The sequence below is a fragment of the Thauera sp. GDN1 genome, assembly GCF_029223545.1.
GTDB lineage: Bacteria > Pseudomonadota > Gammaproteobacteria > Burkholderiales > Rhodocyclaceae > Thauera.
This window is the reverse complement of record NZ_CP097870.1, coordinates 3,586,049-3,696,531: the sequence shown is the minus strand read 5'-3', so window position 1 is coordinate 3,696,531 and position 110,483 is coordinate 3,586,049. Positions and strand designations below refer to the sequence as shown.

The 110,483-nt window shown below is 67.8% G+C and carries 102 protein-coding genes, 1 pseudogene and 2 riboswitches (2 of these 105 running past the window's edge); of the genes and pseudogenes, 42 read left to right on the top strand and 61 right to left on the bottom strand.

Annotated elements, in window-relative coordinates; translation table 11 throughout:
• From CKCBHOJB_RS17030 to CKCBHOJB_RS17005, 6 genes and pseudogenes are all read right to left on the bottom strand, one after another.
• Positions 1 to 1,138, bottom strand: the 5' portion of a protein-coding gene (locus CKCBHOJB_RS17030; protein ID WP_281049856.1) for a flippase. 131 nt of this gene lie to the left of the window's left edge; the window shows 1,138 of its 1,269 coding nt (coding positions 1–1,138); its start codon is at positions 1,136 to 1,138; its stop codon lies off the left edge, out of view.
• A 692-nt stretch (positions 1,139 to 1,830) separates the two neighbouring features.
• Entirely contained in the window at positions 1,831 to 2,412 is a 582-nt protein-coding gene (rfbC, locus tag CKCBHOJB_RS17025; RefSeq protein WP_281049855.1) for a dTDP-4-dehydrorhamnose 3,5-epimerase, read from the bottom strand.
• A complete protein-coding gene (gene rfbA, locus CKCBHOJB_RS17020; protein ID WP_281051715.1) occupies positions 2,409 to 3,293 on the bottom strand; it encodes a glucose-1-phosphate thymidylyltransferase RfbA in 885 nt (294 codons plus the stop codon). Before rfbA ends, rfbC begins: the two co-directional genes overlap by 4 nt.
• Positions 3,294 to 3,295: 2 nt before the next feature.
• Positions 3,296 to 4,360, bottom strand: a complete 1,065-nt coding sequence (gene rfbB / locus CKCBHOJB_RS17015) for a dTDP-glucose 4,6-dehydratase (RefSeq protein WP_281049854.1) — start codon at positions 4,358 to 4,360, stop codon at positions 3,296 to 3,298.
• Positions 4,361 to 4,647: 287 nt separating this feature from the next.
• A pseudogene (locus CKCBHOJB_RS17010) lies at positions 4,648 to 5,484 on the bottom strand (glutamine--fructose-6-phosphate aminotransferase); the annotation flags it as partial.
• A gap of 5 nt (positions 5,485 to 5,489) precedes the next feature.
• Positions 5,490 to 6,335: a Wzz/FepE/Etk N-terminal domain-containing protein gene (locus CKCBHOJB_RS17005; RefSeq protein ID WP_281049852.1), complete on the bottom strand. Its 846-nt coding sequence runs from the start codon at positions 6,333 to 6,335 to the stop codon at positions 5,490 to 5,492.
• A gap of 230 nt (positions 6,336 to 6,565) precedes the next feature.
• Here CKCBHOJB_RS17005 and CKCBHOJB_RS17000 point away from each other — a divergent pair, with 230 nt between their 5' ends.
• The gene (locus tag CKCBHOJB_RS17000) at positions 6,566 to 6,844 is read left to right on the top strand and encodes a DUF1778 domain-containing protein (RefSeq protein WP_281049851.1); all 279 of its coding nucleotides are present in this window, start codon (positions 6,566 to 6,568) and stop codon (positions 6,842 to 6,844) included.
• The gene (locus CKCBHOJB_RS16995; protein WP_281049850.1) at positions 6,841 to 7,347 is read left to right on the top strand and encodes a GNAT family N-acetyltransferase; all 507 of its coding nucleotides are present in this window, start codon (positions 6,841 to 6,843) and stop codon (positions 7,345 to 7,347) included. Before CKCBHOJB_RS17000 ends, CKCBHOJB_RS16995 begins: the two co-directional genes overlap by 4 nt.
• A gap of 33 nt (positions 7,348 to 7,380) precedes the next feature.
• Here CKCBHOJB_RS16995 and CKCBHOJB_RS16990 read toward each other — a convergent pair whose 3' ends face one another.
• Positions 7,381 to 8,349: a GDP-L-fucose synthase gene (locus CKCBHOJB_RS16990; RefSeq protein ID WP_281049849.1), complete on the bottom strand. Its 969-nt coding sequence runs from the start codon at positions 8,347 to 8,349 to the stop codon at positions 7,381 to 7,383.
• Positions 8,350 to 8,389: 40 nt separating this feature from the next.
• Complete coding sequence (gene gmd / locus CKCBHOJB_RS16985; protein ID WP_281049848.1) at positions 8,390 to 9,511, bottom strand: GDP-mannose 4,6-dehydratase; 1,122 nt, start codon at positions 9,509 to 9,511, stop codon at positions 8,390 to 8,392.
• Positions 9,512 to 9,649: 138 nt separating this feature from the next.
• Here gmd and CKCBHOJB_RS16980 point away from each other — a divergent pair, with 138 nt between their 5' ends.
• Complete coding sequence (locus CKCBHOJB_RS16980) at positions 9,650 to 10,657, top strand: glycosyltransferase family 10 (RefSeq protein ID WP_281049847.1); 1,008 nt, start codon at positions 9,650 to 9,652, stop codon at positions 10,655 to 10,657.
• Between the two features lie 14 nt (positions 10,658 to 10,671).
• Here CKCBHOJB_RS16980 and CKCBHOJB_RS16975 read toward each other — a convergent pair whose 3' ends face one another.
• The 16 genes from CKCBHOJB_RS16975 to cobU form a co-directional block, all read right to left on the bottom strand.
• Complete coding sequence (locus CKCBHOJB_RS16975; RefSeq protein ID WP_281049846.1) at positions 10,672 to 11,733, bottom strand: glycosyltransferase family 10; 1,062 nt, start codon at positions 11,731 to 11,733, stop codon at positions 10,672 to 10,674.
• Between the two features lie 15 nt (positions 11,734 to 11,748).
• Positions 11,749 to 12,573 carry a glycosyltransferase family 25 protein gene (locus CKCBHOJB_RS16970; RefSeq protein ID WP_281049845.1) on the bottom strand — a complete coding sequence of 275 codons (825 nt, stop codon included), beginning with the start codon at positions 12,571 to 12,573 and terminating at the stop codon, positions 11,749 to 11,751.
• Between the two features lie 2 nt (positions 12,574 to 12,575).
• On the bottom strand, positions 12,576 to 13,340 hold the full coding sequence (locus CKCBHOJB_RS16965) for a hypothetical protein (protein WP_281049844.1): 765 nt from the start codon (positions 13,338 to 13,340) through the stop codon (positions 12,576 to 12,578).
• The gene (locus CKCBHOJB_RS16960; protein WP_281049843.1) at positions 13,337 to 14,551 is read right to left on the bottom strand and encodes an O-antigen ligase family protein; all 1,215 of its coding nucleotides are present in this window, start codon (positions 14,549 to 14,551) and stop codon (positions 13,337 to 13,339) included. Before CKCBHOJB_RS16960 ends, CKCBHOJB_RS16965 begins: the two co-directional genes overlap by 4 nt.
• A gap of 17 nt (positions 14,552 to 14,568) precedes the next feature.
• On the bottom strand, positions 14,569 to 15,702 hold the full coding sequence (locus CKCBHOJB_RS16955) for a glycosyltransferase family 4 protein (protein ID WP_281049842.1): 1,134 nt from the start codon (positions 15,700 to 15,702) through the stop codon (positions 14,569 to 14,571).
• 7 nt (positions 15,703 to 15,709) lie between these two features.
• Positions 15,710 to 16,030 carry a type II toxin-antitoxin system YafQ family toxin gene (locus CKCBHOJB_RS16950; protein WP_281049841.1) on the bottom strand — a complete coding sequence of 107 codons (321 nt, stop codon included), beginning with the start codon at positions 16,028 to 16,030 and terminating at the stop codon, positions 15,710 to 15,712.
• A complete protein-coding gene (locus CKCBHOJB_RS16945; RefSeq protein WP_281049840.1) occupies positions 16,008 to 16,280 on the bottom strand; it encodes a type II toxin-antitoxin system RelB/DinJ family antitoxin in 273 nt (90 codons plus the stop codon). Before CKCBHOJB_RS16945 ends, CKCBHOJB_RS16950 begins: the two co-directional genes overlap by 23 nt.
• A 95-nt stretch (positions 16,281 to 16,375) precedes the next feature.
• Positions 16,376 to 16,969 (bottom strand): Uma2 family endonuclease, encoded by a 594-nt coding sequence (locus CKCBHOJB_RS16940; RefSeq protein WP_281049839.1) that lies wholly within the window; start codon positions 16,967 to 16,969, stop codon positions 16,376 to 16,378.
• A gap of 268 nt (positions 16,970 to 17,237) precedes the next feature.
• Positions 17,238 to 18,140, bottom strand: coding sequence for a mitochondrial fission ELM1 family protein (locus CKCBHOJB_RS16935; RefSeq protein ID WP_281049838.1), 903 nt, complete (start codon positions 18,138 to 18,140; stop codon positions 17,238 to 17,240).
• A 147-nt stretch (positions 18,141 to 18,287) separates the two neighbouring features.
• Positions 18,288 to 18,986 (bottom strand): alpha-ribazole phosphatase family protein, encoded by a 699-nt coding sequence (gene cobC / locus CKCBHOJB_RS16930; protein WP_281049837.1) that lies wholly within the window; start codon positions 18,984 to 18,986, stop codon positions 18,288 to 18,290.
• A gap of 29 nt (positions 18,987 to 19,015) precedes the next feature.
• The gene (vapC, locus tag CKCBHOJB_RS16925) at positions 19,016 to 19,414 is read right to left on the bottom strand and encodes a tRNA(fMet)-specific endonuclease VapC (RefSeq protein WP_281049836.1); all 399 of its coding nucleotides are present in this window, start codon (positions 19,412 to 19,414) and stop codon (positions 19,016 to 19,018) included.
• A gap of 2 nt (positions 19,415 to 19,416) precedes the next feature.
• The gene (gene vapB / locus CKCBHOJB_RS16920; RefSeq protein WP_281049835.1) at positions 19,417 to 19,656 is read right to left on the bottom strand and encodes a type II toxin-antitoxin system VapB family antitoxin; all 240 of its coding nucleotides are present in this window, start codon (positions 19,654 to 19,656) and stop codon (positions 19,417 to 19,419) included.
• A 48-nt stretch (positions 19,657 to 19,704) separates the two neighbouring features.
• A complete protein-coding gene (locus CKCBHOJB_RS16915; RefSeq protein WP_281049834.1) occupies positions 19,705 to 20,472 on the bottom strand; it encodes an adenosylcobinamide-GDP ribazoletransferase in 768 nt (255 codons plus the stop codon).
• 21 nt (positions 20,473 to 20,493) lie between these two features.
• A complete protein-coding gene (gene cobT / locus CKCBHOJB_RS16910; protein ID WP_281049833.1) occupies positions 20,494 to 21,552 on the bottom strand; it encodes a nicotinate-nucleotide--dimethylbenzimidazole phosphoribosyltransferase in 1,059 nt (352 codons plus the stop codon).
• A gap of 18 nt (positions 21,553 to 21,570) precedes the next feature.
• Positions 21,571 to 22,167 (bottom strand): Uma2 family endonuclease, encoded by a 597-nt coding sequence (locus CKCBHOJB_RS16905; RefSeq protein WP_281049832.1) that lies wholly within the window; start codon positions 22,165 to 22,167, stop codon positions 21,571 to 21,573.
• A 34-nt stretch (positions 22,168 to 22,201) separates the two neighbouring features.
• Positions 22,202 to 22,750 (bottom strand): bifunctional adenosylcobinamide kinase/adenosylcobinamide-phosphate guanylyltransferase, encoded by a 549-nt coding sequence (gene cobU / locus CKCBHOJB_RS16900; protein ID WP_281049831.1) that lies wholly within the window; start codon positions 22,748 to 22,750, stop codon positions 22,202 to 22,204.
• A gap of 171 nt (positions 22,751 to 22,921) precedes the next feature.
• A riboswitch (cobalamin riboswitch) is annotated at positions 22,922 to 23,161 on the top strand.
• 129 nt (positions 23,162 to 23,290) lie between these two features.
• On the opposite strand from cobU, the gene CKCBHOJB_RS16895 reads away from it, so the two are divergent.
• From CKCBHOJB_RS16895 to CKCBHOJB_RS16865, 7 genes are read left to right on the top strand one after another with little or no spacing between them, the layout of a single operon-like run.
• Positions 23,291 to 25,126, top strand: coding sequence for a TonB-dependent receptor (locus tag CKCBHOJB_RS16895; RefSeq protein ID WP_281049830.1), 1,836 nt, complete (start codon positions 23,291 to 23,293; stop codon positions 25,124 to 25,126).
• A 54-nt stretch (positions 25,127 to 25,180) separates the two neighbouring features.
• Complete coding sequence (locus tag CKCBHOJB_RS16890; RefSeq protein ID WP_281051714.1) at positions 25,181 to 26,170, top strand: iron ABC transporter permease; 990 nt, start codon at positions 25,181 to 25,183, stop codon at positions 26,168 to 26,170.
• Positions 26,167 to 26,973 carry an ABC transporter ATP-binding protein gene (locus tag CKCBHOJB_RS16885; RefSeq protein ID WP_281049829.1) on the top strand — a complete coding sequence of 269 codons (807 nt, stop codon included), beginning with the start codon at positions 26,167 to 26,169 and terminating at the stop codon, positions 26,971 to 26,973. The genes CKCBHOJB_RS16890 and CKCBHOJB_RS16885 overlap by 4 nt, the downstream gene beginning before the upstream one ends.
• 10 nt (positions 26,974 to 26,983) lie before the next feature.
• Positions 26,984 to 27,778, top strand: a complete 795-nt coding sequence (locus tag CKCBHOJB_RS16880) for an ABC transporter substrate-binding protein (protein ID WP_281049828.1) — start codon at positions 26,984 to 26,986, stop codon at positions 27,776 to 27,778.
• Positions 27,775 to 28,380 carry a cob(I)yrinic acid a,c-diamide adenosyltransferase gene (gene cobO / locus CKCBHOJB_RS16875; protein ID WP_281049827.1) on the top strand — a complete coding sequence of 202 codons (606 nt, stop codon included), beginning with the start codon at positions 27,775 to 27,777 and terminating at the stop codon, positions 28,378 to 28,380. The genes CKCBHOJB_RS16880 and cobO overlap by 4 nt, the downstream gene beginning before the upstream one ends.
• Before the next feature lie 2 nt (positions 28,381 to 28,382).
• Positions 28,383 to 29,231, top strand: a complete 849-nt coding sequence (gene cobA / locus CKCBHOJB_RS16870) for a uroporphyrinogen-III C-methyltransferase (RefSeq protein WP_281049826.1) — start codon at positions 28,383 to 28,385, stop codon at positions 29,229 to 29,231.
• 14 nt (positions 29,232 to 29,245) lie between these two features.
• Positions 29,246 to 30,583 carry a cobyrinate a,c-diamide synthase gene (locus tag CKCBHOJB_RS16865; RefSeq protein WP_281049825.1) on the top strand — a complete coding sequence of 446 codons (1,338 nt, stop codon included), beginning with the start codon at positions 29,246 to 29,248 and terminating at the stop codon, positions 30,581 to 30,583.
• A 120-nt stretch (positions 30,584 to 30,703) separates the two neighbouring features.
• Here the strand turns inward: CKCBHOJB_RS16865 and CKCBHOJB_RS16860 are convergent, their stop codons facing one another.
• Positions 30,704 to 31,597, bottom strand: a complete 894-nt coding sequence (locus CKCBHOJB_RS16860) for a LysR family transcriptional regulator ArgP (RefSeq protein ID WP_281049824.1) — start codon at positions 31,595 to 31,597, stop codon at positions 30,704 to 30,706.
• Between the two features lie 150 nt (positions 31,598 to 31,747).
• Here CKCBHOJB_RS16860 and CKCBHOJB_RS16855 point away from each other — a divergent pair, with 150 nt between their 5' ends.
• The 3 genes from CKCBHOJB_RS16855 to CKCBHOJB_RS16845 all read left to right on the top strand — a co-directional run bounded on the left by CKCBHOJB_RS16855 (position 31,748) and on the right by CKCBHOJB_RS16845 (position 34,093).
• Complete coding sequence (locus CKCBHOJB_RS16855) at positions 31,748 to 32,353, top strand: LysE/ArgO family amino acid transporter (protein ID WP_281049823.1); 606 nt, start codon at positions 31,748 to 31,750, stop codon at positions 32,351 to 32,353.
• A gap of 191 nt (positions 32,354 to 32,544) precedes the next feature.
• Positions 32,545 to 33,402: an archaetidylserine decarboxylase gene (asd, locus tag CKCBHOJB_RS16850; protein ID WP_281049822.1), complete on the top strand. Its 858-nt coding sequence runs from the start codon at positions 32,545 to 32,547 to the stop codon at positions 33,400 to 33,402.
• 256 nt (positions 33,403 to 33,658) lie between these two features.
• Positions 33,659 to 34,093: a CBS domain-containing protein gene (locus CKCBHOJB_RS16845; protein ID WP_281049821.1), complete on the top strand. Its 435-nt coding sequence runs from the start codon at positions 33,659 to 33,661 to the stop codon at positions 34,091 to 34,093.
• 56 nt (positions 34,094 to 34,149) lie between these two features.
• On the opposite strand, the gene CKCBHOJB_RS16840 is transcribed toward CKCBHOJB_RS16845, so the two are convergent.
• Positions 34,150 to 35,448 carry an acetyl-CoA hydrolase/transferase C-terminal domain-containing protein gene (locus CKCBHOJB_RS16840; RefSeq protein ID WP_281049820.1) on the bottom strand — a complete coding sequence of 433 codons (1,299 nt, stop codon included), beginning with the start codon at positions 35,446 to 35,448 and terminating at the stop codon, positions 34,150 to 34,152.
• Positions 35,449 to 35,694: 246 nt separating this feature from the next.
• Between CKCBHOJB_RS16840 and bamE the strand changes: the two genes are divergently transcribed.
• From bamE to CKCBHOJB_RS16820, 4 genes are all read left to right on the top strand, one after another.
• Positions 35,695 to 36,186, top strand: coding sequence for an outer membrane protein assembly factor BamE (gene bamE / locus CKCBHOJB_RS16835; RefSeq protein WP_281049819.1), 492 nt, complete (start codon positions 35,695 to 35,697; stop codon positions 36,184 to 36,186).
• A gap of 25 nt (positions 36,187 to 36,211) precedes the next feature.
• A complete protein-coding gene (locus CKCBHOJB_RS16830; protein WP_281049818.1) occupies positions 36,212 to 36,820 on the top strand; it encodes a hypothetical protein in 609 nt (202 codons plus the stop codon).
• Positions 36,821 to 36,893: 73 nt separating this feature from the next.
• Positions 36,894 to 36,968, top strand: a riboswitch (S-adenosyl-L-homocysteine riboswitch).
• A 76-nt stretch (positions 36,969 to 37,044) separates the two neighbouring features.
• Positions 37,045 to 40,794, top strand: a complete 3,750-nt coding sequence (metH, locus tag CKCBHOJB_RS16825; RefSeq protein WP_281049817.1) for a methionine synthase — start codon at positions 37,045 to 37,047, stop codon at positions 40,792 to 40,794.
• Between the two features lie 90 nt (positions 40,795 to 40,884).
• Positions 40,885 to 41,262, top strand: a complete 378-nt coding sequence (locus tag CKCBHOJB_RS16820) for a thioredoxin family protein (RefSeq protein WP_281049816.1) — start codon at positions 40,885 to 40,887, stop codon at positions 41,260 to 41,262.
• On the opposite strand, the gene CKCBHOJB_RS16815 is transcribed toward CKCBHOJB_RS16820, so the two are convergent.
• Entirely contained in the window at positions 41,263 to 42,156 is an 894-nt protein-coding gene (locus CKCBHOJB_RS16815; protein WP_281049815.1) for a LysR family transcriptional regulator, read from the bottom strand.
• 181 nt (positions 42,157 to 42,337) lie between these two features.
• Here CKCBHOJB_RS16815 and CKCBHOJB_RS16810 point away from each other — a divergent pair, with 181 nt between their 5' ends.
• From CKCBHOJB_RS16810 to CKCBHOJB_RS16800, 3 genes are all read left to right on the top strand, one after another.
• Complete coding sequence (locus CKCBHOJB_RS16810; RefSeq protein ID WP_281049814.1) at positions 42,338 to 42,745, top strand: TerB family tellurite resistance protein; 408 nt, start codon at positions 42,338 to 42,340, stop codon at positions 42,743 to 42,745.
• A 74-nt stretch (positions 42,746 to 42,819) separates the two neighbouring features.
• Entirely contained in the window at positions 42,820 to 43,293 is a 474-nt protein-coding gene (locus CKCBHOJB_RS16805; protein ID WP_281049813.1) for a phosphate-starvation-inducible PsiE family protein, read from the top strand.
• A 105-nt stretch (positions 43,294 to 43,398) separates the two neighbouring features.
• Positions 43,399 to 44,310, top strand: a complete 912-nt coding sequence (locus tag CKCBHOJB_RS16800) for a bestrophin family ion channel (protein ID WP_281049812.1) — start codon at positions 43,399 to 43,401, stop codon at positions 44,308 to 44,310.
• A 12-nt stretch (positions 44,311 to 44,322) separates the two neighbouring features.
• Here CKCBHOJB_RS16800 and CKCBHOJB_RS16795 read toward each other — a convergent pair whose 3' ends face one another.
• Positions 44,323 to 45,267 carry a ribose-phosphate pyrophosphokinase gene (locus CKCBHOJB_RS16795; RefSeq protein WP_281049811.1) on the bottom strand — a complete coding sequence of 315 codons (945 nt, stop codon included), beginning with the start codon at positions 45,265 to 45,267 and terminating at the stop codon, positions 44,323 to 44,325.
• A gap of 241 nt (positions 45,268 to 45,508) precedes the next feature.
• Between CKCBHOJB_RS16795 and CKCBHOJB_RS16790 the strand changes: the two genes are divergently transcribed.
• The gene (locus tag CKCBHOJB_RS16790) at positions 45,509 to 47,113 is read left to right on the top strand and encodes a SulP family inorganic anion transporter (protein ID WP_281049810.1); all 1,605 of its coding nucleotides are present in this window, start codon (positions 45,509 to 45,511) and stop codon (positions 47,111 to 47,113) included.
• Between the two features lie 86 nt (positions 47,114 to 47,199).
• On the top strand, positions 47,200 to 50,853 hold the full coding sequence (locus CKCBHOJB_RS16785) for a TIR domain-containing protein (RefSeq protein ID WP_281049809.1): 3,654 nt from the start codon (positions 47,200 to 47,202) through the stop codon (positions 50,851 to 50,853).
• 34 nt (positions 50,854 to 50,887) lie between these two features.
• Here the strand turns inward: CKCBHOJB_RS16785 and CKCBHOJB_RS16780 are convergent, their stop codons facing one another.
• From CKCBHOJB_RS16780 to CKCBHOJB_RS16765, 4 genes are all read right to left on the bottom strand, one after another.
• The gene (locus CKCBHOJB_RS16780; RefSeq protein ID WP_281049808.1) at positions 50,888 to 51,931 is read right to left on the bottom strand and encodes a hypothetical protein; all 1,044 of its coding nucleotides are present in this window, start codon (positions 51,929 to 51,931) and stop codon (positions 50,888 to 50,890) included.
• 32 nt (positions 51,932 to 51,963) lie between these two features.
• Positions 51,964 to 52,446 carry a glycine zipper domain-containing protein gene (locus CKCBHOJB_RS16775; protein ID WP_281049807.1) on the bottom strand — a complete coding sequence of 161 codons (483 nt, stop codon included), beginning with the start codon at positions 52,444 to 52,446 and terminating at the stop codon, positions 51,964 to 51,966.
• A 233-nt stretch (positions 52,447 to 52,679) separates the two neighbouring features.
• Positions 52,680 to 53,903, bottom strand: coding sequence for a DUF1343 domain-containing protein (locus CKCBHOJB_RS16770; RefSeq protein ID WP_281049806.1), 1,224 nt, complete (start codon positions 53,901 to 53,903; stop codon positions 52,680 to 52,682).
• Positions 53,904 to 53,907: 4 nt separating this feature from the next.
• Positions 53,908 to 54,528: a DOMON-like domain-containing protein gene (locus CKCBHOJB_RS16765; RefSeq protein ID WP_281049805.1), complete on the bottom strand. Its 621-nt coding sequence runs from the start codon at positions 54,526 to 54,528 to the stop codon at positions 53,908 to 53,910.
• 185 nt (positions 54,529 to 54,713) lie between these two features.
• On the opposite strand from CKCBHOJB_RS16765, the gene CKCBHOJB_RS16760 reads away from it, so the two are divergent.
• Positions 54,714 to 55,874, top strand: a complete 1,161-nt coding sequence (locus CKCBHOJB_RS16760) for an MFS transporter (RefSeq protein ID WP_281049804.1) — start codon at positions 54,714 to 54,716, stop codon at positions 55,872 to 55,874.
• 38 nt (positions 55,875 to 55,912) lie between these two features.
• On the opposite strand, the gene CKCBHOJB_RS16755 is transcribed toward CKCBHOJB_RS16760, so the two are convergent.
• The gene (locus CKCBHOJB_RS16755) at positions 55,913 to 57,001 is read right to left on the bottom strand and encodes a lipopolysaccharide biosynthesis protein (RefSeq protein WP_281049803.1); all 1,089 of its coding nucleotides are present in this window, start codon (positions 56,999 to 57,001) and stop codon (positions 55,913 to 55,915) included.
• Positions 57,002 to 57,265: 264 nt separating this feature from the next.
• Here CKCBHOJB_RS16755 and CKCBHOJB_RS16750 point away from each other — a divergent pair, with 264 nt between their 5' ends.
• On the top strand, positions 57,266 to 57,682 hold the full coding sequence (locus tag CKCBHOJB_RS16750; RefSeq protein WP_281049802.1) for a hypothetical protein: 417 nt from the start codon (positions 57,266 to 57,268) through the stop codon (positions 57,680 to 57,682).
• 83 nt (positions 57,683 to 57,765) lie between these two features.
• A complete protein-coding gene (locus CKCBHOJB_RS16745) occupies positions 57,766 to 59,073 on the top strand; it encodes a tryptophan--tRNA ligase (protein WP_281049801.1) in 1,308 nt (435 codons plus the stop codon).
• A 28-nt stretch (positions 59,074 to 59,101) separates the two neighbouring features.
• Here the strand turns inward: CKCBHOJB_RS16745 and CKCBHOJB_RS16740 are convergent, their stop codons facing one another.
• On the bottom strand, positions 59,102 to 59,953 hold the full coding sequence (locus CKCBHOJB_RS16740) for a class I SAM-dependent methyltransferase (protein WP_281049800.1): 852 nt from the start codon (positions 59,951 to 59,953) through the stop codon (positions 59,102 to 59,104).
• A gap of 182 nt (positions 59,954 to 60,135) precedes the next feature.
• Here CKCBHOJB_RS16740 and CKCBHOJB_RS16735 point away from each other — a divergent pair, with 182 nt between their 5' ends.
• Entirely contained in the window at positions 60,136 to 61,203 is a 1,068-nt protein-coding gene (locus tag CKCBHOJB_RS16735) for an AraC family transcriptional regulator (protein WP_281049799.1), read from the top strand.
• Here the strand turns inward: CKCBHOJB_RS16735 and CKCBHOJB_RS16730 are convergent.
• Genes CKCBHOJB_RS16730 through CKCBHOJB_RS16710 form a run of 5 tightly spaced genes read right to left on the bottom strand, consistent with a single transcriptional unit; the run spans position 61,125 to position 65,941 of the window.
• Positions 61,125 to 62,054, bottom strand: coding sequence for a CysB family HTH-type transcriptional regulator (locus tag CKCBHOJB_RS16730; RefSeq protein ID WP_281049798.1), 930 nt, complete (start codon positions 62,052 to 62,054; stop codon positions 61,125 to 61,127). The two genes, CKCBHOJB_RS16735 and CKCBHOJB_RS16730, sit on opposite strands and share 79 nt — an antisense overlap.
• Entirely contained in the window at positions 62,051 to 63,184 is a 1,134-nt protein-coding gene (locus tag CKCBHOJB_RS16725; RefSeq protein ID WP_281049797.1) for a sulfate ABC transporter ATP-binding protein, read from the bottom strand. The genes CKCBHOJB_RS16730 and CKCBHOJB_RS16725 overlap by 4 nt, the downstream gene beginning before the upstream one ends.
• On the bottom strand, positions 63,181 to 64,089 hold the full coding sequence (gene cysW, locus CKCBHOJB_RS16720) for a sulfate ABC transporter permease subunit CysW (RefSeq protein WP_281051713.1): 909 nt from the start codon (positions 64,087 to 64,089) through the stop codon (positions 63,181 to 63,183). Before cysW ends, CKCBHOJB_RS16725 begins: the two co-directional genes overlap by 4 nt.
• Positions 64,089 to 64,925, bottom strand: a complete 837-nt coding sequence (gene cysT, locus CKCBHOJB_RS16715) for a sulfate ABC transporter permease subunit CysT (protein WP_281049796.1) — start codon at positions 64,923 to 64,925, stop codon at positions 64,089 to 64,091. The genes cysW and cysT overlap by 1 nt, the downstream gene beginning before the upstream one ends.
• Positions 64,925 to 65,941, bottom strand: a complete 1,017-nt coding sequence (locus CKCBHOJB_RS16710; RefSeq protein WP_281049795.1) for a sulfate ABC transporter substrate-binding protein — start codon at positions 65,939 to 65,941, stop codon at positions 64,925 to 64,927. The genes cysT and CKCBHOJB_RS16710 overlap by 1 nt, the downstream gene beginning before the upstream one ends.
• 197 nt (positions 65,942 to 66,138) lie before the next feature.
• On the opposite strand from CKCBHOJB_RS16710, the gene CKCBHOJB_RS16705 reads away from it, so the two are divergent.
• The 3 genes from CKCBHOJB_RS16705 to ydfG all read left to right on the top strand — a co-directional run bounded on the left by CKCBHOJB_RS16705 (position 66,139) and on the right by ydfG (position 68,260).
• Positions 66,139 to 66,393, top strand: a complete 255-nt coding sequence (locus tag CKCBHOJB_RS16705) for a hypothetical protein (RefSeq protein WP_281049794.1) — start codon at positions 66,139 to 66,141, stop codon at positions 66,391 to 66,393.
• A gap of 93 nt (positions 66,394 to 66,486) precedes the next feature.
• Entirely contained in the window at positions 66,487 to 67,356 is an 870-nt protein-coding gene (locus CKCBHOJB_RS16700) for an EAL domain-containing protein (RefSeq protein ID WP_281049793.1), read from the top strand.
• 157 nt (positions 67,357 to 67,513) lie between these two features.
• Positions 67,514 to 68,260, top strand: coding sequence for a bifunctional NADP-dependent 3-hydroxy acid dehydrogenase/3-hydroxypropionate dehydrogenase YdfG (ydfG, locus tag CKCBHOJB_RS16695; protein WP_281049792.1), 747 nt, complete (start codon positions 67,514 to 67,516; stop codon positions 68,258 to 68,260).
• A gap of 96 nt (positions 68,261 to 68,356) precedes the next feature.
• On the opposite strand, the gene CKCBHOJB_RS16690 is transcribed toward ydfG, so the two are convergent.
• From CKCBHOJB_RS16690 to CKCBHOJB_RS16675, 4 genes are all read right to left on the bottom strand, one after another.
• Positions 68,357 to 69,034 (bottom strand): type 1 glutamine amidotransferase domain-containing protein, encoded by a 678-nt coding sequence (locus CKCBHOJB_RS16690; protein ID WP_281049791.1) that lies wholly within the window; start codon positions 69,032 to 69,034, stop codon positions 68,357 to 68,359.
• A gap of 118 nt (positions 69,035 to 69,152) precedes the next feature.
• Positions 69,153 to 69,884: an alpha/beta hydrolase gene (locus CKCBHOJB_RS16685; RefSeq protein WP_281049790.1), complete on the bottom strand. Its 732-nt coding sequence runs from the start codon at positions 69,882 to 69,884 to the stop codon at positions 69,153 to 69,155.
• Between the two features lie 7 nt (positions 69,885 to 69,891).
• Entirely contained in the window at positions 69,892 to 70,107 is a 216-nt protein-coding gene (locus CKCBHOJB_RS16680) for a TOBE domain-containing protein (protein ID WP_281049789.1), read from the bottom strand.
• A gap of 11 nt (positions 70,108 to 70,118) precedes the next feature.
• Positions 70,119 to 71,129, bottom strand: coding sequence for a sulfate ABC transporter substrate-binding protein (locus CKCBHOJB_RS16675; protein WP_281049788.1), 1,011 nt, complete (start codon positions 71,127 to 71,129; stop codon positions 70,119 to 70,121).
• Positions 71,130 to 71,340: 211 nt separating this feature from the next.
• On the opposite strand from CKCBHOJB_RS16675, the gene CKCBHOJB_RS16670 reads away from it, so the two are divergent.
• Positions 71,341 to 74,565: a transglycosylase domain-containing protein gene (locus CKCBHOJB_RS16670; RefSeq protein WP_281049787.1), complete on the top strand. Its 3,225-nt coding sequence runs from the start codon at positions 71,341 to 71,343 to the stop codon at positions 74,563 to 74,565.
• Here CKCBHOJB_RS16670 and CKCBHOJB_RS16665 read toward each other — a convergent pair.
• A complete protein-coding gene (locus CKCBHOJB_RS16665; RefSeq protein WP_281049786.1) occupies positions 74,522 to 75,451 on the bottom strand; it encodes a LysR family transcriptional regulator in 930 nt (309 codons plus the stop codon). The two genes, CKCBHOJB_RS16670 and CKCBHOJB_RS16665, sit on opposite strands and share 44 nt — an antisense overlap.
• Positions 75,452 to 75,596: 145 nt before the next feature.
• Between CKCBHOJB_RS16665 and CKCBHOJB_RS16660 the strand changes: the two genes are divergently transcribed.
• Positions 75,597 to 76,538, top strand: a complete 942-nt coding sequence (locus CKCBHOJB_RS16660; RefSeq protein WP_281049785.1) for a sodium-dependent bicarbonate transport family permease — start codon at positions 75,597 to 75,599, stop codon at positions 76,536 to 76,538.
• Here the strand turns inward: CKCBHOJB_RS16660 and CKCBHOJB_RS16655 are convergent.
• The gene (locus CKCBHOJB_RS16655) at positions 76,477 to 77,784 is read right to left on the bottom strand and encodes an MFS transporter (protein ID WP_281049784.1); all 1,308 of its coding nucleotides are present in this window, start codon (positions 77,782 to 77,784) and stop codon (positions 76,477 to 76,479) included. The genes CKCBHOJB_RS16660 and CKCBHOJB_RS16655 overlap by 62 nt on opposite strands.
• Before the next feature lie 335 nt (positions 77,785 to 78,119).
• Between CKCBHOJB_RS16655 and CKCBHOJB_RS16650 the strand changes: the two genes are divergently transcribed.
• Both CKCBHOJB_RS16650 and murB read left to right on the top strand, forming a co-directional pair.
• Positions 78,120 to 78,611 (top strand): PACE efflux transporter, encoded by a 492-nt coding sequence (locus CKCBHOJB_RS16650; RefSeq protein ID WP_281049783.1) that lies wholly within the window; start codon positions 78,120 to 78,122, stop codon positions 78,609 to 78,611.
• A gap of 1 nt (position 78,612) precedes the next feature.
• Positions 78,613 to 79,635, top strand: a complete 1,023-nt coding sequence (gene murB, locus CKCBHOJB_RS16645) for a UDP-N-acetylmuramate dehydrogenase (RefSeq protein ID WP_281049782.1) — start codon at positions 78,613 to 78,615, stop codon at positions 79,633 to 79,635.
• On the opposite strand, the gene CKCBHOJB_RS16640 is transcribed toward murB, so the two are convergent.
• From CKCBHOJB_RS16640 to CKCBHOJB_RS16625, 4 genes are all read right to left on the bottom strand, one after another.
• Positions 79,636 to 80,607: a D-glycerate dehydrogenase gene (locus tag CKCBHOJB_RS16640; RefSeq protein ID WP_281049781.1), complete on the bottom strand. Its 972-nt coding sequence runs from the start codon at positions 80,605 to 80,607 to the stop codon at positions 79,636 to 79,638. It lies immediately after the preceding gene.
• Between the two features lie 56 nt (positions 80,608 to 80,663).
• Positions 80,664 to 81,701 carry an aliphatic amidase gene (locus CKCBHOJB_RS16635; protein ID WP_281049780.1) on the bottom strand — a complete coding sequence of 346 codons (1,038 nt, stop codon included), beginning with the start codon at positions 81,699 to 81,701 and terminating at the stop codon, positions 80,664 to 80,666.
• A 129-nt stretch (positions 81,702 to 81,830) separates the two neighbouring features.
• The gene (locus tag CKCBHOJB_RS16630; RefSeq protein ID WP_270068596.1) at positions 81,831 to 82,244 is read right to left on the bottom strand and encodes a type II toxin-antitoxin system VapC family toxin; all 414 of its coding nucleotides are present in this window, start codon (positions 82,242 to 82,244) and stop codon (positions 81,831 to 81,833) included.
• Positions 82,241 to 82,474, bottom strand: coding sequence for a type II toxin-antitoxin system prevent-host-death family antitoxin (locus tag CKCBHOJB_RS16625; RefSeq protein WP_281049779.1), 234 nt, complete (start codon positions 82,472 to 82,474; stop codon positions 82,241 to 82,243). The genes CKCBHOJB_RS16630 and CKCBHOJB_RS16625 overlap by 4 nt, the downstream gene beginning before the upstream one ends.
• Positions 82,475 to 82,936: 462 nt before the next feature.
• Between CKCBHOJB_RS16625 and CKCBHOJB_RS16620 the strand changes: the two genes are divergently transcribed.
• Both CKCBHOJB_RS16620 and CKCBHOJB_RS16615 read left to right on the top strand, forming a co-directional pair.
• The gene (locus tag CKCBHOJB_RS16620; RefSeq protein WP_281049778.1) at positions 82,937 to 83,596 is read left to right on the top strand and encodes a hypothetical protein; all 660 of its coding nucleotides are present in this window, start codon (positions 82,937 to 82,939) and stop codon (positions 83,594 to 83,596) included.
• Positions 83,597 to 83,598: 2 nt separating this feature from the next.
• Positions 83,599 to 85,209 (top strand): hypothetical protein, encoded by a 1,611-nt coding sequence (locus CKCBHOJB_RS16615; RefSeq protein WP_281049777.1) that lies wholly within the window; start codon positions 83,599 to 83,601, stop codon positions 85,207 to 85,209.
• A gap of 422 nt (positions 85,210 to 85,631) precedes the next feature.
• Here CKCBHOJB_RS16615 and CKCBHOJB_RS16610 read toward each other — a convergent pair whose 3' ends face one another.
• From CKCBHOJB_RS16610 to urtA, 7 genes are all read right to left on the bottom strand, one after another.
• On the bottom strand, positions 85,632 to 85,976 hold the full coding sequence (locus CKCBHOJB_RS16610) for a zinc ribbon domain-containing protein (RefSeq protein WP_281049776.1): 345 nt from the start codon (positions 85,974 to 85,976) through the stop codon (positions 85,632 to 85,634).
• 80 nt (positions 85,977 to 86,056) lie between these two features.
• On the bottom strand, positions 86,057 to 87,289 hold the full coding sequence (fmdA, locus tag CKCBHOJB_RS16605; RefSeq protein WP_281049775.1) for a formamidase: 1,233 nt from the start codon (positions 87,287 to 87,289) through the stop codon (positions 86,057 to 86,059).
• Between the two features lie 21 nt (positions 87,290 to 87,310).
• Positions 87,311 to 88,000: an urea ABC transporter ATP-binding subunit UrtE gene (urtE, locus tag CKCBHOJB_RS16600; protein ID WP_281049774.1), complete on the bottom strand. Its 690-nt coding sequence runs from the start codon at positions 87,998 to 88,000 to the stop codon at positions 87,311 to 87,313.
• 18 nt (positions 88,001 to 88,018) lie between these two features.
• Positions 88,019 to 88,762 (bottom strand): urea ABC transporter ATP-binding protein UrtD, encoded by a 744-nt coding sequence (urtD, locus tag CKCBHOJB_RS16595; RefSeq protein WP_281049773.1) that lies wholly within the window; start codon positions 88,760 to 88,762, stop codon positions 88,019 to 88,021.
• Positions 88,763 to 88,781: 19 nt separating this feature from the next.
• Positions 88,782 to 90,014 carry an urea ABC transporter permease subunit UrtC gene (gene urtC, locus CKCBHOJB_RS16590; RefSeq protein WP_281049772.1) on the bottom strand — a complete coding sequence of 411 codons (1,233 nt, stop codon included), beginning with the start codon at positions 90,012 to 90,014 and terminating at the stop codon, positions 88,782 to 88,784.
• Positions 90,015 to 90,075: 61 nt separating this feature from the next.
• On the bottom strand, positions 90,076 to 90,990 hold the full coding sequence (gene urtB / locus CKCBHOJB_RS16585; protein ID WP_281049771.1) for an urea ABC transporter permease subunit UrtB: 915 nt from the start codon (positions 90,988 to 90,990) through the stop codon (positions 90,076 to 90,078).
• A gap of 84 nt (positions 90,991 to 91,074) precedes the next feature.
• Positions 91,075 to 92,340, bottom strand: coding sequence for an urea ABC transporter substrate-binding protein (gene urtA / locus CKCBHOJB_RS16580; protein WP_281049770.1), 1,266 nt, complete (start codon positions 92,338 to 92,340; stop codon positions 91,075 to 91,077).
• Positions 92,341 to 92,717: 377 nt separating this feature from the next.
• Here urtA and CKCBHOJB_RS16575 point away from each other — a divergent pair, with 377 nt between their 5' ends.
• The 3 genes from CKCBHOJB_RS16575 to CKCBHOJB_RS16565 all read left to right on the top strand — a co-directional run bounded on the left by CKCBHOJB_RS16575 (position 92,718) and on the right by CKCBHOJB_RS16565 (position 97,954).
• A complete protein-coding gene (locus tag CKCBHOJB_RS16575; RefSeq protein ID WP_281049769.1) occupies positions 92,718 to 96,224 on the top strand; it encodes an ATP-binding protein in 3,507 nt (1,168 codons plus the stop codon).
• A complete protein-coding gene (locus CKCBHOJB_RS16570) occupies positions 96,196 to 96,849 on the top strand; it encodes a response regulator (RefSeq protein WP_281049768.1) in 654 nt (217 codons plus the stop codon). Before CKCBHOJB_RS16575 ends, CKCBHOJB_RS16570 begins: the two co-directional genes overlap by 29 nt.
• A gap of 220 nt (positions 96,850 to 97,069) precedes the next feature.
• Positions 97,070 to 97,954: a hypothetical protein gene (locus CKCBHOJB_RS16565; protein ID WP_281049767.1), complete on the top strand. Its 885-nt coding sequence runs from the start codon at positions 97,070 to 97,072 to the stop codon at positions 97,952 to 97,954.
• A gap of 271 nt (positions 97,955 to 98,225) precedes the next feature.
• Here CKCBHOJB_RS16565 and CKCBHOJB_RS16560 read toward each other — a convergent pair whose 3' ends face one another.
• Together CKCBHOJB_RS16560 and CKCBHOJB_RS16555 are read right to left on the bottom strand one after the other, a co-directional pair.
• Positions 98,226 to 99,662: an NAD-dependent succinate-semialdehyde dehydrogenase gene (locus CKCBHOJB_RS16560; protein ID WP_281049766.1), complete on the bottom strand. Its 1,437-nt coding sequence runs from the start codon at positions 99,660 to 99,662 to the stop codon at positions 98,226 to 98,228.
• Between the two features lie 146 nt (positions 99,663 to 99,808).
• Positions 99,809 to 100,945: a transglutaminase domain-containing protein gene (locus CKCBHOJB_RS16555; protein ID WP_281049765.1), complete on the bottom strand. Its 1,137-nt coding sequence runs from the start codon at positions 100,943 to 100,945 to the stop codon at positions 99,809 to 99,811.
• A 260-nt stretch (positions 100,946 to 101,205) separates the two neighbouring features.
• Here CKCBHOJB_RS16555 and CKCBHOJB_RS16550 point away from each other — a divergent pair, with 260 nt between their 5' ends.
• Genes CKCBHOJB_RS16550 through CKCBHOJB_RS16540 form a run of 3 tightly spaced genes read left to right on the top strand, consistent with a single transcriptional unit; the run spans position 101,206 to position 104,943 of the window.
• Entirely contained in the window at positions 101,206 to 101,898 is a 693-nt protein-coding gene (locus CKCBHOJB_RS16550; RefSeq protein WP_281049764.1) for a class I SAM-dependent methyltransferase, read from the top strand.
• Between the two features lie 59 nt (positions 101,899 to 101,957).
• Complete coding sequence (locus tag CKCBHOJB_RS16545) at positions 101,958 to 102,740, top strand: enoyl-CoA hydratase/isomerase family protein (protein WP_281049763.1); 783 nt, start codon at positions 101,958 to 101,960, stop codon at positions 102,738 to 102,740.
• A 4-nt stretch (positions 102,741 to 102,744) separates the two neighbouring features.
• Positions 102,745 to 104,943 (top strand): acetate--CoA ligase, encoded by a 2,199-nt coding sequence (locus tag CKCBHOJB_RS16540; protein WP_281049762.1) that lies wholly within the window; start codon positions 102,745 to 102,747, stop codon positions 104,941 to 104,943.
• Between the two features lie 113 nt (positions 104,944 to 105,056).
• On the opposite strand, the gene dmpH is transcribed toward CKCBHOJB_RS16540, so the two are convergent.
• From dmpH to CKCBHOJB_RS16525, 3 genes are all read right to left on the bottom strand, one after another.
• The gene (dmpH, locus tag CKCBHOJB_RS16535) at positions 105,057 to 105,851 is read right to left on the bottom strand and encodes a 2-oxo-3-hexenedioate decarboxylase (RefSeq protein ID WP_281049761.1); all 795 of its coding nucleotides are present in this window, start codon (positions 105,849 to 105,851) and stop codon (positions 105,057 to 105,059) included.
• 16 nt (positions 105,852 to 105,867) lie between these two features.
• Positions 105,868 to 106,650 carry a 2-oxopent-4-enoate hydratase gene (gene dmpE / locus CKCBHOJB_RS16530; protein WP_281049760.1) on the bottom strand — a complete coding sequence of 261 codons (783 nt, stop codon included), beginning with the start codon at positions 106,648 to 106,650 and terminating at the stop codon, positions 105,868 to 105,870.
• A 65-nt stretch (positions 106,651 to 106,715) separates the two neighbouring features.
• Entirely contained in the window at positions 106,716 to 108,176 is a 1,461-nt protein-coding gene (locus tag CKCBHOJB_RS16525) for a 2-hydroxymuconic semialdehyde dehydrogenase (protein ID WP_281049759.1), read from the bottom strand.
• Between the two features lie 446 nt (positions 108,177 to 108,622).
• Here CKCBHOJB_RS16525 and CKCBHOJB_RS16520 point away from each other — a divergent pair, with 446 nt between their 5' ends.
• A protein-coding gene (locus tag CKCBHOJB_RS16520; protein ID WP_281049758.1) for an MFS transporter crosses the window boundary here: on the top strand, positions 108,623 to 110,483 show its 5' portion. The gene runs 8 nt beyond the window's last position; only the first 1,861 of its 1,869 coding nucleotides appear in the window; its start codon is at positions 108,623 to 108,625; its stop codon lies off the right edge, out of view.

Genomic DNA, 110,483 nt, shown 5'->3' with positions numbered 1-110,483 from the left:
TTAGTTCAAGTAGGTGAAGCTGGGCTGTCGTTCGTGCGTCACCCGCGGCTTGGATTGCCGCATATGGTACGTAGGCCACTCCGTTCAGGAAAAGGCCAAGTGCCATTATCGTGACGACTCTCCATGAGTGCTCAGCGAACTCAGTCCCAAGCCAAAAGGAGAGGCCCCAATTAGAACAGATTGCAATGATCAGACAGATTGGGAAAAGCGTTAGTGTGACGACCTTTAGCGACCGCCTATACAGTAGCCTAGCAGCAGGTTTGTCAGTGATCATCACGGCGGTGAGGCGAGGAAATAGGACGGACGTCAAGGCAGCAGGAAGGAGTAATACACGAATCAAAATTTCAAAAGGTACGGTGTAGTAGGCGACAACGCTTGCTCCTAGCATGCTAGAGATGACAAATCGATCGGCTGTGACCATTAGTGGACTCGCGACGTTTGATAACGTCATCCACGCTCCGAAGGATAAAAGGCCCTTCAGGTTCTTGTGGGACATGCGTCCGGATCCGAGCGATCTAGGTAGCGTGCGACTTACAAATACAGCGTGCGCAGTGAGCGCAAATGCGCGAGCGACCATTAGGCCTCCGACCATTAGGGGTAGGGAGTCGCTAATAAGAAGAACAGATAATGCAGGAAGTCCGAAATTTGCCAAGCCAAGAGCAATTCGCAATATATTGACGGTTTTAAAGTCTTCGTAAGCTTCTAAAACGCCGCGTAGGCCGCTGGTGATGGTGGTCAGTGGAATGCCGATAGAGGCAATAAGTAGGGCGTGTGTAGTGCTTTCCTGAAGGCTAGGACTCACATTAAGCCAATGAAAGCCTAAAAGATTTGACGTTGAAGCTAGTAGAACTCCACCGACGGCTCCGGTGGCCGCCGCAAGAAATAAACCTGTTTTGATGAGGTCCGGGAGCGTCGATAGCTGATCGGCTGCTCGAGCCGAGGCGACTTGTTGGGTAAGTGCTCTGCCGAGGCCAAAGTCGAAGAGACTGAAGTATCCTATTAGGGCCCAAACTAAGGTAAGAACGCCGAATGATTCGACGCCAATCTTTTCTAAAAGATATGGAATCGTTATTGCTCCGAGCGCGAGAGGTAAGGCTATGCCTATTAAGTTCCAGACGGTATTGCGTTTTAAAGACATTTGGATTTTAGCGAGTCCGTCGTGCTGGTTCAGTTTGTAGTTAATTGTTTGGATAGCCGATCATTAACCGGAGATAAAGTTGATGACTTGCAGAGTGTACTGAGTGCACGCACGAGCGACGAATCCCGTACGTGATCCGTCAGGCGTAGGGCAATGGATTGCTCGGGAGCACGTCCCTCAAGAGAAGCGTGGCCCGGTCCTGGTAGTCGATACGGATTGCGACGCTGTCATGAGTTATGAGTGCCCCTCGGGGTTGCACTTCAGAATGTGTGTGCGAGCGGGTTGGTAAAGTACTTTGATCTGCTCACCGCTTTCAATAACCCACTCGCGGAGAGGGCTAGGGTAATGTGCATACCGACTGCCGACGCTCAGGAGTACTTTGGCGGAAACATGCAAGAGCATATTTTTCAAGAAGAGGGTGATGCGTCATGCATTGACGCGCCCTTGAGGGACGGGCGGCGCAACGCACCCTGTTTACTTGTTGCCGACAGCAGCGGCGTGCGTTGATGGCGGTTACGGACTACCGGCCGAAATTAGGGCTGATCCACGTCATGGAGTAGCCGGGCCGTGCGGTCCAAGACGAGTGTCGAAAGGAACTCAACATCGCGCTACAAACGTCTGCCTCCGTCACAGCGTCGTTTGCAAAGAATGTTTATCTGCGAACTGCATCCTGTGCTTGGCTATGAAGTAACCTAATCGGTCGTTGGATTAATCGGTTGGCCCGGCGGGCATGCTTCGATCAATCTTAGGCCTTTAGTGTCCTTTTCAGATAGTTTTGGTGTGGCGATGCCATGTTCTAATATTGGCCAATGAATATTCAGATCTGAGTCGTTCCACACAATGCATCGCTCGTTCTGTGGTGAGTAATACTCTGTGGTCTTGTAGAGGAAATCGGCAAATTCGGAGAGTACAAAGAAGCCATGTGCAAAGCCTTCAGGTATCCAAAGTTGATGTTTATTTTCCGCCGATAGCATCGCACTTACCCACCTGCCGAAAGTTGGGGAGGATTGTCTAATATCGACGGCCACGTCGAACACCACGCCATTGGTAACGCGGACGAGTTTCCCTTGCGGTTTCTGGATTTGATAATGCAAGCCGCGCAGCACACCTTTGCTAGAGCGCGAGTGGTTATCCTGAACGAACTGGCGCTGCAGGCCCGTAGCGTCCTCAAAGACTCGTTGATTGAAGCTTTCTAAGAAAAATCCACGATCGTCACCGAATATCGTTGGCTCAAATAGCACTACATCAGGAATGGCGAGACGTTTTGCTTTCATTGGGACGGAGCCTCGTTCAGCAGGCGTTGCAGATAGCGGCCGTAAGCGTTTTTGAGAAGCGGCTGAGAGAGTGTGTCGAGTTGGCCTGCATTGATCCAGCCTTTACGGAATGCAATTTCTTCTGGACAGGCGACCTTGAGCCCTTGGCGATGTTCCAGCGTGGCAATGAATTGGCTGGCGTCAAGCAGAGACTCATGGGTGCCGGTATCGAGCCAAGCGTAACCGCGGCCCATGATCTCAACGCTAAGGGATCCTTGTTCGAGATAAAGACGATTGAGGTCGGTAATCTCCAGCTCTCCCCTTGGGGAGGGGGTCAAGCTCTTCGCCAGTTCAACGACTTGGTCGTCGTAAAAGTACAGACCGGTGACTGCGTAACTTGACTTAGGCTGTGCGGGTTTCTCTTCGAGCGACAAGACCTTGCCATTGGTATCGAACTCGGCGACGCCGTAGCGCTCGGGATCGTTGACGTGATAAGCAAAAACACTCGCGCCTTTGGTGCGCCGCATCGCGCTACCAAGTAACCGGTGAAAGTCGTGGCCGTAGAAAATGTTGTCACCGAGCACGAGTGCAGACTGATCACGTCCAATGAAGGACTCGCCGATGATAAATGCCTGTGCTAGCCCGTCGGGTGAGGGTTGTACCGCGTAGTCTAGGTTCAGTCCCCACCGATCGCCGTTGCCCAAGAGTTGTTGAAAGCGAGGTGTGTCCTGAGGTGTCGATATAATTAGAATCTCGCGGATTCCAGCCAGCATCAGAGTGCTAAGTGGATAGTAGATCATTGGTTTGTCGAACACCGGCAGCAGTTGCTTGCTTATCGCAAGCGTCGCTGGGTGCAGGCGGGTTCCAGAGCCGCCAGCGAGGATGATGCCTTTTCGATTCATGTTCATGCCGTAACGCCTAGTCGTTCGCGTTGATAAGATCCATCTTGTACTCTGCGCGCCCAGTCTAAATTGCCGAGATACCACTGGACTGTCTTGCGAATACCGCTTTCAAATGTCTCTTTCGGAGTCCATCCTAATTCGCGCTTGATCTTGCTAGCGTCGATGGCGTATCGCAGATCGTGGCCGGGCCGGTCCTGTACGTAAGTGATGAGATCCTCAAAGTGCTTCACTCCAGAGGGTTTTATGGGTGCAAGTTCATCGAGTAGGGCGCAAAGTGCCCGTACAACGTCAATGTTGCGCTTCTCGTTGTGACCCCCAATATTATAAGTTTCGCCCACTACGCCATCCGTGACTACCTTGTATAATGCGCGGGCGTGGTCTTCAACGTAGAGCCAGTCGCGTACTTGATTGCCTTTTCCGTAGATAGGCAATGGTTTGCCGTCCAAGGCGTTGAGGATCATCAACGGAATGAGCTTCTCCGGAAAATGATAGGGGCCATAATTGTTCGAGCAGTTTGTGACAAGGGTGGGTAGACCGTAGGTGCGGCGCCAGGCGCGCACCAAATGATCGGAACTGGCCTTGCTAGCGGAGTACGGCGAACTAGGGGCGTAGGGCGTGGTTTCGGTAAAGAGATCCTCGGGACCTTCAAGGTCGCCATAGACCTCGTCCGTGGAGATGTGGTGGAAGCGGAAGCGCTCGTGGCCGTCCTCTTCTAGGCTATTCCAATAAGCGCGTGTGGCCTCGAGAAGGGTGTAAGTGCCAACGATGTTGGTCTCGATGAATGCGGCAGGACCGTCGATCGAGCGGTCGACATGCGATTCGGCGGCGAGATGCATCACTGCGTCGGGTTGGTGTTCGCGAAACACGCGATCCAACTCGCTGCGGTGGCAGATATCGACCTTTTCATATGCATAACGAGCATTGGTGCTGACTGTTTCTAGCGACTCTAGGTTGCCTGCATAAGTCAGCTTATCTACGTTCACGACGCTATCTGTCGTGTTGTTAAGGATATGGCGAATAACGGCAGACCCGATGAAGCCTGCGCCGCCAGTGATCAGTATTTTCATGTCTGGTCGGAATGTTTATTCAAAAATTGACCGCTTTGGTCAAATGAGTAGGCTTTGCGAACAACATCGGCAATTCCAGCCCCAAATTAAACGCGGACGGCCCGGCGCTGAAATGTTCCGAAAGCCTCGTTACTACAACGATTTGGACGGTCGCGTTGAAGTTGTTGCCTGAGGTTGCAACGACGTAAGGCTCGCCGCCGCGGGCCGATACTTCCTTGATCTTGCAGAGCAGGCTTTCGTCGGGCGATGTTCAATGTCCAGTCGTGGATGTTCGGCCCGAGATCCTGCAGCCGACTACCGGCGCTGATGAGCTCGAGCGTGTTGGCCAGCGCCTCGGGCTGCTCGAAGATCTCCTTCTGCATGTAGTGGCGGTACTGGCCCAGCTCGACCGCGTCGGCGGAGAGCTGCGAGACGACGACCGGGCGCTCGACGGGCGCGCCGCTGGCGTCGGCGATGCGCAGGCGGTCGGCGGTGAGCTCGGCGATGTCGCCGTTTTCCAGGTAGATGAGCTTGCGCGTGACCTGCAGCAGGGCAGAGGCGTCGGACGCGGCGTAGTGCCCGGCATGTGCGCCGTCCTCGACCAGGCCGAGCAGTAGCGGCGAGCCTTCGCGCGCGACGACGACCTTGCCCGGCTGGCGCTCGTCGATGACGGCGATGGCGTAGGCGCCGACCAGTTGGCGGGTGGCGGCGAGCACGGCGTCGAAAAGGTCGGGCCGCGTGCGCAGCTCGGCCTCGACCAGGTGCGCGATGGTTTCGGTGTCGGTGTCCGATGTGAAGACGTAGCCCTGGGTGCTGAGCGTGCTGCGCAGGGCCTCGTGGTTCTCGATGATGCCGTTATGCACGACGGCGATGCCGCCCGAGACGTGCGGATGGGCGTTGCGCTCGCTCGGCGCGCCGTGGGTGGCCCAGCGCGTGTGGGCGATGCCGGCATGGGCCGCGACGCCTTCGCTCGCAGCCGCCAGCTCCGCCACGCGGCCGGCCGTACGCACGCGCTGGACGCCGGTGCCGTTGAGCACGGCGATACCGGCCGAGTCATAGCCGCGGTATTCGAGCTTGCGCAGGCCTTCGAGCAGGACCGGGACGATATTGGCGGCCGGCGAGACGGCAGCGACGATTCCGCACATGGGGGTCAGGCCTTTGCGGCTGCGTTCGCCTTGGCTTTCGCGACGAATTCGGCGACGAAGGCGAGCATCACGCCCCCCATCATTCCCAGTACGGCGGCGAGGGCGAGCACCAACGCCTTCTTGGGCTTGGAGGGTTTGGCGGGTGCGGTGATCTCGCCGATCAGTTCGGTGGGGCGGGTCGCAGGCGGTGTCATCTGCTGGGACAGACGCAGCCGCTCGGTCGCTTGCTGATCGAGCGAGTTGGTGATCGGACTGCGTTCGATCATGAGCAGGGAAGCCTGGACGTTGTCGCGATCCTTGAGCTTCTCGGCGAGCTGAGTGAGGTCGGCGTATTGCTGCTGCAGCGCGGTGCGCTGCTCGTCCAGGCTCTTGAGGCGCTCGGCGATGGGCTTGAGGTTGTCCTCGAACATGGTCGTGTGCGTTTTCTGCACGCCCTTGACCACGTCGTCGAGCAGGCGCGCCGCGTCTTCGGGGCTATCGCCCTCGGCGGTGAGCTGGACGGTGGTCGTCACGCCCTTCTGCACGCTCGCGGTGGTAATGAAGGGGCGTTCGCGCTTGACGCCTGTGGCGACGTCCTCGCCGTACTGGGTGAGGATGCGGGATGAGAGTTCCTCGGCATTTTCGAGCATCACCGGCGGCGCAGCGTCGTCACCCTTCACCTGGCCGATCCGCAGCTTGACGCTGGCCTCATAGACGGGCGCCTTGAGGAACGCGAATGCCGCGCCCCCGGCCAGACAGAGGACGAAACAGGCCAGGATGAGCGCCTTTCGCCGGGCGAGGATCTGCCAGAGCTCGATCAGGCTGATCTCGTCGTCATCGTAAGGCTGGGTAGGCGGCTGGGAGGTCGGCATGGCGGGGAGGTCATTCGGGGAAACCCGGATTATCTCACTTGAGTGCCGCAGGCAGAAACTGGACGAACGTAATAGTTTTGTGCAGTGGGGAACTTCGGTCGAGGCACTTTGCGCGTGGGGCGCTTCTCGCAGGGGGCGGTGGGGTCAAGCCTTGCATTTCCTTATGCCTTGATTGTCAGTACGTTATCCGGACGTTATGATGAGGCTCGTCTCAGAAGATAGGAGTTGCCATGAGCGCCTTGAACCCCTCCAAAACCGAACGGATCGATGTCCGCGCCAGCAGCGCCGTCAAACAGTTGCTGCAAGAGGCAGCGCGCTCGTGCCACAAGAACGTCAGCGAGTTCCTGCTCGATGCCGGGGTGACCGCCGCCAACCAGGCCCTGGCGGATCGTCGTCACTTCGTGTTGAACGATGAAGAGTGGCAGGCCTTTCAGCAAGCGCTGGATCGTCCGGTGCAGGCCAAGCCGCGCCTGAAGAAGCTGCTCGGCGAGCCGGGAGTTCTGGATTGAGTGCAGCCTATGAACCGGTCCGCAAGCTCTCGGCAGAGGATTCGGTGGAGGCGTTCGAGTGTGGGCATCCGGCACTCGACCAATTCCTGCAGCGCTACGCGCTGGTCAACCAGAAGGCGAATAGCGCGCAAACCTACGTTTGTTGCCGAGGCGGCGAGGTGGTGGGCTTCTATAGTCTGGCCGTCGGTGGCGTTGATCCGGAGGATGCGCCGGCACGCGCTGTGAAGGGCTTGGCCCGGCATCCGGTGCCGGTCATGATCCTGGCGCGACTCGCCGTAGACAAGGACCACCAGGGCAGAGGGCTGGGCAAGGCGCTGCTGAAGGACGCGCTTCTGCGCACTGCCCAGGCCGCGGACATTGCCGGCATTCGTTGCTTGCTGGTTCACGCCAAGGATGAGGCGGCGCGGCAGTGGTATGTGTCCTGGGAGTTCGAGCCAAGCCCGACCGATCCTTACCACCTGTTCTTGATGGTCAAGGATCTGAAGGCGTTGCTGGTGGCGTGAATGATGCTGGGGTCAAGTCCTGCACTTGCTCAGCTACGTCCTTGCCGCGTCGAGGTGAGCCAGGAACCACGCATAGGTTGCTTGCAGGCCGCCCTGAAGTGAAATGCGCGCCTGCCACCCCAGCCGCGCCAGCCGGCTCACATCCATGAGCTTGCGCGGCGTGCCGTCCGGCTTGGTGGTGTCGAACACCAGCTTGCCCTCGTAACCGATGACTTCCACCAGCGTCTCCGCCAGTTCGCGAATCGTCACATCCGTGCCCGTGCCGACGTTGATGTGCGATCGCATCGGCTCGGTCTCGCTGGCGTAGCGTTCCTGCGGGATGTTCTGCAGATGCACGACGGCTTCTGCGAGGTCGTCCACATGCAGGAACTCCCGCATCGGCGTGCCGCTGCCCCAGATCACCACCTCGGGCGCTTTGGCCAGCTTGGCCTCGTGGATGCGTCGCATCAGCGCGGGGATGACGTGGCTGTTCTCGGGATGGAAGTTGTCGCCCGGGCCGTAGAGGTTGGTGGGCATGGCGCTGCGGTAGTCGCGCCCGTACTGGCGGTTGTAGCTCTCGCACAGCTTGATGCCGGCGATCTTGGCGATGGCGTAGGGCTCGTTGGTGGGCTCGAGCAGGCCGGTGAGCAGCGCCTCTTCCGTCATCGGCTGCTCGGCGAACTTGGGGTAGATGCAGGACGAGCCGAGGAACATCAGCTTGCTCACCCCATGGGTGTGGGCGGCATGGATGATGTTGGCCTCGATCATCAGGTTCTGGTGGATGAACTCGGCCGGGTAGGTGTTGTTGGCGTGGATGCCGCCGACCTTGGCCGCGGCCAGATAGACCTGGTCGATGCGATGGGCGGCGAAGAAGGCATTGACCGCATGCTGGTCGGTGAGGTCGAGCGCGTCGCGGCCAGCGGTGAGGATGTTGGCGCAGCCCAGGGCCTGCAGCCGGCGCACGATGGCCGAGCCGACCATGCCACGATGGCCGGCGACGAAGAGGGTGTCGGTGAGGTTCATTCTGCTGTGGGAGCGGCGGCAGCCGCGATCTCCAGGTTCATCATTTTTCAACGGCCACCGGCACGTCGTGCCCGTGCGCCTTCAGGAACGCATGCCGCTGCGCCACCTTGAGGTCTTCCGCCACCATCTCCGCGCACATCTCCTGCACGGTGATCTCCGGCGTCCAGCCGAGCTTCTCCTTGGCCTTGGTCGGATCGCCGAGCAGAGTCTCGACTTCGGCGGGGCGGAAGTAGCGCGGGTCGACTCGCACGATGACATCGCCGGCTTTCAGGGCCGGCGCCTTGTCACCCTCGATACGTTCGACGACCGCATGTTCTTCCACGCCCTTGCCCTCGAAGCGCAGCGTGACGCCCAACTCCGCCGCCGACCAGCGGATGAACTCGCGCACCGAATACTGCACGCCGGTGGCGATCACGAAGTCTTCCGGCTGATCCTGCTGCAGCATCATCCACTGCATGCGCACGTAGTCCTTGGCGTGGCCCCAGTCGCGCAGTGCATCCATGTTGCCCATGTAGAGGCACTCTTCCAGCCCCTGCGCGATGTTGGCCAGGCCGCGCGTGATCTTGCGGGTGACGAAGGTCTCGCCGCGGCGCGGGCTCTCGTGGTTGAAGAGGATGCCGTTGCAGGCGTACATGCCGTAGGCCTCGCGGTAGTTCACGGTGATCCAGTAGGCGTAGAGCTTGGCCACCGCGTAGGGGCTGCGCGGGTAGAAGGGGGTGGTTTCCTTCTGCGGGATCTCCTGCACCAGGCCGTAAAGCTCGGAGGTGGAGGCCTGGTAGAAGCGCGTTTTCTTGTCCAGGCCGAGCAGGCGGATGGCCTCGAGCAGGCGCAGCGTGCCCATGGCGTCGACGTCGGCGGTGTACTCGGGCGACTCGAAGCTCACCGCCACGTGCGACTGCGCCCCGAGGTTGTAGACCTCGTCGGGCTGTACCTGCTGCAGGATTCGGGTGAGGTTGGACGAGTCGGTGAGGTCGCCGTAGTGCAGGACCATGCGCGGGTTGGGTGTATGCGGATCCTGGTAGATGTGATCGATGCGCTGTGTGTTGAAGCTCGAGGCGCGGCGCTTGATGCCGTGGACTTCGTAGCCTTTGGCGAGCAGGAATTCGGCGAGGTAGGAGCCGTCCTGGCCGGTGATGCCGGTGACGAGGGCTTTTTGGGTCATGTGTACATACCGGGTTGGAGAGGTGTGGCTCAGTGGTGCCCCTGTCGGCTGGGCTACAATTTGCGCTGACCGTGCCTGAGGGGGCGCCGCATTATCCCACGGGCACATGAGCGCACAAAACGACCACACTGGACCTTCATGTCGATCTCTGCACCTCCCGCGAGCGATCGCGATCTTGTAGTCCGCCTCAACATGGACGTGGCCCCTGGCGGCATGGCCTTGTTGAGCCCGGGCGGGGCGATGCGCTGGGGGCGGTGCTTGTTCGACCTGAATCCTCCGCCCGGTGGTCGGGCCGACTTTGCAGTCGTGCTGGCGAACGCGCGGCCCTATGATCGTTTCGTTTGTGCGCCGCAGAACACCTTGTTCATCGCGGGCGAGCCGCTGGAAAAGAAGTTGTATGCGCCGGGGTTTTACCGGCAGTTCGGGCATGTGCTCGACACGCATCCGATGTCGCGTCATCCAGGCCTGATCCTCGGCGCGCCGGGGCTGAACTGGCATGTCGGACTCGACATGCGTTCGCGCACGTATAGGTTCGGATATGACTATCTCAAGGCGCTCACTCGGCCACCGAAGGAGAATCGTATCGCGGTGGTGTGTTCGAGCGCCAACTTCACGCAAGGCCAGCGCCACCGCCTTGCTCTGCTCGATTATCTCAAGCAGCGCCTGGGAGATCGCCTCGTTCACTTTGGACGCGGTTTTCAGCCGATCGACGACAAGATGGATGCGATTCTGCCGTATCGATACCAGTTGGTGCTTGAAAATACCTGTGCCGAGAACTATTGGACCGAGAAACTGGCCGACGCCTACCTGGGCTGGGCGTATCCGGTTTACCTCGGCTGCCCTAACCTGGATGCATTCTTTTCCCCCGACGCCTACTGTGCTATCGATGGCGGTGACTTCGCGGTCGCGGGGGATCGCATCGAGCGTTTGCTCGAACGGCCGGAGAGCGAAACGGAGATTGCTGCAGTGGCCGAGTCGCGTCACCGCGTACTGGACATCTACAATCCTTTGGCATGGGCTGCGCACTGGGCCGAGACGCTATACCGACCGGCGCCGGAGTCGGAGGTATGGATCCGCATCCACAAAGCGTTCAGGCCTTTCCCGCGTGGCTTGATCTATCGGATGCGTCAGGCTCTGGCTGGCTGAGTCATCCGCGTCATTCATTGCCCCATGAGCCGGTGCCGTCCGCGCACGTAGAGCTTTTCCAGTAGGTAACGGGTTCCCAGGGCTGGGTTGCGCTTGAGGCGGTTTCGACTTTGAATCAGGCAGCCGTCTTCCGGGATTGTGGCTGCCGTATTCTTTTCGTTCACGATCCGACAGATTGTGGCGATGGGACCGTATTTTTCCAGGATCAGCCGGCGGCTTTCAAGGATTGCGGGGAGACGTTGTTCGTATAAATTGTCGGCAATGGCGCGTTCGATAGTCGCGAAAGCGCCTTCGTAGTCCCGAATGTCGATCGGGATGTAACTTTCATCCGGAAAATAATCGGTAACGTTCGGGCAGCCGAAATAGAACGGTAGGCAGGCACCGAGAAAAGCGTCGGCGAGCTTTTCGGTCCAATGGTGCTTACCGGCGTAGTTCTCGATGGCCAGGTGGTAACGATAGGCATCCAGTGCGTCCGCCTTCTCGTCCAGCGGCTGCATGCCGTGACCGAAGATATCGAGCTCGGGTAGGTGCTCCTTGAGTGCCATTGTGAATGCGAAGCGCAGGTGGTGCAGCGTGTGTTTTTGCTGTTTCGATGAGCACACTGTTGAAATCAGGCGCGTCTTGTCGAGTGGTGGGTGCTCCACCATGTGGTCATAGTCTCCCCGTGGCGAGCGGGTCGAGTAGAACCAAGTCAGTGCTGGCTGTTCGTACAGCTGACCCGGGTGGTGCCGCAGCGCCCATGGCTCCTGCGCACTTAGCACCCAGCGAAACTGGTGCAGGTATGGTGAGCCGTAGGCCTTGATGGTAGAGGGTTCTACGGTAATCAGCAGGGTGTGCGCCTGGGGACATGCCAACTCCTCTTCCCAAAGTGAGTGGCGCTCACCGCTGACGGACGGCAACTCGTCATATACGACGAGCCAGTCGTAATTGCGTTCATGGCGATCGAAGACGAATCGACAGTTGCCCCATACGGGGTCGCGCCTTGGAAAGAGTCGCAGCCAGTCCTCGCCATCGTGGCCGGGTTTGCACTTGCTGAGGAGCTTGACGCGGATTTCTGGTTGAAGAGTATTGTTCATGCTTGAGAATGCTGATCAAAATCCGCGCTTTCTTTTGATCCAGCCTCGACCTGCATCGTGAAGTCCCTGTAGCCAGAACAGAGTTCGGCGCAGTGCTTTCGAGACGGAGTAGGGCAGAGTTCTACGTGCGTTGTCCGGGATGGCGGTAACGTGCTGTTTCTCGTAGCTGCGCCCTGTAATGTCGGAAATATCGTCTTTCTGATTGATGATCGATGTGCTCAAGGCAAGCACGATCATCGCTCTTGAAAGCGTTCTCGCATACCAGCGGTCGATTGCCCGGTTGCGGGTCAGCCATCGCCAGACACTTTGCCGTGTGGGGAGTTGGCTCAGCAGGAAGGAGTAGGCACTTTGATTGACGAGGTAGGCGTGCGCGGCGTTGCAGCCGTAGATTTGTACAAGGCGATATTGCCCAGAGAGCTGAGCGCTCTCACGAAATGGCCCAATGGGGTCGGTATAGCCGAGGTAGCAGACGTCCCAGCGCGTCGTGTCTAGCGCCTGCTTGAGCGGTTCGATGAGCGCGTCGAAATCATGTTCGAATTGGATATCGTCTTCCAGGATAAGCACTCGTTTCCAACCGCTTCTTGCAGCTGTCTCAATCGCCGCACGGTGGGATAGCGCACAGCCCGCACGACCAGCCCAGGTTCTGTCTCTTTTTCGGCCATGAAAATATGGCTTATGGCCGAAACCTTCGAGGGAAACACCCTTTACAGCTGACAGTCGGATTGGGATGAGTGGTGCGAGTCGGTCTGCCGCGTTCGTGATGAAGCTCTGCCAACGGTCGGATCGTTTGTCCAGGTTGATGACCAGAACGCCGTCGGCAAGCGGCGAGTGAGTGCTCATGTTCATTCGCTCCAGTACTGCGCGAGCCAAGTAGCTGGGCGAGTGTAGTGGTGTGGTTTTCCGTCCGAATAGCCTTTGATGGCCTCGTCAGGGTCTGGACGGCCGTGAAAGACGAGAATACGGCAGTCTGGTGCAACCTTTGGAGTAAGAAACAAGTTGAGCGGGAAGATGGGGCGGCAGTTCCACTTGTAGCTCTGTACCCACTCTTCGGGCCACCAGTTGACCTTCTTCATCGCGTGGGTGAGGAAGGCCTGCTCGGTGTTGAACATTTTACGGTCTTCGGCTTGCGCCATTTCGCGCAGGAAGGTCTCGTAGACCTCATTCGATTTGCCTGCATCGAAGCGGAAAACCGAGGAGTTGCCGACGGCGGGGCGGCGACCAAGCAGCGCTTTGCGGCGGCTGACCCAGTTGTGGATGATGCAGTACTCGCCTGGCTTGTAGTCGAAGAAACAGTCGAGCTTGCCCAGGATTATGAGGTCAACATCCATGAACAGCGTCGGGCCTTGCAGGCCGCCGAACCCGTCCTTGAGGACCATGAGCTTGACGAGGATGTCCGGCCAGCCGCGCTTGACGCCCGGATTCTCGGGGAAAGGGATGATCCGGATGGCCGGGTTGAGGCCGGTGGGATCGTCGGTGCAGCAATGAAAAAGGAAGGGGCGCTCGAGGTTTCTCGACACCGAACGGAAAAGCGTATTGACGTAGTGAGGGCCATAGCGGGTACCCCACTTGAGGCAGAGGACATTGATCGGAGTTTGGTTTGAAGTCACGAGGCAAGGACTCCTTTGCGGTGGCTGGCGGCTGTCGTGTCTTGTTTGTGGGAGTGTCTTGCCATGCCAAAGGCGTGGCACGCAAGAGCGATGAGCAGCACCCAGGGTCCGCGGAAGTGGTTGGAGGTGAGAATGGAGTATTCCAGGGTGCCGGCGACGAATGCGGAAGCAAGCAAGGCTAGCAAGGTCCGGGTGAGCGGTGTGTCCATGCGCAAGAGCCGGTAGCCGACCAACGCGATCGAGAGCAGGAACGCGCCGAGCGCGATGACCCCGCTGCTGAGCGCGAGGTCCGCAAGCATGTTATGCGGGGCGTTGATCCCGCTATGGCCGGGAATACGCATGAATGATTGAAAGCCCCAGCCGGCGAGGGGCCGCTGAGCGATGGATTCGAGGCTGAACTTTAGCGCGGCGGCACGGGTGTCGTCGCTGTGAGCGTTTGTGTCCTGCCAGTGGCTGATGAAATAGGCGATGGCCAACGAGCCGAGGATGGCGCCGTAGAGGCTGATACGTCGTGCTGTGTTTGGTGGGAAAAGTACTGCGATACCCGTCGCAGCGGTGATGATCGCGCCCCGTGACCCGCTGCTCAGAATCCCGAGCGCGAAGATCGACGTCGCGATCCAGAGCACCAGCCTCAGGGTTTGCGATATGCCGCGATCTCGGAGCAAGGCGGCACTTAGCACGAGACCCAGAGCCATGAAGAATCCATACGGGTTCGGGTTGCCGACGATGCCTTGGATTCTGATTGAGCGCCATGCTGTAAGGCTGAAGTCCGGGAGAAGGATCCATTGGCCCATGCCGATGAGGCCGTGCGCGAGTAGGCAGCCCAGGATCACCATCGTGAGCTGGCGGAGCGTGAGCCACTGCTTGTGAAGAAGAAACAGGACGCCAAGGCCGACGCCGAGCAGCCTCAGAATCAGGGTTGCCTGTTCACTCCATCGTGTTGCGGTTTCGAGGTGCTGCACGTGCTGTAGGGCGGTCGCACCGATGACAGGCACTAGCCAGAGCAGGGTCAAGCGGGCATATGCGCGCGCGGGTAGCGAAACCCAGAAATCACGTCTTGCGAGAAAGAGGGTGAGCAAGATGAGGACGCTGGAGATGTGCTGCGTTGCCCATTTGGCAGGCGTGCTGAACAGGAAGATCACCAGCAGGGCTATCGTGGCAAGGCTGGCAGGAGCAAGGCGCTGTTCTTGTTTTTGTGAGGGGCCGGTCATCAGCGGATTGTGGTCGATTAATGATTCTGGAAAAAAAAGGAGTATAGCGAGAGGGTTTCCGATTGCATTTCACCCAGCAGGAATCGGTGATTGACACGCACTGCTTCGGCGTGCCCGGCAAGGATGCTCCTGACGCTGCGACTGGCCGCCGCGACATCCCCCTTCGCCACCGCCCCATGCGGGAACAGCTCCCCGAGGATCTCCGCCACCCCCCCGTGCGCATACCCCACCACCGGCCGCCCCATCGCCAACGGCTCCAGCACCGTGCGCCCGAAGGATTCCGGTGTGCTCGACAGGCTCAGCACGCAGTCCGAGATCGCGTAGATCTCGCGCACGTCGCTGCGGTGGCCGGTGAACACGATGCGCTCGCCCAGCCCGTCCGCCTGCACGCGTTCGCGGATCTCCTTCGCGTATCCCGGCCGCTTCGGGTCCTCGCCGCCGACGATCAGCCCGACCACGTCCAGCCCGTCCGACAGCAGCGTGCGGACCAGGGTGATGAAGTCGTGATGCCCCTTCAGCCGCGTCAGCCGTCCCGGCAGTGTCAGCACCTTGCGCCCGGTAATCTGCGGAAACTCGGTGTGGAAACGCGCCATCCATTCGTCCGACGGCTGGTAATCACGCGGGAATTCCGCCGGGTCGATGCCGCGCGGAATGACCGTGATGCGCTCGTCCGCCAGATGCGGCCAGCGGCTGGGCGGGTAGTGCGTGCGGATGAAGTCGCGCACCGTGTCGCTGACCGCGATCACGCGCTCGCCGGCGCACATGATGGCGCTGTAGCGGCTGACCGAGTGCATGCCGTGCACCGTGGTGACGAAGTGCGGCCGGGCGTGGGCCGGCATGCCGCGCCAGGCGAGCCAGGCCACCCAGGCGGGCAGGCGCGAGCGGGCGTGGATGACGTCGAAGCGCTCCTGCTCGAAGAGCGTGCGCAGCGCGCGGTACTGCAGGAAGGTGGCCGGCGACTTGCGGCCGAGGTCGCGCTGTATGTGGCGCGAGCCTTCGCGCTGCAGCTGCTCGACCAGCCGCCCGCCCTTGGACAGCACCACCGATTCATGCCCGGCGGCGACCAGCGCGCGCGCGATCTCCAGCGTGCCGCGCTCGACGCCGCCGCTGTCGAGCGCGGGCAGGAGTTGCAGGACCTTGAGGGGTTTCATTCGTGCCTCATCCCTCGAAGAGATCCGCATGGGTGCCCGCGCGGACGAAGGTGATCTGCCGGTCGTCGGCGGTGTAGATGAGCAGGAAATCGCCGCCGACATGGCATTCGCGGTGATCGGCCCAGTCGCCCTTGAGCGGGTGGTCGAACCATTCCGGGCCGAGCGGGGCGTCGTTGGCGATGAGCAGCAGCATGACTTCCTTGAGCCGCTTCAGGTCGAAGCGGCCGGAGCGACCGAGGCGTTCCCAGTCCTTGTGGAAGCCCTTGCTGAAATCCGCTGTGCGGGGCAGCGCCGCCCGCTTGGCCTTAGCGGGTTTTTTCGAGCTCATCGAACAGGGCGTCGGCCGATTCGAAGCGTGCCTGGCGAGCCTTCATCATGGCGCGCGCCTCTTCCATGGCGGCGCGCGTTTCGGCGTTGGGAACCTTGAGTTCGAGCGGGAAGGCCTGGTCGTTGACCACGCGCTTGAGGAAGATGCGCACGGCGTCCGACATCGACAGGCCCATGGCGGCCAGCGCCTCGGTGGCCTGGGTCTTGACCTCGTCGTCGACGCGGATGTGGAGCATTGAACTCTGTGCCATGGCTTCCTCGCTTGCTGGGTGCCGATTATGTATCGCATATGAGATGCGATCAAGCCGGGCGGTTCCCGTCACGGGGCGAAGCCGGGTCGGCCAGATCAATACTCCGGCTTCGGCAGGCGCTCGACCAGCGCATCCCACGCGATCGACACACCCGGCAGCACGCCGATCGGGGTTTCGTCCTTCAGTTCGTAGATGTCCGGCCGGCCGTACTGGCCGTTGTCGAGCACATAGACGGTGAGGGTGCGGTCACCGGGATGCACCAGCCAGTACTCGCGCACGCCGGCACGCTCGTAGGTGCGGCGCTTGGCGATCTGGTCGTGGGCGGCGGTGCTGGGGGAGAGCACCTCGAGCAGCCAGTCGGGCGCGCCGCGCACGCCGCGGCGGTCGACCTTGCCGGGGTCGCAGACGACCAGGACATCGGGCTGGACCACCGTGTCGATGGCGGCGTCGGCCTCGTCCGCGCGCGGCAGGCGGACGTCGACCGGGGCGATGTAGGGGCGGCAGGGCTTGCCGTCGAGCTGGTTCGCCAGCTGGCGAAACACCTCGCCTGCGACTTCCTGATGCTCGACCAGCGGCGCGGGCGCCATCAGAAAGGCTTCGCCGTCGATCAGCTCGTAGCGCGCGTCTTCCGGCCAAGTCAGGTAGTCGGCGTAGGTGTAGTGCTTTTCCTTGCGCAGTGCGACACCCATGGCGGTGCTCCGGTGCGTTGATGTCCTCGCCCGTATTCTAGGCGATCGCTTTGCCAGGGCGGCGCTTGGCCGTCATCGATCAGGGCTCCGTGGGAGCGGCGGCAGCCGCGAAAAAATCCGCGCGGATCTCAAGCGTTTGCGCTCCCCCTCGCACCGGAATCGCGGCTGCCGCCGCTCCCACAGGGCGCCGCGCCAGGTTTCAGGGTGGGAGCGGCGGCAGCCGCGATGCCCTCACTCCGCCGCCCCACAGGTGGGGGGCGTCTGCCGGTTACCGGGGCCAGCGTGACAGTACCGCCTCGGCGACCCGATCGGCCTCGGCCAGGCGTGTCGGTGGCGTGTGTAGGGCACCATCCCGCCGCCAATCCGAAAACGTGGTGACGAAGCCCTCGCGCTGCAGCTGCGCCACGCCTGCGGTGATGCGCGTCTCCCCCAGCCGCGGGACTCCGAGCAGCCCGGTGGCGGCGCCGGCGGTGAGGCTCTCGTAGACCATCGACACGCTGTCCTCGGTGACCCAGGCCTGCGCGCTGCGCGCCACCTGTTCCATCGCCCAGCCGGGCGGAGTGTTGCGTACCGGGCGCACGTCCACGCCGCGTTCGCGCAGGGCGAGCAGGGCGGATTCGGTGTCGGCCGGGGTGCGGCGCGAGGTGGTCAGCGTCCACCGCATCGCTGGCGTGGCGGTGAGGATGGCGTCGATCTGGGCGAGCAGGCCGGGGGTGTCCCAGCCGTGGTGCTTCGATGGACCGCCGATCAGGAACAGGCCCTTGTCGGCTTCGCGTTCGGCGCTCGGGCGGGCGGTGTTGAGCACGCCGCGGGTGGCGACGACGTTGGCGCGGGCGGGAGGATTGTCGTGCTGCGGGATCACGCACAGGTCGAAGCAGCCCAGCGGCAGGCTGGGACGCATCAGCGCGATCAGCCTGCCGCCGCGCGCGCGTCGCGCGGCGAGGCCGGCGAGGTGGGTGCGGTGTCCGGCGACGAGGATCAGGTCCGGATCCGGCAGCCCGGCCCCCAGCGGGAAGCGGCCGCGGACCCACTGCCACAGCGCGCTGCGCCCGGCCGGCGCGTCGATCCAGTGCGCCTCGACCGCCGTGCGTGCCGCCAGCGCCTGCGCCAGCCCCTGCAACTGGCTGCGGTGGCCGGGCTTGTTGTCGGTGATGAGCCAGAGGGTGAGCATGGGCGTTGCGACCTTTGAACGATTTCGAGTGCTGGACTGCGGTCTGGCGTTGAAACTGCCTGCCCTGGGCTTTCGCTGTCGTCCGCCAATACTGCTGTCTTACAAATTTAAAGTGGCCCTTTAGATTTGTAAGACTCGGGTGCTGACTCAGCGATTGAACCACTTCAACACCACCCCCCAGCTTTCCACGTCGATCCGCGTCACCTGCCCGCAGCCGAAGTCCAGCCCCAGCCAGCGCTCCGGCGGCAGTCCGAGGAGGTGACCGGCGATGGCGCGCAGCGGGCCGCCGTGGGCAACGACGACGAGGTGCTCGGCGCGTGGGGGGGCCTCCCGTGGGAGCGGGCGTGCCCGCGAATCTGCAGGCGACGAGCCATTCGCGGGCACGCCCGCTCCCACAGCGCGTTCCTCCGCCCGCGGCGCAGATTCTGAAATCGGGGTCTGTCCCCTATTTCCACTATTCCCGGTCGATCCTTCCCTGATCTCCTCGAGCCACGCCAGTACGCGCGCCGCCATCTCGCGCGGCGATTCGCCACCCGGCGCGCGAAAGCCGAGCGGGTCGGCGGCCCAGTCGTCGATGGCGCTGCCGATCTCGGCGAACGTGCGGCCTTCCCAATCGCCGAAGTGGATCTCCTTGAGTCGGTCGTCCAGGTGCGGCGTGCCGAGTTCTTTCGCGAGCAGACGGGCGCGCGCAAGCGGGCTGGCGTGCAGGGTGAAGGTCTCCGGCAGCAGCGGGCGCAGGCGCTCGGCGATCGCGACCGGGCATTCGGCGAGCCCGACGTCGGTCTGGCCATAGCAGACGCCCGGCTCGACGGCCGGGCGGGGGTGGCGGATGAGGTGGAGTTGCATGGGTGCAGGGGGCGGCGCGTGGTGCCTGCTCAGGCCCAGTTCTCCAGCCGCAGGCCGGCGACGCGCTCGAATTCGGACGTGTTGTTGGTGACCAGGATGAGTCCTCGCGAGCGTGCGTGCGCGGCGATCATCATGTCGTAGGGGCCGATCGGGCGGCCGGCCCGGTAGAGTTCGGCGCGGATCTGGCCGAAGTGGTGGGCGGCGGCGGGGTCGAAGTCCAGGGTATCGACACGCGCGACAAAGCCCTCGACGACGGCCAGGTTCGCCTCGGGGCGGGTGGAACGCTCGGCGCCGAACACGAGCTCGCCCAGGGTGACGCTGGAGATCGCCATCTGCCCGCCGTGCTGACGGAAGCGTTCGCGGACCTGGGCCGGCTTGTTCTTCACCGTGTAGATCACGATGTTGGTGTCGAGCAGGTACTTGAGCATGCTCAGAACGCCTCGCGGGCCTGGTCGTCGGGCTGCTCGCGCGCGACCATGAAGTCGGCGCTGACGTCGGGGCCGTCGAACCAGGCGTCCCAGCTTGCCTCGACGGGTGCGATGACGCGGGTATTGCCGATTGCGGTGATCGTGACCTTCTTGACCGACTCGGGCAGTTCGAGCGCCTTCGGCAGGCGAACGGCCTGCGTCTTGTTGCTGCGGAAGACGGTGGTTTGCGAGGAACTCGTCATGGCCTCACCTCGTTCTGTCTGGATATGGGGTGAGTATATCCTTGGTGCTCAGGTACTGACAGCGACGATGCCGACGTAGCACGCCAGTTCCGCCGCCTGCTGCACCGCGCCGAGCAGGTCGCCGGTGTGGCCGCCGAGGCGGCGCAGGAAGAGGCGGGCGAGCCACAGGGTGAGGAGCGCCGCCAGCGCCAGCGCGCCCAGTGCCTGCAGCGGGGCGAGCAGGGCGATGGCGGGCAGCAGGCCGACGGCGCTCGCCAGCGCCAGCTCGCCGCGCCCCAGCCGTTGGGCGACGGCGCCCGCCTTGCTGCTGTCGTCGCTGCGCGCGTAGGGCAGGGCATGCAGCACGACGGCGGCGGCGAGGCGCGACAGCGGATGGGCGACGAGGAGCGCGATCGCGGCGGCGGCGGGGCTGGCCGCGGCCAGTTCGATCAGCGCCGCGGCCTTGGCGAGCAGCATCAGCACGATGCCGATGGCGCCGTAGCTGCCGATGCGCGAGTCCTTCATGATCGCCAGGATCTGCGCCTTGTCCCAGCCGCCGCCGAGGCCGTCGCAGGCATCGGCGAAGCCGTCCTCGTGCAGCGCGCCGGTCAGGCGGATGGTGAGCGCCATCGACAGGATCACCGCCAGGCTCGCCGGCAGCACCTGAGCGAGCGCGTACAGCGCCGCGGCGCCGGCGATCCCGACCACCCAGCCCACCAGCGGCAGCCAGGCGGCCGCGCGCGCCAGGCGCTCGGGCGACCACGTCACCCAGGCCGGCACCGGCAGGCGGGTGAAGTAGCCGAGCGCGGTGAAGAAGCGGGCGAGTTGTTCGCGCATGGTCGGGCGCCGGACGGCGGCTTACTGCGCCACGTCCTGGTCGCTGACGCCCGCCGACTCGAAGCTCGCCATCTCGTTGAGGAAATTCACCGCCGCGCGCACCAGCGGCAGCGCGAGCGCGGCGCCGGTGCCTTCGCCCAGGCGCAGGTCGAGCTCCATCAGCGCCTGGGCGCCGAGGGCGTCGAGCTGCACGCGGTGGCCCGGCTCCTGCGAGCGGTGGGCGAACACGCAGTAGGGCAGCACGTTCGGCGCGATCGCATGCGCGGCCAGCAGCGCCGAGGTGACGATGAAGCCGTCGACCAGGATCAGCATGCGCTTCTCGGCCGCGCCGAGCATGGCGCCGGCCATCATCGCGATCTCGAAGCCGCCGTATTCGGCGAGCACGTCCGCTCCCGACTGCGGCCGCCCGCCGCGCGCGAGCGCCGTCGCGAGCAGGCCGCGCTTGCGGATCAGGCCGGCGTCGTCCAGGCCGGTGCCGCGGCCGGTGACGGTGTGCAGGTCGGCGTCGCGCTCGGCGCCCACCAGGCAGTGGGTGATCAGCGAGGCCGAGGCGGTGTTGCCGATGCCCATCTCGCCGAAGCCGACGCAGTTGCAGCCGTTGGCGGCGAGTGCATGGGCGATCTCGCGTCCGCGCTGCAGGGCCATGCTGCACTGTCCGGGCGTCATCGCCGGCTGTTCGAGGTAGTTCTCCGTGCCCGGCGCGATCTTGGCGTCGATCAGCCCGCTGCGCTTGCCGAAGTCGTGATTGACGCCGGCATCGACCACGGTGAGGCCCAGCTCCATCTGCCGGCTGAAGACGTTGATCGCGGCGCCGCCGGCGAGGAAGTTCTCGACCATCTGCCAGGTCACGTCCTGCGGATAGGCCGACACGCCGGCCCTCGCCGCGCCGTGGTCGCCGGCGAAGACGACGATGTGCGGCCGGCGGATCTCGGGCGTCAGCGTCTGCTGGACGAGGCCGATCTGATGCGCCAGCGGCTCGAGCCGCCCGAGGGCGCCGAGCGGCTTGGTCTTGCGGTCGATCTTGTGCTGCAGGGCGGTGGAGAGCTGGGTGTCGGGCGGGGTGATGGCGAAGGGCGTCATGCGGTGAATGGATGGGTTTCAGTTGGGGGTTGCGTCCGCTTCGGACGCGGCGTCCGGCAGGTCGCGGTACAGGTCGGCCAGCGCGAGTTCGAAGCCGAAGGCGGGCAGGGCGAGGCGGGCGGTTTCTCCGCTCGCCTCGCTGAGGATCCAGCGTGCGCCTTGGTCACGGGTGAAGCATTCGACATGCGCCCGGTCCTGGGACAGGAAGAGCACGGTCCTGAGGCCGGGGAAACGGCGGTAGGCGGCGAACTTGTCGCCGCGGTCGTAGGCCTCGGTCGAGGGCGACAGCACCTCGGCGATCAGGACGGGCTCTTCCTTGACCTGGCGGCGGGCGCGGTCGGCGTCCGAGCAGGTGACGAACACGTCGGGGTAGAAGAGGTCGTCCGACTCGGCCAGGCGCAGGCGGACGTCGGACATGAAGACGTTGCACCGCGTGCCCGAAAAGGCCGCACGAAGCCCGAAGGCCGTATTGAGGCTGATGGCGTTATGCACGTCCGACCCGCCCGCCATCATCAAGGCTTCGCCGTTGAAGAACTCCCAGCGCTCGGGCTGTCCTGCCTCCCAGGTGAGGAAGTCTTCCAGCGTCATCTTGTGCTTGGCTGCAGGCAGGCCCACGGCGGTCTCCCGGAATGTCTTGTCGCTCTGAAGTTTAGCCCCGCTTCAGCACCAGGGGCAGGCCGGCGGCGACGAAGACCACGCGCGGGCACAGCGCCGCCACCGCCTGGTTGAGCCGTCCGGCCTCGTCGCGGAACAGCCGGCCGAGCGGCGTCTCCGGCACCAGGCCGAGGCCGACCTCGTTGGCGACCAGGATGATGCGGCCGGGCAGCGTGGGCAGCGTGGCGAGCAGGGCGTCGCGTTCGCGGCGGAACAGCGGCAGCTCGTCCGCGCTCGCGCCCGGCGGCAGGCGGTCGGCGTCGGCGAGCAGGTTCGCCACCCACAGCGTGAGGCAGTCGACGAGCAGGCAGCGATCGGCGGCGGCCTCGGCGCGCAGCGTGTCGGCGAGCGCGACCGGCGCCTCCACGGTACGCCAGCCGGCGGGGCGGTCGTCCTGGTGGCGGCGGATGCGCGCGGCCATCTCGGCGTCGAGCGCCTCTGCGGTGGCGATCACGGTGACCGCCAGGCCGGAATCGGCGGCGCGGCGTTCGGCTTCGCGGCTCTTGCCGGAGCGTGCGCCGCCGAGGATGAGTTCGCAGGTCATGAGGAGAGCTGGGGTCGAATGTTCGCTGAGGATGGACGGGAGGGCCACGCGGCGCCGTAAATGCGACATGGCGCGATTGGGCGGAAGTGCGGGCGAGTGCTGTCGCCGGTGCGCCGATTTTGCAGTGCACGATACCGCCCCGTACGGTATCATCCGCGCCGACTGCCCCGAAAGGGGTAGCGCGTTATCGGTGCCCACGGGCGTTTCTCGCCCCGGGTTAAACGGGAAACAGGTGCGCGGCCCCTCGCAAACGAGGCCGCAATGCCTGTGCTGCCCCCGCAACGGTAAGTGCGCGCAAGGCGTGTCATGCAGCCACTGGGAGTTCACTCCCGGGAAGGCGACCCGCCCGTCCGGTCCTCAGGCCGGCACAGCGCACGAGCCCGGAGACCGGCCGGAACGCGAAATGGCGGATGTGCCGCGGGGTGGCGGCGACGGGCGCGGTTGGTCTTGCTCTCTTCGGTTCTACCCGGGTCGCGGTGCGTCCATGTGAAGTTGCCATGGCGTGCGGGGACGCGCGGCATGGCGAAGGGAGTTCAAACAATGAAAATCCGTCTTTCGGCGCTCGTTTCCGCGTGCGCGCTCGCTTTCCCGTTTGTCCCGGCCCAGGCCGACGACGCCCAGCTCGGCCACGTCGTGGTCACCGCCACCCGACAGCCCATCAGTGCCGATGAGGCGCTCGCCAGCGTCGATGTGATCGACCGCGACGAGATCGCCCGTGCGGGGAATCTCAGCCTCGTGCAATTGCTGGCCGGGCGTCCCGGTGTGCAGGTGTCGAGCAGTGGAGGCCCCGGGGCGAACAGCAGCGTGTATATCCGCGGTGCCAACTCCGGCCACACCTTGCTGCTGATCGACGGCGTGCGCGTGGGGTCGGCGACCAACGGCGCGCCCACGCTGGAGACCATCCCACTCGAACTGATCGAACGCGTCGAGATCCTGCGCGGCCCGGCGAGTGCGCTCTATGGTTCCGACGCGATCGGCGGCGTGATCCAGGTGTTCACGCGCAAGGGGCGCGAGGGCTTCCAGCCCAGCGTGCGTGCGGGCATCGGCACCGACGGCGCACGTACGCTCGGAGCCACGCTGGCGGGCGGGGCCGATCGGTTGCGCTACAGCGTGTCCGCCGGCAGCGAGCGCAGCGACGGCATCGACGCCAAGCCCAACTCCGCGCGCGGTAGCGACCGCGATGACGACGGTTTCCGCAACGAGTACTTCAGCGGCTCCGTGTCGCTCGGTTTCCGCGAGGCGGACGAGATCGGCCTGACCGTGCTGCATTCCGACCTGCGCAACTGGTACGACGACGCCAAGGTGTTCGACTCCTACCTGGACAGGCGCACCAGCTCGCTGGGCCTGCACATGCGCAATCAGATCACCAGCGACTGGACCAGCACGCTGCGCTTCGGTTACGGCGCGGACGAATCCCACAACTACGCCGATCTGAACGCGCGGTCCGAGTTCGATACCGAGCAGCGCCAGCTCACCTGGCAACACGATATTGCCCTCGGTGTCGGCTCCTTGCTGGCTGGCTACGAATATCTCGAGCAGGAGGTCGATTCGACCTCCGCGTACAGCAAGACGAGCCGCTACACCAACTCCTTGCTGCTCGGCTGGAGCGGCCAGTTCGACCGCCATCACCTGCAGGTCAATGCCCGCCATGACGAGGATTCGCAGTTCGGCAGCAAGACGACCGGTGCACTGGCCTACGGCTATCGCCTGACGCCGGAGTGGCGGGCGCATGCCAGCATCGGCACCGCGTTCAAGGCGCCCACGTTCAATGATCTGTATTTCCCCTGGGGTGGCAATCCGAACCTGAAGCCCGAGGAGGCGCTGAACCGCGAGGCAGGCCTGGTGTGGGAGCGTGACGGCGCCAGCGTCAGCGCGACCTACTTCAACAACCGCATCAAGAACCTGATCGCGTGGGCACCGGTGGATCCGGCGGACCCGATGAGCGACTGGGCGCCGGCGAACGTGGCGGAGGCGTCGATTCAGGGTGTCGAGCTTGCCGCAACGGCGATGCTGTGGGACTACCGTGTGCGTGCCAGCGTCGACCTCCTGGACACCGAGGATGAGGAAACCGGCGACGAACTCGGCCGCCGTGCGCGCATCGGCGGTTCGCTCGGCATCGAGCGCGCCATGGGGCCGTGGACCTGGGGCGTGGAATGGAACGGGCAGGGGCGGCGGTATGATCGCATTCCGAACAGCGCGGCCAACCGCATGGGCGGCTACGGGCTGCTGAACGCCTACGTGCATTACGCGCTGGCGCCGGACTGGAGCGTGGAGTTGCGCGCCAACAACCTCCTCGACAAGGACTACGAGCTTGCCCAGAACTACGGCACCCAGGGGGCCAACGCCTTCGTGGCCGTGCGTTACGCGATGCATTAAGCCGCGATGTTCGTCGCCACCCACGGCACCCGCGTCGTCAGGGCGCGGGGCCTGATGCGGCCCGGCCGCCACCATCCCTTGCTGCTTGCCGCCGGCCTGCTCGCGGCGGCAGCGCTGGCGCTGCTCTGGGCGCTGGTGGCGGGCGACATGCCGCTCGGTTTCGCCGAGGTGTCCGCGGCCCTGGCCGGCGGCGGGGGCATGGCGGCGGACATCATCCGCGAACTCCGCCTCCCCCGCGCCGTCGCGGCCTTCGCCTGCGGTGGCCTGCTCGCCACCGCGGGGGCGTTGATGCAGGTGCTGCTGCGCAATCCGCTCGCCGACCCCTACATCCTCGGTATCTCGGGCGGTGCGGCGGTGGGCGCGCTGGGGGCGATCACGCTCGGCGCGGCGACCGTCTGGATCGATGCCTCGGCCTTCGCCGGTGCGCTCGCCGCGATGCTGGTGGTGTTCGGCCTGGCGCATGGCGACGGCAGCTGGACGCAGACGCGGCTGCTGTTGACCGGCGTCATCGTCGCCGCCGGCTGCGGCGCGGCGGTGTCGCTGATGCTGGCGCTGGCGCCCGACACGCGGGTGATGTCGATGCTGTTCTGGATGATGGGCGACGCCAGCGCGGCGGCGCGGCCGTGGCCGGCGCTGGTGGTGCTGGCGCTGGCGCTGGTCGTGGTGATGCCCTTCGCGCGCGACCTCAACGTGCTCGCGCGCGGCGAGTTGAGCGCACGCGCGCTCGGCGTGCGCGTCGGCCATCTGCGCGTCGCGCTCTATGTGCTGGCCTCGTTGCTGACGGCGACGTCGGTGACGCTGGTCGGTTCGGTGGGCTTCGTCGGCCTGGTGGTGCCGCATCTGGTGCGCCTGGTGCTGGGCAACGACCAGCGCGTGCTGATCCCCGCCGCCGCGCTCGCCGGCGGTACGCTGCTGACCCTGGCCGACACCGCGGCGCGCACGGTGATCGCGCCGCAGCAGCTGCCGGTGGGCGTGCTCACCGCGCTGATCGGCGTGCCGGTGTTCCTGTTCCTGTTGTCGCGCGGTTCGCGCATCTCGCGATGAACGCCGCTCGCCGCGTGCCCATCGACGACGCCCCGCTGCTCGAGGCCGAACGCCTCGCGCTGCAGGTCGGCGAGCGCTGGCTGTGCTGCGAGTTCAGCCTCAGCCTCGCCGCGGGCGAATGCCTGGTGCTGCTCGGCCCCAACGGCGCCGGCAAGACCACGCTGCTGCACACCCTGGCCGGCCTGCGCGAGCCCACGGTGGGCCAGGTGCGCATCGGCGGCCTGCCCTATGCGGCGTGGCCGGCGCTGGAGGCGGCGCGCTTTCGCGGCCTGCTCGCCCAGCAGCAGCCCGACCCCTTCGCCGCCGGCGTGCTGGAGACGGTGCTGGTGGGGCGCCATCCGCACCTCGGGCGCTGGGGCTGGGAAGGGCCGCAGGACGTGGCGATCGCCCGCCGGGCGCTGGAGGCGGTGGGGCTGGCCGGCTTCGAGCAGCGCGACGTGCAGACCCTGTCCGGCGGTGAGCGCCAGCGCGTGGCGATCGCGACCCTGCTGACCCAGGCACCGCACCTGTTCCTGCTCGACGAGCCGCTCAACCACCTCGACCTGCACCATCAGATCGCCGCGCTCGACCTCTTCCAGCGCCTGGTGCGCGAGGACGGCGCCGGGCGCGGCAGCGTGCTGGTGCTGCACGACATCAACCTCGCCGCGCGCTACGCCGACCACATCATCCTGCTCGACGGCCGCGGCGGCGTGATCGCCGGCGACCGCGACACCGTGCTGCGCGCCGACCTGCTGAGCCAGGCCTTCGGCCATCCGCTGCGCCGCTTCGACAACGAAGGGCGCGTCGTCTTTCTTCCCGACTGAGATTCCCGTCATGAAGCACATCCTTCGCCGCCTGCTCGGCGGCCTCCTGCTCGCCCTGGCCCTGCCGGCCGCCGCGGCCTGTCCGCGCATCGTCAGCCAGTCGCCCTACATCACCCAGGCGCTGGAATGGCTGGGGCGCGGCGACTGCATCGTCGGCGCATCGCGCTACGACAAGCGCGATCTGCCGCGCACCGGTGGCATCATGGACCCCGACCTCGGCGCGATCGCCGCGCTGAATCCGGACCTGGTCGTCGTCTCCCGGGGCACAGATCCGGCCCAGCTCGACATGCTCGAGCCCGAGGCACGCATCCTGCAGGTCGATGGCTTCGACTCCATGGCCGGGACCGAGGCGATGCTGCTCGACCTCGCCGAGGCCGCCGGCGTGCCCGACGCCCGGGCCCGGGTCGATGCCTACGCGCGCGAGTGGCGCGAGCGCGCGGCGGCGGTGAGGGGCGGCGGCCGGCGCGTGCTGGTAATCTCTGCCTGCTCGGCGCAGCCTTACTCCTTCGGCCGCGGGCATGTGGTCGGCGACGCCTTCGCCCACGCCGGCTTCGAGGTGGTGGAGACGAGCGAACGCATCCGCCACCTGCGCCCGGGCGAGGAGATCCCCGGCATCGTCGCCGCCGTCGAGCGCTTCAAGCCCGAGATGGTGGTGTCGCTGACCCCGGACAACGCCGAGAGCTGCAGCGCCGAGCTCGGCCTGGTGTCGGTGCCGGTGATCGGCCTCGAAGGCCGTCACTTCTTCAACCCCGGTCCGGCCCTGCTGACCGGGCTGGCCCAACTTGCGGAGCAAACCGAGCAATGAGTGAACAGGATCGCGACAGCCGTCACAATGAACGCATGGCGCGCAAGAAGGCGGTCGTCGATGAGAAGATCGCCGAGGCGCAGGCCGAGCGCGGCGTGCTGCTGGTCAATACCGGCAACGGCAAGGGCAAGTCCAGCGCCGGCTTCGGCCTGGTGGCGCGCGCGCTCGGCCACGGCATGAAGGTCGGCGTGGTGCAGTTCATCAAGGGACGCTCGGATACCGGCGAGGAGGCCTTCTTCCGCAGCCAGCCCGGCGTGAGCTGGCACGTGATGGGCGAGGGCTTCACCTGGGAGACCCAGGATCGCGCGCGCGACGTCGCCACCGCCGGGGCGGCCTGGGACGTGGCACGCGGGCTGCTGTCCGATCCGGGCATCGGCCTGGTCGTGCTCGACGAGCTGAACATCGCGCTGAAGTACCAGTATCTCGACGCGGAGCGGGTGGTCGCCGACCTGCGCGCCCGGCCGCGGATGCAGCACGTGGTGGTCACCGGCCGCGGGGCGCCGCCCGCGCTGGTCGAGGCCGCCGACACCGTCACCGACATGACGCCGGTCAAGCACGCCTTCGCCGCGGGGGTGAAGGCGATGCCCGGCATGGAGTGGTAAGCATGACAGTCCCCGATCTCGCGGTTCATCGTCCCGGCCCGCTGCCGGGCTGTGTCTATCTGGTGGGCGCCGGCCCCGGCGACCCGGAGCTGTTCACGCTACGCGGCGCGCGCCTGGTGGCGGGGGCGGACGTCGTCGTGTACGACAACCTGGTCGCCCCGGCCATCCTCGAGCTCGCGCCGGCGTCGGCCGAGCGCATCTACGTCGGCAAGAAGGCGGCCGACCACTCGCTGCCGCAGGACGAGATCAACCAGCTGCTGCTCAAGCTGGCGAAGGAGAACAAGCGCGTGGTGCGCCTCAAGGGCGGCGACCCCTTCATCTTCGGCCGCGGCGGCGAGGAGATGGAGCTGCTGGTCGAGGCCGGGATCCATGTCGAGGTGGTGCCGGGCGTGACCGCGGCTGCGGGCGTGGCCGCCTACGCCGGCATTCCGCTGACCCACCGCGAGCACGCGCAGTCGGTGGTGTTCGCCACCGGCTTCCTCAAGGAAGGCAAGATCGACCTCGACTGGCCGATGCTGGCGCGGCCGCAGCAGACGGTGGTGATCTACATGGGCATCTCGCGTCTGGCCGACATCTGCGCCCAGTTCATCGCTCACGGCCTGCCGCCGAGCACGCCCGCAGGGGTCATCGAGCGCGGCACCACCCATGCCCAGCGCGTGGTGGTGGCCGACCTCGCCACCCTGCCGCAGCGCGTGCTCGAGGAAGGCGTGCGTCCGCCCTCGCTGACCGTGATCGGCAGCGTGGTCGGGCTGTATCCCAAGCTCGCCTGGTTCGAGCCCGAGGACCAGCCCAAGGCCTCGCCGCTGCCGCACGCCGGCTGTGCGGTGGTGCATGGGAAGGGCAGCGAGTGAGCGTGGTGGGCGTGATGCGGGAAACAAGCGACGCGCTGCGCGCGCCGACGGGCGAGCAGGGCGCGGCCTCGTGCCCGGCGCTGTTCGTCGCCGCGCCCGCCTCCGGGCAGGGCAAGACCACGATCACCGCGGCGCTCGCCCGCCTGCACACGCGGCTCGGCCGCCGGGTGCGGGTGTTCAAGTGCGGGCCGGACTTCCTCGATCCGCAGATCCACGCGGTGGCGAGCGGTGCGCAGGTGCATAACGTCGACCTCGGCATGTGCGGCGAGATGGACATCGCCTGGCGCCTGCATGCCGCGGCGCGCGAGTCCGACCTGATCCTGGTCGAAGGGGTGATGGGGCTTTACGACGGCGCGCCCTCGGGCGCCGACATCGCGCGCCGCTTCGGCATCCCGGTGATGGCGGTGATCGACGCGCGCGCGATGGCGCAGACCTTCGGCGCGGTGGCCTACGGGCTGGCGCACTACCAGCCCGGGCTGCCCTTTGCCGGCGTGCTCGCCAACCACGTCGGCAGTACCGGCCACGCCGAGCTGCTGCGCAACGCGTTGCCCGAGGGCATGCGCTGGTTCGGCGCGGTGATGCGGGACGCGGACGCGGCGCTGCCCGAGCGCCATCTGGGCCTGCTGCAGGCGGCGGAGATCGAGGACCTCGGTGCGCGCCTCGACCGCCTGGCCGATCATCTGCAGCGCACCGGCGCTGCCGAGCTGCCGCCGGCGGTGAGCTTTCCCGCGGTGGCGGCTCCGGCGATCGCGCCGCTGCTCGCCGGCAAGCGCATCGCGATCGCGCGCGACGCCGCCTACGGCTTCATCTACCCCGCCAACCTCGACACCCTGCAGGCGCTGGGGGCGGAGCTCGCCTTGTTCTCGCCGCTCGCCGGCGACGGGCTGCCCGAAGCCTGCGATGCGGTGTGGCTGCCGGGCGGCTATCCGGAACTGCACGGCGAGGCCCTGGCGGCCAACGCCGCCTTCCGCGCCGGGCTGCGCGCCCACGTCGCGGCGGGCAGGCCGGTGCTGGCCGAATGCGGCGGCATGATGAGCCTGTTCGACACGATCGTGGACAAGGCGGGCGTGGAACATGCCTTCGCCGGCCTGCTGCCCGGGCGCGCGGTGATGCAGCAGCGCCTGGCCGCGCTCGGCATGCAGCAGCTGGAGCTGCCGCAGGGCCGGATCACCGGCCACACCTTCCATTACTCGAAGACCGAGACCCCACTCGCACCGTGGCTGCATGCGCAGCGCCCCGACGGTGGCGCGGGCGAGGCGGTGTATCGCGCGGGGCCGATCACGGCCTCGTACGTGCATTTCTGGTTCCCGTCGAATCCGGCGGCGGTGGCGGGCCTGTTCGGCGGCGCGTGAGCGCCGTTTTCGCGGCTGCCGCCGCTCCCACAGCGGACGGCCCCAGGCGCCAGAGTGGGAGCGGCGGTAGCCGCGATCAGTCGCGCAGGGGCGCCAGAGTGGGAGCGGCGGCAGCCGCGATCAGTCGCGCAGGGGCGCCAGCGCCTTTCCGGCAGCGGCGGCGATCGCTCCCGCCAGCCGCGCCATCACCGGCGACTGCACCTGCCAGTGGTGCCAGTACAGGACCACCTCCTCGCGCTCCGGCGCCAGGTCGAGCAGCTCGCCGCGGGCGAGGTGCGCGCGCGCCTGGATCTCGGGGATGAAGCCATAGCCCAGGCCGGCGACCGCGAAGGCCATGAAGCCCTCGGACGAGGGCACGACGTGGTGCGGATACTGGCCGGCGTCCAGGCCGAAGTGGCGTTGCAGGAAGGCCTCGTGCATGTCGTCGTGGCGGCCGAACACGATCGCCGGCGCCTTCTCCAGCGCGCCGTGGGTGAGGCCGTGCGGGAACCAGCGCGCGCGGAATGCGGGTGAGCCGGCGCACAGGTAGGGCATCACCCCCAGGCGCTGCGCCGCGCAGCCGCGCATCGGGTCGGGCCGCGTCGACACGCAGCCCAGCACCTCGCCGTCGGCGAGCAGCGCATGGGTGTGGTCCTGGTCATCCACCACGCAGTCGAGCACCAAGCCTTCTTCCCGGACCACCTCGGCGACCGCGCCGATGAACCAGGTGGCGAGCGAGTCCGCATTCACCCCCACCGCCAGCCGCAGCGGGCCATGGGCCTGGCGGGGCGAGAGCGCGCGCCGGGCCTCCGCCTCCATCAGCCGCAGCTGCGCCAGATAGGGCAGCAGCCGGCGCCCGGCCGGAGTGGGGCGGACCGGCTTGCTGCGCACCAGCAGCACCTGGCCGAGTTCGGCTTCGAGCAGCTTTACCCGCTGCGACACCGCGGACTGGGTGAGCGCCAGCCGGCGCGCGGCGCGCTCGAAGCTGCCGTCCTGGAGCACGGCCTCGAAGGCCAGGAGGCGGGGGTCGATCATTAGCATTTCTACTTGGAAATGAATTAAATCGATTCTACTTAATGATCGGCCGGGTCGCGCCTATCCTCGCGTCTCTTCCCGCGTGGGGACGAGCTTGCCGCTCCCGCGGGGCGGCGTTCGCCTGCGCAGAAAACGACAACGGAACGCATCATGAGCAACGTCTACTTCAACGGTTTCATCCTCACGCTGGGCCTGATCATGGCCATCGGCGCGCAGAACGCGCACGTGCTGCGCCAGGGGCTGCGCGGCGAACACGTGCTGCTGACGGTGAGCGTGTCGGCGCTGTGCGACATGCTGCTGATCGGGCTGGGCATCGCCGGCCTGGGCAGCCTGTTCGTGGCCAGCCCCGAGCTGATGAGCGCGGCGCGCTACGGCGGTGCGGCCTTCCTGCTGTGGTACGGCGGCCGCGCGCTGCACTCCGCGCTGCGCGGCGGGCGGGCGATGGATTTCGCCGAGCACCAGCGCATGTCGCGCGGCCAGGCCCTGCTCGCGGCGGCCGGCTTCAGCCTGCTCAACCCGCACGCCTACCTGGACACTGTGGTGCTGCTCGGCTCGATCGGCAGCCAGCAGGCCGAAGACCTGCGTCCGCTGTTCGCCGCCGGCGCGATCACCGCCTCGCTCGTGTGGTTCGTGCTGCTCGGCTACGGCGCTCGCCTGCTGGTGCCGCTGTTCGCCAAGCCGGTGGCGTGGCGGGTGCTCGATGCGCTGGTGGCGCTGATGCTGTGGGGGATCGCGGCCTCGCTGCTGCTGGCGTGAGTGCTTCCGTGGACGCGCCGCCGTCCCCAGTGGGAGCGGCGGCAGCCGCGATCGCCTGCCGACGGCCGCGACCACGATGCGGCCGCCGAACCCCTCTTGCGACGGCGTGCCGCAGATCGGGCGCGTGCGAGCGAGCGCCGTATAATCGCGCTCTTCGCGGCCCTCGCCCGCAGCTCATCCAGGATCCCGTCGTGTCCGAACGTCTCGCCGTCGCCCTCCAGTACGCCCTGCCCAAGCGCCTGCTCACCCAGCTCGCCGGCAAGCTCGCCGGCCTCGAGGGGGGGAAGGCGACGACCGCGGTGATCCGCTGGTTCATAAAGCGCTACGGGGTGAACATGGCCGAGGCGGCCAATCCGGACCCGGCGGCCTACGCGAGCTTCAACGAATTCTTCACCCGGCCGCTGGGCGAGGGCGTGCGCCCGCTGGCGGAGGCGGACTTCGTGTGCCCGGTCGATGGCGCAATCAGCCAGTTCGGACCGATCGAGTTCGACCAGATCTTCCAGGCCAAGGGCCATTTCTACTCCAGCACCGCGCTCCTCGGCGGCGACCGTGCGCTCGCCGCGCGCTTCGAGCATGGCGATTTCGCCACGATCTACCTGTCGCCGCGCGACTACCACCGCATCCACATGCCGTGCGCGGGGCGGCTGACGCAGATGATCTATGTGCCGGGCGAGCTGTTCTCGGTGAATCCGGCGACCGCGCGCGGCGTGCCCGGCCTGTTCGCCCGCAACGAGCGTGTGGTGTGCGTGTTCGAGGGCGAGTTCGGCCCCTTCGTGATGGTGCTGGTGGGCGCGACCATCGTCGGCAGCATGGCCACGGTGTGGCACGGCGTGGTCAATCCGCCGCGCCTGCCCGACATCGAGAAGCGCAGCTACGCCGAGGGCGAGGTGGTGCTCGGCCGGGGCGAGGAGATGGGGCGCTTCCTGCTCGGCTCGACGGTGGTGATGCTGTTTCCGAAGCGCGCGCTGCGTTTCGCCTCCGACTGGGCGCCGGGACGGCCGGTGCGCATGGGCGAGGCGATGGCGCAATTCCGCCGCGCCGGCGACTGAGCCCGCGCCGGTTCCGCCGCGCGGTGCACGCACTGCGGCGGTGCGGCCGGGGCCGGCGATGCACGGCTTCGATGCGTGGGGCGGCGGTCGATGCTGCGCCGCAGCGCTCCGGCTGCCGTCACGATACGGTCAAGAATCTCCGCTAAAACAGGGGCTTGTCGCCAGCTCGCCGGTCCGGACCGGCAGCGCCGGCAAGCTGGCACGATTGAAGCTTGTCGACCGTGCCTTTCTCTATAAATGCAAAAGGAGACAGATCATGCCCAGCCGTCCGATCCACCAGGTCATTGCCGACCGCGCCTTCGTCAATGTGTCCGCGTTCACGTCCGTGCGGGAAGTCACCCGGCTCATGCAGGCGCAGCACTGCAGCGCGGCGTTGATCACCGAGCACGGCGTGCTCACCGGCATCTTCACCGAGCGTGACGCGACCTTCCGCGTGATCGCCGCCGGCCGCGATGCCGACACCACCATGGTGGGCGAGGTGATGACCGACAACCCGATGACGCTCGCCGAGGACAAGCCTTTCGGCCACGCCCTGCACCTGATGTACGAGAACGGCATCCGCCACGTCGCGGTGGTCGATGCCGCCAGGCGCCCGGTGGGGGTGGTGAGCGCGCGCGACGCGCTGCTGCTCGATGCGCTCGATTTCGGTGCCGAGCTGGTGCGGCGCGAGGAGATCACCGTCATCCTCTGAGAAGGTGCTCACCTGCGCCCCGCTGGAGCAACCGCCCGCGATTGGCTGTCGGCAGCCTAGAGCAGAAGCATCCTTTTCGCTGCTTCGCGCAGCTCGCCGCGGAAGTCGGGATGGGCGATGCCGATCAGTGCTTGCGCGCGCTGCTTGGCGGTCTTGCCGCGCAGTTCGGCGACGCCGTATTCGGTCACCACGTAGTTGATGTCGTTCTTGCTGGTGGTGACGTGCGTTCCCGGCGACAGCACCGGCGCGATGCGCGACACGGTGCCGTCCCTGGCGGTCGACGGCAGCACGATGAAGGCCTTGCCGCCCTTCGAGCGGTTGGCGGCGCGCACGAAATCCACCTGGCCGCCGGTGCCGGAGTAGGGCAGGTGGCCCAGGCTCTCCGAGCCGCACTGGCCGATCAGGTCGATCTGCAGCGTGGCGTTGATCGCGCACAGCTTGTCGTTGCGGGCGGCGAGGTAGGGATCGTTGGTGAAATCCACCGGATGCATCTCGAGCGCCGGGTTGCGGTGCAGCGTGCGGTACAGGCGGCGCGAGCCGAGCGCGAAGGTGGCGACCGTCTTGCCCGCCATGAAGGTCTTCTTGCGGTTGGTGACCGCGCCGGACTCGATCAGCGACAGGATGCCGTCGCCGATCATCTCGGTGTGGATGCCGAGGTCGCGCTTGTGCTGCAGCTGCATCACCACCGCGTCGGGGATGCCGCCGTAGCCGATCTGCAGCGTGGCGCCGTCCTCGATGAGGTCGGCGACGTACTTGCCGATCGCCTCCTGCACCGGGCCGATCTGCGGCAGGCCGACCTCGAACAGCGGCTCGTCGCTTTCCACCACGCCGGCGACCTGCGAGATGTGCACATGGCAGTCGCCGTTGGCGAAGGGCACGTTGGGGTTCACTTCCAGCAGCACCACGCGCGCGCGGCGGATCGCCGCCATGGTGTAGTCGGGTGCCAGCGACAGGCTGAAATAGCCGTGCTCGTCCATCGGCGAGGCCATCGACACCACGACGTCGGCGGGCGACAGGCCGCGGTCGATCAGCAGCGGCAGCTCGGAGAAGTAGGCCGGGACGTAATCCACCCAGCCCGCCTGGCCGCCCGCACGGGTGGCGCCGCCGAAGAAGTAGGCGTCGTGGCGGATGTTGGCGCGGGTCTCGGGGTCGAGGTAGGCGAACTTGCGCAGCGGCAGGATCTGGCTCACCGCCACGTCGCGCAGCGCATGGCGGCGTTCGGACAGCGCATGCAGCAGGGTGGGCGGCTCGCCGACCCCGGTGGGGACGACCACGGTGTCGCCGTCCTGGATCAGGCCGACGGCGTCGGAGGCCATCATGCGTTTCTGTTGGTACAGGGTTTCCGGATTGCCCATGCTGAGTCCGCCGCCAGTTGATCATCGAATCGGTACGCGGGGATTATACCTTCATCCATACTGATGCGTATGGGCACGGTGGCGGGGCGCGCGGCGCGATTGCAAAGCGTCACCCTTCCCCGATTGCAAAACCGCCGGGCATGGCGGATGCTGATGGCGTCGAAGCGCTCCCGGCCGCGTCCCTGGGCCGGTCGAGCGTCCGGACGGCGGATGGCGGGTGCCGTCGTCGATCAGCGGAGGACTTGCATGAAACGCTTCATCGCCTGGCTGTGCAGCGTGCTGTCGGCAATCGGCATCACCGCCTGCGACTACATCAACGTCAAGGAGCTCCAGCCCGGTGTATCGACCGCGGCCGAGGTGCGCCAGCGCTTCGGGCCGCCGCACATGGAGTGGCGCAACGAGGACGGCTCGGTGACCTGGGAGTTCAGCCGCCAGCCGCAGGGCGTCGAGTGCTTCATGATCACGATCGGCCCCGACCAGATCCTGCGCGACATCGACCAGGTGCTGAACGAGGCGAGCTTCGCCAAGGTCCAAAACGGCATGAACGGAGACCAGGTGCGCCGCCTGCTCGGCAAGCCGGCTTCGAGCCAGTTCTTCCAGCTCAAGCAGGTGACGGTGTGGGAGTGGCGGATCTCGCACGGCCCCGACGGCACCAGCGATCCGGTCTTCTTCACCGTGTCCTTCAACAATGACGGCCGGGTGACCGGCACTGGACGCTACACCCAGTACAAGCACTAGACGGGAGGTCGAGATGTTGTCCCGCATGCATTCTTCGCGCAGCCTGCCGCTCGCGGCGGGCTGGCTGCTGTTCCTGGTGCTGGCCGGGCTGATCGCCGGCTGCGCCAGCTTCGAACCGCCGCGGCCGTACGCGACCGAGGCCGAGGCGCTGGCCGCGCGCGGCGAGCCCACCCGGCGCTGGAGCAACGACGACGGCACCGCCACGCTCGAATACTCGACCCAGCCCAATGGCTGGACCTGCCTGATGGTGCAGGTCGACCAGGGCGGCATCGTGCTGCGCCAGTGGGATGCGCTCGCGCCCGAGAACCTCGCCCGCGTCGAGCGCGGCATGGACAAGGAGCAGGTGTCGCGCCTGCTCGGCACCCACCGCTCCGAGCAGCGCTTCCGCAACTCCGGCGAGGAGGTGTGGGACTGGAACATCCGCAACGACGGCCCCGGCATCGCCGTGCTGTTCAACGTGCACTTCATCGACGACAAGGTGGTGCGTACCAGCCAGACCTACGTCTATCCGCGCGATGGGGCGCTGTCCGGCGGCTGGGGTCATTACGCCTACCCGTGGGGCTGGGGCGGCGGCTGGTGGGGGTATCCGCGCCCTTTCTACCCGCATCCCTTCGTCCATCCCTGGTTCTGGTAGCGGCAGGCGCGCCGCGATAGCGCGGCGATGCGCGCTCTTGGCAGTGCCGCGGGACAGGGGCTAGAATCCGTCCCTTGCCGAGGAGCGCTGCGACCCACCGATCCTGTGCGGGCCAGGCTCGGCAACCGATCAACGGCGCTCACAAACCTTCAGCCGGTTTGTGGCGCCGTTCGCATTTGTGCGTGGCGTTGCCCGGCGACCGTCGAACGACCGAGGACACAGCCATGCAAGCCGACCGCAGCACCGAACTCCGCCAGCTTCTCGCCGAGCGCATCCTGATCCTGGACGGCGCGATGGGCACGATGATCCAGCAGGAAAAGCTGGGCGAGGCGGACTACCGCGGCGCGCGTTTCCTCGATCACCCCAAGGACCTCAAGGGCAACAACGACCTGCTGGTGCTGACCCGTCCCGAGGTCGTCGCCGGCATCCATCGTGCCTACCTCGAGGCCGGCGCCGACCTCGTCGAGACCAACACCTTCAACGCCACCCGCGTGTCGCAGGCGGAGTACGGGCTCGAATCCGTGGCCTACGAGCTGAACGTCGAGGGCGCGCGCCTGGTGCGCCAGCTGTGCGACGAATACACCGCCCGGAATCCCGCCAAGCCGCGCTACTGCGCCGGCGTGCTGGGGCCGACCTCGCGCACCTTGTCGATCTCGCCGGACGTGAACGACCCCGGCTATCGCAACATCAGCTTCGATGCGCTGGTCGACGACTACTACGACTCGGCCAAGGGCCTGCTCGAGGGCGGTGCCGACCTGCTGCTGATCGAGACCATCTTCGACACGCTGAACGCCAAGGCCGCGGTGTTCGCGATCGAGAAGCTGTTCGACGACCTTGGCAGGCGCTGGCCGGTGATGATCTCGGGCACGATCACCGACGCCTCCGGCCGCACGCTGTCGGGCCAGACCGCGGAGGCGTTCTGGAACTCGCTCAGCCACGCGCAGCCGATCAGCTTCGGCCTCAACTGCGCGCTCGGTGCCGACCAGCTGCGCCAGTACGTCGAGGAGCTCTCCAGCGTCTGCGACACCCATGTGTCGGCCCACCCCAACGCCGGCCTGCCCAACCCGCTGTCGCCCACCGGCTACGACGAGACGCCCGAGCACCTGGCCGGCCAGATCCGCGAATGGGCGCAGAGCGGGCTGGTGAACATCGTCGGCGGCTGCTGCGGCACCACGCCGGCGCACATCGCGGCGATCGCCGAGGTCGTCGCCGGCCTCGCCCCGCGCGCCGTGCCGGTCATCGACAAGAAGCTGCGCCTGTCCGGCCTCGAGCCCTTCAACGTCGGCAGCGACGCGCTGTTCGTGAACGTCGGCGAGCGCACCAACGTCACCGGCTCCAAGGCCTTCGCGCGCATGATCCTCGAGGGCCGCTTCGACGACGCGCTCGCGGTGGCGCGCCAGCAGGTGGAGAACGGCGCCCAGGTCATCGACATCAACATGGACGAGGCGATGCTCGACTCGATCGCCGCCATGGAGCGCTTCTGCAAGCTCATCGCCTCCGAGCCCGACATCTCGCGCGTGCCGATCATGCTCGACTCGTCGAAGTGGTCGGTAATCGAGACCGGCCTCAAGTGCATCCAGGGCAAGGGCGTGGTCAACTCGATCTCGATGAAGGAGGGCGAGGCCGAGTTCCTGCGCCAGGCGCGGCTGGCGCGCCGCTACGGCGCGGCGGTGATCGTGATGGCCTTCGACGAGCAGGGCCAGGCCGACACCTTCCGCCGCAAGACGGAGATCTGCGAGCGCGCCTACAAGCTGCTGGTGAAGCCCGTCGCCGAGGGCGGCGCCGGCTTCCCGCCCGAAGACATCATCTTCGACCCCAACATCTTCGCCATCGCCACCGGCATCGAGGAGCACGACAACTACGCGGTCGACTTCATCAACGCCGTGGCCTGGATCAAGGAGAACCTGCCGTACGCCAAGACCTCGGGCGGGGTGTCGAACGTGAGCTTCAGCTTCCGCGGCAACGACCCGGTGCGCGAGGCGATCCACACCGTGTTCCTGTACCACGCGATCAAGGCCGGGCTGTCGATGGGCATCGTCAACGCCGGCCAGCTCGGCGTCTATGACGAGCTCGATCCGGCGCTGCGCGACAAGGTCGAGGACGTGGTGATGAACCGCCGCCCTGGCGCCGGCGAGGCCCTGGTCGAGATGGCGCAGACGGTGAAGGGGCAGGCCAAGGAGTCGGCGCAGGACCTGGCCTGGCGCGAGTGGCCGGTCGAGGAGCGCCTGTCGCATGCGCTGGTGAAGGGCATCACCGAGTTCGTCGTCGCCGACACCGAGGAAGTGCGCGCCAGGCTCGAGGCCGAGGGCAAGCCGCCGCTTGCGGTCATCGAAGGTCCGCTGATGGCGGGCATGAACGTGGTCGGCGACCTCTTCGGCGCGGGCAAGATGTTCCTGCCCCAGGTGGTGAAGTCGGCGCGCGTGATGAAGCAGGCGGTGGCCCACCTGATCCCCTACATCGAGGCCGAGAAGCTGCGCACCGGCGCCAGCAGCAAGGGCCGCATCGTGGTCGCCACGGTCAAGGGCGACGTGCACGACATCGGCAAGAACATCGTCGGCGTGGTGCTGGGCTGCAACGGCTACGAGGTCATCGACCTCGGCGTGATGGTGCCGGCGGCGAAGATCCTCGAGGCGGCCAAGGAGCACGGCGCGCAGGCGATCGGCCTGTCCGGCCTGATCACGCCTTCGCTGGAGGAGATGGCCCACGTCGCCGCGGAGATGAAGCGCCAGGGCTTCAGCGTGCCGCTGCTGATCGGCGGCGCCACCACCAGCCGCAACCACACCGCGATCAAGATCGCGCCGCACTACGACCAGCCGGTGGTCTACGTGCCCGACGCCTCGCGCGCGGTGGGCGTGGTCACCGCGCTGCTGTCCGAAGGCCAGAGCGAGGCCTTCAAGGCCGAGGTCGCCGCCGACTACGAGAAGATCCGCGCGCTGCACGCCAACAAGAAAGGCGTGCAGCTGGTGAGCGTGGATGCCGCGCGCGCCAACGCCTTCCGTACCGACTGGACCGCCGAGCGCGTGGCCGCCTGCAGCACCGCCCATCAGGCCGGCTACGCTCCCTACCAGCCGCCGCGCCCCAACATGCTCGGCGTGCAGGCGATCGACGTCGAGCTCGGCGAGCTGGTCGACTACATCGACTGGGGCCCCTTCTTCCAGACCTGGGACCTCGCCGGCCGCTTCCCCGCCATCCTCGACGACGAGGTGGTGGGCGAGACCGCGCGCAACGTGTTCGCCGACGGCAAGGCGATGCTGGAGAAGATCGTCGCCGAGGAATGGCTGCAGGCGAAGGCGGTGTTCGGCCTGTTCGCGGCCAACGCGGTGGGTGACGACATCGAGATCTACACCGGCGAGGACCGCAAGCACCTCGCCATGGTGTGGCACGGCCTGCGCCAGCAGCACGAGCGCCCGGCGGGCAAGCCGCACTGGTGCCTGGCGGACTTCGTCGCGCCCAAGGAAACCGGTGTGCCCGACTGGGTCGGCGCCTTCGCGGTCACCGCCGGCCTCGGCATCGAGGCCAAGCTCGCCGAGTTCGAGGCCGCGCACGACGACTACCACGCGATCATGCTCAAGAGCCTTGCCGACCGTCTCGCCGAGGCCTGCGCCGAGTGGCTGCACGAGCGCGTGCGCCGCGAGTGCTGGGGCTATGCCGCCGACGAGACGCTCGACAACGAGGCGCTGATCGCCGAGCAGTACCGCGGCATCCGTCCGGCGCCCGGCTATCCGGCCTGCCCGGACCACACGGTGAAGGGGCCGCTGTTCGAGCTGCTCGGCGCGCGCGAACGCATCGGCATGGAGCTCACCGAGAGCTACGCGATGACCCCGGCCGCGGCGGTGAGCGGCTTCTACTTCGCCCACCCCGAGAGCCACTACTTCGCGATCCCGAAGATCGGCCGCGACCAGCTCGAGGACTGGGCGCGCCGCACCGGGATGGAAGTGGACGCGGCCGCGCGCTGGCTGGCGCCGCTGCTGTAAGCGATCCTTCCTGCCCGTCCTCGGGTGACCTGAGGCGGGCGCCGGCGTATGATCGGCGCTCGCTAATATTTTCATTTTCCGGAGCCGGGCATGCCCACCCTCGAAATCACCGCCGACAACTTCAACGAAGTCCTGGGCACCCACCCGATCGTCTTCCTCGACTTCTGGGCGGCGTGGTGCGGTCCCTGCCGCAACTTCGCGCCGGTCTACGAGGCGGCCGCCGATGCCAATCCGGACATCGCCTTCGGCAAGGTGGACACCGAGGCGCAGCAGGACCTCGCCGCCGCCTTCCAGATCCGCTCCATCCCGACCATAGCGGTGATCCGCGAGGGCGTCATGGTGTTCCGCGAATCGGGTGCGCTGCCGGCCAACGCGCTGAACCAGGTGATCGAAGGCGTGCGCGGGCTGGACATGGACCAGGTGCGCGCCGAGATCGCCGCCCAGCAGGCGGGCGAGCAGCAGGCCTGATCAGCCCATCTTCCCGGCCTGGTCGCGGATCACCTGCATTGCAGGATGCGCCAGCCGGCGCTCGGTCGTGATCGCATAGACCTGGTTGTTCACTTCGGCGATCTCGCCGACCGCCTCGACGCCGTACTGGCGGCAGACGTGGTCGGCGATCATGGTCGGCGCCGCGAAGGCGCCCGCGCCGCCCTGGCCGAAGGCCTTCATCAGCGCGCTGTCGTCGAGCTCGGCGACGATCGAGGGCTGCACCCGCCGCGTCTCGAACCACTGCAGCAGCGCGCCGCGATGCGCGACGTCCTCGCCCGGCAGCAGGAAGGGCGCGCCGTGCAGCGTCGCGGGAAAGTCCCCCTTCAGCCGCGCGGCCAGCGCCGGCGCCGCGAACACCGTCAGCGTGCCCTCGCCGAGCAGCGTGCTGTAGCCGCGCACGCTGACTTCGGGCGGGATCGGGCGGTCGGCGATCACCAGGTCGAGCCGGTGCACCGCCAGTTCGGCGAGCAGCTCGACCAGCGGCGCCTCGCGGCACACCAGGCGGCCCGGGCGTTCCACGTGCAGGGCAGGCTCGATCAGCCGGTGCACGACCGACTTCGGCATCGAGTCGGGAAAGCCGATGCGGAACGGCAGGCTGCGGCGCAGCGCGTCGTCGCGCACCACATCCACGATCTGGTCGCCGAGCGCGAAGATCTCCTCCGCATGGCCGAGGATGCGCTCGCCCGCCTCGGTCAGCTTCAGCCGCCGCCCGGCGCGGCGGAACAGGCTGACGCCGAGCGCGGCCTCGAAGGTCGCGAGCTGGGCGCTGATCGAATGCGGTGCCAGATCCAGCACCCGGCCGGCCTCGGCGATCGTCCCCACCCGCGCCACCGTCCAGAAGTAGCGCAGGTGCTTGAAATTGAGTTCGGCCACGATTCTCGCTCCGGTGTTCCGTCGAAAAAATCGATTATATGACTACGAATAGTCGACTTTTTAAGCGTTTGCTTGTCCTTTAGTCTGCAGGCGTCTGCAGGCGTCTGCAGCGCCACCGAGATCCGCCCATCCGGCCGATCCGGGCCCTGCAGCGATCCCGACACGACAAGGAGACAGCACCATGCGCCACTACGAAACCGACAGCCGCCACGCCGCCACCCGCCTGCTCGCCCTCACCGCGCTCGCCGACGGCGGGCTCGACCGCAACGAGATCGAGGCGCTCATGGACGCCGACCTCGCCCGTCGCCTGGGCATCGGCAGCACGGAGTTCGAACGCATCCTGCGCGAATACTGCGAGGACCTGATGGTGAGCGCGCACTACCTCGACGGCATGCGCCTGAAGGTGGCCGACGAGGTGCTCGACCTGCTGCTCGAGGACATCGCCGACCCGGCGCTGCGGCGCGCCCTGCTGCGCACGATGCAGGACATCGTCAGCGCGGACGGCGTGGAGACCACCGCCGAGGTCGAGGTGCTGGCGCGGGCGCTGGAGAAGTGGGGCGCACGTGTCGCGTCGAGCAGTCTGAACTGACTGCGATCGCGGCGCCGGGCCACCGCCCCGGCGCCGCAAGATGTGCAGATTGATGCGGAACCCGGGAGTACGACATGGACATCACGAAGATCGCGCGCCCGCCGGAACACGACAACCACCTCGGCGAGCGCGTCGACGACCCGCTGATCGACCGCCTGCACTGGATCATCCGCCAGGCGATCCGCGTGCTCGCGGTGCTGATGGTGGCGGTGATCCTGTGGACGGTGGCCGACGTCGTCCTCGTGCTGTACGAGAAGCTGTCCGATCCGCCCTTCCTGCTGCTCGACCTGAACGACATCTTCGTCGTCTTCGCCGCCTTCCTGGCGGTGCTGATCGCGATCGAGATCTTCGTCAACATCACGCTCTACCTGCGCGACGACGTCATCCACGTCAAGCTCGTGATCGCCACCGCGCTGATGGCGATCGCGCGCAAGGTGATCGTGCTCGACCTCGGCACGCTGGAGCCGACGTACCTGTTCGCGATCGGGGTGATCGTGCTCGCGCTCGGCGTGACCTACTGGCTGGTGTCGGCGCGACCGGGCGAGTGAGTGGAGCCGCGGCGCACGGCCGCGGCCGGCTGCGGAAATCGCTTCGCCGACGCGCGGAAGCTGTCAGAATCCACGCCTTCCCGCCTCTGCCCGCGCCCGCCCGTCGTGATCGTCCGTCCCCGTCCGCACTGGATTCACCTGCTCTTCGTCCGCCGCGGCTCCCTGCTGCCGCGCATCCTGCCGCAGCAGATCTTCGTGCTGCTGCTGTCGTGTGCCGTGGTGCTGGCCCACGGTCAGCTCTTCCACATCAAGGTCACGCTGACCTCGGCACCGTTCTCGCTGATGGGCGTGGCGCTGGCGATCTTCCTCGGTTTTCGCATCAACGCGAGCTACGACCGCTACTGGGAGGCGCGCAAGTTCTGGGGGGTGGTGCTGGTCGAAGCGCGCAACCTCGCGCGCCATGCGCTGACGCTGACCGCCGACGGGGTCGATGTGCGTCCCTTCGTGCTCGGCCTGATCGCGTTCGCGACCACGATGCGCAACCAGCTGCGCGGCCGCCCGCGGGACGAAGGGCTCGACGGCCTGCTCCCCGACGAGGTGCTCGCGCGCGTGCGGACCGTGCGTTTCGCACCCGCGCTGGTGCTGCTGTGGCTCGGACAATGGTTGCGCGGCGTGCGCGAGGCGGGCCAGCTGTCGCCGATCCTGTCCCAGCACATGGAGCGCTCGGTTGACGAGCTCTCGGCCGCCCTGGGCGGTTGCGAGCGCATTGCCAACACGCCGCTGCCCTTCACCTACACGGTGATCCTGCATCGCAGCTCGTACGCTTACTGCATGCTGCTGCCCTTCGGGCTGGTGGATACGACGGGCTGGATGACGCCGCTGGTGGTCGGCTTCGTGTCCTACACCTTCTTCGCGCTCGAAGCCCTCAGCGACGAGATCGAGGAGCCCTTCGGCACGATGACGAACGACCTCGCGCTCGACGCCATCGTCTCCGCCATCGACGCCAGCCTGCGCGAACTGCTCGGCGAGGTGGCGCCGCCCGCGCCGCAGCCGGACGCGGAGTTCGTGCTCACCTGAGCAGTCGCCCCCTCACTCGAACAGCGCGCCCACGCTCTGGCCGCTGTGGATGCGCTCGATCGCGGCGGCGAACAGCGGCGCGACGTTGAGCACGGTGAGCTTGTCGATGCGCTTTTCGGCGGGCACGTTCACGGTATTGGTGACCACGATCGAGTCGATCGCCGCCTCGCGCAGGCGCTCGATCGCCGGGCCGCACAGCACGCCGTGGGTCGCCGCGGCATGCACGCTCTTCGCGCCGGCGGCCCTCAGCGTGGCGATCGACGCCACCAGCGTGCCGCCGGTGGCGATCTCGTCCTCGAAGATCACCACGTCGCGCCCGACGACGTCGCCCACCACCTGGCCCTGCTTCACCGCCGTGTCCGACACCCGGCGCTTGTCGATGATCGCCATCGGGATGCCGAGCTTCTCCGAGAAGCGCCCGGTGCGCTTGGCGCCGCCGGCGTCGGTCGCCACCGCGACCATGTTCGACAGGTCGTACTGGTTGCGGAAGTGGTCCGCGATCAGGGACACGGCGGTCAGGTGGTCCACCGGCACGCTGAAGAAGCCGTGCACCTGGTCGGCATGCAGGTCCATGGTCAGCACTCGGTCGGCGCCGGCGGTGTGCAGCAGGTCGGCGATCAGGCGCCCGGTGATCGAGATCCGTGGCGCGTCCTTCTTGTCCGAGCGCGCGTAGGAGTAGTAGGGGATCACCGCGGTGATGCGCTGCGCCGAGGCGCTGCGCAGGGCGTCGAGGGTGATCAGCAGCTCCATGATGTGCTCGCTCACCGGCTCGGTGAAGGACTGCAGCACGAAGACGTCGCGCTCGCGCACGTTCTCCTGCACCTGCACGCGCAGGTTGTCGTTGGAAAAGCGCGAGATCTCGAGCTGTCCCGGGCGCATGCCCAGGCGCTGGCTGATGTCGCAGGCGAGATCGCGGCTGGCGTTGCAGGCGAAGATCTGGAGGCCGTGCTTGATCATCGGTCGAAGACTCCTGTGGTGGATTGACCCGCGTGCGGGCGGTGCTGCCGATGTGGGGCGGGGCGGCGGCATGCGCCGGACGCAGACGCAATGCTACGGGAAGACGTCACGGCCGGGCGGGTCCGGGGGCTTGCGGCGCGCCGTTTTTTGCCACATCGTTGCCCAAAACAAGGCGGCCCGGGGACAGCCATCGTGAACCCGTCCGAACCGCCCGGACGAGCCTTTCGATTCGAGGCGCCTCATGGACGGGCATGGTTCGACACTCGGTCGTTTGCGGGGGGATTTCTTCGGCGGGCTGACCGCCGGGGTCGTCGCCCTGCCGCTCGCGCTCGCCTTCGGCGTGGCCTCCGGGGCCGGGGCGGCGGCCGGCCTCTATGGCGCCATCGTGCTCGGCTTCGTCGCCGCGCTGCTCGGCGGCACGCGCATGCAGATCTCCGGGCCGACCGGGCCGATGACCGTGGTGTTCGCCTCGGCGCTCGCGGTGGTGGGCGGGAATCTCGCGGTGGCGATGGCCGCGGTGCTGGTCGGCGGGCTGGTGCAGATCGGGCTCGGCCTGGTGCGTGCCGGCGGGCTGGTGCGCTTCATCCCCTACCCGGTGGTGTCGGGCTTCATGAGCGGTATCGGGGTCATCATCGTGCTGCTGCAGAGCGCGCCGCTGCTCGGTGCGCCGTCCCTGCCCTCGCCGCTGGCCGCGGTGCTCGGGCTGCCCGCCGTGCTGGCGCAGGTCAATGGCGAGGCGCTGCTGATCGGTTTCCTGACCCTGGTGATCGTGTTCCGCACGCCGATGGCGGTGAGCCGCATCGTGCCGGCGCCGCTGGTGGCGCTGGTGGCGATGACCGCGCTCGCCACCGCGGCCGGGCTGTCGGTGCCGGTGATCGGCGACATCCCGCGCGGCCTGCCGGAGGTGGTGCTGCCCGTGTTCACGCTCGAGACCTGGACCACCGTGCTGCTGCTCGGCATCACCCTCGGCCTGCTCGGCAGCATCGACAGCCTGCTGACCTCGCTGGTCGCCGACTCCATCACCCGCACCCGCCACCATTCCAATCGCGAGCTGATCGGGCAGGGCGTCGGCAACCTGCTGTGCGCCTTCGTCGGCGGGCTGCCGGGGGCGGGTGCGACCATGCGCACGGTGATCAACATCAAGTCCGGCGGCAAGGGACGGACCTCGGGCGTGGTCCATGCGCTGTTCCTGCTCGCGCTGCTGCTCGGGCTGGGGCCGTTCGCCGAGCGCATCCCGCTCGCGGTGCTGGCCGGCATCCTGATCAAGGTCGGCGTCGACATCCTCGACTACAGAATGCTGCGCCTGGTGCACACCGCGCCGCGCGCGGACGTCGCGGTGATGGCGGCGGTGTTCGTGCTCACCGTGCTGGTGGACCTGATCGTCGCGGTGGGCGCCGGGGTGGTGCTGTCGATGATGCTGATCATCCATCGCCTCGCCCGCCAGGCGAGCTTCCGCGTGCGCCCGCTGCCTCATGAAGCGGCGCTTGCCGACGCACGCCTGGAGGCCGACCTGGAAAGCGGCATCCGCGTCATCGAGATCGACGGCGCCTTCTTCTTCGGTTCGGCGAGCCAGCTCCTCGACCGCGTGGACCAGGTGATCGGTACCCGGGTGGCGGTGTTCGACTGCAGCCGGGTGCCGTTCATGGACCTGTCGGCGCAGTTCGCGCTCGAGGAGATGATCGAGCGCCTGAAGGCGCAGGCCATCGCCGCCCTGGTCGTGGTGCCGCCGGCCATCCACGCGCAGCTGCTGCGCCTGCGCGCGCCGCACCTGCCGGCGGCGATCCTGCGCGACGACCTGGAGACGGCGCTGGCCGAAGCCCGTGCGCTGGTGGCTCCGGCGCGCTAGAACGACAGGAGGGGCGCCCACCTGCGTATGCGACCGCGCGCGGATGGGCGCTGTGACCCGGGCGGCGGGTGAGCGGGAGGGCAGCGGTGTCGGGGATCTTCATCAGCCACAGCAGTCGCGACCGGCAGGCGGCCGAGGACATGGCTGCGCGCCTGCGCGCCCGGGGCTACCAGTCGCTGTTCCTCGACTTCGATCCCGCCGACGGCATTCCCGCCGGGCGCGACTGGGAGCGCGAGATCTACGCCCGCCTGCGCGGCTGCAGCGGCGTGGTGGTGCTGTGCAGCGCGCACTCGATGGCCTCGGACTGGTGCTTCGCCGAGATCACCCATGCGCGTGCGCTCGGCAAGCGCCTGTTCCCGGTGCTGATCGGCGAATGCGCGCTGCGGCCGCTGCTGCTCGACACCCAGGTCGTCGATGTGCGCATCGATGCCGAGGACGGCTATGCCCGCCTGTGGCGCGGCCTGCAGGCCGCCGGGCTGGATCCCGCCGACAGCTTCTCCTGGGACAGCGGGCGCGCGCCCTATCCCGGCCTCGCGCCCTTCCAGGCCGCCGACGCCGCGGTGTACTTCGGCCGCGACCAGGAGCAGCGCCGCTGCCTCGACACCCTGGCGCAGATGCGCCGCTACGGCGGCGATCGCCTGCTGGTGGTGGTCGGCGCCTCGGGCAGCGGCAAGTCCTCGCTGGTGCGCGCAGGCGTGCTGCCGCGCATCGCGCGCATGGCGGAATGGCGGGTGCTCGGTCCGATGCGGCCCCTGCACCGGCCCGACGAGGAGCTCGCCCGCCTGCTGCCGCCCGGCCAGCCCGCGTCCGCCGTGGAGCCCGCCGCGCTGGGCAGGGCGTTCGCCTCGGCCTTCGCGGCCGAGCCCGGGCGGCCGGCGGTGCTGCTGGTGGTCGACCAGCTCGAGGAGCTCGTGACCACCAGCACGCCCGAGGCGGCGGTGCGCTTCGTGCAGGCGCTGCGCGCGGCGCTCGCGCCCGAATCGGGCGAGCTCTACTGCCTGGCGACGCTGCGCGCGGACTACCTCGGCGCCCTGCAGACGCTGCCGGCCTGGGCTGCGCTGCCCTTCCGCCAGCAGGCGCTGGCACCGATGAACGCCAGCCATTTCGCCGAGATCATCACCGGCCCGGCACGCGTCGCCGGACTCGAGCTGGAGGAGGGCCTGGTCGAGGCCCTCGCGCACGACACCGGCAGTCCCGACGCGCTGCCGCTGCTGGCCTTCACCCTGAACCGGCTGTGGCGCGACTTCGGCGACGATCGCCGCATCACCCTCGACGAGTACCGCGAGCGCTTCGGCGGCCTGGAGGGGGCGATCCGCGACGAGGCCGCGGCGGTGCTCGCCGCACTCGCGCCGGCGCCCGATGCGCTCGCCGCGTTGCGCAGCGCCTTCCGCCAGCTGGTGCGGGTCGAGCCCGAGGGCGGCTACACCCGGCGCGCGGCGCGCTGGGAGGATCTGCCCGCGGCCGCGCATCCGCTGCTCGAGGCTCTGGTCGCCGCCCGCCTGCTGGTGTCCGGCCAGGAGGAGGGTGGGGCGCGCACGCTGGAGGTGGCGCACGAGGCCCTGTTCCGCGCCTGGGACCTGCTGCGCCGCTGGCTGGACGAGGACCGCGTGTTCCTGCTCTGGCGCCAGCATGCGCTGGCCGCCGCCGAGGCCTGGCAGTGCGCACCGGATGACGTCGGCCTGCTGCTGCACGGCGGTCCGCTCGCGGAGGCGCGGCGCTGGCAGGGCGAGCGTGCGCAGGAGCTGGGCGAGCCCCTGCGCGCCTGGATCGACGCCAGCGCGGCGGCGGCGCGGCGGGCGCGCCTGCGGCGGCTGGGTGCGCGCGGCGGGCTGGTCGCGTTGCTGCTGGCGTCCGTCGCGCTCGGCGCCGGTTTCTGGCAGCAGCAACGCGAGACCGCTCGACAGCGCGTAGACAGCTACTGGAGTGGTGCGCTGTCGGCGCGCGACGCCGCGGACGATGCGCTGCGTGCCGCCCATTACCTGGCGCGTGCGGCCGATCTGGGCGGTGGCGGTGCCGAGCGCGACAACGCGCTGATTGCGATCGCCATGCTCGCCGGCGGGCTCGAGCTGGCCGGCGAGATCACCCTGCCGGGCACGCCGGACGGTGTGCGGCCGGGGGCGGCGGCGCCCGTGGTGCTGGCCTGGCGCGGCCGCGCGGCGTGGGTGCACGCGCTCGGCGACGGCCGCCAGCGCGCGGCTTTCGAGCATCCGGATGCGGTGGCCGACGGCCTCGTCCTCGCCGACGGCCGGGTGACCACGCGCGACGCCGCTGGCGGTGTGTGGCTGTGGGGCGGGGAGGAGCCGCCGCGTGCGCTGGCGCAGGGCGGGGTGGCGCGCATCGCCGCCGACCGCGACGGCCGCTGGCTGGTCGGCTGGGGCGACGATGGCCTGCGCCGCTGGTCGCTGCCCGAGGGTGCGCCCGCCGGCCCGGTGCTTGGCGGCCAGGCGCTTGCCGGCGCCGCCTTCGTCGAGCGCGGCGGGCTGCTCGCCTGGAACGCCGCCGGCCGCTTCTGGCATGTGGACGCGGCGGGTGCGACGGTGGACTGGGAGACCGGCTGCGCGCCGCGCGGCGTGGAGCTCGCCGCCGACGGCCGCAGCGCGCTCAGCTTCTGCGACAGCGCGCTGATCCGCCACGACATCGTCGCGGGCCGGGTGACGGCGCGCTGGCATTCGCCCGAGACCATCGACGGCGTGCGCGTCGACGCCGGAGCCGGCGTGGCGGTGTCGTGGAGCGCCGGCCGCGGTCGGCTGCGGGTGTGGCAGGCCGACGATGGCACGCCGCGCTTCGATCATCCGCTCGACGGCGAGGGCAGCCTGTCGCGGGTGCTGCTGCTGCCGGGCGCGCGGCGCCTGCTCACCGCCGGCGCGGATGGCCGGCTGGCGGTGTGGGACCTGGAGTCCGGCACGCAGGCTGCGCGCGGACGTCACCATCGCGAGGAGGCGCCGGTGATGGCCGTCGCCGATGCCGAGGGGAACCGCGTGCTGGCCTGGAGCCGCGCGGCGGGTGCGAGGCTGTGGGACGCGGGCACGCTGACACCCCTGAGCCTGCCGCTGCGCCATCCCGGGCGCGTGACCGGTGCGGCCTTCGACGATACCGGCGGCACCATTCTCACCTGGGCGGACGACGGCAGCCTGCGCCTGTGGCGGCGCCAGCCGGCGCTCGAACTGACCGCGCCGGCGGCGCCGGGCGGGATGGCGGCCCTGCCGCGCGCGCAGCCGCCGGACGCCGCCCTGAAGGCGAGGCTGGACGAGCTCGGCCTGCACGACTACCAGCTGCTGCACGCCCGCGGCGAGCAGGTCCTGCTGGCGGGCGGACCGCTGGCCCGCCGCCTCGGGCCGGGGGCGCGCCTGTCGCCGCCGCTCGCGCTCGACGAGGCGGTGCGCGGCGGCGCCCTGCTCGACGGCGATCGCGTCGTGCTGTGGGGCGGCAGCGGCGTGCGCCTGTGGGACGCCGCCGGCGGGCGGCCGCTCAGCGCGCTGCTGCGCTCGGACGTGCTCTATCCCGCACAGGGCGTGATCGAGGGCGATCTGTTCGCTGCCGCCGGCCAGCAGGCGCAGGGCCAGGCGCGGCGCTGGCACTGGCCGCTGCCGCAGACCGCAACCGTCGACGTGGCGACCTGGCTCGCGCTCGGCAACGCGACCGCGATGGACGCGCAGGGCGCGATCCGTGCGCTCCCGCGCGCCGAGTGGTGCGCGCTCATGCTCGCTGCGCAACGCGCGGCAACCGGCTGCGCGCATTGACGCGCGCCCACCTGAACTTCCGGGGCCGTGTGCTTCACTGCACCAGCACGAGCGACTCAGACCAGGCGCCGACCCAGTCGCCGCCCTCGTCCCAGACCCGAACCTGGAGCTGGTGACTGCCGGCGGAGAGCCGGGCGTCGTCGTCGCGGCCGTCCCAGCGCTGCGTGGGCCCGCTCTCGATGCGGTGGTCGTGCTGCACCGGGCCGATGCGCTGGCCCCTGACGTAGCGCTTGCGCACCCCGTCCGGGCTCTGCGTCACCTGCATGAACTCGACCGCGGCGTGGTCGAAATCGGAGCGCGAATGGAAGGCGTAGCCGGCGGTCTCGCCGCGCGCGGGGCGCATCAGGCCGGGATCGAACTCGAGGCGGTCGACCGCCACCGAGCCGACCGCGCGCGGGCCGATGCCGAGGCCATGCACGCTGAAGCCGTCGATCGTCTCGCGGCCGGTGTCGAGGTCGGCCGCGGTGAGCGCGATCACCGCCGGCTGCAGGCGGTCGCCGAGGAAGGGCGGCAGCTCGAAACGCAGCAGGTGGCGGCCGAGGCCGAACTTGTCGAGCCGGTAGGTGACGGTGTCGGCGCCCGGGATCGCGATCCGCAGCAGCACCCGTCCGGGGCGGTGCTGGGCGTAATCGACCACCACCGGCCAGCCGCCGCGCACCAGGCCGCGCACGCCGAAGGCGCTGCCGTTGAACTGCGGGGCGAGTTGCGGGCCGTCGCGCAGCAGTGCGCGGGTGGCCTCGCCGTCGTCGCGCTGCTCGGTCTTCTCTTCCGCGAGCGCCTTGCCGATCGCGAACAGCGCCGCGGCGCCGACGATGATCGCCGGAATCACCCAGTTCCTGCCGCCACCGCGATCGCCCTCGGTCGGAGGGATCCCATCGCCGTAGTCGCGGCTGGCGGCGTCGTTCGTCGACAAGGGCGGCCCGTCGGTGGTCGGCGAGGGGGTGGTCGTCGTGGCCGGCGTCGCGCCGAGCCGTGCAGGTGATTGCTCGATGCCCTGCGCGCTCACCGCGAGCGGCTGCGCGCCCAGCGCGACAACAAGGACGAGACACAGGCTGTTGCGTGCGATCGTGTGTTTCATCGGGAACTCCTGCCGCGCACGGGCGCCCGCGTTCAGGCCGACTGGCCGCTGAAGTCGAAGGCCTCCTCGCCCGGCGTGCGGCAGGCGACGCCTTCCATCACTTCGCGCCGGCCGTCCACATAGACGACCTGGTCGAAGCGGCGGCACTCCTTGCCGGCTTCGGCGTAGAACTCCGAGGTCGGCGTCACCGCGAAGTCGCGCCCGCTGTCGTCGTTGTGCCAGCTCACCGTCTGTCCGCGCGGCGCGCTCTCGATCGTCTCGGCGAGCCGCTTCTTGTCGGCGTCGTCCATGTACTGGCCGATCATGCGTCCCACCACGCCGCCGAGCAGGGCGCCGATGGCCGCGCCGCCGGCGCTGTCATTGCCGATCTTGTAGCCGGCGAAGCCACCGAGGATGCCGCCGATCGCGGTTCCCCAGTCGCGCTTCTGCATGTTCTCGCAGCCCGCGGTCGATACCAGCAGGAGTGCGGCGGCGAGGGCGGAGGCCAGGGTTCGTGCGGCGGGTGTCTTGCGCATGGCGGTCACCTCGGGCGAGCGGGAGCGGCGGGCCTTGCCCGATCGGCCGTGGTCGTGGCGACGAGGGCGAAACGGGGGCGTCGAATTCATTCTAGGCCAGCCTGCGCGCCTTGCCCGGCGGGCACGGCGTGGCGCGCGGAAGCTTGCCCGTGAACGGCACGGGCGCGACCGCAGGGTTCGCGGGCAGGCCCGCTCCTACGGCCACCACCAGTAGCGCTGCCTGTGGTTGGTTTTCAGCCCGGGTAGCGCAGGAAGGGGCTGCGGGTCTCCAGCCAGGCGGCCTCGTCCGCGCAGGCCAGGGCGTCGAGGTCGGCGGTCGTCGCGGCCGGGTCGTCCACCCATTCGCGCAGCAGCGGCGAGCCGTTGATGAGGTCGATCGCCAGGCGCTCGTGCTCGTACTCGTAGGCGAAGTCGCGCCACAGCGGGTAGTCGGGCTGCAGGCGCCGGATGGCCTTGAAGGCCAGCGCCTGCACCCGCCACGGGCGGAAGGCCGCGTGCGCGTAGTGCGTCGGGTCCTCGACGTGGATCTGCACGCCGTTGCACAGCTTGCCGGCGTGCTTGTGGAAGGTCGGCTCGAACCAGCACTCGCGCAGCACGCAGCCGGCGAGCCACTCGGGCGCCAGGGCGCGCATCCCGGCGACGAGCGCGCGCGCATCCAGGTCGGGCGCGCCGAAGAGCTCCAGCGGTCGGGTGGTGCCGCGGCCTTCCGACAGCGTCGTGCCTTCGAGCATCACGGTGCCGGCGTAGGCGCGCGCCATCCACAGGTTGGGGGCGTTGGGGCTGGGGTTGACCCAGCTGCGCTCGCCCAGCGGCCAGCCGTAGCCGGGCGCGGCGTCGGGCTGCCAGCCTTCCATCTCGATCACGCGCCAGTCGAGGTCGAGCTTCAGCGTGGCGACGAACCAGGCGGCGAGCTCGCCCATGGTCAGGCCGTGGCGCATCGGCAGCGGGCCGGCGCCGACGAAGCTCTCCCAGCCGGGGCGCAGCAGCGTGCCTTCGACCGGGCGGCCGGCGGGGTTGGGGCGGTCGAGCACCCACACCGACTTGCCGTGCCTCGCCGCTTCCTCGAGCACGTAGCGCAGCGTGGTGATGAAGGTGTAGATGCGGCAGCCGAGGTCCTGCAGGTCGACCAGCAGCACGTCGAAGCTGTCCATCATCGCCGCGCTCGGGCGGCGCACCTCGCCGTACAGGCTGAACACCGGGATGCCGAGCAGCGGGTCGGTGTAGTCGGGCGACTCGACCATGTTGTCCTGCTTGTCGCCGCGCAGGCCGTGCTGCGGGCCGAAGGCGGCCGATAGGGTGAGGTCGGGCAGGGCGGCGAGGGCGTCGAGCGAGTGCGTCAGGTCGCGGGTGACCGAGGCCGGGTGGGCGAGCAGGGCGACGCGGCGGCCGGCGAGCGGGCGGCGCAGCGCAGGATCGGCGAGCAGGCGGTCGAGGCCGAAGCGGACGGGCGGCGCCATGGCTTCAGCCCGCCTTGCGCGCCGCGGTGGCCAGGGTCAGCACGAAGGTGTCGCGGGCGTGGAAATCCGGCTGCGCGGCGGCGTGGCGCAGCGCCCAGTACTCGAGCCGGCCGTCCTTGCGCTCGATCACCGCGCTCAGGCTCACCTGCAGGTCGGCGCCGGCGGGCACCGTCGGCAGCAGTTCGGCCGGGACGTGGGCTTCCAGCACCAGCGTCTCGCCGTCCTGCGTGCACGCGATTTCCGGCGCCACGGCGGGAGAGAACGCCTCGTCGCGCTCGCGCCAGGCGCGGAAGGCATAGACGGCCCACTGCCCGGAGGGCGAGAAGTTGTATTCGCGGTACTGCGGCTCGCCGGGTACGCCGAGGAAGACCTCGAAGCAGGTGTGCTGCCACAGGCCGTCGGCCGGGCCGGGCGGCTGCGGCGCGGGGATCGAGAGCTTGCCCAGCTGACTGTCCTCGAGGCGGAACTCGAACATCGCGCCGCCCTCCGGCAGCGCGAACATCGTCGCCAGCAGGCTGCCCACCGGCCCGGCGCCGGGTTCGCCGGCGTCGGGGCTGGTGGGGTGGGGGCGCAGGCCGACGGTGATGGTCGGGACACGGGGGCGTTCGGTGCGGGGCGGGCTCACGATGGATGGGGGCGCAGGCGGTCGATGATCGGCGGTCGGAGCGCGCACGGCCGGTCAAGCCGGTCCGGCAACGCGCGGGAAAGGCGCAATCTTAGCCGCTTCGGCGGGCGCGCCCAAGAACGCCCGGGCCGGCAAGGGATTTCCCGGCTTGAGCGGCGGCGCGCGGCGCCGCACACTCTGCCGCCATGCGCGCCTTCCCGCTTGCCGTCATCGTCATCGCCCAGCTCTTCGGCACCTCGCTGTGGTTCTCCGCCAACAGCGCGGGCGACGACCTGATGCGCGCGTGGGCGCTCAATGCGGCCGACATCGGGCGGCTGACGATCGCGGTGCAGCTCGGCTTCATCCTCGGCACGCTCGGCTTCGCGCTCAGCGGCCTCGCCGACCGCTTCGCGGCGAGCCGCATCTTCGCGCTGTGCGCCCTCCTCGGCGCAGCGGCCAACGCCGGCTTCGCGCTGCTCGCACAGGGGCTGGCGGATGGCCTGGCCTGGCGTTTCGCCGTCGGCCTGGCGCTCGCCGGCGTCTATCCGCTGGGCATGAAGCTGGTGGTGAGCTGGGTGCCGCAGCACGCGGGCGCGGCGCTCGCCTGGCTGGTCGGCATGCTGACCCTGGGTACCGCGCTGCCGCACGGGGTGCGCGCGCTCGATGCCGGCTGGGGCTGGCAGGCGACCTTGCTGGTGTCCTCGCTGCTGGCGCTGCTGGCGGCGGGGATGATCTTCGCGCTCGGCGACGGCCCGCACCTCGCCCGCCGCCCGGGCGCACCGCGGCTGCGCCTGGGCGAGGGCCTGTACGCCCTGCGCGAGCCGCGCTTCCGTGCCTCGGCCTTCGGCTACTTCGGCCACCAGTGGGAGCTGTACGCCTTCTGGACGCTGGTGCCGCTGCTGGTGACGGCGGCGCGCGGCACCGAGGCGGGGCCGCCGTCGGGCCCGGCCTTCGCGGTGATCGGTATCGGCGCCGCCGGCTGCGTGCTCGGCGGCTTGCTCAGCCGCCGCATCGGCAGTGCGCGGGTGGCGGCGCTGGCGCTCGCGGTGTCCGCGCTGTGCTGCGCGATCTACCCCTTCGCCAGCGCCTGGCCCCCGCTGCTGCTGGCGGGGCTGATGCTGGTCTGGGGCGCCAGCGTGGTGGCCGATTCGCCGCATTTCTCCGCCATGTCCGCGCGCGCCTGTGCGCCGGAGAGCGTGGGCAGCGCCCTGGCCTTCCAGAACGCGATCGGCTTCGCGATCACCATGGCCTCGATCGAGCTCACCACCCGCCTGTGGCCGCTGATCGGCGATCGCGTGGCGTGGGTGCTGCTGCCCGGGCCGGTGCTGGGGCTGATTGCGCTGCGGCCGCTGCTGCGGGCGTCGTGAGTCCGCCTGCAGCGGCGAGCGCCCATGCAGTGACGATTTCAGGCCGCAGCGTTTGTTTCGCTCTCGTTGCGCCACCAAGCCCGGATGAGCGCGATCATCATGCCGAGCATGCCCCCCAGCATGCCGCCGAGGACCACACCAAGGGCGAGACCGGGCTTGCGCACCTTGACCTCGGCGCCCTCGGGTGATGCCACGAAGCGCATGCTCGAAAGGTAGTTGCTCGACCAGTTTTCACGCTGCACGTCGATCTCGTTCCAGGTCTGCTCGACGATATCGAGCGTTCTGTCATGATCCTGGAATGCGGCCGTTTGGATGTTCTCCAGCGAGCGGAGAAACGCGCGACCGGTGGTGGGTTGCTGCAGCGCTTGTTGCGCCTGGCAGTAGTAATCCCGCTTCAGCGCACTGGCGATGCGCTCGCGCTTGCGGCGGGCTTCCGCGAGCTTCATGTCAGCGATGTGAATTTCCGACGCGACGAGCTGGGCTGCTGGGGAAAGGAAGCGCTCGGTACCCTTCTCGAGCGAGACGATCTGGCGGTTGTCGATCGTGCTTGCGGATGGATTGCGGGCGATGATCTCGCGCAGATTTGCAAGGCGCCCCTCTTCCTGCCTGATGGCGAAGTCGTTCTGGATCTGGGCGTTGCGCAATTCTTGCTCACGGGTGCTGTACTCGGTGCACTGGGCGAGCATCGTCGCTTCCATGTTCACCCGGATGATGGAGTCGCGGACGTATTCGGCGAGCAGAGCGACCGGGGTGCCGCCCGTTGGGTCCTTGTGTGCAAGCTGGATGCGGACGCCGATCATGGCGCTGGGATTGTCGTCGTCGAGCTTGACGCCGAATGTCTTCTGGTCGCGGTCGGTGAAGGCGAATTCGGGCTTGAGCGCATCACGCAGGGCATCTTGAGTATCGGCCAGCGTCCACAGCAGCCCGCCTTCGGGGGTCGTCGCCTGATCGGTGGTCTGGAGGAACTGCTGCAGGCGGGCGCCGCTGGAGAACACGTTCTCATAGCGCTTGTAGTTCGCTGCCGACACGCCGGGGGTCAGGAAAAGGCCTTCGGTCACGTGTTTGGTGGAGAACAGGCTCGCGCCCAGACCGATCGCCGCGCCGAGGACGCCGATGGCGATGATCAATACCTTCTGTCGCCAGAGTACGGTTACGAGTTGGCGCAGATCGATTTCGTCTTCAGTGTTTGCGGGGGGGGTACTGATTGGGCTGCATGACGCTTGGCTCGTCCGGAAAATATCAAATTGTTGCATTAAGTTTCAGATTGATAAATTAGACGAAGGTAATAGGTTGCTCGCGATAGTGATGATTTATTCGCGAATTAGTGCGACTGCCGGTCATCAGTACAATGATGAAAGCGCCCGATGTGGGTAACTCCTGGAGGAAAAACAATGAAGATGCACTCTGGCACAAGGATGTTCGCGCTCCTGGCCTGCGCGGCAACCCTGATTACGGGCACTGACTCCGCCTTCGCGCAGCAGGGCGAGGCCGCGCCCGCGCTGCGCCTCGAATGCGGCGGCATCGGGCTGGAGGAGTCGCAGCGCATGCGCGCGGAGGTGGGGATGCATGCGCTGACGCTGTTCTTCTCGACGATGGAGGGCGGGTTCGTCACCGACGTGGCGACGCGGGTGGATGATCCGCTCGGCGACCGCCGGGTGGAGGCGTCCTGCGGTCCGCTCGGCCAGCTCGACGTGACCGAGGCCGGGCGTTACCGCATCACCGCGACCTACGCCGGGCAGACGCAGGAGCACTGGATCGACCTGAGTCCCGGCGGCGGCGCGCGACTGGCGCTGCGCTGGCAGGAGTGAGTCCGCGTACGCGATCCGCCTTATCCGCACGCGCCGAAGCCGTTAAACTCGCGCTCCTTGTCCAGTTTGAGCCGGAGCGATCCATGACTGTCCAGCGCGTCCTCACCGGGATCACCACCTCGGGCACGCCCCACCTCGGCAACTACGCCGGCGCCATCCGTCCGGCGGTCGCCGCCAGCCGCCAGCCCGGCGTCGAGAGCTTCTACTTCCTGGCCGACTACCACGCGCTGATCAAGACCACCGACCCGCTGCGCGTGCAGCGCTCGACGCTGGAGATCGCCGCCACCTGGCTCGCCGCCGGGCTCGACACCGACCGCGTGTGGTTCTACCGCCAGTCCGACATCCCCGAGATCCCCGAGCTCACCTGGCTGATCACCTGCGTCGCCGGCAAGGGCCTGCTCAACCGCGCCCACGCCTACAAGGCGGCGGTGGACAAGAACACCGCCGAGGGCGTGGATCCGGACGCCGGGGTCAACATGGGCCTGTACATGTACCCGGTGCTGATGGCGGCCGACATCCTGATGTTCAAGGCGCATTCGGTGCCGGTCGGGCGCGACCAGATCCAGCACATCGAGATGGCGCGCGACATCGCCGGCAGCTTCAACCACCTCTACGGCGAGCATTTCGTGCTCCCCGAGGCCGCCATCGACGCATCGGTCGCCACCCTGCCCGGGCTGGACGGCCGCAAGATGAGCAAGAGCTACGACAACACCATCCCGCTGTTCGCGCCCACCGCCGAGCTGAAGAAGCTGATCTTCTCGATCGTCACCGACTCGAGGGCACCGGGCGAGCCCAAGGACGCCGACGGCTCGGCGCTGTTCCAGCTCTACCAGGCGTTCTCGACCGCCGAGGAGACGCGCGCCATGCGCACCGCCTTCGACGAGGGTATCGCCTGGGGCGAGGCCAAGCAGGCCCTGTTCGAGCAGGTCGAGGCCGCGGTGGCGCCGATGCGCGAGCACTACCAGGCGCTGATCGCCGAGCCGGCGCGCATCGAGAAGCACCTGCACGAAGGCGCGGCCAAGGCGCGCGCGATCGCCACCCCCTTCCTCGCCGAGCTGCGCCACGCGGTCGGCCTGCGCAACCTGGCCAGCGTGCCGCAGGCGGCCAGGGCCGAGAAGGCGAAGGCGGCGCTGCCGCAGTTCAAGCAGTACCGCGAGGCCGACGGCCGCTTCCATTTCAAGCTGGTCGACGCCGACGGCCGCCTGCTGCTGCAGGGCGCGGGCTTCGCCTCGCCGCGCGAGGCGGGCGCGGTGGTGGCGGCGCTCAAGCAGGGCGCCGCGTTCGCGGTCGAGGGCACGGCCGTCGTGGTCGATGGGCAGAACGTGGCCGCACTGGCCGCGGACGTCACCCCCGCCGAGCTCACCGAGGCCCTGGCGGCGTTCGCCGCCTGAGCAGGCGGGCAGTCCGCTGCCCGGTCCGTCAATGCCGGGTGATCACCACCTCGAGGTATTCGCCCGGCACCACCAGTGAATCCTCGCCGCCGACGTTGAGCGACTCGAGCAGGGCCGTCAGGTCGGCATGGAGGCGAGCCTGGCCGGTCTCGTCGAGCGCGGCGAAGGCCTTGTGGGTGGGGCCGTAGTAGTTGCGGAAGATCTCGATCCAGTGTTCCGGCGAGCGGTAGCGGAAGTTGAAGCTGCGCCGGCTGCACCGGATGTCCTCGGCGTGGGCGCCGAACAGTTCCACCAGATAGGGCTCGTCGCCCCATTTCACCGGCGAGCGCAGCCCGGCCGGCGGCGGCACGTGCGCGCCGACGGTGCGGAACAGGCGGCCGATGAAGCCCTCCGGCGTCCATGCGGCGATGCCGATGCGCCCGCCCGGACGCACGACCCGCAGCAGCTCCTCGGCGGTGCGCTGGTGGTCGGGCGCGAACATCGCGCCGAAGGTGGACAGCGCGACGTCGAACTCGCCGTCGGCGAAGGGCAGGGCCTCGACGTCGGCGACCTGGAAGCGCACCGCCAGCCCTTCGGCGCGTGCGCGTGCGGCGGCCTTGTCGAGCAGGGTGGACACGTAGTCGGTGGACGTGACCTCGGCGAAGCGGCGCGCGGCGGCCAGCGTGGCGTTGCCGTTGCCGGCGGCGACGTCGAGCACGCGCTCGCCGGCGCGCACGTCCGCGGCCTCGGCCAGGTGCTCGCCGACGATCTGCAGCGTTGTGCCGATGACCGCGTAGTCGCCGCTGGCCCAGGTGGCCTGCTGGCGCTGCTTGATTGCGGCGAGATCCGGGGTGGCGGGGGCGCTGGCGATGGCCGCGCGCAGTTCGGTGGGGGCGTTCATGTGATGTCTCCTTGCTCTGGGGTTGGGGCGGACCTCTGTGGATCCGTGCCGGGCGTGACTGCGACCGACGCCTGCATTCTTTCGCTGCGGCGGATTCGATGCTTCACTGGAAATCCGGCAGGCTTGATCGTGCGTCCGCCCTTGGCCACACGCGCCTGCCCGATTTGCGGAGGTCCTGCCCGATGGGGCGCGATACCCTGTCCGACCTGCTCGGCACCGTGCGCTTGCGTGCCGCGGTCTTCTACTACGTGAGCTGCTGGCGCAACTGGGCGACCGAGGCGCCGCCGGCGCGCGAGATCGCCGCGGCGGTGATGCCCGGCGCCGACCACGTGATGGCCTTCCACATGGTCGTGCGCGGCAGCGGCTGGGCCGCGGTGAGCGGCGAGGCGCCGCTGCGGCTGGCGAGCGGCGACATCGTCGTGCTGCCGCATGGCGATGCGCACGTGATGTCGAGCGCCCCCGGCCTGGCGGCCGAGCGCCTGCAGCCGGAGTGGGTGTTCGCCAACCGCGATGCGCCGCGGCCGATCCCGGTCAGCTACCGCGACGGCATCGGCCTGCCCGCCCCGGCAGCGCCCAGCGACGATGCCGACGCGGTGCTGGTGTGCGGCTTCCTGGGCTGCGACCTGCGCCCGTTCAACCCGCTGGTCGCTGCGCTGCCGCGGCTGCTGCACCTGCCGGCGGCGCGGGCTGGGGGCTGGATGGCGCACGTGATCGATCAGGCGGCGCGCGAGTCCGCCGAGCGCCGGGCGGGGGGCGATGCGGTGCTCGAGCGCCTGGCGGAGATGATGTTCGTCGACACCGTGCGCCGCTACCTCGACGATCTGCCCGCCGACGCCCGGGGCTGGCTGGCCGGGCTGCGCGACCGCCAGGTCGGGCGCGCGCTGGCGCTGCTGCATGGCGACCCCGCGCACGGATGGACGATCGACGAGCTCGGGCGGCAGGTCGGCCTGTCGCGCTCGGCCCTGCACGAGCGCTTCGTGCAGCTGCTCGGCCAGCCGCCGATGCACTACCTCGCGAGCTGGCGCATCCAGCTCGGCTCGCGCCTGCTGCGCGAGACCCGCCACACGGTGGCGGCGATCGCGGTGGAGGTCGGCTACGAGTCGGAGGCGGCGTTCTCGCGCAGCTTCAAGCGCCTGGTCGGCGTGCCGCCGGCGGCCTGGCGGCGGCAGGATCAGCCGGCCGTGCCGCCCACGGCATCGGCCACCACCGCCTCGGTCAGCTCCGGCGCGCACAGCTCGATGAAGCGGTAGGCGAAACCGCGCAGGTAGTGGCCGCGGCGCACCGCGATGCGGGTGACGTTCTCGGCGAACAGGTGGGTGCTGTCGAGCTTGCGCAGGCCGCGGTCGCGCTCGGGGTCGAAGGCCATCGAGGCCAGGATGCCGACACCGAGGCCGAGCTCGACGTAGGTCTTGATCACGTCGGCGTCGAGCGCCGACATCACCACGTCGGGCGCCAGCCCGGCGCGCGCGAAGGTGTGGTCGATCCGCGCGCGTCCGGTGAAGCCCTCGTGGTAGGTGATGAGCGGGTGGGCGGCGATCGCCTCCAGGGTCAGTGGCTGCACCTGCTCGAGCGGGTGTCCGGCGGGGACGACCACCGCGTGCTGCCAGCCGTAGTAGGGAAAGGAGGCCAGCTCCGGCACTTCGGCCAGCGCCTCGGTGGCGACGCCGATGTCGGCCTCGCCGTCGAGCAGCATCTGCACGATCTCGCCCGGGCTGCCCTGGTGCAGCTTCAGGTGCACCCTGGGGTAGGCGCGCTTGAAGGCGGCGACCACGGTCGGCAGCACGTAGCGCGCCTGGGTGTGGGTGGTCACCACGGTGAGCTGGCCCTGGTCGCGATTGCTGTACTGCTCGGCCAGGCGCTTGATGTTGGCGGCGTCGAGCAGCATGCGCTCGACCATCACCACCAGCTCCTTGCCGGGCGGGGTGAGGCCGAGCAGGCGCTTGCCCTTGCGCACGAAGAGCTCGATGCCGAGTTCGTCCTCGAGGTCCTTGATGTGCTTGGACACCCCCGACTGCGAGGTGAACAGCGCGTTGGCGACTTCGGTGAGGTTGAAGCCGCGCCGCACCGTCTCGCGGATGATGCGCAACTGCTGGAAGTTCATATGCCGGCGCCCGCGTCGAACTCGCCCGCGCCTGTGCTCGCGGCCGCCGGGTGCACGGTCTTGCCGTCGTGCGCGAACAGCGTCAGCCGCGAGGGCACGAGGCGCACCGGCTGGCCCTCCGCCAGGCCGAGGGCGGCCACGCGGTCGCGCGTCATCTCCACCTCGAAGTGCTGGCCGCTGGTGCCGTTGACGCCGTCGAGCTCGACGCGCGCGGTGACGCCGAAGGCGAGGACGCGGCCGACGCGGGCGGCGATGCCCACCGTCGCCGCCGGATCGACGACGATGTCGAGCTCGTGCGGACGGGCGAAGGCGACGACCTCCGCGCCGCTGTCGAAGCGCCCGTCGGCGTGCTGCAGCACCGCCTCGCCGACGTGCATGGTCTCGCCCTCGGCGCGGCCGTGGAACAGGTTCACCGAGCCGAGGAAGCCATACACGAAGGGCGTGGCCGGATGGCGATAGACCTCCTCGGGCGTGCCGATCTGCTCGACCGCGCCCTTGTTCATCAGCACCACGCGGTCGGCGACTTCGAGCGCCTCCTCCTGGTCGTGGGTGACGAAGATCGAGGTGATGTGCAGCTCGTCGTGCAGCTTGCGCAGCCAGCGCCGCAGCTCCTTGCGCACCTTGGCGTCGAGCGCGCCGAAGGGCTCGTCGAGCAGCAGCACGCGCGGCTCCACCGCGAGCGCGCGGGCGAGCGCGATGCGCTGGCGCTGGCCGCCGGAGAGCTGGGAAGGGAAGCGGTCGGCGAGCCAGTCGAGCTGCACCAGTTCGAGCAGCGCGTGCACCTTGTCGGCGATCTGCTTCTCCGACGGGCGCTGGGCGCGCGGCTTCATGCGCATGCCGAAGGCGACGTTGTCGAACACGCTCATGTGGCGGAACAGCGCGTAGTGCTGGAACACGAAGCCGACCTGGCGGTCGCGCACGTGGGTGCCCGAGGCGTCCTCGCCGTCGAGCAGCACCTGGCCGGCGTCGGCCTGCTCCAGCCCGGCGATCACCCGCAGCAGCGTGGTCTTGCCGCAGCCCGAGGGGCCGAGCAGGGCGACCAGCTCGCCGGTGGGGAAATCGAGCGAGACGTCGTCGAGGGCGACGAAGTTGCCGAAGCGCTTGTGGATGTTGCGAACCTGGATGCTCATGACTGTCCTTCGGAAACGTCGTACTGTGCGTGCGCGGCGCGGTGCTCGACCCAGGTCTTGACGCCCAGGGTCACCAGCGCCAGCAACGCGAGCAGCGAGGCCACCGCGAAGGCGGCGGCGAACTGGTATTCGTTGTAGAGGATCTCGACGTGCAGCGGCAGCGTGTTGGTCTGGCCGCGGATGTGGCCGGATACCACCGACACCGCACCGAACTCGCCCATCGCGCGCGCGTTGGTGAGGATCACGCCGTACAGCAGGCCCCACTTCACGTTCGGCAGGGTCACATGCCAGAAGGTCTGCAGGCCGTTGGCCCCGAGCACGACCGCGGCTTCCTCTTCCTCCTTGCCCTGCGCCTGCATCAGCGGGATCAGCTCGCGGGCGATGAAGGGGAAGGTGACGAACACGGTGGCCAGCACGATGCCGGGCACGGCGAAGATGATCTTGAGGTCGTGCTCCGCCAGCCACGGCCCGAACCAGCCCTGGGCGCCGAACACCAGCACGTAGATCAGGCCGGCGATCACCGGCGACACCGAGAACGGCAGGTCGATCAGCGTGATCAGGAAGTGCTTGCCGCGGAACTCGAACTTGGCGATCGCCCATGCCGCGCACACGCCGAACACCAGGTTCAGCGGCAGTGCGATCGCCGCGGCCAGCAGGGTCAGGCGCAGCGCCGACAGGGCGTCGGGGTCGACCAGCGCGGTGACGTAGGTTTCCCAACCCTTGCGCAGCGCCTCGATGAACACCGCGATCAGCGGCATCAGCAGGAACACCGCGAAGAAGGCGAGGGCGGTGCCCAGGATCAGCCATTTCACCAGCGGCGTCTCGCGCGTCGCCGCGCGCGCCTCGAAGCGGGTCTGGCCGATGGCCTGGGCCGCGCCCAGGCGGAGTGTGGTCGCGCCGGCCATCAGCGGTCCCTCCCGGTCCGTTTGGCGGTCCATGCCTGCAGGCCGTTGATGATCAGCAGCAGGGTGAAGGACAGGATCAGCATCACGGTCGCGATCGCGGTGGCGCCGGTGTAATCGTACTGTTCGAGCTTGGTGATGATCATCAGCGGGGTGATCTCCGACACCATCGGGATGTTGCCGGCGATGAAGATCACCGAGCCGTATTCGCCCACCGCGCGCGCGAAGGCGAGCGCGAAGCCGGTGAGCAGCGCCGGGAACAGGATCGGCAGGATCACGTGGCGGAAGGTCTGCCAGCGTTGCGCGCCGAGGCTGGTGGCGGCCTCCTCGAGCTCGGTGTCGAGGTCTTCCAGGATCGGCTGCACCGTGCGCACCACGAAGGGCAGGCCGATGAAGACCAGCGCCACCAGCACGCCGAGCGGCTTGAACGCCACCTGGATGCCGAGCGGCTCGAGGAACTGGCCGAACCAGCCGTTCCTGGCGTACAGCGCCGTCAGCGAGATGCCGGCCACCGCGGTGGGCAGCGCGAAGGGCAGGTCCACCAGGGCGTCGATCAGCTTCTTGCCGGGAAAGGAGTAGCGCACCAGCGCCCACGCCAGCATCAGCCCGAACACCGCGTTGATCGCGGCGGCGAGCAGCGCCATGCCGAAGGACAGCTTGTAGGACGCCATCACCCGCGGCGCGGTGACCACGTCCCAGAACTCGGCCAGGGTCAGCTCCGCCGTCTTCAGGAACACCGCCGCGAGCGGGATCAGCACGATCAGCGACAGGTAGCCGAGCGTGTAGCCGAGCGTCAGGTTGAAGCCCGGCAGCACGCGGAAGGTCCGGCTTGCGGTCATCAGCGTTTCACCACGAGCTGGTCGTAGATGCCGCCGTCGGCGAAGTGCGTCTTCTGCACCGCCGCCCAGCCGCCGAGCTTGTCATCGACGGTGAAGGTGCGCACCGGCGGGAACTTGTCGGCGTTGTTCGCCAGCACCGCGGGGTCGCGCGGGCGGAAGTTGTGCCTGGCGATGATTTCCTGCCCCGCGGGCGAGAACAGGAACTTCAGGTAGCTCTCTGCGACCTGGGCGGTGCCGCGCTTGTCCACCACCGACTTCACGACGGCGACCGGCGCCGATGCGTCGATCGAGATCGACGGATAGACCACGTCGAACTTGTTGCCGCCCAGCTCGCGGGCGATCAGGATGGCCTCGTTCTCGAAGGTCACCAGCACGTCGCCGACGTCGCGCTGGGTGAAGGTGGTGGTGGCGCCGCGGCCGCCGCCATCGAGCACCGGCACATTGGCGAACAGCTTGCTCACGAATTCGCGCGCGCCGGCCTCGCTGCCGGTCTTGTCGAGCGCGTAGCCCCAGGCCGCGAGGTAGGTGTAGCGGCCGTTGCCGGAGGTCTTGGGGTTGGGCACGATCACCTGCAGCCCGTCGCGTGCGAGGTCGTCCCAGTCCTTGATGTTCTTCGGGTTGCCCTTGCGCACCAGGAACACCGAGGTCGTGGTGTAGGGGGCGGCGTCGTGCGGCAACTGCTTGCGCCAGTCGGCGGCGACCAGGCCGCCGCGTTCGACCAGGATGTCGATGTCGGGCGCCTGGTTCATGGTCACCACGTCCGCCTCCAGGCCCGCGGCCACCGCCATGGCCTGCTTGCTCGAGCCGCCGTGCGACTGGTTCACCGTCACGCTGTCGCCGCCCTGCGCCTTCCAGTGCGCGGCGAAGGCCGGGTTGATGTCCTTGTACAGCTCGCGCGAGACGTCGTAGGACACGTTCAGCAGCGTGGTCTGGGCGACCGCGAGCGAGGCCGAGGCGCCGAGGATCAGGGCGGCGAGGGTGCGACGAAGGGTGGTCGAGCGGATTGCATTGGTCATGACGGACTCCGGAATGGGCTGATGAGACGGAGTCTAGCGACGTGCTGCAGGGCAAAAAAATAATAAAAAACGCGTTGCTTATTCTTATTTCAGCTAAACGCGAGGCGGGGACGTTTCGTCTGGTGGCGACACCGCCCGGCCAACGCTCGGGGTGATTCGCGTCCTACAATGCGCTGCCCGATCCGGATGAGGAAACGATGGCGGACTTTCTTGGCAATTTCGTGCTGGCCCTGTTGCTGGTCCTGCTGCTGCGCGTGCTCTACGCCGTCTGCGCGATGCTCGTGCGCACCCGCGACGGCGGCAACATCGCGTTTGCGATCGCCCTGCCGGCCGGCCTGCTCTACATCGTCGTGCGCAACCCGGTACCGGTGAGCAACTGGGCGGGGCTGGCGAGCGGCGCGCTGCTCGGTGCGGCGCTGCTGCTGGCGATCGCGCGCTGGCAGCGGCGTTGACCCTGACCAGGCCGCGGCCATGCGCGTCTGATCTGCAGCCCTGAATATCTAAGCAGAATTTCTTCATTCGGTTTCGACAGCGCATGCGCGAGCATGCGGCCCATCGAAACCCTGCGGAGAAGTGAGATGCCCATTGCCGATCGCCCGCTCGCGGCGCGGACGCGTGCCTTCCTCGACGGCCTGCCCCTCGAACGCGAGGGCGGGCGGCAGCTTCGCCGGCTCGCCGACGGTGGCGTAGTCGGGGACTGGTTCGGCTGCGAGCTGTCGAGCGTGTTCCAGCCGATCGTCGCTCCCGCCGATGGCCGCGCGATCGGCTACGAGGCGTATCTGCGCATTCTGGGAAGCGGTGAGCGCGCCCTGTCGCCGTGGACCCTGTTCTCGGCCAATGCAGATGACGATCAACTGGTTGCGCTCGACCGCCTGGCGCGGACGGTGCATGCGCTCAATTTCCTGCGCACCGTCGAAGGGGACGGCCTGTTGTTCCTCAACGTGCACGGTCGCCTGCTCGCCACGGTGAGCAGCGATCACGGTGCCGCCTTCCGCAAGGTGGTCGATGCGCTCGGTCTGCCGCCCGAGCGCATCGTCATCGAAACGCCCCTTGCAGCCAGCAGCCAGCCCGACCTGCTCGCCTTCGTGCTGCGCAACTACCGCAACAACGGCTTCCAGGTGGCGATCAACGTCGCGTCGCCTAAGCAGTGGCAGGCGCTCTGCATCGGCGTGCCCGCCCAGTTCGTCAAGATCGACGGCGCGCGGCTGCTCCCGGCCGAGGATTGGCGGGCACGTGTGGATGGGATGGCGGCCGTGCGCGAGCGGGTCCGCATCGTGTTGACGCGGCTCGAGCACAAGCTGAACGGCCCGCTACCCGAGGAGGTGTGCGTGCAGGGCCATGGCTATGGTCTTCCCGCGCAGTACGCCATGATCACGCGAGCCTGGCGCCGCGTGCCGGACCGCGTCGCTCTCTGAGCCCCGGTCCAGGAACCTGTCGAACTGAAGCGCATAGGCACTGCGGAAATCCGTCTTTGGAATCGGCGTGCGGGTTCGCTACCATCGAGCGCTCGTGCGCCCGCTCCATGATCGGAGTGTGGCGCAGTCTGCAAAGCCTTCGTTCAGGATTCCTCTCATGATCGTCTTCGTTACCGGCGCCTCCGCCGGCTTCGGCGCCGCCATCGCCCGCAGCTTCGTCAAGGGCGGCCATCGCGTCGTCGCCACCGCCCGCCGCAAGGACCGCCTCGATGCGCTCGCCGCCGAACTCGGCGATGCGCTGCTGCCGCTGGAGCTGGACGTGCGCGACGCCGATGCGGTCGCCGCGCTGCCGGGCGCGCTGCCCGCCGGCTTCGCCGAGGTGGATGTGCTGGTCAACAACGCCGGGCTCGCCCTCGGCCTTGACCCCGCACATACAGCCTCGCTGGACGACTGGCGGACCATGATCGACACCAACTGCACCGGCCTGGTACAGGTGACGCGCGCCTTTCTGCCCGGCATGGTCGAGCGCAACCGCGGCCACGTGTTCAACCTCGGTTCGGTGGCGGGGCGCTGGCCCTATGCCGGCGGCAACGTCTATGGCGCTACCAAGGCCTTCGTTCGCCAGTTCAGTCTCAACCTGCTCGCCGATCTGTCCGGTACCGCGATCCGCGTCACCGACATCGAGCCCGGCCTGTGCGGCGGCACCGAGTTCTCCAACGTGCGCTTCTACGGCGACGACGACAAGGCGGCCAAGGTCTATGCCGACGTCCAGCCGCTGACCGCCGAGGACATCGCCGACGCGATCTACTGGATCGCGACCCGGCCGGCGCACGTCAACATCAACACCATCGAACTGATGCCGGTGGCGCAGTCCTTCGCCGGGCTGTCGGTGCATCGCGGCTGACGGGGGGCTGCGCACGCCGGCCTGGCGCCCCGGGGGCGGCTGATCCCGGGGCGCCCGTGTGCACGATCGCGGTCGGCGGCAACCCGCCCCGGCCCCTCAGGCCAGCAGGGCGAGAAGGGCACGCGCGGTGGCCTCGGACGAAGCCGGGTTTTGCCCCGTCACCAGGCGCCCGTCGGTGACGACGTGCTCCTGCCAGTCGGCAGCACGGGAGTACTCGGCGCCGTTGGCCCTGAGCATGTCCTCGACCAGGAAAGGCACCACGTCGGTGAGCTGCACGGCTGCCTCCTCGGTGTTGGAGAAGGCGGTGACGCGGCGACCGCTGACCAGCGGTCGGCCATCCTGGCCCCGGGCGTGGCGGAACACGGCGGGAGCGTGGCAGACCGCGGCGACGGGCTTGCCGGCAGCGTACACGGCTTCGATCAGCGCCCGCGAGGCCGGATCCTCGGCCAGATCCCAGAGCGGGCCGTGGCCGCCCGGGTAGAACACCGCGTCGAAGTCTTCGGCGCGCACCGAGTCGAGACGAAGGGTCGAAGCGAGCTGCGCCTGAGCGGCAGCGTCGGCTCGGAAGCGGCGGGTGGCGTCGGTCTGGAAACCGGGGTCGTCGCTCTTCGGGTCGAGAGGCGGCTGACCACCGAGCGGCGAGGCCAGCGTGAGCTCGGCGCCCGCGTCCCTGAAGGCATAGTAAGGGGCGGCGAATTCCTCCAGCCAGAATCCGGTCTTGTGACCGGTTTCCCCGAGGCGGTCGTGCGACGTCAGTACCATGAGGATTTTCATCAGGATTCCCTTGTGTGGGGGCGGGGGCGCGTGTCGCCGCGTCCAGGACTACCCGGCAGTGCGCCTTGGATCTTGGCGCGCGCTTCTGGCGGGCGTCGTGGTGCAGAGCGTGTCCAGTTTAGTCGAGTTGCGGGTCTCGAACTCCCCCGTGTGGCAGAACCTGAGCGCCAGTCAGGCGTGCCCCACGCAAGTTCAGGAAGCGTCGCGTCTGGTGCCGGAGGCGGGCCAGTGCGCTGCCGCGCCCTCGCAGTGGGGCGCGCCGATCCGCGGCGATCAGCCCGAGCGGGCGGTCGGCCGCGCTGTCGCGCAACTGTTGAAGCAGGCTCAGCGCCAGGGGCCAAGGCCCGTGGCCGGAGTCGATGTTGATGTGGCCGGCATCGCCGATGTCGATCAGGCGACTGCCCCAGCGCGCGGCCAAGCTGCGGGCGGCCTCTGGCTTCAGCCACGGGTCGTTGCTGCTGGCCACCAGGATGCTTTGGCAGTTGAAGCCTGAATGCGGCAGGAAGGGGCCGAGCCCCGCGCTGCGTCGGGAATCCGCGCGCACGCCGAGCAGCTCGAAGCGCTCCGGATCGGCCGGGGCGACCAGCAGCAGGCCCGCCACGCGGTGTGGGCGGTCGGCCGCGGCCACCGCGCTGGCCAGGCAGCCGAAGCTGTGCGCGACCAGCCACACCGCGCCGGTGGCCTCGTCGATCTCGCGCCGCACCTCGCCCGCCCAGCGCGCCAGCAGCGGTGCGTCCCAGTCGATGCCGGTGACGCGCCGGGCATCGGGCAGCTCGTGCTCGAGCCAGGTCTGCCAGTGCCCGGGGCCGCTGCCGTGATAGCCAGGGACGATCAGCACCGTCTCGCGCATGGCGGCCTCACAGCGTGGCGATCGACACTTCGGTGGACTTCACCAGCGCGACGACTTCGGAGCCGGGCTTGAGCCCGAGCTCGTCCACCGGGCGCGTGGTGATCACCGAGGTGACGATGCCGGAGGAGGTCTCGACGTCGACTTCGCTGACCACGTCGCCGCGGATGATCTCCTTCACCCGGCCGCGAAACTGGTTGCGTACGTTGATTGCCTGGATTGCCATCGCCTCTCCCCTTATTTGCTGGCGTAGATCTGGTCGAACACCCCGCCGTCGGCGAAGTGCTTCTTCTGCGCCGCCTGCCAGCCGCCGAGGTCCTCGATGGTGATCAGCTCGACCTTCGGGAAGCGGGCGACGTCGGCCGGGTCGGCGTGTTCGGGCTTGACCGGGCGGTAGTAGTGCTTGGCGGCGATCTTCTGACCGACCGGCGAGTACAGGTACTCGAGGTAGGCCTGCGCCACCTTGGCGGTGCCGCGCTTGCTGGCCACGCCATCGACCACCGTGACCGGCGGCTCGGCGAGGATCGAGATCGAGGGCACCACGATCTCGAACTTGTCCGGCCCGAGTTCGTTGATCGACAGGAAGGCTTCGTTCTCCCACGCCAGCAGCACGTCGCCGATGCCGCGCTGGACGAAGGTGTTGGTGGCGCCGCGCGCGCCCGAGTCCAGCACCGGCACGTGCTTGAGCAGTTCGGTGACGAAGGCCTGTGCGCTCTGCTCGTTGCCGCCGGGCTGCTTGAGCGCGTAACCCCAGGCGGCGAGGTAGTTCCAGCGCGCGCCGCCGGAGGTCTTCGGATTGGGGGTGACGACCTCGACGCCGGGCTTCACCAGGTCGCCCCAGTCCTTGATGCCCTTGGGGTTGCCCTTGCGTACCAGGAAGACGATGGTCGAGGTGTAGGGCGAACTGTTGCTGGCCAGGCGTGTCTGCCAGTCGGCGGGAATCTTGCCGGTCCGCTCGGCGATGGCGTCGATGTCGTAGGCGAGCGCCAGGGTGACGACGTCGGCTTCGAGTCCGTCGATCACCGCCCTTGCCTGTTTGCCCGCACCGCCGTGCGACTGCTTGATGGTGACGGTCTCGCCGGTCTTGTCCTTCCAGTAGCGGGCGAACTCCGGGTTGAATTCCTGGTAGAGCTCGCGCGTCGGGTCGTAGGACACGTTGAGCAGGGTGGTCTGCGCCTGCGCGCTGCCGACCAGTCCGGCGGCGAGGGTGAGGGCGAGCAGGGTGCGGCGAAGGGGGCTGAAGCGCATCGTGATTTCTCCATGAGGGTAACTGCGATGGAGGAAATCTATCCGTGCCGCCTGATGATCCGAACCAAGAAAAAGCGCATTGCTTATTCCGCCCGGACGCGGGCGCACTTCACACAATCGCGCGAAGAGACTGTGGTGCGCGTGTAACAGTGTCATTTTTACGCCGCAGAATGGTGATAATCACCGCACTGCAATACCGTCCCGCCCGCCCGTGAGTCCCGACGTTCCGAATCCCGCGCCGGCGCCCCAGCGCCGCCCGTTCCGCCCCTGGCGCCTGCTTGCCGCCGTCATCGTCGTGCTGGTGCTGGTCGCGCTGGTGGCGGGCGTGATGCTGCTGTGGCACGAGATGAAGACCTCGCGCCTGCAGGCGCGCGAGATCGCGCGCCATGCCGCGCGCCTGGACTACGCGCTGGTGGCCGGGCCGAGCGACGCGATCCGCTTCCCGGCCCACGGTCCCTTCGACCAGCGCCTCGGCTACACCGGGCTGCCGCGTTTTTCCGAACGCCTGCAGGCGCGCGGTTTCGCGCTGACCGAGCAGGTGCGCTTCAACGACGCGCTCATCGAGCACGTCGAACGCGGCCTGTTTCCGCCCTATGCGGAGAAGACGCGCGCCGGTCTCGACGTGTTCGACTGCCGCGCCCAGCCGCTGTACGGCTTCCGCTACCCCTGGCGCGGCTATGCGCGCTTCGAGGACGTGCCGGCGATCGTCGCCCAGGCGCTGCTGTTCATCGAGAACCGCGACCTGCTCGACGAGACGCGGCCGACGCTGAACCCGGCGGTGGACTGGGTGCGCTTCGCGCGCGCCGCGCTCGGCCAGCTCGGGCGCATGGTCAATGCCGACCTCGACGCGCCCGGCGGCAGCACGCTCGCCACCCAGATCGAGAAGTACCGTCATTCGCCCGACGGCATCACCCTGGATGCGCGCGAGAAGCTGCGCCAGATGGTGTCGGCCTCGGTGCGCGCCTACCGCGAGGGCGAGCAGACCCTGCCGGTGCGCCGGCGCCTGGTGCTGGACTACCTGAACACGGTGCCGCTGTCGGCCGCGCCCGGCCACGGCGAGGTCAATGGCCTGGGGGACGGCCTGTGGGTGTGGTTCGGCGCCGACTTCGATCGCGTCAATGCGCTGCTGTCCGAGCCGGAAGGCAAGGGCGCCGAGCGTGTCGCCCAGGGCCAGGCCCTGCGCCAGGTGGTGGCGCTGATGATCGCCCACCGCCGCCCGTCGTGGTATCTCGCCGGCGGCCGCAACGAGCTTACCCGCAGCACCGACGCCCACCTGCGCCTGCTCGCCGAGGCCGGGCTGATCAGCCCGGCGCTGCGCGACGCCGCGCTCGGCCAGCCGCTGGTCTATCGCGACCTCGCCGCCGATCCGGCGGTGGTGCCGGCCAATCCGGGCAAGGGCACGACCGCGGTGCGCGCGCGCATGGCCGGCATGCTCGGCACCTCGCTGTACAGCCTCGACCGCCTCGACGCGCGCATGAGCACCACGCTGCACGGCAGCCTGCAGCAGGCGGTGAGCGACTACCTCGGCCGCCTCGGCGACCCCGCCTTCGCGCGCAGCCAGGGCCTGATCGGCGAGCGCATGCTGCATCCGGCCACGCTCGGTGCGGTGCGCTACAGCTTCACCCTGGTCGAGCGCACCGAGGGCGGCAACCGCGTGCGGGTGCAGACCGACACCACCGACCAGCCGCTCGACATCAACGAGGGCAGCAAGCTCGAGCTTGGCTCCACCGCCAAGCTGCGCGTGCTGGCGACCTATCTCGAGATCGTAGCCGAGCTCCATGGCCGCCTCGCTGCGCTCGATGTGCCGGCACTGCGCAAGGTGGATGTCGACACCCACGACCGACTCACGCGCTGGGCGATCGACCACCTCGCCACCACGGCCGACCGCAGCCTGCCGGCGATGCTCGAGGCCGCGCTCGAGCGCCGCTACTCCGCCAGCCCGGGCGAGGGTTTCTTCACCGGCGGCGGGCGCCACACCTTCGGCAACTTCAACGACACCGACAACGGCCGCGAGCCCACGCTGCGCGAGGCGCTGCAGGCCTCGATCAACCTGCCCTTCGTACGCCTGATGCGCGAGATCGTGCGCCACACCATGTACCAGGTGCCGGGCAGCACCGCGCGCCTGCTCGAGGACAACCAGGACCCGCGCCGCATCGAATACCTCGCGCGCTTCGCCGACCGCGAGGGCCAGGCCTTCCTGCGCCGCTTCTGGCGCAAGTACCAGGACCGCAGCGCGGAGGAGATGCGCTCGATGCTGCTCGACGGGCTGCGCCCGGGCGCCGACCGCCTCGCCGCGGTGTTCCGCTACCTGGAGCCCGAGGCACCGCCGGCCGCGCTCGCCGCCTTCCTCGGCCGCCGCCTGGGCGACGGGGCGCTGAGCGAGGCGCGCATCGGCCAGCTCTACGCCCGCCACGCCCCCGACGCCTTCGATCTGCCCGACCGCGGCTACGTCGCGCGCGTGCATCCGCTCGAGCTGTGGCTGGTCGCCTTCCGCCTGCAGCATCCGCAGGCGAGCCTGGCCGATGCGGTGGCGGCGAGCGAGAAGGAGCGCCAGCAGGTGTATCGCTGGCTGTTCCGCACCCGTGCCAAGGGCGCGCAGGATTCGCGCATCTTCACCCTGCTCGAGGTCGAGGCCTTCCTCGACATCCATCGCCGCTGGGCGAGGCTGGGCTATCCCTTCGGCCACCTCGTGCCCTCGCTGGCGACCGCGCTCGGCAGTTCCGGCGACCGCCCGGCGGCGCTCGCCGAGCTGATGGGCATCATCGTCAACGACGGCCGCCGTCTGCCGACGCGGCGCATCGACACCGTGCGCTTCGCGGCCGCCACGCCCTACGAGACCGCGTTCGCGGTGCGCCCCGCCGAGGGCGAGCAGGTGATGGCGCCGGAGGTGGCGCAGGCGCTGCGCGGGGCGCTGTCCGACGTGGTCGAGGGCGGCACCGCGCGGCGGCTTGCCGGCGCCTTCCGCCTGGCCGACGGCACCGAGATCACGCTCGGCGGCAAGACCGGCACCGGCGACAACCGCATCGTGGTCAAGGGCCGCGCCGGCCTGGCCATGAACCGCACCGCGACCTTCGTCTTCTACCTCGGCCCGCGCCACTTCGGCACGCTCACCGCCTACGTCATCGGCCCCGACGCCGCGAACTACCGCTTCACCTCGGGCCTGCCGGTGCAGATCCTGAAGTCGATGGGGCCGGTGCTCCTGCCGCACCTCGAAGCCGGTGGTGCGGACGCCTGCCTGCCGCCGCCGCGGCTCGCGCCGCTGCCCGGCGGCGATGGCGCAGCCGACGAGGAGGGGGCGCCGGCCGCGGACGAGCTCGTGAGAAATGGCGAAATGCAGGCGGTGATCGCCGAGCCGATGCCGGCCGTGCCGGTGGAGACGATGCCGGACGAACTCAACGTCGAGCCGCCGCCAGCCGCGCCTGCGCCGCGCGATTGAGCTCGGGCGCGCGCGCTTCCAGGAAGCGCAGGAAGGCGTCGGCGAGCGGGGTCAGGCGCTTGCCGGTCGGATGCACCACCTGCCACTGCGTCAGCACCGGGGTGTCGGCCACGCGCAGCACCGCGATGCCCTCGTCCACGGCGTGGGCGAGCGCATGCGCCGACAGCAGCGACAGACCCAGCCCGCCCGCCACCGCCTGCTTCACCGCCTCGTTGCTGCCCAGCTCCAGGCGCGGGCGCAGCGCCAGGCCGTGGGCGGCGAAGAAGTGCTCGGCGGCCTGGCGGGTGCCGGAGCCGGGTTCGCGCAGCACGAACTCCTCGTCCGCGAGCGCGGCGATCGGCACCTTGGCCGCGCCGGCCAGGGCATGGTCGGCGGGCGCGATCACCACCAGCGGGTTGGCGAGGAAGGGCTTGGCCACCACCGGCGGCGCGTCCGGCGGCCTACTCATGATGTAGAGGTCGTCGAGGTTGTCCGCCAGGCGGCGGATCACCGCGTCGCGGTTGAGCACCACCAGCGACACCTCCACCGCCGGCCGCTCGCGGCGGAAGTCGCCGAGCAGGCGCGGGATGAAGGTCTCCGCGGTGCTCACCACCGCCAGCCGCAGCCGCCCGACCACGTCGCCGCGCAGCTCGGCCAGGGTTTCGTCGAGGTTCTCCAGTTCCTGCTCCACCCGCGTCGCGGTGGCCAGCACCACCCGCCCGGCGGCGGTGAGGTGCAGCCGGCGGCCGACGCGCTCGAACAGCGGCAGGCCGACCTGCTCGGCGAGCTGGCGCAATTGCGTCGACAGCGTGGGCTGGGTCAGGTGCAGGCGCTGGGCGGCGCGCGACACGCTGCCCTCGCGCGACACCGCGAGCAGCAGGCGGAGCTGGTGGAAGGTCAGGCGCATCTAGGATCGAGGGGCGAGAAGAGATATATAGATTAAAGTATATGTTAACGACAAAAACAAAGCATTTTTCTGCATATGTGCGCTGCGGCAAAATGCCCTTCGTTCCGGCCCCGTGGCCGCCAAGCACTTCGAAGGAAAACAACAAATGGTCGATGCCGTTCCCTTCTTCTTCGCCCTCGGCGCCGTCGCCTCGCTCGCCCGCTCCGGCCTGCGCCTGCCGGCGGCGGTGTTCGAGACCCTGTCGATCTACCTGCTGCTGGCCATCGGCCTCAAGGGCGGGGTGGAGATCGCGCGCGCGGAAAGCGCCACGCTGTGGGTCGATGCGCTGCTGGCGATCGGCCTCGGCGCGCTCATCCCGCTGCTGGTGTTCCCGCTCTTCCGCCTGCGCTTCTCGCGGCCCGACGCCGCCTCGCTGTCGGCGCACTACGGCTCGGTCAGCATCGTCACCTTCGCGGTCGGCAGCGCGGTGCTGGCCGGGCGCGGCATCGAGGTCGAGGGCCACCTCGCCCTGCTCGCCGCGCTGATGGAGGCGCCGGCACTGATCGTCGCCACGCTGATCGCGCGCTGGGGGGTGAAGTCGGGCGACGGCAGCTCCACTGCGGGCGCGCTGGTGCACGAGGTGTTCGCCAACAAGAGCGTGGTGCTCCTCGGCGGCGGCATCCTGATCGGCTGGGTCGCCGGGCCGCAGGGCCTGGAGCCGCTGTCGCCGCTGTTCGTCGATCTGTTCAAGGGCGCGCTGTGCCTGTTCCTGCTCGAGATGGGCCTGATCGCCGCCGACCGCCTGCCCGATCTGAAGAAGGCCGGCCTGTTCCTGGTCGGCAGCGCGCTCGCCCTGCCGCCGGTGCTGGCCCTGGCCGGCTGGGGCGTGGCGCAGGCGATGGGCCTGGGCGTGGGCGGCACGGTGCTGATGATGACGCTGGCCGGCAGCGCCTCCTACATCGCCGCGCCGACCGCGATGCGGATCGCGGTGCCCGAGTCCAACCCGGCGCTGGGCGTGGCGGCAGCGCTGGCGGTGACCTTTCCCTTCAACCTGCTGCTCGGCATTCCGCTGTACCTGTGGTGGGCGCAGACGATGGCGGGTGCCTGAGCGGGGCGGCGGCGTCCGGCACCGCCGGCTCTTCAGGCGACACCATCTCCAGCACCGTCGGCGAGGTGCGCATCATCGGGGTGAATTGGGCGGGCTCGTCCACGATCTCGTCCGCGCTGCGACGCGACAGTGCGAGCGCGAACAGCGCCAGCGGCAGGAAGGCGAGCCCGAGGTGCAGCGGCAGCGCGATCGCGCCGATCCAGCCCATCAGCGCGCCGGCGATGGCCGGGCCGGCGGCGGCGCCCACGCCGTGCAGGAAGAGCACGCCGGTGTTGCCCGCGAGGATCTCGTCCTGATGCAGGTGGTCGACGAGGTGGGCGACCACGATCGGGTACACCGCGAAGGCCATGCCGCCGTAGATGAACAGGCCGGCGAGCGGCAGATAGGGCAGGTGGCCGAATGCGGCGACCACGCCCCCCGCCAGCGCGGCACCGAAGGCGGCGACCGCGAGCGCGAGGCGGCGGTCGCCGGCGTCCGAGAAGCGCCCCATCGGCCATTGCAGCAGCGCGCCGCCGACGATCGCGGTGGTCATCAGCAGGCCGACACCGGCGGCGTCGAGGCCGATGCGCTCGCCATACACCGGGGTCAGGCTCCAGAACGCGCCCATCGACAGCCCCGACGACAGCGCGCCGACGAAGGCCGCCGGCGCCGCGCGCCAGATCATGCGCAGCTTGAGCCTGGCCTGGTCGCCGATCTGCGGCTGCGGGAAGCGCGTCATCGTCACCGGCAGCAGCGACAGGCAGACGAAGATCGCCGCCACCGCGAACAGCGTGAAGGTCGCCGGTGTCCCCAGGCGCAGCAACTGCTGCGCGCCGGCGAGCGCGGCCAGGTTCACCACCATGTACACCGCGAACACCTGGCCGCGGCGCTCGGGCGCGGTGCGGTCGTTGAGCCAGCTCTCGATCACCGCATAGAAGCCGACCAGCCCCATGCCGGTGAGTACGCGCAAGCCCATCCAGAACCAGGGATGGACCACGATCGCGTGGAGCAGGATGCAGCACGCGACCGATGCGCCGAAGAAGGCGAAGGCGCGGATGTGGCCCATGCGCCGGATCAGCCGGGGCGCGACGAAGGTGCCGAGGAAGAAGCCGAGGAAGTAGGTCGAACCGATGAGGCCGAGGGTGTTGGTCGAGAAACCTTCCAGGCTGCCGCGCAGCGGAATGACGGTGTTGACCAGGCCGGAGCCGAGCAGCAGCAGGGCGATGCCCGAGAACAGGGCGCCGATGGGAATCAGGGTAGGCAGCATGGGCAGGTCGGGGGGGCGTGCCGGGGAGGCGCGGCGGCCCGCTGGTCGGATGAAATTTTTGTGCAAATAGTGTACCAGTTGCGGCGACCTGCTTCGTTCCCGTGTGCCCGGACCGGGGGCGCCTGATTCCGTGTATCCGCGTGTGCGGCTTGCCAAGCGGCGTCCGACTTGCTAAAAACCGTGCGGGCATCGATCGATGCCGTTTCAGCGCCGACGCGGGGACGACCCCGCCCGCCATGCGACCCCGCACGGCGACCGTCGGCTTCACAGCGGGACGACCCGCGCGACACTGGCGCCGGGCATTGCCGTGGGCGCCGCTGGCCGAGGATCTTCCCGTGTCCGCTCATCCCAAGCTTCGTTCTTTTCCCGACCGCCTGCGCCAGATCGCGCTGTTCGAGATCGGCGGCCTGCTGCTGATCACCCCGCCCTTCGCCTGGATCAGCGGCGTGCCGCTGACCGAATCGCTCGGCCTGCTCGCGCTGCTGGCGCTGATCGCGGCGATCTGGAACGGCTGCTACAACACCTGCTTCGACTGGACCGAGGGTCGCCTGACCGGTCGCACCGCCGACCGCCGTCCCTTCCGCCTGCGCTGCCTGCATGCGGTCGGCTTCGAGGGCGGCCTGCTGATCCTGACCCTGCCGGTGATCGTGTGGTGGACCGGCATGGGCTGGGTCGAGGCGCTGGTCGCCGACATCGGCCTGGCGATCACCTACACCACATACGCGCTGCTGTTCAACATGGGCTACGACCGCGTGTTCCCGATCCAGCCGGCGGCCGGCGCCGCGGGCGGGCGCGTCGATGGCGCGCTGCCGGCCGAGCGCTGCTGACATGACGCTCGCCCTGGAAACACGCGGCGCGGACCTCGGCCGCTTCAACACCTTCGGCCTGCCGGGGCGCGCCGCGCGCCTGGTGCATGTGCGCGCGGCCGAGCAGCTGCGCGCGCTGGCGCGCGAGCCGGACTGGGCGCACACGCCGCGCCTGGTGCTGGGCGGCGGCAGCAACCTGGTGCTGGGCGGCGACTTCGCCGGCATCGTGCTCAAGGTCGACATCGCCGGGCGCCGCCTGCTGCGCGCCGAGGCCGAGGCCTGGATCGTGGAAGCCGGCGCCGGCGAGAACTGGCACGACTTCGTGCGCTGGACGCTGGCGCAGGGCTGGCCGGGGCTGGAGAACCTGTCGCTGATCCCGGGCACGGTGGGCGCGGCGCCGATCCAGAACATCGGCGCCTACGGGCTGGAGATCGTGGACCGCTTCGATTCGCTCGACGCGATCGACCTCGATACCGGCGCCGCTCGCAGCTTCGGCGTGGCGGACTGCGGCTTCGGCTACCGCGACAGCGTGTTCAAGCGCCAGCCGGGCAGGTGGCTGGTCACCGCGGTGCGCTTCCGCCTGCCGCGGCCGTGGCAGCCGGTCACGCGCTATGCAGACGTGGCGCGCGAGCTGGCGGCGCGCGGCATCGAGGTGCCGGGCGCGCTCGACATCTCGGACGCGGTGATCGCGATCCGCCGCCGCAAGCTGCCCGACCCGGCCGAGATCGGCAACGCCGGCAGCTTCTTCAAGAACCCGGTGGTCGAGGCCGACGCCTGCGCCCGCCTGCTCGCCGCGCATCCGGCGATGCCGCACTATCCGCAGGCCGACGGCCGCGAGAAGCTCGCCGCCGGCTGGCTGATCGAGCAGGTCGGCTGGAAGGGGCGCGACCTCGGCCCGGTCGGCTGCTACGAGCGGCAGGCCCTGGTGCTGGTCAATCGCGGCGGCGCCACCGGCGCCGACGTGCGCCGCATCGCCGACGCGATCATGGCCGACGTCGAAGCCCGCTTCGGCGTGCGCCTGGAGCCGGAACCGGTCTTCGTCTGATCAGCCGACCTGGTCGGGCGGCTGCCGGCCGTCGAAGAAGGCGACCAGGTTGTCCACCACGCGCATGCCCATCGCCTCGCGGGTCTCGCGCGTGGCGCTGCCGAGGTGGGGCAGCAGCACGACGTTCTCCAGCGCCAGCAGGCCGGGATGGACCCGCGGCTCGTCCTCGAACACGTCCAGGCCGGCGCCGGCCAGGCGGCCCTGCTGCAGGGCCTCGACCAGCGCCGCCTCGTCGACCACGTCGCCGCGCGCGGTGTTGATCAGGAAGGCGCCCGGCTTCATCGCCGCCAGGCGCGCGGCGTTCATCAGGTGGCGGTTGGCGCCGCCGCCCGGGCAGTGCAGGGACACGAAGTCGGCCTGCGCCAGCACGTCCTCGACGCGCTCGAGCTGCGTCGCCTGTAGCGTGCCCAGCCGTTCGGGCGCCAGCCGGCTGCGGTTCTGGAACACCACCTTCATGCCGAAGCCGTGCTGCGCTCGCAGCGCCACCGCCTGGCCGATGCGGCCCATGCCGATGATGCCCAGGGTCTTGCCGCCGAGCCGGGTGCCGACCAGGTGGGTCGGGCGCCAGCCGGTCCAGCGTCCGGCGCGAATCTCGCGCTCGCCCTCGCCGGCGCGGCGCGCGACCATCAGCATCAGGGTCAGCGCCAGGTCGGCGGTGCAGTCGGTGAGCACCCCCGGGGTGTTGGTGACCACCAGGCCGCGGGCGCGGGCCGCCTCGATGTCGATGTGGCTGTAGCCGACCCCGTAGTTGGCGAGGATGCGCGCGCGCGGCGCCTCGACCGCCAGCACGGCGGAGTCGAGGCGGTCGGACACGGTCGGCAGTACCGCGTCGTAGTCGCGCAGCGCGGCGCGCAGCTCGTCGGCCGACATGCGGTGGTCGTCGGTGTTGAGCGTGGTGTCGAACAGCTCGCCCAGCCGGCGCTCGACGGCTTCCGGCCAGCGGCGGGTGAGGAGGATGCGGGGTCGGGACATGGCGTCGGGTCTGTGGTGGCGAAGGGCGAAGCTTACCGCGCCCGCCGCCCACGCGTTCAGCGATGCGCCGACGGCTGGTTGGGGATGCCCTCGATCGGGCATTCCGGCGTACCCACGGTCGAGCGGGTGATCGCCTCCACCTTCTTGCGCGTGCCTTCCGGGTCGTTGATCCACTCGCCGTAGAAGCTGTAGGGGCAGGCGGCGACGCCGGTGGGTTCCTCACCGGAGTTGATCTTGCCGGTGTAGCCGCGGTGCAGCAGCTTGAAGAGGTGGTTCTGCGACTGCGCGTTCTTGCGGAAGTCGCGGATCAGACTGGTGGAGAGTTCGGCGTACTGGATGCCCATCTCCTCCTCGCCGCATTCGCCCAGCGTGCGGCCGTCGAAGCCGACGATGGCCGAGTGGCCGAAGTAGGAATACACGCCGTCGAAGCCGGTGGCGTTGGCCACGGCCACATAGCAGTTGTTCATCCATGCCATCGCCTTGGCCACCATCACCTGCTGGTCCTTGGCCGGGTACATGTAGCCCTGGCAGCGCACGATGAGTTCGGCGCCCTTCATCGCGCAGTCGCGCCAGATCTCCGGGTAGTTGCCGTCGTCGCAGATGATGAGGCTGATCTTCATGCCCTTGGGGCCGTCGGACACATAGGTGCAGTCGCCCGGATACCAGCCCTCGATCGGCACCCAGGGCATGATCTTGCGGTACTTCTGCACGATCTCGCCCTGGTCGTTCATCAGGATCAGCGTGTTGTAGGGCGCCTTGTCGGGGTGCTGCTCATGGCGCTCGCCGGTGAGCGAGAACACGCCCCACACTTTGGCCTTGCGGCAGGCGGCGGCGAAGATCTCGGTCTCCTCGCCCGGCACCGTGGCGGCGGTGTCGTACATCTCCTTGGGGTCGTACATGATCCCGTGGGTCGAATACTCGGGAAAGATCACCAGGTCCATGCCCGGCAGGCCCTGCTTCATGCCCACCACCATGTCGGCAATCTTGCGCGCGTTGTCCAGCACCTCGGCCTTGGTGTGCAGGCGCGGCATCTTGTAATTGACCACCGCAATGCCCACGCAATCGGCGCTGCTCGAAATATCTCCGTGTCTCATGGATTAGGTCTCCCGGTGAGGCGGGTTGCAAAGGATGTGGCCTCATTGTCGGGAGGGTGGTGCGCTGCACAAATACGTTGTTTGACGTATCGGGCGCAGGGCGGGACGACGCCGTTGAGAGATCTCGTGTCAGCTCGTCCAGGGGTTGAAGACCTCGACGGGCAGACCGGCGAAATCCTTGGTGTTGCGTGTCACCAGTACCAGATCGTGTTCCAGGGCGGTCGCTGCGAGCAGGCTGTCGATCGTGGGCAGCGGTCGTCCGGCTGCAGCGACCAGACGCCCCCAGCGATCGGCCACTGCGCCATTGACGTCGAGGATGCGCCCGGTGAAGAAGGTGGGGAGATCCGTTTCGAGCCAATCGATCAGCGTCTGCTTTCGAACTTCGTCACCCACGCCTTCAATGCCCTTGCGAATCTCGCCGAGCGTCAGCACAGAGAGATGCAGGGTGGTGGGCGGCCGCTGCGAAAACCAGGCGACCACGCCGGGGTCTGGAGACTTGCGCCGCAGTTCGGACAACACGTTGGTGTCGATCAGGTAGCTCAAAACAAGACCTCGCGCGTCAGGCTCTGCTCGCGTTCGAGGGCTATGTCGTCTGTTCCGAACAAGGGTGAGCGTCGCATGAAGTCCACCAGCGAGTCCTGCGCCTGTGACAACCGATCAAAAGTTTCGCGCGAGATCACCACTGCGACCGACTTGCCGTGCAGGGTGATGTCCTGGGGCTGGGTCTGGGCGCGCTTGACCAACTCCGACATGCGCGCCTTCGCTTCCTGCATCTGCCACGTCTGCATTGTGTTGCCCCTTTTTCTGACTAGTATGGTCAGATTTTAGTGGCGGTCCAATCAATACTCAAGTCGCGACGCAGGCGCTCTCCCGGCATGGTGGCCCCAGTAGAACCGCTCCGGCATCATCTTCCAGTATGCCCAAGGTCGGGGAGGCGGGTGCTCCCACCTTTTTGCAGATGGCTTGTTGGTCGTTGAATCACGCGCCGTTGAAGCGCTATCCGCCGGGGCGTCGTTTGCGTAGCGAGGCCTGGAGGTGCAGGAGGCGGTTGTCGGCCCGTGTGGACGGCCGCAAATACTTTCCCGTGATAGAAAACGCCCTCGACCTTTCGATCGATGGACCGGTGGACGGCATTTGCGTATTCTTCGTGCTCCATGCAATCTGACTCGACGAATATGGACGTAATTGAGCATTATCGGAGACTTCAAAGGCACTCCCAAGCCGTTCTGGAAGAGATGCTTGCCGATCAGGAGGCGGTGGAGGCGCTGACGAAGTCTCAAAACTACCTTCTGGACTACGACAGAATGAAGTCGGCCATTACGAACCGCCCCGAAGTCTCGGTTCTAAGTGCAGCGGTAAAGGAATACCAATTTGCACTCTTTGCCCTAGCTGCCGGACAGTATCGGCATGCTTTTGTTGGTCTCCGCCTCTTCTTTGAATTGATGCTAGTTACAATTCAGTTCTCTGCGCGCGAGATCGATTACAGAATGTGGGAGAGCGGCACTAAGGATATTAATTGGAGCGCTTTAAAGGATTCTCAGACTGGTATATTTTCTGCTGGCTTCATTAATGCATTCAATCCTCAGTTTTCGGAGAGCTCAAAGCAGTATTCTGCAATAGCTGAGGCTGTCTACAGAGAATGCTCTGAGTTTGTGCATGGTAACGCAGTTACTCATCTTTCACTTCCTGCTGAAATTGTCTTCGATCGCAATGCGTATTTTGCGTGGCATCAGAAGTCGGAGACTATGAGAGTGGTAATTACTTTTGCCTTTGCAGCAAGGTATATGAACTACATTGAGGTTGGTGCGATGGAGGCGATGGAGCCGGTAATATTGGATGCTATTGGACATTTGCCAGCTGTTCAAGCTGTTCTATCAAAGACCTTCGAGGAATAGAAATGCCGGATTTTTTCTTTCGAACTGAGGATATTCGTCCGGATGAAGTCCTCGACTATTTTGTGGAAACCAACAAAGATCGCCAGATCGTCGATGCACTGAAGAACAGAAATCCGACGATATTGATTGGTAGTCGTGGGGTCGGAAAATCTTTTCTGCTCAGGGTTGCTCAGAAAGAACTGCAAGACAATTTTGAGTCAGATCGTGTCTTTCCAGTCTATATAAGCTTTGTCAGAAGTTCATTGTTGATTTCGACCGATCCAGATCAGTTCAAACATTGGATGCTCGCACGGATATGCTCTTCAATCATTCGAGCTCTTAATAAAGCAGGGTTGCTTGGTGGCGTTCCGAAAAGCATTAATTTGCTTGCAGGAGGTCAGGTTTCTCCAACAGTCGGCATTACTAGAGTTGACAGAATCGCGGATGCATATGAGAACTCGTGGAAATTTCCCGAGTCTTCTGTTGATATTGATGGGTTGCCATCTATTGACGACTTTAAGGACTCTTTAGAGGACTTGGCCGATACTCTAAATATTCGTCGATTTGTTCTCTTTATTGATGAGGCTGCTCATATTTTCTTGCCCGAGCAGCAGCGACAGTTTTTCACGTTGTACCGCGATCTTCGGTCGCATTGCATAACGTGTAACGCTGCCGTCTATCCAGGGGTTACTAGCTTTGGAGAGACGTTCCAGCCGGTTCACGACGCTACGATGCTCTCAATTGATCGTGATGTCCTATCTTCGGACTACGTAGATAACATGCGAGAGATCGTCCAGAAGCAAGCAGATAGCAGTCTGCTCACTCAGATTGCTCAGTACGGTAAGAACTTCGCAATTCTTGCCTATGCAGCTACCGGAAATCCTCGACTCTTGCTGAAGACGCTTGCGCGCGCGCCGAAAGTAAACTCGCAACAGGTTAACGAAGCGATACGAGAGTTTTACCGAACCGAGATTTGGGCAGAGCACTCTACACTTTCGGAGAAGTACGCAGGGCACAAAGCCTTGATTGATTGGGGTAGGGATTTTATCGAGAGTACCGTTGTTCCGGATCTGAAGGGAAAGAATGACCAGTATCTTCTATCGGAGAGAGCAACCACCGCTTTCTTTTGGATACACCGGGACACGCCCGAAGTAGTTAAAGAGGCATTGCGGGTTCTTGCCTACACAGGAATCGTTGTAGAGCATGCGGTAGGGATTAAGGCAAGCCGCGGGGAGATCGGAAAGCGATATCTTGTCAACCTCGGATGCCTCTTTGCGCATGAAGTAGCGCCAACAAGTTCGGTGTTTGAGATCGCTAAGGCGCTAACGCCGAAAAGGATGACTGAGTACGGTGCAAACCATGGCTCCTATCGTCCTCTTACAGAGTCAACATCGATTAATATCAATCAAGGAATAGCTCTCGCGCTCATGGCTCAGCTTGACAAGCCAGCATATGTCCTAGATATCACGCCATGGCAGAAGGAAAAATTGGCCGAACTCGGGTTGAGCACGGTCCGGGATGTCTTGAATGCAACGGAGGAGAGGCTCAAAGAGGCGAACTACGTCGGTGATGTACGTGCTCGCCGCATGCGGAATGCCGCAGTTGCGGCAGTCCTTGAGTATCTGTCGGGTTAGCGTAGGGAACGGCCGCTCAGGCTGATGCTGGGCATGGGAAAGAACTCAGCCGAAACAGCGCCGCTGAGTTCCTGATCTTTCCCGGTCAGGCCAGCGAGCTGACCAGGGACCGTTGGCATGAGGATGAAACAATCTGGCTGACGCGGGAGAGGACAGCCGGGCAGTTCAAAGTGAGGGCAATCGTGAGCTGGTGCGCAATGTGGATGTCTAGAAGCCCGGCGATAGACCATTCTCTCTGGCTGCCACCGCATAAACTCAGTGCGGACGATCCAGTAACACCAGTGGGCGATTCGTATGCCGCGTGAGGTCGCGACGACGTCCTTCTTCGCCGGGGTGAACAACCGCCTGCATGCCAATCCTGTGGAGGATGGCTGCCTGGAGTTGTAGGCATTGAGAGTTCGAGTCGCGTGCTTGCGACGCATTCAATGACTAATCATCCACGGCCTCTTCGTCGGGAACGCCTTCGACCCATCCGCCGCCCTGACCGTCGACTTCGACGGCTTCCCGCTACAACACCCACACCCCGGTCCATGCTTGTGCCGCGCCCCATACTCCGCGCTGGTCATCGGCGCATGGGCCGCGCGTTCGTTGGTGGCATGCGCGCTGCGGGTGGCGCCGTCCATCGTGGCCAGCGTCGGCGCGCTGAGCATGACGCGGTAGGCCTCCGCGCCGCAGTGGGGGCAGGCGCAGGGTTCGTTGCGCTCGCTCATGGGGCGCAGGGCGGAGAAGTCGCCGCAGTCTTCGCAGAAGTATTCGTAGGTCGGCATGGTGGGCTCCCGGTGGCGGTGCCCGCCGCGCGGGCTGCGGCGGGCGTGCTGCGGTGGAATGGGCAGCGGTTGATGCGGGCTCAGCTCTTGTCGTAGGCGATGGGCATGTCGACCGCGCCGGTGATGAACTTGGTCGGCCCTTCGGCGGTGGGGTTGATGTCGAAGTCGAAGATCTCGGTGGGCAGCCACAGCGTGGCGCAGGCGTTGGGGATGTCGACCACGCCGCTGATGTGGCCCTGCACCGGCGCGGTGCCGAGGATGGAGTAGGCCTGGGCGCCGGAGTAGCCGAACTTCTTCAGGTATTCGATGGCGTTGAGGCAGGCCTGGCGGTAGGCGACGTGCACGTCCAGGTAGTGCTGCTTGCCCTGTTCGTCGACCGAGATGCCTTCGAAGATCACGTAGTCCTTGAACTGCGGGGTGATCGGGCTGGGCTTGAAGATCGGGTTCTTGATCGCGTACTTGGCCATGCCGCCCTTGATCAGGCTGACCTTCATGTGCACCCAGCCGGCCATTTCGATGGCGCCGCAGAAGGTGATTTCGCCGTCGCCTTGCGAGAAGTGCAGGTCGCCCACCGACAGGCCGGCGCCTTTCACATACACCGGGAAGAACACGCGCGCGCCGCGCGAGAGATCCTTGATGTCGCAGTTGCCGCCGTGTTCGCGCGGCGGCACGGTGCGGGCGCCTTCCATCGCGGCCTTGTCGCGCGCCTCCCCCTTCATCTTGCCCATGTGCGCGGTGGGGGCGCAGGGCGGGTTGGCCAGCGGCGGCACGCGGTCGGGCTGGGTGGCGATGAAGTCGACCTCGCGCTCGTTCCACATGTCGAGCATCTTCTGGTCGGGCAGGCAGCCGATCAGGCCCGGGTGGATGAGGCCGGCGAAGCGCACGCCGGGGATGTGGCGGCTCTTGGTGAACATGCCCTCGAAGTCCCAGATGGACTTCTGCGCGTGCGGAAAGTGCTCGGTGAGGAAGCCGCCGCCGTTGTTCTTGGAGAAGAAGCCGTTGAAGCCCCACAGGCTGTCGTCCTTGGCGCCGATGTCGAGCAGGTCGACCACCAGCAGGTCGCCGGGCTCGGCGCCTTCGACGCCCACCGGGCCGGACAGGAAGTGCACGGTGGACAGATCCACGTCGCGCACGTCGGCGGCGTCGTCGTCGTTCTTGATGGCGCCGCCGGTCCAGTCGTAGGTCTCGAGGACGAAGTCGTCGCCGGGCTTCACCCAGCACGCCATCGGGATGTCCGGGTGCCAGCGGTTGTGCACCATCTCGTTTTCGTACGGGGACTGCTTCAGATCGACCTTGATCAGCGTTTCAGGCATGGCACACCTCTATTTGGTGGGTTACACGGAGAGGAACTGCTTGATGTGGGCTTCGTCGGTGTCGGCGCGCGCGCTTTCATGGACGAGGCGTCCGCCTTCGATGACGAACAGGCGGTCGGCCACGTCCATCGCGAAGGAAAGGACCTGTTCGGACACGACGATGGTGATCTGGCGGATCTTGCGGATCTCGTTGAGCGCCTTCGCGATGTCCTTGATGATCGAGGGCTGGATGCCCTCGGTGGGTTCGTCGAGCAGCAGCACCTTGGGGTCGGTGACGAGCGCGCGGGCGATCGCCAGCTGCTGCTGCTGGCCGCCGGAGAGGTTGCCGCCCTTGCGCTTGCGCATGTCCCACAGCACCGGGAACAGCGCGTAGATCTCGTCGGGCACCTTCCTGACCTTGGCGTTCTCGAGGCCGGTGTGGATGTTTTCCTCGACGGTGAGGGTGGGGAAGATCATCCGCCCCTGCGGCACGTAGGCGATGCCCTTGGCCACGCGGCGAAAGCTCTCGTCCTTGCCGACTTCCTGGCCGTCGACCTCGACGCTGCCGGACCTGAGCGGCAGTACGCCCATCAGCGACTTGAACAGCGTGGTCTTGCCCATGCCGTTGCGGCCCATGATGGCGACGGCTTCATTGCGTTCGGCGGCGAACGAGATGCCGTGCAGCGCCTCGCTCTGGCCGTAGTTCACGACGAGGTTGGATACCTTGAGCATGGTGTTCTCCGGTGAGCCTCAGTGGCCCAGATAAACGTCGATGACCTTGGGATCGGACTGGACCTTGTCCATCGAGCCTTCGGCGAGGATCTTTCCCTGGTGCATCACCGTGACCTTGTGGGCGATGCGGGCGACGAAATCCATGTCGTGCTCGATGACGATCACCGACCGGTTCTGGCAGATGCGCTTGAGCAGGTCGGCGGTGAGCTCGCGTTCGCGGGCGCTCATGCCGGCGATGGGCTCGTCGAGCATCAGCAGCTCGGGGTCCTGCATCAGCAGCATGCCGATCTCCAGCCACTGCTTCTGGCCGTGCGACAGCAGGCCGGCCTCGAGGTCGAGGCGATCGGCGAGGCCGATCATCGCGGCCACTTCGTCGACCTTGGCCTGCACGGTGTCGTCGCACTTGAAGCCGAGCGCGCCGAACACGCCGCGGCCGCGCGGGTAGGACACCTCCAGGTTCTTGAACACGCTGAGGTTTTCGTAGATGGACGGGGTCTGGAACTTCCGCCCGATGCCGGCGCGCACGATCATGTGCTCGGGCAGCCGGGTCATCTCCTGGTTCTTGAACTTGATGCTGCCGGCCGAGGCCTTGGTCTTGCCGCAGATGAGGTCGAGCAGCGTGGTCTTGCCGGCGCCGTTGGGGCCGATGACCACGCGCAGTTCGCCGCTATCGACGTAGAGGTTGAGGCTGTCGATGGCCTTGAAGCCGTCGAAGGAGACCGTCAGGTCTTCCACGGCGAGGACGAAGTCGGTGTTGCTCATGATGGGTCTCCCTGTTCCGTCAGGCCGACTGGCTGCTGACCTTGGCGCCGAGGCGGATGTCGGTGCTCGGGCTGGTGGATGCGCTCGGGGCTGCGGAGGCCGGCTTGTGCGCGGGCGCCGGCTCGGCCGCCGGGGCCGGCGGCTCGCCGCCCGTGCCGGCCTGCGCCGGCACCTGCCTGCGGCGCGCCAGCCAGGGCTTGACGTGGCTTTCGTACAGGCCGGCCAGGCCGTTGGGGAAGGCCATGACCACGCCGATGAAGAGCGCCGCCATCAGGAACAGCCACAGGTCGGGGAAGGTCTCGGAGAAGTAGGTCTTGCCGAAATTGACCAGCAGCGCGCCATACACCGCGCCCACCAGGCTCATGCGCCCGCCCACCGCGGCGAAGATCACCATCTCGATCGAGGGCACGATGCCGACGAATGACGGCGACATGAAGCCGACCTGCAGCGTGAACATCGCGCCGCCGATGGCCGACAGCGCGGCCGCCAGGCAGAAGGCGAAGACCTTGAACATCGACACGTCGTAGCCGGAGAAGCGCACCCGGTCTTCCTTGTCGCGCATGGCCAGCAGCAGGGTGCCGAGCTTGCTGAGCTGGATCCAGCGGCACAGCAGGATGGCGCCGAGCAGCAGGGCGGCGGTGAGGAAGTACAGCAGGGTCTTGGCTTCGTCGCTGCGGATGTCCCAGCCGAGCAGGGTCTTGAGGTCGGTCATGCCGTTGACGCCACCGGTGTAGCCCTGCTGGCCGATGATGAGCACGGTGAGGATCAGCGCCACCGCCTGGGTGATGATGGCGAAATACACCCCGCCCACGCGGCGCTTGAACATCGCGTAGCTGACGATGAAGGCCAGCAGCACCGGCACCGCGATCACCGCGAACAGCGTGAAGGCGAAGGAGTTGAACGGCTCCCACCACAGCGGCAGTTCGGTGAGCTGGTTCCAGTCCATGAAGTCGGGGATGCCCGGCGTGGATTGGATCTTGGTGCTCTCCGGGTCGGACGCCTCGAGCTTCAGGAACATGGCCATGGCGTAGCCGCCGAGGCCGAAGAACACGCCCTGGCCCAGGCTCAGCACGCCGCCGTAGCCCCACAGCATGACGAGGCCGATGGCGACGAAGCCGTAGGTGAGGTACTTGCCCACCAGGTTCAGGCGGAAGGTGTCCATCGCCAGCGGGAACACCACCAGCAGCAGGACGGCGAGGATGGCGACGCTGGCAAGGCCGCTGCGTCCCAGCCAGGATTTGATTGCATCCATGATGAATCTCCGGTCTTGTATTCGGGGTTCGGTCGGACTTGGGCCTGCCATCGGCCCGCGCTTAGCGACGCACCTTGGAGGCGAACAGGCCTTGCGGGCGCAGCATCAGGATGGTCACGATCAGCAGCAGGGTGAGCACCTTGGCCATCGAGCCGGACAGGAAGAATTCCGAGATCGACTGCGTCTGCGCGATGCCGAAGGCCGAGACCACCGTGCCCCACAGGCTGGCCGCACCGCCGAAGGTCACCACCAGGAAGGCATCGACGATGTAGAGCGAGCCGCTGGTCGGCCCGGTCGAGCCGATGGTGGTGAAGGCCGCCCCGGCCACGCCGGCGATGCCGCAGCCGATGGCGAAGGTGACGCGGTCGGTGCGCGTGGTGTTGATGCCGACGGCGTTGGCCATGCTGCGGTTGGCGACCGTGGCGCGCACGCGCAGGCCCCAGCGCGACTTGTACAGCGCGAGCAGCACGCCGCCGGTGACGACGATGGTCAGCCCGAGCACGAACATGCCGTTGATCGGGATGTCGAGGCCTTCGGCCGGCGACCACGAGCCCATCAGCCAGTCGGGCAGGGTGGGGCTGACCTCCTTCGGCCCGATGATGGTGCGAAAGGCCTGCTGCATGCCCAGCGACAACCCCCAGGTGGCGAGCAGGGTGTCGAGCGGGCGCTTGTACAGGTGCCGGATCAGTGCCCATTCCGCCAGCCAGCCGAAGGCGAAGGCGACCAGGAAGGCGCACACGATGGCGAACGGGAAGTAGGCCTGGATCAGCCCCGGGGCGTAGGTCTCGGTGAGGCTGGAGAGCAGGAAGATGGTGTAGGCGCCGATGGTCATGAACTCGCCATGCGCCATGTTGATGACGCCCATCTGGCCGAAGATGATCGCCAGGCCGAGACCCATCAGCAGCAGCACCGCGAACAGGCTCAGGCCGGCAAACCCCTGCATCAGGGCGATGTTGTAGATTTCGTCGAACGTCATGACGGACCTCCGGGGGGTGGGCGGGACCCGGCCGTCGTGTGCGGCCGGAAACCGCCGCGGCGCGCGCCGCGGCGGCTGCGTGGCTTACTGGTAGCCCTTGGGGAAGGGGTCGGGAACGATCAGGTCGGGCGACTCCGCCACCACCTTGAAGGTGCCGTCGGCCTGGCCCTGGGCGATGCGGGCCTTGCTGTACAGGTGGTGGTTCTCGTGCACCTTCACGTAGCCCTCGGGCGCGGTCGGCAGCTCGATGCCGGGCGAGGCGGCGGCCACCTTGGCCACGTCGAAGCTGCCCGCCTTCTCGACCGCCGCCTTCCACAGCCAGGGGCCGAGGTAGGCGGCCTGGGTGACGTCGCCGATGACCGACTTCGGTCCGTAGGCCTTCTTGAAGGCCTCGACGAAGGCCTTGTTGTTGGCGTTGTCGAGGGTCTGGAAGTACTTCATCGAGGAGTAGAAGCCCTCGAAGTTTTCGCCGCCGATGCCCAGCATCTCGTCCTCGGTCACCGACAGCGTGAGCAGGAACTGCTTGGCGCCGGTGATGCCGGCGGCCTTCAACTGCTTGTAGAAGGCCACGTTCGAGCCGCCCACCACGGCCGCGAAGATGCAGTCGGGCTTGGCGATCTTGATCTTGTTGATCAGCGAGTTGAAGTTGGTGTTGCCGAGCGGGTAGTACTCCTCGCCGACGACCTTGCCGCCCTGGAAATTCTCGATGTGCTTACGCGCGATCTTCATCGAGGTGCGCGGCCAGATGTAGTCCGAGCCCACCAGGAAGACCTTCTGCGCGCCCTTTTCCTTCTTCGCCCAGTCGAGGCCGTAGAGGATCTGCTGGGTGGCTTCCTGGCCGGTGTAGATGACGTTCTTCGACTGCTCCAGGCCTTCGTAGAAGGTCGGGTAGTAGAGCAGGCCGTTTTCCTTCTCGAAGATCGGCAGCACCGCCTTGCGCGAGGCCGAGGTCCAGCAGCCGAACACGGTGGCGACCTTGTCATTCACCAGCAGCTTGCGCGACTTCTCGGCGAAGGTCGGCCAGTCGGAGGCGCCGTCTTCCTTGATCACCTTGATCTTGCGGCCGAGGATGCCGCCCATGGCGTTGATCTGGTCGATGGCGAGCTGTTCGGCCTGGATCGAGCCGGTCTCGGAGATGGCCATGGTGCCGGTGGCCGAGTGCAGCTGGCCGACGATGACTTCGGTGTCGGTCACGGCCAGGCCGGTGGTGTTGACCTGGGCGGTGGGCAGCGCGGCGGCGTGGCCCATGCGGGACATCGCCAGCGCGAGCGGGAGGGCGGCGGCACCGAGCATGAACGTGCGGCGCGAGGAGGAAGGCAGGTGCTCGGGAGGCAGGTGCTTGTCTGACATGGATCGCTCCTTGATGAGTGGGCTGCAACACGGATCTGGCGAGGCGGCGGGCCGGTCGGGCTGAATGCGCTGTCGTCTCGTTGCGGTGCACAAGCTATCCATCGGGGGCGAAACCGCGAATACGTCAAACGACGTATGGGGATGCGCAGGGGGTGTGGTTATCGTCTTGTGCGGCGCACAAGGGGCGCCGGGGATTGTCACGTCCAGGTCCGGGCGTGGTGCATGTACCGGTGGTGGTGCCCCGATCTGGTGCGTGCATGGTCGGGGAGGCGGCACGGACGGTGCGGCAGACGCTGCGGAATGCACCGTCCCGGGTGGGAATGCTTCTTGCTGAAGCACTCGGGTCGATCCTCCGCGCGCCTTGCCGCCCCCCTGCCGTGACCGCCCCCGCCACCCAGCGCATCATCCACATCCGCCGCGAGTACAACAGCTGGGTCGCCGACGAGACGCTGGAGGACTACGCGTTGCGCTACGCGCCGCGCAGCTTCCGCAAGTGGTCGTTCTCGCGCATCGCCCATACCGCGCTGGGCGCGGTGTCCTTCCTGGCGATGGAGGCGATCGGCGGCACGATCGCGCTCAACTGGGGCTTCACCAATGCCATGTGGGCGATCGGCCTGGTGGCGCTGGTGATCTTCCTCACCGGCCTGCCGATCAGCTACTACGCCGCGCGCGAGGCGGTGGACATGGACCTGCTCACGCGCGGCGCCGGCTTCGGCTACATCGGCTCGACCATCACCTCGCTGATCTACGCCTCCTTCACCTTCATCTTCTTCGCCATCGAGGCGGCGATCATGGCGCTGGCGCTGGAGCTATGGTTCGAGCTGCCGATCCTGTGGGGCTACCTGCTAAGTTCGCTGGCGGTGATCCCGCTGGTGACGCACGGCATCACCTGGATCAGCCGGCTGCAGGCGTGGACCCAGCCGGTGTTCGTGGTGCTGCTGCTGACGCCCTTCCTCGTCGTGCTGGTGCGCGAGCCGGAGCTGTACGCCACCTTCACCGAGTTCGGCGGCCGCCACGGTAACGAGTTCGACTGGCTGGCGGTGGGGGCGGGGTGCACGGTGGCCTTTGCGCTGATCGCGCAGATCGGCGAGCAGGTGGACTTCCTGCGCTTCCTGCCGCCGGCAGGGAAAAGGAACCGCGGCCGCTGGTGGGCCTCGGTGGTGGCGGCGGGGCCGGGCTGGATCATCCCCGGGGCGCTGAAGATGATCGGCGGCGCCTTCCTCGCCTTCCTCGCGCTGCAGGCGATGGTGCCGCCGGAGAAGGCGCTGCAGCCCACGCAGATGTATCTGGCCGGCTTCCAGCACGTGGTGGACGATCCGCGCGCGGCGATCGCGCTGGCCTGCATCTTCGTCATCATCTGCCAGGTCAAGATCAACGTGACCAACGCCTACGCCGGCTCGCTGGCGTGGTCCAACTTCTTCTCGCGCCTCACCCACAGCCATCCGGGGCGGGTGGTGTGGCTGATCTTCAACGTGCTGATCGCGCTCATGCTGATGCTGCTCGGCGTGTTCGAGGCGCTCGAGCATGTGCTCAGCGTGTACGCCAACGTGGCGGTGGCGTGGATCGGCGCGGTGGTGGCCGATCTGGTGGTGAACAAGCCGCTTGGGTTGTCACCGAAGCAGATCGAGTTCAAGCGCGCCTACCTGTACGACGTCAATCCGGTGGGGGTGGGGGCGATGCTGGCGGGCTCGGTGCTCGGCATCGTCGCCTTTGGCGGCCACCTGGGGCCGGTGGCGCAGGCCTTCGCGCCCTTCATCTCGCTGCTGACCGCTTTTGCGCTGGCGCCGCTGATCGCCTGGGGCACGCGCGGCCGCTTCTACCTGGCGCGGCCGCGCGAGACGCAATGGCGCGCGGCCGAGCCGCTGCGCTGCGTGGTGTGCGAGAACCACTTCGAGGCCGAGGACATGGCGCAGTGCCCGGCCTACGGCGGCGCCATCTGCTCGCTGTGCTGCACGCTGGAGGCGCGCTGCCGCGACCGCTGCAAGCCCGACGCCGGCCTGCTCAGCCGCCTCGCGCCGCTGCTGGCGGGCTGGATGCCGTCGTCGATGTCGGCGCGTGTGGCGCGGCGCGTCAGCCAGTTCGTGATGGTGTTCCTGGTGAGCTGCCTGGTGATCGCCTCGGTGGTGGCGCTGGTGTACCAGCAGGAGCTGATCGCTGCCGAGTCCGGCGCAACCGACCTGGGCCTGGCCTTCCTGCGCATCTTCGCGGTGCTGGTTCTGCTGGCGGCGGTGGGGGTGTGGTGGCTGGTGCTGGCCAATGAGAGCCGGCGGGTGGCGCAGGAGGAATCCGAGCGCCAGAACCAGCTGCTGCTGCGCGAGATCGAGGCCCACCGCGACACCGACGCCAAGCTGCAGCAGGCCAAGGAAGACGCCGAGGCCGCCAACGCGGCCAAGAGCCGCTATGTGCGCGGCATCAGCCACGAGCTGCGCACGCCGCTCAACACCATCCTCGGCTACTGCCAGATCATGCTGCGCGACACCGACCTGCCGCGCCGGCGGCGCGATGCCATCTCCACCATCCAGCGCAGCGGCGAGCATCTGCTCGGGCTGATCGACGGCCTGCTCGACATCGCCAGCATCGAGGCCGGCCGCCTGCAGTTCAACCGCGAGGAGATCCGCTTCGGGGAGTTCATCGCCCACATCGAGAAGATGTTCCGCCTCGAGGCGATGAAGAAGGGGCTCGACTTCCGTACCGACTTCAGCGGCAGCATGCCCGAGGTGGTGCAGGGCGACACCAGCCGCCTGCGCCAGATCCTGATCAACCTTCTCGCCAACGCCGTGCGCTACACCCGGCGCGGCGAGGTGCGGCTGAAGATCGCCTACCAGAGCGAGATTGCGGTGTTCGAGGTGTGCGACACCGGCTGCGGCATTCCGCAGCAAGACATGGAGCGCATCTTCCTGCCTTTCGAGCGCGGCACCGGTGCCGAGCCGGCGAGCGTGCCGGGTACCGGCCTGGGGCTGACCATCACGCGCCTGCTGGTCGAACTGGCCGGCGGCCAGCTCACGGTCACCAGCACGCCGGGCCGTGGCAGCGTGTTCCGCGTCAAGCTCTACCTGCCACGGGTGGCCAATCCCCGGCTGGCGCTGCGCCCCGAGCGCGACATCCGTGGCTATGCCGGCCGTCGCCAGCGCCTGCTGGTGGTGGACGACCAGCCCAGCCAGAGCCGGCTGATCGCCGACATGCTGCGACCGCGTGGTTTCATGGTGGAGACCTGCGAGGACCCCGGCGCGGCCCTGCAGCAGGTCGACACCTTCGCGCCGGACATCGTTTTTCTCGACGTCTCGATGCCGGTGGTCGATGGCTGGACCTTGAGCCGGCGCCTGCGCGACGCGGGCTACGAGCACCCGATCGTCATGGTGTCCGCCAACGCCTACGAGAACGTGCCCGGCCGCCGCAAGGCCGCCGGCTGCGACGACTTCATCGTCAAGCCGGTGCTGGAAACCGAACTCTTCGCCCGCCTCAATCGCTGGCTGGGGCTGGCGTGGATCTATGCGGATGCGTCGCCGGCGCCCGCTGCAGCCGATGCGCAGGCCGTGGCGCTGCCGACGGCCACTGTGCCGAGCGAGTCCGCGTCGGGCGCCGGGCTTGTCGTGGCGGTGCCGGACACGCCCGTCCCGCTTGCCGCCATCGATCGCGCCGCCCGGCAGGGCCTGCCCGATCTGTCCGGCCTGTCCGCCCGCATCCGTGCCGAGCTGCGCGACTTCGCCGACATCGGCCACCTGCAGGGCCTGGTCCGCCGGCTCGACGAGCTCGAGCTGTCGCACCCCGAACTGCAGGGGGTGCTGGCCGGCCTGCGCGACACCACGATGGCGCTGCGCTTCGACACCCTGATTCAACACCTGGATGGAGTTGCCGATGACTGTCCCGACGCCGCCGCCCGCTGAGCGCGCAGTGGTGCTGCTGATCGACGATGCACCCGACACCGTGCGCATGATCGCCGAGGCGCTCGACGATGCCGGCTACACGGTGCTGGTCGCCACCGATGGCGCCACTGCGCTGCAGCGGGTCGAGCGCGTGATCCCGGACGCGGTGCTGCTCGACGCCTGCATGCCGGGCATGGACGGCTTCGAGACCTGCCGCCGGCTCAAGCAGGCGCCGGGCATGCGCACCGTGCCGGTGATCTTCATGACCGGGCTGGCGGAGACCGAGCGCCTGGTCGAAGGACTGTCCGCCGGGGGCATCGACTACCTGGTCAAGCCGGTCGTGCCCGACGAGCTGGTCGCGCGCCTGCAGGCGCACCTGCGCGTGGCGCGCGAGATGAATGCGGCCATGCGCGACCGCGGCGAGGAGCTCGCGCCGGCTGCGGCGCTGCTGCCCAACCCGCTGACCCAGCGCGAGATGGACGTGCTCGAGTGGGTCGCGCGCGGCAAGACCAACCGCGACGTGGCGGAGATCCTGGGCATGAGCCCGCGCACCGTGAATAAGCACCTCGAACACATCTACGAGAAGCTCGGGGTGGAGACCCGCACCGCGGCCGTGGCGCAGTTCACGCGCCTCGCACGGCCCTGAACCGACGCTTGCGCCGTCTCGGGGCGAGGCGGTCGAGGTCGGCGATCGTGGTGGCGTCGGGCGGGCGGGACCGTCATCCGGGGGCGACTATCCGGAACGCTGATATTGGGTATCACCCGGGCGGGATCCAGACCGCGTCCCCGCCCTGCTAGTTTGGCGGCCGTGCGCAGTGACTTGCGCCGCAAAACCAGACCAGAGACAGGACCGGAGACACGAGACAATGACAAGAACCCGCCTCGCCCCGCTCGCCCTCGCCGGCGCGCTGGTGGCCGCACCCGCAGTAAGCCAGGCCGCGACCTGGAGCGACACCTTCATCGGCTACCGCTACGGCACCGACTTCCACGAGCCGACCAACACCAGGGACGTGGAAAAGCACGTCCTGCAGCTCACCCACGCCAGCGGCTATTCGGTCGGGCAGAACTTCGTGAACCTCGACGTCTTCCAGTCGGACAAGGCCGATCCGGCCAACGGCGGCGGCAGCGGCGCGACCGAGTTCTACCTGACCTATCGCCACCAGGTGCACCTGGGCAAGGCCTTCGACCGCAGCTTCGCGTTCGGTCCGGTCAAGGAAGTCGCGGTGACCGCCGGCTTCGACCTCAACACCAAGAACACCGCCTTCTCGCCGCGCAAGCGCCTGCTGGTCGTCGGCCCGACGCTGAAGTTCGACGTCCCCGGCTTCCTCGACCTCAGCCTGCTGCTCGGCAAGGAGTGGAACCGCTGCGGTCTCGATCCGGCGACGCCGGGCGGCTTCGATCCCTGCCCGAAGACCGAGGTCAGCTTCGACCCGCAATGGATCATCAGCGCCGCCTGGGGCATCCCCTTCAACGCCGGACCGGTACCGCTCAAGTTCCAGGGCTTCATCAACATCAACGGCGAGAAGGGCAAGGACTACGCCGGCGTGAAGACCCACACCGAGACCCTGATGCGCACTTCGCTGATGGTCGATGTCGGCCAGATGGCCGGAGGGAAGAAGAACACCTTCCTGATGGGCGTGGGCTACGAGTACTGGCGCAACAAGTTCGGCAACCACGCCTACGCCAATGGCGTCGAGAAGGCGGGCATCGACACCAACGCGCCGACCTTCCAGATGGAATGGCACTTCTGACCGATCCCGAAAAAGACGCGTGATCTGGCGTCAGAACGTTCACGCGCCGCAAGGCCGCGGGCCGGGCCGGGGTCGCCAACTTCAGGAGCGCCGAGGCGGAGGGCGTCGCGGGGGAGACAAGGCGACGCATGTTCGAGGCGCGCAGCGCCGAGTTTGCGTCGCCGCCCCCGCGGCGTCCTCCACCGAGGGCAGCCCGCAGCGCAGCGAAGGGCCGCGAGTGCAGGCGGCGACTGCGGTCCGGCCCCGCGGCCGATTCGAAGCCGCGCAAAGCTCACAGGTTCATCACTGTCACCGCGCGGGTATTCAGGTAGGCGTCCAGCGCCTCCGGGCCGCCCTCGGTGCCGTAGCCCGAATCCTTGACCCCGCCGAAGGGCATCTCGGCGCTCGGCGTCGCCGGCTGGTTGATGTACAGCATGCCGACCTGCAGCTCGTGGGCGAGCAGGTGGGCGTGTTTCAGCGAGTGGGTGAAGGCGTAGCCGGCCAGGCCGAAGGAGAGGCGGTTGGCCTCGGCGATCGCCTCGTCCATCGTGGTGAAGCCGCGGATCGCCGCCACCGGGCCGAAGGGCTCCTCGTTGAACACCTTCGCGTCCACCGGCACGTCGGTCAGCACCGTGGGCGCGAAGAAGTTGCCGGTGCTGCCGATGCGTTCGCCGCCGGCCGCCACCGTTGCGCCGCGCGCCACCGCGTCGGCGAGGAAGTCGTTCAGCGCCGCCACCCGGCGCGGGTTGGCGAGCGGGCCCATCTGCGTGCCCTCGGCCAGGCCGTCGCCGACCTTCATGCCGGCGGCGTGGCGCGCCATCGCGGCGGCGAACTCGGCGCGCACGCTCTCATGCACCAGGAAGCGGGTGGGCGAGATGCACACCTGGCCGGCGTTGCGGAACTTGGAGGCGGCCGAGACCTTGACCGCGAGCGCGAGGTCCGCGTCCTCGCACACGATCACCGGGGCGTGGCCGCCGAGCTCCATCGTCACCCGCTTCATGTGCTGGCCGGCGAGCGCGGCCAGCTGCTTGCCCACCGGGGTCGAGCCGGTGAAGGTGATCTTGCGGATCACCGGATGGGCGATCAGGTAGCTGGAGATCTCCGCCGGCGTGCCATAGACCAGGCCGATGACGCCCGCCGGCACGCCGGCGTCGACGAAGGCGCGCACCAGCGCGGCGGGAGCGGCCGGGGTTTCCTCGGCGGCCTTGACCAGGATCGAGCAGCCGGTGGCGAGCGCCGCAGCGGCCTTGCGCACCACCTGGTTGATCGGGAAGTTCCACGGCGTGAACGCGGCCACCGGGCCCACCGGGTCCTTGAGCACCATCTGCGTGGCGGCGAGGTTGCGCCCGGGGACGATGCGGCCATACACGCGCAGGCCCTCGTCGGCGAACCACTCGATGATGTCGGCCGCGGCCAGGGTCTCCATCTTCGCCTCGGGCAGCGGCTTGCCCTGCTCCTGGGTGAGCAGCGGCGCGATCTCGGCGGCGCGCTCGCGCATCAGCGCGGCGGCGCGGCGCATGATCTTCGCGCGCTCGATCGCCGGGGTCTTGCGCCAGGTCTCGAAGCCCTTCTGCGCGGCGGCGAGGGCGAGGTCGAGGTCGGCGATGCCGGCGTGGGCGACGCGGCCGATCTCGGCGTCGGTGGCGGGGTTGTAGACGGGCAGGGTGCGGCCGTCGAGCGCGTCGCGCCACTGGCCGTCGATCAGCAACCGGGTGTCGGGGTAACTCATCTTGTCGTCTCCGGTTCGGGGAGGGAAAAAGGGGAGGGGCCCCGATTCTTGGCCATCGGTGCGCAGGATGTCCACCACGCGGCGATGACGGGCGCCGGGCCGGCCCGTGCGCGCAGGGCGGCGGCCGGCCCGGTCCGCGATCGCGTTCAGCCGAGCTCGGTCGCGGTCAGCGTGTAGCGGAAGGCGTCCGGATCGAGGCTGTCGAAGCGCTCGCCGTTGGCCTCGCCCTGCGGGTACATCAGGAACGGGATCTCGCCGCCGCTGCTGTTGGGCAGCCTGAGGTCGTGGGCGTCGTTGTAGGCCAGCCAGTTCATCTCCCAGGCGCCGAACAGGCGCTTGCGCGCGGCGACCACCTTGGGGTCGATCATCGACAGATTGCCGGGGGGCTCCTCGAGCACGACCTTGCGCACGTCGGCCGGATCCACCGGCACCCAGCCGAAGCGCTCGAGGAAGACCTCGGCGCGGCAGTGCTGGGCCTTGGAGATGGTGCCGCTCTTGCCCAGGCTCTTGTAGCCGAAGCGCGAATCGGCGACGCGGATGCCGTACACGTCGCGCGCCGGCAAGCCGGCGGCGCGCGCCAGGCCGACGTAGAGCGCGTTGAGGTCGGCGCACTTGCCCGACAGGTTGCCGGTCTCGATCATCGTGCGGATGTCGCCGTTGCCGCAGCCGCGCACCTTGGGGTCGCGGAAGGTGTTGTCCACGATCCACTCGTAGATCGCGCGTGCCTTGTCCTCGTCGGTCTTCGCGCCGCGCACGATGTCGCGCGCGGTGTCGCGCACGATGCCGTCGGTGGGCAGCAGCGCGGTGGCGCGGGTGTAGAGCGCGCGCTGCTCGCGCGGCAGGCTCAGGCGCTCGGCGCTCGGGCTGGCGAAGTCGGTGGCGCGGTCGCGGGTGGCGAAGCGGCTGACCACTTCCAGCTCAGGCAGCGCGCCGCCCGGCGCCCACTCCGCGTACAGCATCTCGGCGCCCGAGGCGTCGCGCACCAGGGTCATGAAGTCGGCGTTGCCCTGCCACAGGTTGCCCATCGGGCGCTGCCAGTCGGCCTCGTTCATGGACGGCAGCGGCACCCAGACGCGGGTCGCGCCGTCGCCGGCGAGGGGCTCGATGCGGGTCTTGACCTCGAAGCGGCGCCAGCCGGAGTCCGGCGTGGGGGCGAACTCGACGGGGCCGGCCGCCGTGGGGGCGGGCGTGGCGAGGGGCGCGGGGGAATTGGCGCGGGCGAATGCGGGCAGCGCGAGGCTGGCCGCGGCCACGCCGGTGCGGATGAAGTTGCGGCGGTTCACAGGGATCTCCCGATCAACAAAGCCGCCCCGGTGCGGGATGCCGCCGGGGCTTAAGGGGTGGCCGGCGGGTCGTGCCGCCGGCGGCGGAGCGGGCGGAACCCGCGCCGTGGACGGCCGATGCAAAGGATCGGCACGCGTGTCCGGCGCGCATTGTCGGTCAATCCGGCGTGGCGGTGAAGCCGGCGCTGCCGTCCGCGCGCGATCTGCGTCCGGATGTTTCGGCGTGGGCAGTCGCGACGGCGCTGCGTACAATGGCGCTCATGAGTCTGCATGCTCCCGGACCGGTGCCTGCCTGTCCGGTCTGCCTCGACGCGGCGCCGCGCCCTTTCATGCATGTGGATGGGCGGGACTACTGGCGCTGCGATGCCTGCGAAGCCACCTTCGTGCCGCCCGCGCAGCGGCCGACGGTGGCCGTCGAGCGCGCGGAATACCTGCTCCATCGCAACGCTCCCGACGACCCCGGCTACCTGCGCTTCCTGGCCCGCCTGGCCGATCCGCTGCTGCAGCGCCTGCCCCCGGCGGCCGAAGGGCTGGACTACGGCTGCGGCCCCGGCCCGGCGCTGGCCGCGGTGCTGCGCGCGGCCGGCCACCGGGTCGCGCTCTACGACCCCCTGTTCGCGCCCGACACCGCGGCGCTCGCGCGCAGCTACGACTTCGTCACCTGCACCGAGGTCGTCGAGCATTTCCACGATCCCGCCGCCGAGTTCGTCCGCCTCGACGCCCTGCTGCGTCCCGGTGGCTGGCTGGGCGTGATGACCTGCTTCCAGACCGAGGACGCGCGCTTCGCCGGCTGGCACTACCGCCGCGATCCCACCCACGTGGTGTTCTATCGCGAGCGCACGTTCCGGCACATCGCGCAGCGTTTCGGCTGGCATTGCGAGGTGCCGTGCAAGGACGTGGTGCTGATGCACAAGCCGCCCCCCGCGCACGACTGCCGTCCGTGCGGGCCCTGATTCGCCCTCTCCGCTCCGGCCCTTTTCCCCCCGCCCCCCAACCCCAACGGGAAGCCCACATGAGCTACGAAACCATCCTCTACGACCTGCGCGACGGCATCGCCGAGATCCGCCTCAACCGTCCGCAGCGCCTCAATGCCGTCACCCGGCAGCTCTACGACGAGCTCAATGACGCGCTCACCCGCGCCGAGGCCGATCGCGACGCGCGCGTCGTGCTGATCACCGGCGAGGGCCGTGCCTTCTGCGTCGGCGCCGACCTCAAGGCGCACAAGGTCGGGCGCACCGCCTTCGACCGCCGCCAGTACCTCAAGGGCGAGCAGGATGCCTGCCACCGCCTGCTGCACATGAAGACGCCGGTGATCGCCGCGGTCAATGGCTATGCGCTTGGCGCTGGCGCCGAGATCGCGATCGCCTCCGACTTCATGCTCATGGCCGAGAGCGCGCAGATCGGCCTGCCCGAGATCTCGATCGGCAACTTCCTCGGCGGCGGCGTGACCTGGCTGCTGCCGCGCCTGGTCGGGCTGGCCAAGGCGCGCGAGCTGGTCTTCCTCGGCGAGCGCATCAAGGGCGAGGAGGCGGTGCGCATCGGCCTGGCCAACCGTGTGTTCCCCGACGAGGGCTTCCTCGATGCGGCGCGCGAGTTCGCGCTCAAGGTGGCGAGCAAGGCGCCGTTCTCGATGCAGCTCGCCAAGGAGCAGCTCAATCTGTCGGCCGAGCGCACGCTGGACGCCTGCCTCACCGCCGAGCTGGAAGGCATGATGTTCGTCGGCACGACCAAGGACTGGCAGGAAGGCGTGGATGCCTTCGCCGAGAAACGCGCACCCGTCTTCAAGGGGGAATGACACGATGACCGAGACCACGACCCAGGCCCCGACGCAGTCCACCTCCGCGACCGCCCACAAGAGCCCGCTGCACGACTTCCTCGCACCGGACTCGATCGCCATCGTCGGCGCTTCGGCCGACCCCACCAAGCGCGGCTACAAGGCCATGGTCGGCCTGATCAAGGGCAACTACCGCGGCCGTATCTATCCGCTCAACCCCAAGGTGCCCGAGATCCTCGGCGTGCCGACCTACGCCTCGCTCGACGACATTCCCGGCCCGGTCGATCTGGCGCTGATCTGCACCCCGGCCGCGACCCTGCCCGGGCTGCTGGCCGAGTGCGGACGCAAGGGCGTGAAGGGCGCGGTGATCCTCGCCAGCGGCTTCCGCGAGACCGGCCCCGAGGGCGCGAAGCTCGAGCAGCAGGTGCTGGACGCCGCGCGCGCCGGCGGTGTGCGCATCATCGGTCCCAACACCTCGGGCATGTTCAACCTGCACAAGAACGTGAACCTGCTCGACCTGCGCAACGTGAAGGCGGGCGACATCGGCTTCATCTCGCAGTCGGGCAACATGCTGCTGGCGCTGGTGCTGGAAGCCGAGCACAACGGCCACGTCGGCTTCTCGACCTACGTCGGCCCGGGCAACCAGACCGACATCGGCTTCAACGACTACCTGCGCTACCTCGGCGAGGACGAGAACACCCGCGTCGCCACCCTGTACGTGGAAGGCTTCCGCGACGGCCAGCGCTTCCTGCAGGCGGCGCGCGAGATCACGCCGGTGAAGCCGGTGGTGGTGTACAAGTCGGGCGCCACCGAGCTCGGCAAGAAGGCCGCCAGCTCGCACACCGGCGCGCTGGCCGGCAGCTACGAGATGACGGTCGACCTGCTGCGCCAGGTCGGGGTGACCGTGGTGCGCAACTCCGACCGCATCCTGCCGGTGGCCGAGGGCCTGGCGCTGCTGCAGCAGGCGCGCGGCCGGCGGGTGGCGGTGATCGCCGATGGCGGCGGCCAGGCCACGATCACCTCCGACCGCCTGTCGGACGCCGGGCTGGAACTGGCCGAGCTGTCCGAAGCCACGCGCAAGCGCCTGGCTGCGATCCTGTTCCCGCAGGCCTCGCTCGCCAACCCGATCGACGTCGCCGGCAGCTCGGACGCCGACCCCGAGGTGCTCGCGCGCTGCATGGAGATCGTCGCCGACGACGACAACGTGGATGCGGTCTTCCTGGTCGGCATGTTCGGCGGCTATCACACCCGCTTCGCCGAGTCCCTGCTCGGCGGCGAGATGCGCGCGGCCGAATCGATGATCGAACTCGCGCGCGCCTGCGGCAAGCCGCTGGTCATCTACAGCCTGTACGCGCCGGTCAAGCCGCCCGCGCTGCGCCGCCTGCACGAGGCCGGGCTGCCGGTGTACGCCTCCATCGAACATGCGGTGCGGGTGCTGGAGGCGCTGGCCGAGCGCGGCATCTACCTGCAGCACCAGCACGGCCAGCCGCTGCAGGCGAGCGTCACCCCGCTCGACAGCATGCAGGCCATGTTCGCGCGCGCGCAGAACGAGGGCCGCGACCTGTACGAATTCGAGGCCAAGACGCTGTTGCGCGAGCATGGCATCGCGGTGGCCGAGGAGCTCGTCGCCCACCACGTCGACGAGCTCGGCGCGGCGATCGACAGGTTCGGCCAGCAGCCGCTGGCGATGAAGGTGGTGTCGAAGGACATCCTGCACAAGTCGGACGCCGGCGGGGTCAAGCTCAACCTGGTGGGCGAGGCGGCACTGCGTACCGCCTACGACCAGATCATGACGAGCTGCCGCGCCTACGACGCCAAGGCCGACATCCGCGGCGTGCTGGTGACGCCGATGGCGAAAAAGGGCACCGAGGCCATCATCGGCGTGGTGCGCGACCCGATCTTCGGCCCGGTGCTGATGTTCGGCCTGGGCGGCATCTTCGTCGAGATCCTGGAAGACGTCGCCTTCCGCGCCATCCCGCTGTCGCGCCACGACGCCGAGCTGATGGTCGATCAGCTCAAGGGCCGCAAGATCCTCGCCGGCGTGCGCGGCGAGCGCCCGGTGGACAAAGCGGCCCTGGTCGACCTGCTGCTCAAGGTGTCGAGCATCGTCAGCGCGTATCCGCAGCTGTCCGAGCTCGACCTGAATCCGGTGATCGCCTATCCGGACGGATATGCGGTGGTGGATGCGCGCGTGATCACCAATCGGGCCATGGTGAACCTCTGAGTTGAATCAGGGCGGCCGGCGGGGCGCCGGTCGCTTGGCGCCGCAGCAACGAAAAACGCCCCGGCGCCCGCATCAACGCGGGGGCCGGGGCGTCGCTACGGCGCGGGCTTCGATCAGACGAAGCGGAACGACACGTTGCCGAGGTCCTGGAAGCGGACGTTGACGTTGTCACCCTTCTTGACCGGGATGGCTTCGGTGACGCCGCCGGTCATGATGAAGGTGCCGGCCGGGATTTCCTGGCCGCGCTTGCCGAGTTCGTTGGCCATCATCGCGATCGCGACCAGCGGGTTGCCGAGCACGGCGGCGCCGGCGGCCATCGACACGACTTCGCCGTTGATCTCGAGCACCACGCCCAGCGTCGGCAGGTCGAGCTCGCCGAGGTCGCGCATGTTGCCGCCGATCACGAAGCGGGCCGACGAGGTGTTGTCGGCGATCACGCTCTTGAGGTCGAACTTGAAGTCGCGATAGCGCGAGTCGATCACTTCGACGGCCGGCAGCACGAAGTCGATCGCCGCCATGACGTTGCCGATGTGGCAGCCGGGGCCGCGCAGCGGGGCCTTGGTGACGACGCAGATCTCGGCTTCGACCTTGGGGTGGATCAGCTCGTCGAACTTCACTTCGCCGCCGTCCGGCACCGACATGTAGTCGGCGATGAAACCGAACACCGGGGTCTCGACGCCCATCTGCTTCATCTTGGCGCGCGAGGTCAGGCCCGCCTTGAGGCCGGCGACCTTGTTGCCGCGGGCTTCCTTGCGGCGCTTGATCTCGTCCTGGATGGCGTAGGCGTCATCCCAGTCCATGTTGGGGTAGTCGTCGGTGATCTTGGTGACGTCGTACGCCTGCAGCTCGGCGTTTTCGAGGTGCTCGGCGAGCTTGGCGATGGTCGCCTGGTCGAGGGTGAGTGCCATGAGTACGGATTCCTTGTCAGATGAAACGGACCGACGTGCCGCCCAGGCCGCCGACGTTGCAGGTGAGGCTGTCGCCGGCGACGACCGGGACGAGCGGGGATTGCGAGCCGGAGAGGATGATCTCGCCGGCCTTGAGGCCGATGCCGAGGCGGCCGAGGGTGTTGGCCAGCCAGGCGATGGCGTTGACCGGCGAGCCCTGGACGGCGGCGCCGGTGGAGGTGCTGATGATGTCGCCGTTCTTGGACAGCACCATGCCGGCGAGCGCGAGGTCGAGCTGGCGCGGGCTCTTGCGCACGCCGCCGAGCACCAGCACGCCGCACGAGGCGTTGTCGGCCACGGTGTCCTGGATCTTGATCTTCCAATCCTTGATGCGCGAATCGACGATTTCGAAGCAGGGCACCACGCAATCGGTGGCGCGCAGCACGTCGGCCGCGGTCACGCCCGGCCCCATCAGGTCGTTCTTGAGGATGAAGGCGACTTCGGCTTCGGCCTTGGGGGCGATCATCGACGAGGCGACGATCGGCTCGCCTTCGTTGTAGACCATGTTCGACAGCAGCTGGCCGAAGTCGGGCTGGTTCACCTTCAGCATGTCCATGACGACCTTGCTGGTGACGCCGATCTTCTTGCCGACCACGGTGTGGCCGTCGTCGAGCTGGCGCTGGATCATGCGCAGCTGGATGGCGTACGCATCCTCGATGGTGATGTCGCTTTCGCGGTCGGTCAGCGGCGCGACCGGGGTCAGGGTCTTGAGCGCGGTGTACAGCTCGTCGCCGTAGTGGTTGATCTTGTTCTGGTCCATGTGGGGCTCTCTACAGGATTCGGTTGTCGGGAGGGCCGGGCGCAGGGCCCGGCCGGCGGCGCGTCTTAGTACTTGATCATCACGTTGCGGAGTTCGGTGTAGAACTCGAGCGAGTGCACACCGCCCTCGCGGCCGATGCCCGACTGCTTGGAGCCGCCGAACGGGGTGCGCAGGTCGCGCAGGAACCAGCTGTTGATCCAGCACAGGCCGACTTCGATCGAATTGGCCATGCGCATGGCGCGGCTGATGTCCTGGGTGTGCACCGAGGTGGCCAGGCCGTAGCGGTTGGCGTTGACCATGTTCAGCACTTCCTCTTCGGTGTCGAAGGGCTGGATGTGGCAGCAGGGCCCGAAGATTTCCTCGGTCACGACGGTCGCGGTCTCGGGCAGGCCGGTCCAGATCGTGGGCTGCACCCAGCAGCCGTCCTTCAGCTCTTCCGGCATGTCGGGGATGCCGCCGCCGAAGACGATGTTGGCGCCTTCTTCCTTGGCCTTGGCGTACATGCCCAGCACTTTCTTCTGGTGAATCTTGCTGACCAGCGGGCCGATCCTGGTGTCGGGGTCGAAGGGGCGGCCCGGCTTCATCTTCTCGGCCTGTTCCTTCATCGCGGCGACGACCTTGTCGAAGATCGGGCGCTGGACGTACACGCGCTCGGTGCCCAGGCAGACCTGGCCGGCGTTCTCGAAGCAGGAGCGGGTCAGCGTGGCGATGGTGTTGTCGAAGTCGCAGTCGGCGAAGACGACCGCGGCGTTCTTGCCGCCGAGTTCCAGCGACACCGGGCGGATGCCGTCGGCGCCGGCCTTCATGATCGCGGTGCCGGTCTTGGTCTCGCCGGTGAAGGTGATGCCGTTGACGTCGGGGTGGGCGGTCAGGAAGGCGCCGGCCGAATCCACGCCGAAGCCGTTGACCACGTTGTACACGCCCTTGGGCAGGCCGACCTTGTTCATCACCTCGCCCAGCAGGGTCGCGGTGAGCGGCGTGGCTTCGGAGGGCTTGACGACCACGGTGTTGCCGCAGGCGAGCGCCGGGCCGGCCTTCCAGGTCATCAGCAGCAGCGGCAGGTTCCACGGGCAGACGATCGCGATCACGCCGCGCGGGGTGCGCACGCCGTAGCTGCGCGCGGTCTTGCCGTCCGGGGTGCGCATCTCGAAGGACTCGGTCGACACGTTCTTGATGGTGTCGGTGAAGATCTTGAAGTTCGCCGCGCCGCGCGGGATGTCGATGTGCGAGGCGAGGTGGGCCGGCTTGCCGGTGTCGGCGATCTCGGCCTGCAGGAAGTCGTCGAAGCGGCGGTTGATCTCATCGACCACGGCGTCGAGCATGTTGCAGCGCTCGACCACCGAGAGCTTGCCCCAGGGGCCCTTGAGCGCGGCCTTGGCGGCGGCGACGGCGGCGTCGACTTCCGGCTTGCCGGCTTCGTACACCATGCCGATCAGCGAGTTGTCGACCGGGTTGCGGTTCTCGTAGGTCTTGCCGCTGACGTTGGTGACGTACTCGCCGTTGATGAAGTTCTTGATTTCTTTCATGTTCGATGCGTCCTCAGGTGATGGATGAGACTGCGAGCTGCGGGACCGATGCCGCCCTCGCGTGTGCGACTCGCCCATGAGCTTGAGTCGCGAAATTAAATCTGAATCTCGAGATTTTATACGCGAGATTCTCGAGCTCCGCAAGTTCGATACAAAAATTTCATCCATCGATCGCTGCCGGCCGAGCGTCGATCGATGCATTCATCCCTGCCTTCGGCTACCTGCGCCGAGTTCGCAAACCAACCTTAGCCGACTTTTTCGGTGCTTGAGCGCGCCTTGCATGCAGCGGATATCGATGGTGCAGAAACTGGATATTGATTGATCTGATCGCGCCATAACCTGACGGCCTCCCCTGCAACGAGGCTCGCAGTGCCAGTGCTCGATGACCGTCACCACTGCAGCAACACCTTCACTAAAGAGGCACGATGTTGAAATCGAACGTTCCAATGGAAAGCCCGGAAATGGCGCGCAAGCGGCGCACCACCATTTTCTGGGTGATCGCCCTGGCCTTCGTCGGCCTGGTTTTCGACGGTTATGACCTCGTCGTCTACGGCGCCGTCCTGCCCGGCTTCATGGGTCCGGACGCAGCCAAGTGGATCGGCGACCGTGCGCTGACGCCGCAAGAGGCCGGGATGCTCGGCTCCTACGCGATGATCGGCATGATGCTCGGCGCCCTGGTCGCCGGCACCCTGGGCGACCTGATCGGCCGCCGCAAGGTCATGATCGCCTCCATCGCCTGGTTCTCGATCGGCATGGCGGTGTCGTCCATGACCGAGACGGTCACCGCCTTCGGCCTGTGGCGCTTCATCACCGGTCTGGGCGTCGGCGCGCTGGCCGGCACCACGGGCGCGATGGCGGCCGAATTCGCGCCTCCGGGGAAGAAGAACCTGGCCACCGCCTTCACCTATGCGGGCATTCCGCTGGGCTCGCTGCTGTCGGCCCTGCTGGCGATCTTCCTGCTGCCGGTGATCGGCTGGCGCGGCATGTTCCTGCTCGGCGCGCTGCCGCTGGTGACCCTGCTGCCGCTGGCGATCTGGAAGCTGCCCGAGTCGGTCGCCTGGCTGGCCGCTCGCGGCCGCCTGGATGAAGCGCGCAAGGTGTCCGAGCGCACCGGTGTGCCCATCCCCGAGGCCGAGATCAAGCCGCAGCAGAGCGCGGCGGCCAATGCCGCCGACGCGCGTGCGGGCTGGGCGGGCCTGTTCACCGTGTATCTCGTCCCGGCCATCGTCATCGGCTTCGTTTCGGCGTTCTGCCTGCTGCTGGTCTATTCGCTGAACACCTGGCTGCCGAAGATCATGCTGCCGATCATGGGCCAGAACGGATCGCTGGCATTGCTGCTGGTGCTCAACGCCGGCGCGATGGTGGGCACCCTGTACGGCTCCACCCTGGCCGACAAGCACAGCCCGCAGCGCATCGTGGCGCTCGGTTTCCTGGTCGGCGCGCTGGCCATGGGGGCCATCGGTCTGCTCGCCGCCACCATCGACGTCCCGGCGGTTGCCAAGGCCGGTGAGGTGCAGCAACTTGCCGACGTCAGCGGGCTCATCGTGGCGCTGCTGCTGCTCACGATCGCGATCACCGGTCTGGGCACCTCGGGGACGCAGACGCTGATCTACGGCCTCGCCGCCAACTATTACCGCACCAACGTGCGTGGCGCGGGTGTCGCCTGGACCGCTGCCTTCGGCCGTATCGGCGGTATCTTCGGCCCGATCTTCGGTGCCTTCCTGGCAGTCAAGTTCGCGGGCGAACTGCACAGCATCTTCTACGTGCTAGGTGGCATCAGCCTCATCGGCCTGGTCCTCACCCTGATCATTCCGAAGAGCAAGGCCGCAGCGGTCGCCCAGGCGGTGGCTCCGACCACCGCACCGGCCGCGGCGGTGTCCGCCGGCAAGTCCCGCCTCTACGGCACCATCATGGCCGTGGTCGATCACACCGGTAACAAGCTGACCCGCGCCCGCGTCTCGGAGTTCGTGTCGCTGACCGGTGCGAAGGTCCACCTCGTGTATCTGGCGCCCGAGCACGTCCTGTCCGCCGAGGTGAGCGAGACCGACAAGGCCGTCGATCCGAAGCACGTGGCGAACCTGCAGGAGTATGTGAACGAGGTCAACGCCCAGGGCGTCCCGGCCGAAGGCCAGATCCTGACCGCCACGCTGTTCGGTCGCGGTCGGGCGGTGGTCGACCTGGCCGAGCAGCTGCGCTGCGACCTGATCATCCTCAACACCGAGGAAGGCGGCCAGCGGGCCAAGGCCGAGCTCGCGCAGGAGGTGGCCAGCCAGAACCCGAAGATGGCGGTGCTGATCGCACGCTCGA

Excerpts from the sequence above, each read along its gene's own strand:
- CKCBHOJB_RS16635 (WP_281049780.1), bottom strand. The coding sequence starts at position 81,701 with ATGAGACACGGAGATATTTCGAGCAGCGCCGATTGCGTGGGCATTGCG.
- CKCBHOJB_RS16915 (WP_281049834.1), bottom strand. The coding sequence starts at position 20,472 with ATGCGCGAACAACTCGCCCGCTTCTTCACCGCGCTCGGCTACTTCACC.
- cobU (WP_281049831.1), bottom strand. The coding sequence starts at position 22,750 with ATGACCTGCGAACTCATCCTCGGCGGCGCACGCTCCGGCAAGAGCCGC.
- rfbC (WP_281049855.1), bottom strand. The coding sequence starts at position 2,412 with ATGAAAGCAAAACGTCTCGCCATTCCTGATGTAGTGCTATTTGAGCCA.
- dmpE (WP_281049760.1), bottom strand. The coding sequence starts at position 106,650 with ATGGACCAGAACAAGATCAACCACTACGGCGACGAGCTGTACACCGCG.
- CKCBHOJB_RS16625 (WP_281049779.1), bottom strand. The coding sequence starts at position 82,474 with ATGCAGGAAGCGAAGGCGCGCATGTCGGAGTTGGTCAAGCGCGCCCAG.
- murB (WP_281049782.1), top strand. The coding sequence starts at position 78,613 with ATGACGCTCGCCCTGGAAACACGCGGCGCGGACCTCGGCCGCTTCAAC.
- cysT (WP_281049796.1), bottom strand. The coding sequence starts at position 64,925 with ATGACCGCAAGCCGGACCTTCCGCGTGCTGCCGGGCTTCAACCTGACG.
- cobO (WP_281049827.1), top strand. The coding sequence starts at position 27,775 with ATGAGTGAACAGGATCGCGACAGCCGTCACAATGAACGCATGGCGCGC.
- CKCBHOJB_RS16700 (WP_281049793.1), top strand. The coding sequence starts at position 66,487 with ATGCGGCCCATCGAAACCCTGCGGAGAAGTGAGATGCCCATTGCCGAT.
- CKCBHOJB_RS16940 (WP_281049839.1), bottom strand. The coding sequence starts at position 16,969 with ATGGGTGTCGCACTGCGCAAGGAAAAGCACTACACCTACGCCGACTAC.
- CKCBHOJB_RS16980 (WP_281049847.1), top strand. The coding sequence starts at position 9,650 with ATGTCGATCTCTGCACCTCCCGCGAGCGATCGCGATCTTGTAGTCCGC.
- bamE (WP_281049819.1), top strand. The coding sequence starts at position 35,695 with ATGAAACGCTTCATCGCCTGGCTGTGCAGCGTGCTGTCGGCAATCGGC.
- vapC (WP_281049836.1), bottom strand. The coding sequence starts at position 19,414 with ATGCTCAAGTACCTGCTCGACACCAACATCGTGATCTACACGGTGAAG.
- rfbB (WP_281049854.1), bottom strand. The coding sequence starts at position 4,360 with ATGAAAATACTGATCACTGGCGGCGCAGGCTTCATCGGGTCTGCCGTT.
- CKCBHOJB_RS16975 (WP_281049846.1), bottom strand. The coding sequence starts at position 11,733 with ATGAACAATACTCTTCAACCAGAAATCCGCGTCAAGCTCCTCAGCAAG.
- cobT (WP_281049833.1), bottom strand. The coding sequence starts at position 21,552 with ATGACGCCCTTCGCCATCACCCCGCCCGACACCCAGCTCTCCACCGCC.
- CKCBHOJB_RS16620 (WP_281049778.1), top strand. The coding sequence starts at position 82,937 with ATGCTTGCCGATCAGGAGGCGGTGGAGGCGCTGACGAAGTCTCAAAAC.
- CKCBHOJB_RS16665 (WP_281049786.1), bottom strand. The coding sequence starts at position 75,451 with ATGCGCCTGACCTTCCACCAGCTCCGCCTGCTGCTCGCGGTGTCGCGC.
- CKCBHOJB_RS16775 (WP_281049807.1), bottom strand. The coding sequence starts at position 52,446 with ATGCGCAAGACACCCGCCGCACGAACCCTGGCCTCCGCCCTCGCCGCC.
- CKCBHOJB_RS16790 (WP_281049810.1), top strand. The coding sequence starts at position 45,509 with ATGGACGGGCATGGTTCGACACTCGGTCGTTTGCGGGGGGATTTCTTC.
- urtA (WP_281049770.1), bottom strand. The coding sequence starts at position 92,340 with ATGTCAGACAAGCACCTGCCTCCCGAGCACCTGCCTTCCTCCTCGCGC.
- CKCBHOJB_RS16895 (WP_281049830.1), top strand. The coding sequence starts at position 23,291 with ATGAAAATCCGTCTTTCGGCGCTCGTTTCCGCGTGCGCGCTCGCTTTC.
- fmdA (WP_281049775.1), bottom strand. The coding sequence starts at position 87,289 with ATGCCTGAAACGCTGATCAAGGTCGATCTGAAGCAGTCCCCGTACGAA.
- CKCBHOJB_RS16935 (WP_281049838.1), bottom strand. The coding sequence starts at position 18,140 with ATGCTCACCCTCTGGCTCATCACCGACAACAAGCCCGGCCACCGCAGC.
- CKCBHOJB_RS16805 (WP_281049813.1), top strand. The coding sequence starts at position 42,820 with ATGGACATCACGAAGATCGCGCGCCCGCCGGAACACGACAACCACCTC.
- CKCBHOJB_RS16660 (WP_281049785.1), top strand. The coding sequence starts at position 75,597 with ATGGTCGATGCCGTTCCCTTCTTCTTCGCCCTCGGCGCCGTCGCCTCG.
- rfbA (WP_281051715.1), bottom strand. The coding sequence starts at position 3,293 with ATGAATCGAAAAGGCATCATCCTCGCTGGCGGCTCTGGAACCCGCCTG.
- CKCBHOJB_RS16750 (WP_281049802.1), top strand. The coding sequence starts at position 57,266 with ATGAAGATGCACTCTGGCACAAGGATGTTCGCGCTCCTGGCCTGCGCG.
- CKCBHOJB_RS16615 (WP_281049777.1), top strand. The coding sequence starts at position 83,599 with ATGCCGGATTTTTTCTTTCGAACTGAGGATATTCGTCCGGATGAAGTC.
- CKCBHOJB_RS16830 (WP_281049818.1), top strand. The coding sequence starts at position 36,212 with ATGCATTCTTCGCGCAGCCTGCCGCTCGCGGCGGGCTGGCTGCTGTTC.
- CKCBHOJB_RS16780 (WP_281049808.1), bottom strand. The coding sequence starts at position 51,931 with ATGAAACACACGATCGCACGCAACAGCCTGTGTCTCGTCCTTGTTGTC.
- CKCBHOJB_RS16865 (WP_281049825.1), top strand. The coding sequence starts at position 29,246 with ATGCGGGAAACAAGCGACGCGCTGCGCGCGCCGACGGGCGAGCAGGGC.
- cobA (WP_281049826.1), top strand. The coding sequence starts at position 28,383 with ATGACAGTCCCCGATCTCGCGGTTCATCGTCCCGGCCCGCTGCCGGGC.
- CKCBHOJB_RS16735 (WP_281049799.1), top strand. The coding sequence starts at position 60,136 with ATGGGGCGCGATACCCTGTCCGACCTGCTCGGCACCGTGCGCTTGCGT.
- CKCBHOJB_RS16525 (WP_281049759.1), bottom strand. The coding sequence starts at position 108,176 with ATGAAAGAAATCAAGAACTTCATCAACGGCGAGTACGTCACCAACGTC.
- CKCBHOJB_RS16770 (WP_281049806.1), bottom strand. The coding sequence starts at position 53,903 with ATGGCGCCGCCCGTCCGCTTCGGCCTCGACCGCCTGCTCGCCGATCCT.
- CKCBHOJB_RS17005 (WP_281049852.1), bottom strand. The coding sequence starts at position 6,335 with ATGCCGACCTCCCAGCCGCCTACCCAGCCTTACGATGACGACGAGATC.
- CKCBHOJB_RS16540 (WP_281049762.1), top strand. The coding sequence starts at position 102,745 with ATGACCGAGACCACGACCCAGGCCCCGACGCAGTCCACCTCCGCGACC.
- CKCBHOJB_RS16820 (WP_281049816.1), top strand. The coding sequence starts at position 40,885 with ATGCCCACCCTCGAAATCACCGCCGACAACTTCAACGAAGTCCTGGGC.
- urtD (WP_281049773.1), bottom strand. The coding sequence starts at position 88,762 with ATGAGCAACACCGACTTCGTCCTCGCCGTGGAAGACCTGACGGTCTCC.
- CKCBHOJB_RS16705 (WP_281049794.1), top strand. The coding sequence starts at position 66,139 with ATGGCGGACTTTCTTGGCAATTTCGTGCTGGCCCTGTTGCTGGTCCTG.
- CKCBHOJB_RS16675 (WP_281049788.1), bottom strand. The coding sequence starts at position 71,129 with ATGCGCTTCAGCCCCCTTCGCCGCACCCTGCTCGCCCTCACCCTCGCC.
- CKCBHOJB_RS16890 (WP_281051714.1), top strand. The coding sequence starts at position 25,181 with ATGCGGCCCGGCCGCCACCATCCCTTGCTGCTTGCCGCCGGCCTGCTC.
- cysW (WP_281051713.1), bottom strand. The coding sequence starts at position 64,089 with ATGGCCGGCGCGACCACACTCCGCCTGGGCGCGGCCCAGGCCATCGGC.
- CKCBHOJB_RS16685 (WP_281049790.1), bottom strand. The coding sequence starts at position 69,884 with ATGCGCGAGACGGTGCTGATCGTCCCTGGCTATCACGGCAGCGGCCCC.
- CKCBHOJB_RS16740 (WP_281049800.1), bottom strand. The coding sequence starts at position 59,953 with ATGAACGCCCCCACCGAACTGCGCGCGGCCATCGCCAGCGCCCCCGCC.
- CKCBHOJB_RS16690 (WP_281049791.1), bottom strand. The coding sequence starts at position 69,034 with ATGAAAATCCTCATGGTACTGACGTCGCACGACCGCCTCGGGGAAACC.
- CKCBHOJB_RS16550 (WP_281049764.1), top strand. The coding sequence starts at position 101,206 with ATGAGTCTGCATGCTCCCGGACCGGTGCCTGCCTGTCCGGTCTGCCTC.
- CKCBHOJB_RS16745 (WP_281049801.1), top strand. The coding sequence starts at position 57,766 with ATGACTGTCCAGCGCGTCCTCACCGGGATCACCACCTCGGGCACGCCC.
- CKCBHOJB_RS16990 (WP_281049849.1), bottom strand. The coding sequence starts at position 8,349 with ATGAACCTCACCGACACCCTCTTCGTCGCCGGCCATCGTGGCATGGTC.
- CKCBHOJB_RS16950 (WP_281049841.1), bottom strand. The coding sequence starts at position 16,030 with ATGAGCTCGAAAAAACCCGCTAAGGCCAAGCGGGCGGCGCTGCCCCGC.
- CKCBHOJB_RS16570 (WP_281049768.1), top strand. The coding sequence starts at position 96,196 with ATGACTGTCCCGACGCCGCCGCCCGCTGAGCGCGCAGTGGTGCTGCTG.
- ydfG (WP_281049792.1), top strand. The coding sequence starts at position 67,514 with ATGATCGTCTTCGTTACCGGCGCCTCCGCCGGCTTCGGCGCCGCCATC.
- CKCBHOJB_RS16840 (WP_281049820.1), bottom strand. The coding sequence starts at position 35,448 with ATGGGCAATCCGGAAACCCTGTACCAACAGAAACGCATGATGGCCTCC.
- CKCBHOJB_RS16760 (WP_281049804.1), top strand. The coding sequence starts at position 54,714 with ATGCGCGCCTTCCCGCTTGCCGTCATCGTCATCGCCCAGCTCTTCGGC.
- CKCBHOJB_RS17000 (WP_281049851.1), top strand. The coding sequence starts at position 6,566 with ATGAGCGCCTTGAACCCCTCCAAAACCGAACGGATCGATGTCCGCGCC.
- gmd (WP_281049848.1), bottom strand. The coding sequence starts at position 9,511 with ATGACCCAAAAAGCCCTCGTCACCGGCATCACCGGCCAGGACGGCTCC.
- CKCBHOJB_RS16730 (WP_281049798.1), bottom strand. The coding sequence starts at position 62,054 with ATGAACTTCCAGCAGTTGCGCATCATCCGCGAGACGGTGCGGCGCGGC.
- CKCBHOJB_RS16545 (WP_281049763.1), top strand. The coding sequence starts at position 101,958 with ATGAGCTACGAAACCATCCTCTACGACCTGCGCGACGGCATCGCCGAG.
- vapB (WP_281049835.1), bottom strand. The coding sequence starts at position 19,656 with ATGACGAGTTCCTCGCAAACCACCGTCTTCCGCAGCAACAAGACGCAG.
- CKCBHOJB_RS16970 (WP_281049845.1), bottom strand. The coding sequence starts at position 12,573 with ATGAGCACTCACTCGCCGCTTGCCGACGGCGTTCTGGTCATCAACCTG.
- CKCBHOJB_RS16860 (WP_281049824.1), bottom strand. The coding sequence starts at position 31,597 with ATGATCGACCCCCGCCTCCTGGCCTTCGAGGCCGTGCTCCAGGACGGC.
- metH (WP_281049817.1), top strand. The coding sequence starts at position 37,045 with ATGCAAGCCGACCGCAGCACCGAACTCCGCCAGCTTCTCGCCGAGCGC.
- CKCBHOJB_RS16640 (WP_281049781.1), bottom strand. The coding sequence starts at position 80,607 with ATGTCCCGACCCCGCATCCTCCTCACCCGCCGCTGGCCGGAAGCCGTC.
- CKCBHOJB_RS16845 (WP_281049821.1), top strand. The coding sequence starts at position 33,659 with ATGCCCAGCCGTCCGATCCACCAGGTCATTGCCGACCGCGCCTTCGTC.
- urtE (WP_281049774.1), bottom strand. The coding sequence starts at position 88,000 with ATGCTCAAGGTATCCAACCTCGTCGTGAACTACGGCCAGAGCGAGGCG.
- CKCBHOJB_RS16610 (WP_281049776.1), bottom strand. The coding sequence starts at position 85,976 with ATGCCGACCTACGAATACTTCTGCGAAGACTGCGGCGACTTCTCCGCC.
- CKCBHOJB_RS16945 (WP_281049840.1), bottom strand. The coding sequence starts at position 16,280 with ATGGCACAGAGTTCAATGCTCCACATCCGCGTCGACGACGAGGTCAAG.
- urtB (WP_281049771.1), bottom strand. The coding sequence starts at position 90,990 with ATGACGTTCGACGAAATCTACAACATCGCCCTGATGCAGGGGTTTGCC.
- CKCBHOJB_RS16855 (WP_281049823.1), top strand. The coding sequence starts at position 31,748 with ATGAGCAACGTCTACTTCAACGGTTTCATCCTCACGCTGGGCCTGATC.
- CKCBHOJB_RS16795 (WP_281049811.1), bottom strand. The coding sequence starts at position 45,267 with ATGATCAAGCACGGCCTCCAGATCTTCGCCTGCAACGCCAGCCGCGAT.
- CKCBHOJB_RS16885 (WP_281049829.1), top strand. The coding sequence starts at position 26,167 with ATGAACGCCGCTCGCCGCGTGCCCATCGACGACGCCCCGCTGCTCGAG.
- urtC (WP_281049772.1), bottom strand. The coding sequence starts at position 90,014 with ATGGATGCAATCAAATCCTGGCTGGGACGCAGCGGCCTTGCCAGCGTC.
- CKCBHOJB_RS16680 (WP_281049789.1), bottom strand. The coding sequence starts at position 70,107 with ATGGCAATCCAGGCAATCAACGTACGCAACCAGTTTCGCGGCCGGGTG.
- CKCBHOJB_RS16655 (WP_281049784.1), bottom strand. The coding sequence starts at position 77,784 with ATGCTGCCTACCCTGATTCCCATCGGCGCCCTGTTCTCGGGCATCGCC.
- CKCBHOJB_RS16725 (WP_281049797.1), bottom strand. The coding sequence starts at position 63,184 with ATGAGCATCCAGGTTCGCAACATCCACAAGCGCTTCGGCAACTTCGTC.
- CKCBHOJB_RS16710 (WP_281049795.1), bottom strand. The coding sequence starts at position 65,941 with ATGACCAATGCAATCCGCTCGACCACCCTTCGTCGCACCCTCGCCGCC.
- CKCBHOJB_RS16565 (WP_281049767.1), top strand. The coding sequence starts at position 97,070 with ATGACAAGAACCCGCCTCGCCCCGCTCGCCCTCGCCGGCGCGCTGGTG.
- CKCBHOJB_RS16955 (WP_281049842.1), bottom strand. The coding sequence starts at position 15,702 with ATGAAACCCCTCAAGGTCCTGCAACTCCTGCCCGCGCTCGACAGCGGC.
- dmpH (WP_281049761.1), bottom strand. The coding sequence starts at position 105,851 with ATGGCACTCACCCTCGACCAGGCGACCATCGCCAAGCTCGCCGAGCAC.
- CKCBHOJB_RS16960 (WP_281049843.1), bottom strand. The coding sequence starts at position 14,551 with ATGACCGGCCCCTCACAAAAACAAGAACAGCGCCTTGCTCCTGCCAGC.
- CKCBHOJB_RS16810 (WP_281049814.1), top strand. The coding sequence starts at position 42,338 with ATGCGCCACTACGAAACCGACAGCCGCCACGCCGCCACCCGCCTGCTC.
- CKCBHOJB_RS16880 (WP_281049828.1), top strand. The coding sequence starts at position 26,984 with ATGAAGCACATCCTTCGCCGCCTGCTCGGCGGCCTCCTGCTCGCCCTG.
- cobC (WP_281049837.1), bottom strand. The coding sequence starts at position 18,986 with ATGCAACTCCACCTCATCCGCCACCCCCGCCCGGCCGTCGAGCCGGGC.
- CKCBHOJB_RS16560 (WP_281049766.1), bottom strand. The coding sequence starts at position 99,662 with ATGAGTTACCCCGACACCCGGTTGCTGATCGACGGCCAGTGGCGCGAC.